The sequence below is a fragment of the Enterobacter sp. 302C9 genome (assembly GCF_034106085.1).
Taxonomy (GTDB): domain Bacteria; phylum Pseudomonadota; class Gammaproteobacteria; order Enterobacterales; family Enterobacteriaceae; genus Enterobacter; species Enterobacter asburiae_B.
The window spans coordinates 1-115343 of sequence record NZ_JAWNBW010000005.1 but is presented as its reverse complement, the minus strand read 5'-3'; the positions used below and the strand labels follow the sequence as shown (position 1 = coordinate 115343).

Sequence of the window (115343 nt, the reverse complement as noted above, 5' to 3'; positions counted from 1 at the left end):
GGGCCAGCGCGTAGTCGAAAATACGCGGATCCGGTTTAGGTACGCCCACCTCTTCGGAGATCACCAGCGCGTCGAAATGATCGCGCAGGCCGGTACGCTCGAGGCGGATCTGCTGCAGGGCAGTAAAACCGTTGGTGATGATCCCCAGTTTGACCTTGCCTTTCAACGCATTCAGCAGGGAAACCGCACCCGGCAGTGGCGCACAGATATCGGCCATCGCGTTCAGGAAGGCATCGTTCAGCGTTCCCGGACTGACCTTTAAGCGTTCCGCCCAGACGTCAAAACGCTGGTGCTGAAGCTGTAACGCGGTGATGGCACCGTTCTGGTAATCCACCCACAGCGGCTTGTTTACCGCCTGATAGTCCTGAAAATCTTCAGCGGTGAAGGTCACGCTATAGTCGAGAAACATCCGCTGCAGGCCGCCGAACGAGTCAAACGTAAACAGCGTTTCGTCGGCATCAAAGAAAATCCAGTCCCATTTCATCGTTACAACCTTATATTCGTTATCCAATCGGCAGAGCCATTATGATGGCGTCTTCACGTCCCTCTGCGGTGGGGTAGTAGTTACGGCGGACTGTCGCCTCGTTAAAGCCTAAGCTTTCATAGAGTGCGATGGCGGCGACATTCGACGCGCGCACCTCCAGCCACAGGGTGAAAACGTCACGGGTTTCGAGCTCACGAATGAGGTGCTCGAGCAGTTCTCTTCCCAGCCCACGGCGCTGGAACGCGGGATCAACCGCAATATTAAACAGCGTCGCTTCATCAAGAACAACCTGCGTGATCGCGAAGGCGGCCATGGTGCCGTCAACGTCCAGACGGAAGTTCAGATACCGTTCGCCCTGATTGCTGGCGAAGGTTTTTTCGCTCCACGGAAAGGCGTGGGCGCGTGTTTCAATCGCAAACGCTGTGGTCAGGTCAGGCGTCGTGAGGGAAGAAATCGTGTTCATATTCGCAGATTTGTTGCCATAGCGCGCTGCGCGCTTTTGGGTTGGCTTTCAGTTCGTCCAGCGCTGGCGAGCAGATCTGGCTCCCCTGGAGGGGGATCTCGTTTGTCTCTCCGATACGCCAGCTGTTACAGCGGCTATCAGGAGGAAGCATCGCGACACGCTCTGGCGTCAGCTGTAAAACCTGGTCGGCCGTCATCTTCAGGCTGCGAAGGACATCATCGATCAGGGGTTCATTCAGGGCAGGCAGTTCTTCCGCCACCATCACCAGGCGTACGTGCGCAGGGATGGAAATGGCGATTTCGCCCTGCAACGCCGTCGGGCGACGCAAAGCCCACTGGGTAATGCCCAGCTGCTGCAACTGCCAGTCTCGTCGGGATGTCATAGGGAAAACTCCTGTCTCTCAGGCGCGCAAATATAGCAAATGTGTCGAAAGTGCGCCATCTACCTACTATAATCCCCGCCTGAGTTTATTGAGGAACAATTCATGTCTGCATTTACCCCGGCAAGTGAAGTCTTGCTGCGTCACAGTGATGATTTCGAAGAAAGCCGTATTCTGTTTGCCGGAGATATGCAGGATGACCTGCCTGCGCGTTTCGACTGTGCTGAAAGCCGTGCCCACACCCACTACTACCACCACTGGCAGGTGCTGAGCCGCCAGATGGGCGAGCGCGCGCGCTTTAGCCTGGTGGCGGAGCAGAGCGATATTGCCGACTGCGATACGCTGATTTACTACTGGCCGAAGAACAAGCCTGAAGCCCAGTTCCAGCTGATGAACCTGCTCTCCCTGCTGCCGGTAGGCTGCGATATTTTCGTGGTGGGTGAGAACCGCAGCGGCGTGCGTAGCGCTGAACAGATGCTGGAAGGCTACGCGCCGCTGAATAAAGTCGACAGCGCACGCCGCTGTGGTTTGTATCATGGCCGTCTGGAAAAGCAGACAACGTTCGATCCACAGGCATACTGGGACGAGTACCAGCTTGACGGCCTGACCATCAAAACCCTGCCGGGCGTGTTCAGCCGCGACGCGCTGGATACGGGCAGCAAGCTGCTGCTCTCCACCCTGACGCCGCACACCAAAGGCAAAGTGCTGGACGTGGGCTGCGGCGCGGGCGTGCTCTCTACCGTGCTCGCCAGCCATTCACCCAAAGTGCGCTTAACCCTCTGTGACGTGAGCGCCCCGGCTGTTGAAGCCAGCCGCGCAACGCTTGCCGCAAACGGCATTGAAGGCGAGGTGATTGCCAGCAACGTCTTCTCCGACGTCACCGGTCGCTTCGACATGATTATCTCTAACCCGCCGTTCCACGACGGTATGGAGACCAGCCTTGAAGCGGCACAAACGCTGATCCGCGGCGCAACCCGTCATCTGAACAGCGGCGGCGAGCTGCGTATAGTCGCGAACGCCTTCCTGGCGTACCCGAAAGTGCTGGACGAAACCTTCGGCTTCCACGAAGTGATCGCCCAGACCGGCCGCTTTAAGGTCTACCGTACCGTCATGACGCGCCAGGCCAAAAAGTAATCTCCGCTCCAGCAGGCCGGATAAGCACAAGCGCCATCCGGCTCCGCATAGCGCCTGCATCGGCCATTTTTGCAGCAATCAAGGCGTCGCGCGCACTTTTCTGTTGACGTAAAGCTGAAAACATCTAGAATGCGCCTCCGTGGTTACGATACTTTTACAGTATCGATGGTATGCGAAGGTGGCGGAATTGGTAGACGCGCTAGCTTCAGGTGTTAGTGTCCTTACGGATGTGGGGGTTCGAGTCCCCCCCCTCGCACCATAAATCACAATGATATTGCTCGCACTGGGCGAAGGTGGCGGAATTGGTAGACGCGCTAGCTTCAGGTGTTAGTGTCCTTACGGATGTGGGGGTTCGAGTCCCCCCCCTCGCACCAACGAGGCGATATCAAAAATAGTAAGATGACTGTGCGAAGGTGGCGGAATTGGTAGACGCGCTAGCTTCAGGTGTTAGTGTCCTTAGGATGTGGGGGTTCGAGTCCCCCCCCTCGCACCAATTATCTTACATCCCTTCTGAAGTTCCTCTTGTTTTCTCTGTTATTTCAAACTCATCAGTATCACCAGAATTCCACTGACCAGTGCTACGCATGATGGCAGTAAAACAAAGTGGCGCAGCTGCTTATGCCAGATCATGCCTGACGTGACTAACAGTCCTGACACAATGATCGCTTTCCAGGTATCAAGGGAGAGATCGGCAAACATCAACCCGCCGAGAATGGCTCCCGGTAGCAATACCCCCCAACCACTGCCAAGCGCCCTGTTCAACATGATCTGCCCTCTCACAACGATAATGATAACCAATATCATATGACACAAGTTATCATTTGTCAGCTGAATGAATCAAAATCCATCGACCTTTACCTTTCCCGTAATGACAGGAATTGCCTAAGGTGATAAATTGCACACCTGTTAACAACATCTAAAGATTTTCTGATAATTACTCTTTGAGTTTTTTGCATGTTTTATTGCGAAACGGCACCTACTTATTTGTTTTAATTAAATTTTAATAAAAACGCACGACTATGACATCACAATCCTGGCGGTCTTTGGTTCACAGAAAATATCAATTGTCGTTACGTTTATTTTTATTTCTGAACGCAACCTCGGCAGTGTTCTCGGTAACAAATCCGCTCAATTCTGTACGCCTGTTATCTGCCCCACTTATTGCTATTTTCTCCATCAGCACCGGCCTGTTCGTCTGGCACTGGAGAAAGCGCGCGCGGAAGATAAATATTCCCGTTGTTTCAGGTATCTTCGGTATTTTGTGGGCCTGGCAAATTGAGTCTAAATTCGCCTTAATTACCCACGACCACGAGACGTATTTGTTAATCGCTCTATTAACGGTACTTTTTATCGGAACGCTGGCATTCGCGAGTAATATCAAAGCATTTACGCTGCACTCATTGCCCACCTTTATTGTCTGCCTGTGGCTAAGCGATCACGATATATGGCTGAGAATGACCTATTCTTTCGCACTTCCTGTGGTGGCAATTGCTATTCATAACATTTTGCAAACGCGTAACGACCGTTTCGCTCAGGAATTGCTCTCGCGCCTGTTGGAAGAGCGAGAAACCCTTACCGATCTCAGCATGATGGACCCGCTTACCGGGCTCTATAATCGTCGCGGTCTGCAAAGCCGTCTGGAGAACCTGCCGACGGTAGAAAATGGCGAGCACTTTGTCCTGCTGATGGATATCGATCACTTCAAAGCCTATAACGACCATTATGGCCATATGATGGGCGACCAGGCGCTGAAGCGCGTCTCTGCGGCAATCCGCGACGCCGTGCGTTCTCGCGATATTGTGGCGCGTTTTGGCGGAGAAGAGTTCATGGTGCTGCTGACCAATATTTCACTCGAACATGCTCGCCAGACGGCCGAGCGGATCCGTCAGAAAGTCTACGATTTGAAAATTCCGCATCTGTTTAACGAGAGTGTCGCGACAAACGTCACCATCAGCATTGGTATTGCTATTTTCGAGGATGAAGACGTGGAAGGCGCGCTGGAAAAAGCGGACAAAGCCCTCTACGAAGCAAAGCATATGGGGCGCAATAACATTCTGTTAAGTGAAGAGCTGCAGACGGCATAAACATCACGGCGGTGTCTTAAAGACAAAAGTCTTGCCATTGATATGAGCAATAGTTAGGATTGGCAATCATTATCATTTAGATTTCTATCTATACTATGGCTACGCATACCGCACACATCGTCGAGCCCCTCCTCTGGCGAGCGCCCCTCACCAGCGGGAATGCTTCGCTTGCGGATGCCATACGGGATAAGATTGCGGAGACGCGCGCCCACCTGCTGGATTTTATCCGCCTTGATGAAGCGCACCCGAACCACGCCATGACGCTCTCAGAGTGGCGTCAACCGACAAAACTGCAGTCGCTGTTGGCCACCTATTCCGACCATATCTATCGCAATCAGCCCACTCTTACGCGGGAAAATAAACCACTGCTCTCTCTTTGGGCGCAGTGGTATATCGGGTTGATGGTGCCTCCCCTCATGCTGGCGCTGTTAACCCAGAAGAGCATGCTGGAACTCTCGCCGGATAATTTCCACGTCGAGTTTCACGAAACCGGGCGCGCAGCCTGTTTCTGGATTGATCTGCACGAAGATCAGAACGCGGAACGCCTGACGGCTCAGGAACGCATGGAGCAGCTTATCACCCAGGCCCTGATCCCGGTCGTGGACGCGCTTGAAGCGACGGGAGAAATTAACGCGAAGCTTATCTGGAGCAATACGGGCTATTTAATCCACTGGTATTTAACGGAAATGAAGCCTCTGCTTGGTGATGAGAACGTTGATGCCCTGCGTCAGTCCTGTTTCTTTGCAAAACAGCTTTCCGATGGCCGTGACAACCCGTTATTCCGTACCGTCGTGCTCCGTGATGGGCTTCTGGTTCGCCGCACCTGCTGCCAGCGCTATCGCCTGCCGGACGTTAAGCAGTGCGGGGATTGCACGCTGAAATAATCGGCCACGGCCTGATGCCCTCACCCTGCCCCTCTCCCACAGGGAGAGGGAACAAACACTAAAAACGGCAACCTGAGTTGCCGTTTTGCTTTAACCTAAGCCACCTGCTGATTGTCCTCTTCCGCGTTACGCTGTGCTTCTTCCGCTTCCTGCTCCAGCAGCTGTTTCTCGTACACTTTGAAGAACGGGAAGTAGATGATTGCCGATACGCAGGCCAGGACCACAACCAGAATAGCCGCGCGGAAATCCCAGCCCAGAGCCCACGCTGCGCCTATTGGCGCCGGTGCCGTCCAGGGAACCACTGAGATGACGCGGCCAATCAGGTCAAACGTCATCGCCGCCCAGGCCAGCACGGCATTTACCATCGGTGCCAGCAGGAACGGAATAAAGAACACCGGGTTCATCACGATTGGCGTACCGAAGATAACGGGTTCATTGATGTTGAAGAAGCTGGGTACCACGCTCAAACGTCCGATAGAGCGTAAATGCGCTGAACGGCTACGCAGATAGCAAATCACCAGCCCCATCGTGGCGCCCGACCCGCCAATCACGATAAAGAACGTCCAGAACGCCTCCATAAAAATATGCGGCAGAGGCTGACTGGCGGCCAGCGCGGTCTGGTTCGCACCCAGGTTAGTCAGCCAGAACATCTGCAGCATCCCGGAGACGATGGCGGCGCCGTGGATACCGGCGAACCACAGCAGATGACCAATCAACACGGCCAGCAGGATCGCAGGCAGGGAATCCGCTGCGGAAACCAGAGGTTTAAAGACCGACATAATGGCCTGCGGGATCAGCATGCCGAACTGAGACTGAATGAGCAGGCTCAGAGGATAAAGCGTCAACACCACTACCAGCACCGGGATGAGCAGATCAAAAGAGTTTTTGATCATCGGAGGAACCTGGTCCGGCAGGCGAATACCGATGTTATGGGCCTTGAGGAAACGCATCATCTCAACGCAGTAGATCGCCACCAGAATCGCGGTAAAAATGCCCGTCCCACCCAGGCTATCGACAGGCAGCGTGCCTTTGGTTTTCGGTGCCGCGACCAGCAGAAACGCCATCAGCGACAGCATGGCGCACATAAACGGGTCTAACTGGTGTGATTTGACATAGTGTTTGCCAAGGTTATAGGCGATGGCCGCACAGATATAAATGGACATAATGCCCATCGTCATATCAAACGGCGTCAGGATCTGGCCTTCAAACTGCTTCGCCATATCCAGCCAGGCTCGGGCGAAACCCCAGGTGGTATCCGGCGAAAACGGCGGGTATGCGAACACTAACAGAAACGAGCCCACAATCATAAATGGCATCGCAGAGATAAACCCATCACGGATAGCCATGACATGACGCTGGGAAGAGATCCGCCCGGCAATCGGGCTGACGTAATTTTCAACAAAACGGAATATCAGGTTAAACGCAGCATGGTTGGCAGACATGGCAGATCTCCTGTCAGACGTTTGTTACGGGCGCATTTGCGCCGCACGTTGTTCCATAAATCACCTTCACAACCTTGCTGGCTTGTGTACCAGTGGTACTGCTCAGACGGAATGGTTTCATAATTTGCTCTTATTATTGGATACAGGGGACGTTACGTACTCAGTATTAATCGATGCATCACGCTCTGCAACCGGTTACTGTAACCGGTTTCCGTGATTGTGAAGAGGATCCAGAAATCAGCCGTTCGGGATATTTGTTACTGAAGAGATATTTACAGAGCATAAATTCTTATGACAGATTACGCAGGATATTTGTCAGGAGGAAACAATGAGTTTGCAGTCTGTACAGCAGTTTTTTGCCGACAACGCGCCGGATATAGACGTCATTGAACTTAGTCAGAGTACCGCTACCGTTGCGTTGGCTGCTGCCGCCCATCGTGTTGAACCGGGGCAAATCGCCAAGACCTTGTCATTAAAGGTGAAAAATGAGGTGATATTGGTGGTGGCGAAAGGCGATGCGCGCCTGGATAACAAAAAGCTGAAAGATACGTTTGGTGCAAAAGCGCGCATGCTCAGCAGTGATGAAGTGGTGACCATCACAGGTCACCCCGTTGGCGGCGTGTGCCCGTTCGGCCTTGAAAACCCGCTCGCGGTTTACTGCGATATCTCATTAAAGCAGTACGCCGAAGTTCTGCCCGCAGCAGGCGCAATTCACAGTGCCGTGCGTATTTCACCTGACAGAATGGCAGAGCTGACTTCCGCAAAATGGGTTGATGTTTGCATCTGATTGATGCGCCAGAGCCTGTCTGGCGCGCAACAGACAGGTTATAAAAAAGTCGGCTTGCTGAGTATCGAACTTCGCGGTTCTCTTGCCGAAAGGTGGGTAATAATATCCGCCGCATCGAGCAGCCCTACGTCAGAGTTCACCCCCAGCTTGACCATCGCATTAAACTTATGCGCCCGGATGGTCTTAATATTGCGTTCAAGCTGTGCCGCGATTTGAGGAATGGAATAGCCGCAAGACATATAACGCAATATTGCCCGTTCCGTTGGGCTTAACATTCTGCTTTGACTCTGGTACCAGTGATTCATCATATTGTCATTGATGCGCAGGGTTTCGCTCAGCAACACCATGAGTTCCTTCTGCAGGAGCTCAAGCTTCAGCGATTTACTGACCACACCGTGAAGGCGTGACGGGGAAAGATGGCTAATCAATCTTGCTTCCATCTCATCAGCGACCAGGATAATGCGCTGGATGTGGCCATGCGTAAAGGCAAAATCCCGCAGGTGCGCCAGGCAGCTACGACGGTCGTCTCGTGCATCGGAATATGAATAGATCAGCGAGAAAAAATTGACGTGCTCAAGTGCTTTCTGAAAGCTGTCAAATTCACTAAACAGATGCAGTTGATAATGATTCAGGCCGGGCATCGCAAAAAGATGCTGCAGCCCAACAGCACTCATCGTGCAATTTTCGACGATGGCGATATGTCTTGTTGAATCGGTTTTTTCCATTCCTCGAACTCTCCATAGGCTGACATCAAACTCAGCTCTCGCATTCCCTGTGTACTGTTTATCCAGGCGTACATATCGGCATTACTGCGTAATGACAGCCGTCGCATCGCACTGTTTTTCTGTGCACTGACGGTTTTATTGCTCTTCTTGAGCAATGTGGCGATTTGGTTAATCCCCCATCCTTTACCTAACAGTCGCAAAACTTTGCGTTCGGAGTGCGTAAGGGCAATAACGTTTTCGTCTTCGTCCTCCGTACTTTGAGGTTCAGGGGCTAACAACGTCTGGCTTACCCGCTCTGCGCGTTCGCTACCTGCCCGAATAGCGTTAACCAGGCCTTCAATGGGTTCCATATCAGAAAGCAACGTACTTTCCGGGCGCACAAGTAGCTCAACGGCAATAGGGTTAAGCGGCCGCGAAACTAAAAAGATCCAGTGAATGTTCCGGTATTGATTCAATAAATTGAAATACTCTTCGAGCGCGCCCCGAGGATTCCAGTATTCGCCAGTAATATCGGCAATGATGACGTCAGCGCGGCGTAGCTGGAGCAGTGTTAACTCCTGCAATGAGCTGCAATAGGTCAATTCAAAATCGGGAAAATGGCGAGTCATTACGCCCCCCAACCCGTTTTGCATGACCGGTATCCGGCTAATGATAACGCTATGCTTACCGTGCAAAGACAACATAGACCCTCCATGTCCATTCTTCATGTGATGAGTAACGTTAAAATGCATCAACGTATGAGTATTTTCGTCCCTGAGTGTAAAGCAGGTTAATACAAGCAGAAGATGAGATGTATTCTTAGTTTAAGAAATACCTAAACAGCAGTAATATCTCACAAAGCGAAATTAAATTTAATTGCAGTGTCATTAAAATAACTACAATATAAAATTAGAATAACTAAATATATATAACTTATCTTTCAATAATTATAATTCACCAGAATGATGAATTAATCCCAACCCCTCCCGCACTTAGGGGCTGCAACTGTTTGCATAAACCTTGATCTGGCCCACAGCAAGAGGCACTGCACTTTGTGCTAAAAGTAATCGCTATGGGCCAACCGGCAACTTTCCACCTTCTTCAGGACAATACATGCAGGCAGATCGGTCAACGCAGCGTGCTATCACGCGGCTATGTATTCAGTGCGGTCTTTTTCTGCTCCAGCACGGCGCGGAAAGCGCGCTGGTTGAGGAGCTTTCCACCCGGCTGGGACTGGCGCTGGGTATGGATAGCGTTGAAAGCGCTATTTCATCTAACGCCATCGTGCTGACCACGATCAAAGACGGCCAGTGCCTGACCTCCACCCGCAAAAACCATGATCGCGGCATTAACATGCATGTCGTGACCGAAGTGCAGCACATCGTCATCCTTGCTGAACATAAGCTTCTCGATCTTCGGGAGATTGAAAAACGGTTCAGCCAAATTAAGCCATTGCGTTATCCGCGCTGGCTTGTCGTGGTGATGGTAGGGCTGTCTTGCGCCTGCTTTTGTAAGCTCAACAAAGGCGGCTGGGACGGCGCGATCGTCACCTTTTTCGCCAGCAGTATCGCCATGTATGTTCGCCAGCTGCTGACGCACCGGCAGCTGCATCCGCAAATTAACTTCTGCATTACCGCGTTTGTCGCCACCACGGTTTCCGGCCTGCTGCTGCGCCTGCCGCAGTTTGCCACTACCCCGACGATTGCCATGGCCGCCAGCGTGCTTCTGCTGGTTCCGGGCTTTCCGTTGATTAACGCCGTCGCCGACATGTTTAAAGGGCACATCAATACCGGTCTGGCACGCTGGGCTATTGCCAGCCTGCTGACGCTGGCGACCTGCATCGGCGTTGTGATGGCCATGACACTCTGGGGGTTACGCGGATGGGCGTGATAGATTTTCTGCTGGCGCTGGCACAGGACATGCTTCTGGCCGCCATTCCTGCCGTCGGCTTTGCGATGGTGTTTAACGTTCCGCAACGCGCTCTGCGATGGTGTGCGCTGCTGGGCGCGATTGGTCATGGCTCGCGAATGGTGATGATGACCGCAGGATTTAACATCGAATGGTCGACATTTATGGCCTCCATGCTGGTTGGCAGTATCGGCATCCAGTGGTCGCGCTGGTATCTGGCGCATCCCAAGGTATTCACCGTCGCCGCCGTGATCCCAATGTTCCCAGGCATATCTGCGTATACAGCGATGATTTCCGCGGTGAAAATCAGCCATTTTGGCTACACCGAGCCTCAGATGATCCTCCTCCTGAGCAACTTTCTTAAGGCCTCGTCCATCGTCGGCGCGCTCTCCATCGGGCTGTCGATCCCCGGGCTGTGGCTGTACCGCAAACGCCCACGCGTTTGATATTTGTGTTATTTCGCTGCCATGGAGATAATCCTTCTGGTCCGTTTGGTGAAAATAAGGAAAGGATGTGGCTAACCCTGGCAGCGAACACCCCGAGCACAGCGAAGAATCCAGCCTGAAAGAGAAAATTTTTCAGAGCGCCATCGCGCTTTTTGCCGAGTATGGATTGAACGGTGCCCGCATGGAGCAGATCGCGGAGAAAGCGGGTACCACCAAACGCATGGTGGTTTATCATTTTAAGAATAAAGAGAATCTCTATCTTCTGGTTCTGGAACATGTTTACACCCAGATTCGCGCCAGTGAAAAAGCGCTAAGCCTGGCAGGAATGCCCCCCGTCGAAGCGCTGGTCAATCTGGTTGAAGCCACCTTTGACTATCATGCCGACCACCCGGACTACATCCGGATTATCTGCATGGAAAACATGCAGCGCGGCCGCTTTATGCAGCAGTCGAGCTATCTTCGCCAGGTTAACCGTAGCGCGCTCGACCTGCTGGAGGGCATCCTGCACCGGGGCAAAGAAAAACAGCTCTTCAGCCAGACGGTTGACGCCCGCGATCTTCACCGCCTGATAAGCAGCTTCAGCTTTCACTACGTTGCCAACAGCTATACCTTCACGCTCCTGTTTGAAGACGGGGCGGACGAACAGGCTCAGCGCCAGCACTACCGCAAAATGGCCGTTCAGGTGGCGCTCCGCTACACCTGCCCATAAAATTGCTTGCAATTAAATCGCACACTACCTATATTCATCTCATGAACGCGAAAACGAACGACGCAACCGCTGCGCTCAAGCTGGATAACCAGCTCTGCTTTGCACTCTATTCGGCAAATCTGGCGCTTAATAAGCTGTACCGGCAACTGCTGGCACCGCTGAACCTGACTTACCCGCAATATCTGGTGATGCTGGTGCTGTGGGAGCAGGATGACGTCACGGTGTCGGACATCGGCGAACGCCTGTTTCTGGACTCTGCAACCCTGACGCCGCTGTTAAAACGGCTGGAAAGCGGTGGGTTAATCAACCGTCACCGTTCGCGCAAAGACGAACGTCAGGTCGCCGTCACCCTGAGTGAAGCGGGACGTGAACTTCAGCAGCAGGCATTGGGTATTCCCCATGCGGTGGGTTGCGCAGCGCAGTGTGATACCGACACTTTGCTGGCGCTCAAACAGCAGCTCGAACTTTTGCGACAACAGCTACACCGCGCGTAAAGCTATACTTTACGCGTGATTATCACCCATATATATCGCACGCTATTTAATAGCACATATTTAAGCAAGATGAGGAACCTGCCATGTCTTTAGAAAAAGTTGTTTATACCGCCAAAGCAAAAGCAACCGGTGGCCGTGACGGCCGCGCGACCTCTTCCGATGGCGTACTGGACGTAAAACTGGGCGTGCCAAAAGAGATGGGCGGCATGGGCGGAGAAGTAACGAACCCTGAGCAGCTGTTTGCTGCGGGCTACTCTGCCTGCTTCCTGGGCGCGATGAAGTTCGTGGCCGCACGCGACAAATTCACCCTGCCAAAAGATGCCTTTATTGAAGGCGAAGTGGGTATTGGACCGCTGCCTACCGGTTTTGGTATCGAGGCAAAACTGAACATCCACGTTGAGGGTATGGATCCCGCGGAAGCCAAAAAGCTGGTCGATGCGGCGCACATTGTTTGCCCGTACTCTAACGCGACCCGCGGCAACATCGACGTGACCCTGAACATCATCGCGTGATAAATACCTGATGGCGCTGCGCTTTTCAGGTCTACGACCGTAGCCCCGGTAAGCGCAGCGCCACCGGGGAAATCCCCTCCTTCCCTTTCCTCTCTCTGTGCTACCATAAGCCCATATCACGCCCGTAGTAATCAGTAGAGTAAGCGTTATGTCCTCCAGAATTCTGACCACCAGCATTGCTGGCATTGATGCCTTTATGCGCGACCCACGCGGTGTGTTGACCCATGCCGAAGGCGGCACGGTTGCGGTTTTTGCCGACAACGCGCCGGCGTTCTACGCAATCACGCCGGAACGCCTGGCACAGCTTCTGGAGATTGAAGCGCAACTGTCACGCCCGGCGAGCGATATCACGCTGGACAACCAGTTCTTTGATGAGCCGGTCAACGTTCCCGTGACCGTTCCGATGGGAAAATTTGCCCTGTACGCGGGCTGGCAGCCGGATGCAGATTTTCAGCGGCAGGCGGCGCTGTGGGGCATCGCGTTAACCCAACCGGCCACCGCCGAAGAGCTCGCCGCGTTTACCGCCTGGTGGCAGGCGGAAGGGAAAGTCTTCACCCACATTCAGTGGCAGCAAAAGCTCGCGCGTCATCTTCAAATTACCCGCGCCGGCAACAACGGCCAGCCCAAACGCGATATCAACGCGTTTTCAGAACCGGATAAACAGATCCCCAGCGGATTCCGAGGTGCGAAATGAAGAACGTCGGCGACCTGATGAAACGTCTGCAAAAAATGATGCCTGCCAACGTGAAGCCCGCTTTCACCACGGGTGAAGAGCTGCTGGCGTGGCAAAAAGAGCAAGGTGAGATCCGCGCCGCCGCGCTCGCCCGGGAAAACCGGGCGATGAAAATGCAGCGCACCTTTAACCGTTCCGGTATCCGTCCCCTGCACCAGAACTGCTCGTTCGATAACTATAAAATCGAGACCAGCGGACAAATGAACGCCCTTGCCGCCGCCCGTCAGTACGTGGATGAATTCGACGGCAATATCGCCAGCTTCATCTTTAGCGGCAAGCCGGGTACCGGAAAAAACCACCTTGCAGCCGCCATCTGCAACGAGCTGCTTCTGCGGGGTAAATCGGTTCTTATCATCACCGTGGCCGATATCATGTCCGCGATGAAAGACACCTTCAGCAACCGCGAAACCAGCGAAGAGCAATTGCTCAACGATCTGAGCAATGTCGATTTACTGGTCATCGACGAGATTGGCGTTCAGACAGAATCCCGCTATGAAAAAGTGATCATCAACCAGATTGTCGACCGCCGCTCCTCGTCCAAACGCCCCACCGGCATGCTGACGAACCACAATATCGACGAGATGACCCGCTTACTGGGTGAACGCGTCATGGACCGCATGAAGCTGGGTAATAGTCTTTATGTCATCTTCGACTGGGAAAGTTACCGCAGCCGCGTTACCGGCAAAGAGTATTAAGACAGTTCCAGGAATCGCTGCCAGGGCACAGGTATATACTGGAACCCCTTCGGCCCAAAACGGACCTTTTGAGAGAGCCATGATGAAAAAACAGATTTTAATCAGCACCTTTTTAGGCGCGCTGCTGGTGACCGGCGCAGCGCAAGCGGCGTCCTGGCAGGAGTCCCTGTCAAGCGCGGCAAATGAGCTGACCAAAGAGAGCAGCAGCTCTCAGGGTGGACTCTCCGCCTCTTCCCTCACCAGCCTGCTGGGCAACAGCTCTCAGAGCCTTAGCGCAGGCACGATGAACAACGCGGCGGGGATTCTGGAATATTGCGCGAAGCAAAAGCTGGCCTCAGTGACCGACGCGAAAAACGTGAAAAACCAGGTGCTGGGTAAACTGGGTCTGGATACCCAGGAGCAAAAAGCGGACACCAACTATATGGACGGCATTCAGGGCCTGCTTAACGCGCAAAACGGGCAGCAGCTTAACCTGAGCACCCTCGGCAACTCTTCTCTGGCAAAACAGGTGAAAACCAAAGCCTGCGATCTGGTGCTGAAACAAGGCGTTAATTTCATCTCCTGATCCACCCCTTTTTCTGCCACAACACGCCGCGTTTAATGCGATAGTCTTGCAACGCGGCGCTAAACGAACGTTTTTCCCACCTGCCACCGTCTCAGCGTCCGTTTGTCAGGATGCGACCTTCTTCATAAAAACGATTTTCTAAACCAAATCCTAACAACAGCACACTTTCGTGACACTAAAATTGCAGCTTAACGACATCGCAATTACATTGTATGACCCAAAAAATAAACAGTTAGCCAGCGAAGCACCTGGCGTCATGAGGATATGCTGTTGTCAGAATTCATGTCTCTTATCCTTTTTCTGGCTTCTGTCGGCGTTTACGCCTGGAAAGCCGGCCGTCACACCTGGTGGTTTATCGCCACGCTGGTGGTACTCGGCATTTTTATTATTTTAAACATTACCTTATACGCCAGCGACTACTTTACCGGTGACGGTATTAACGATGCGGTGCTCTACACGCTGACGAACAGCCTGACGGGCGCGGGCGTGGGCAAATACATTCTTCCGGGGCTCGGCCTTATCGTCGCGCTGGTGACGATTTTTGGCGCGCTGGCCTGGGTGCTGCGTCGACGTCGCCATCTTCCGCACCATCATGGCTACAGCCTGCTGGCGTTATTCCTGGCGCTGGCCTCCGTCGACGCCAGCCCGGCGTTCCATCAGATCACCGAGCTGGTGAAATCCCAGTCGCGCGACGGCGATCCGGATTTCGCGGCTGACTACAAAGAACCGTCCAAAACGATCGCCAACCCGAAGCTCAACCTGGTCTACATCTACGGCGAAAGCCTGGAGCGCACGTACTTTGATAACGATGCTTTCCCGAACCTGACGCCGGACCTGGGCGCGCTGAAAAATGAAGGGCTCGATTTCAGCCACACCATGCAGCTTCCCGGCACGGATTATACGATTGCCGGAATGGTTGCCTCCCAGTGCGGTATCCCGCTGTTCGCGCCTTTTGAAGGTAACGCCTCAGCCTCGATGTCGACGTTCTTCCCCCAGAATATTTGCCTCGGCGATATTCTGAAAAACTCCGGCTACGAAAACTATTTCGTGCAGGGGGCAAACCTGCGCTTTGCCGGAAAAGACGTGTTCCTGAAATCCCACGGTTTTGACCACCTGTATGGCTCAGAAGAGTTAAAAACGACGGTTGCCGATCCGAGCTACCGTAACGACTGGGGCTTCTATGACGATACGGTACTTGACGAAACCTGGAAGAAATTCGAGGAGCTTTCCCGCGCGGGCAAGCGTTTCTCCCTCTTTGCGCTGACGGTGGACACCCACCATCCGGACGGGTTCGTCTCACGCAGCTGCAAACGCAAAAGCTATGACGTGGACGGCAAAAACAACACGTCTTTCAGCGCCGTGACCTGCAGTCAGGAGCACATTGCCGCGCTGGTCGAGAAAATCAAAGCCTCGCCCTGGTTTAAAAACACGGTCATCGTCGTTTCGTCTGACCATCTGGCGATGAAAAACAGCGCCTGGGATCGGCTCAACAAGCAGGATCGCAGCAACCTGTTCTTCGTCCTGCGCGGCGACCAGCCGCAGCAGGAGGTCATCGCCACCAAACGCAACTCCATGGATAACGGCGCAACCGTGCTGGACATTCTGGGCGGCGACAACTTTATTGGCCTGGGCCGCAGCACGCTGTCGGGGCAATCCCTGTCGGAAGTGTTCCTCAACATGAAGGATAAAATCCTCGCCTGGAAGCCAGACATCATCCGCCTGTGGAACTTCCCGAAAGAGATGAAGGACTTCACCGTCGATCGGGATAAAAACACGATTGCCTTCTCGGGCAGCAGCTTCCGTCTGCCGCTGCTGGTGCGCGTGTCGGCGGGGCGCGTCGAGCCGCTGCCGGAAAGTGAATATTCCGCGCCGCTGCGCTATCAGCTGGCCGATTTTGCCCCACGCGATAATTTCGTCTGGGTCGACAGATGTTACAAGATGGGCCAGCTCTGGTCGCAGCCGCTGGCGCTTTCTACCGACTGGTGCGTCTCTCAGGGTCAGCTCGGCGGAGAGCAAACCGTACAGCACGTGGATAAAGCCCAGTGGAAAGGCAAAACCGCGTTCAACGATACGGTGATTGATACCGCGCGCTATCAGCGTAACGTCGACATGCTGAAAATCAGCGATAACGATATTCGCTACAAAGCGGACAGCTTTATCTTTAACGTGGCCGGCGCGCCCGAGGAAGTGAAGCAGTTTAGCGGCATCTCGCGTCCGGAGACCTGGGGGCGCTGGTCCAACGCGCAGCTGGGTAATGAGGTGAAAATTGAGTACGCCCATCCCCTGCCGGAACAATTCGACCTGGTGATCACCGCCAGAGCGTATGGCCCCAACGCTAACAAGCCCGTACCGGTTCGCGTGGGCAGCCAGGAGCAGATGCTGACGCTCGGGAACGACGTGAGCACGCACACGCTGCATTTTGAGAACCCATCCCGCAGCAATACCCTGGTGATCGTGCCGCCGGAACCGCAGTCCACCAATGAAGGGAATATTCTCGGCCATTCACCGCGAGAGCTCGGCATTGGCATGGTCGAAATTAAAATTGTGAGTCGCGCAGGCTAATGGTCGACGTTAACATCACCGTCCGCCCCACGCGTCCCGGCGACGTTGCCTCCCTTCCCGCCATTGAACGCGCGGCGGGCGAGCGCTTTCGTGAAGACCCGGATCTCGCCTGGCTTGCCGACGGTGAGGTCATTTCCGCTGAGCAGCACCTTGAGTATGCCGAACGTGGGCTAAGCTGGCTGGCGCTGGCGAACGGCCAGCCCGTCGGGTTTATCCTCGCCGAGGCCCATCCTTCATCACTGTTTATTGTCGAACTCTCGGTTGATCTGGACTGGCAGGGAAAAGGGATCGGCAGGCAGCTCATCGCCTGCGTGGCAGGCCATGCCCGCACGCTGGGGCTGGCGTCGCTGACGCTGACGACGTTCAGGGACGTACCGTGGAACGCGCCGTTCTATGCAAAGCTGGGGTTTGAATACGTAGCTGAACTCACGCCTGAACTGCGTGAAAAACGTGAAGAAGAAGCAGCGCACGGCTTAGCGTATAACTCCCGCTGTGCCATGCGTCTGCCGCTTTGATATCGCCCGGTGGCGCTTCGCTTACCGGGCCTGCAACAACCTTCCGTAGGCCGGGTAAGGCGCAGCCGCCACCCGGCACAACGCACCGGGTTAGAACGTTTCCCAGTTATCGCCTGAATCGGCTGTCGCTGTTTTACGCGCCATCACCGGCGTGGAAACCGCTTTAGCCGCAGCGAACTCGCGCGCTTTCATCTGCTCCTGCTGAATGCGGAACACCGCTACGGCCTGAGTCAGACGGCTCGCCTGCTCTTCCAGTGCGGCCGCCGCTGCGGCAGATTCCTCTACCAGCGAGGCGTTCTGCTGGGTCACGCGATCCATCTCAGCGACCGCCAGACCCACCTGGTCGATACCGCGGCTCTGCTCGTCAGACGCAGAGGCGATTTCACCCATGATGTCCGTTACGCGGGTCACCGCGTTCACGATCTCACCCATGGTTTCACCGGCGCTTTCTACCAGCGTTGAGCCCACTTCCACGCGGCCCACGGAGTCTTCAATCAGGCTCTTGATTTCGCGAGCCGCCTGGGCGCTGCGCTGGGCCAGGTTACGCACTTCACCTGCCACCACCGCAAAACCACGGCCCTGCTCGCCCGCACGCGCCGCTTCTACCGCCGCGTTCAGTGCCAGAATGTTGGTCTGGAAGGCAATGCCGTCGATCACGCTGATAATGTCGGCAATTTTCTGCGAACTGCCTGCGATATCGCGCATGGTCTGGACCACGTTATCCACCACTTTGCCGCCTTTCTGCGCGGTTTCAGAGGCGCTCAGCGCAAGGTGGCTCGCCTGACGGGCGTTTTCGGCGTTCTGCTTAACGGTTGCCGTCAGCTGCTCCATGCTGGCAGCGGTCTCTTCCAGGGAAGCGGCCTGCTGTTCAGTGCGGGAAGAGAGGTCGTTATTGCCCATCGCAATTTCGCTCGCGCCGCTGTAGATCGCGTTCGCGCCGTTACGCACGTCGCCGACGGTACGCACCAGCTCACTCTGCATATGGCGCAGCGAGTCGGCCAGTTCACCCATCTCGTTGGTGCCCTGAACCTCAATGCGCTTCACCAGGTCGCCGCTGGCGATATGGCGAATGTTGTCGATCAGACGATTCAGCGGAGAGATCAGCGTCTGCTTGATGTTGAGCCAGACGGCCACGATCACCACCAGCACGGCAATCAGGACGCTGATCAGCACCCAGATAGCCTGGCTGTAGGAGCTGTTGCTGTCTTCGACCGCCGTCTGATACAGCTTGTCGTTCTGCTGCAGGTAGCTCACATACTGCTTCTCAAAACCGTCCTGATAGCTCTGGGTCGGCTGGTCGAAGAAGGCGTTGATTTTACCGGCACCCAGCAGCTGAATCAGCTCCGCCAGCGCACCGTGGTAAATATCATAGTTACGCTTGATCTCCATGGCATCCGCATCGCTTTGACGCGGATCGCGCGGCAGGGCTTCGTAGGCAGCCCAGTTTTTTTCCGCCTGTTTCAGAGACGTAGACGCGATTTGCATCAAATCGTTAACGGTCGCGCCGCTGCCGATATTGCTCTGATCCATCATGTAGCGGATACCCGCACGGTTCAGGGTATTACGGGTTTGCAGCAACGCGACCCAGCTGGCATTCAGCGTGGATTGTTGCTGGCGAATGGTTTGCAGGACGGTGAAATTCTCTTTGTCATTCTTAAGGGCATTAAAGAAAAGACCACCGGACGTGAGTTGTAAAAGGCCAAATATCGCTAAAACCAGCATTAAGCTGGTGACAATCTTGATACGGTTTAACATGTTTTCTCTTTCCTCAGACAGATACAGAATTTTCGGCCTGGAAAGGGAAAACTTTACGAAAATCATCCTGGAATTTGTGGTTTTTACTCTTCTTCCCGCGCTGCGTTATGCCGGTTTCCGAGTTCAATAAACTCTTCCAGCAGCGCCGTCAGCTGTTTCATCTTCTCCGGCGTGTATTCCGCCTCGATCTGCTGATACGCCTCTTCGACCTGCGCCTGGGCGTGTTCATACAGCGTATTCCCCTCTTTGGTCAGCGACACGTACAGCTTGCGCTGGTCGTTCACCGGCTTTAAGCGCAACACCAGGCCGTCGCGCTCCATCCGCGTCAGAATGCCCGTCAGGCTCGGGCGCAGGATGCAGGTGCGAAACGCCAGATCGTGAAAATCCATCGACGGATGTTCAGCCAGCACGCGCACAATGCGCCACTGCTGCTCGGTCAGGTTATGGCGCTTCACGATCGGGCGGAAGTACGACATCGCCGCTTCCCGCGCCTGCAGCAGCGCGATGGTTAATGAATCATGCATAGCCTTTCCCCTTCCCATCATTAACAAGTAAACAATCCCTAAAAGATGTTTTTATAAACAACACGTTTTCCGTCAAAAAGTCTAACAGAAACCCATCAATTTTATTAAGCATATGATTTTATTATCAATAAAACCCTATATGTAAATTTATTGTTATTCACATCACAAATCTTTCACTTCTGATTGCGAAATAAACAGCAAAAGCATAAAACCAGATCATTAACATATTAATGAAATCACAACCCGGACCACCGGGGTGAGGAGTATATGAATGAAAGGTACCGTTTTTGCCGTCGCCCTCAACCATCAAAGCCAGCGTGAAGCCTGGCGTGAGGCCTTTGAAAAAGCTCCCTACAACACGCCGCCGAAAACGGCGGTGTGGTTTATCAAGCCGCATAACACGGTGATTCGCGCGGGCGAGCCGATCCCCTTCCCGCACGGGGAAACGGTATTAAGCGGCGCGACGGTGGCGCTGGTCGTGGGCAAAACCGCCAGCAAGGTGCGCGTGGAGGACGCCGCGGAGTACATCGCGGGCTATGCGCTCGCCAACGAGGTGAGCCTGCCGGAAGAGAGCTTCTACCGCCCGGCCATCAAGGCCAAATGCCGGGACGGATTTTGCCCGCTCGGCGAACTTGTCGCCGTGGATAACGTGGATAACCTGACCATCATCACCGAGATCAACGGCCGCGAAGCGGACCACTGGAGCACGGCCGATCTTCAGCGCAGCGCCGCCGAACTGCTGAGCGCCCTCAGCGAGTTCGCCACCCTCAATCCCGGCGATGCGATCCTGCTCGGCACCCCGCAAAGCCGCGTTGAGATCCGCCCGGGCGATCGCGTGCGTATTCTGGCGGAAGGTTTTCCGCCGCTGGAAAACCCGGTGGTAGATGAACGCGACGTCGCTAACACGCACCGCACGCCGCCGCACGCCACGCTGTTTGCCCTCGGTCTCAACTATGCCGATCACGCCAGCGAGCTGGACTTCAAGCCGCCGACCGAGCCGCTGGTATTTATCAAAGCCCCGAACACCTTCAACGGCGACGGCCAGACGTCGGTGCGCCCGAACAATATCGAATACATGCACTACGAGGCGGAGCTGGTGGTGGTCATCGGTAAAACCGCGCGTAAGGTCAGCGAAGCCGAGGCGATGGACTATGTTGCGGGCTATACGGTCTGCAACGACTACGCCATCCGCGACTACCTGGAAAACTACTACCGACCGAACCTGAGGGTGAAAAGCCGGGACGGGCTGACCCCCATTTCCCCAAACATCGTGCCAAAAGAAGCCATCCCCGATCCGCACAACCTCGCCCTGCGCACCTTCGTCAACGGCGAGCTGCGCCAGGAAGGCACCACCGCCGATCTCATTTTCAGCATCCCGTACCTGATTGCGTACCTGAGCGATTTTATGACCCTGCAGCCGGGCGACATGATTGCCACCGGCACGCCGAAGGGGCTGTCCGACGTGGTGCCGGGCGATGAAGTGGTGGTGGAAGTGGAAGGCGTGGGACGCCTGGTGAACCGGATTGTCAGCGAGGAGACTGCAAAATGAAAAAGATTAACCACTGGATCAACGGTAAAAACGTCGCCGGAAGCGAGTACTTCCACACTACCAACCCGGCCTCCGGCGAGGTATTAGCGGAAGTCGCCGCCGGCGATGAAGCTGAAGTTCACCAGGCCGTCGCTGCCGCCAAAGAGGCGTTCCCGAAATGGGCCAACCTGCCGATGAAGGAGCGCGCACGCCTGATGCGTCGTCTGGGTGACCTGATCGACCAGAACGTGCCCGAGATCGCCGCCATGGAAACCGCCGACACCGGCCTGCCGATCCACCAGACCAAAAACGTGCTGATCCCGCGCGCCTCACACAACTTCGAGTTCTTCGCCGAGGTGTGCCAGCAGATGAACGGCAAAACCTACCCGGTCGACGACAAGATGCTCAACTACACCCTGGTGCAGCCGGTGGGCGTCTGCGCGCTGGTGTCGCCGTGGAACGTGCCGTTTATGACCGCCACCTGGAAGGTCGCGCCGTGCCTGGCACTCGGAAACACCGCGGTGCTGAAGATGTCTGAACTCTCCCCGCTGACCGCCGACCGTCTGGGCGAGCTGGCGCTGGAGGCGGGCATTCCGGCGGGCGTGCTCAACGTGGTGCAGGGCTACGGCGCGACGGCAGGCGACGCGCTGGTGCGCCATCACGACGTGCGCGCCGTCTCCTTCACCGGCGGCACCGCCACCGGACGCAACATCATGAAAAACGCCGGGCTGAAGAAATACTCCATGGAGCTGGGCGGCAAATCTCCGGTGCTGATTTTTGAAGATGCCGACATCGAGCGCGCGCTGGACGCCGCCCTGTTCACCATCTTCTCCATCAACGGCGAGCGCTGCACCGCCGGCTCGCGCATCTTCATCCAGCAGAGCATCTACCCGGAATTCGTGAAGCGCTTTGCCGAGCGCGCCAACCGCCTGCGCGTGGGCGACCCGACCGATCCGAACACCCAGATCGGCGCACTCATCAGCAAGCAGCACTGGGAGAAAGTCTCCGGCTACATCCGCCTCGGCATTGAAGAGGGTGCAACCCTACTGGCGGGCGGCCCGGACAAACCGACCGACCTGCCTGCGCACCTGAAGGGCGGCAATTTCCTGCGACCAACCGTGCTGGCGGACGTCGACAACCGCATGCGCGTGGCGCAGGAGGAGATCTTCGGGCCGGTGGCCTGCCTGCTGCCGTTTAAGGACGAAGCGGAAGGCCTGCGCCTGGCCAACGACGTGGAGTACGGCCTGGCGTCGTACATCTGGACCCAGGACGTCAGCAAAGTGCTGCGCCTGGCGCGGAATATCGAAGCGGGGATGGTGTTCGTCAACACCCAGAACGTGCGCGACCTGCGCCAGCCGTTTGGCGGCGTGAAGGCCTCCGGCACCGGCCGCGAGGGCGGCGAGTACAGCTTCGAGGTATTCGCGGAGATGAAGAACGTCTGCATCTCCATGGGCGACCATCCGATTCCAAAGTGGGGGATCTGACCATGGGTAAATTAGCGTTAGCGGCAAAAATCACTCACGTTCCGTCGATGTACCTCTCCGAGCTGCCGGGGAAAAACCACGGCTGCCGCCAGTCGGCCATCGACGGGCATAAAGAGATCGGCAAGCGCTGCCGCGAGCTGGGCGTGGACACCATCATCGTGTTCGACACCCACTGGCTGGTGAACAGCGCGTACCACATCAACTGTGCGGACCATTTTGCGGGCGTCTACACCAGCAACGAGCTGCCGCACTTTATCCGCGACATGACCTACGACTACGACGGCAACCCGGCGCTCGGCCAGCTGATTGCCGACGAGGCGGTGAAGCTCGGCGTGCGCGCCAAAGCGCACAACATCCCGAGCCTAAAGCTGGAGTACGGCACGCTGGTGCCGATGCGCTACATGAACGCGGATAAACACTTCAAAGTGGTCTCCATCTCGGCGTTCTGCACGGTTCACGACTTCGCCGACAGCCGCAGGCTGGGCGAGGCCATCGTCAGCGCCATCGAAAAATACGACGGCACCGTGGCGGTGCTCGCCAGCGGCTCGCTGTCGCACCGCTTTATCGACGACCAGCGCGCGGAGGAAGGGATGAACAGCTACACCCGAGAGTTCGACCGCCAGATGGACGAGCGCGTGGTGAAGCTGTGGCGCGAGGGGCAGTTCAAAGAGTTTTGCAGCATGCTGCCGGAGTACGCCGACTACTGCTACGGCGAGGGCAACATGCACGACACGGTGATGCTGCTGGGGATGCTCGGCTGGGACAAATACGATGGCAGGGTGGAGTTCCTCACCGAGCTGTTCGCCAGCTCCGGCACCGGCCAGGTCAACGCCGTTTTCCCGCTGCCCGCGTAAGGAGCCAACATGCCGCACTTTATTGCTGAATGTACCGACAACATCCGCGAGCAGGCCGACCTGCCGGGGCTGTTCGCCAAAGTGAACGAGGCGCTGGCCGCCACGGGCATCTTCCCCATCGGCGGCATCCGCAGCCGCGCCCACTGGCTGGACACCTGGCAGATGGCCGACGGCAGGCACGATTACGCCTTTGTGCATATGACGCTGAAGATTGGCGCCGGGCGCAGTCTGGAGAGCCGGGAAGCCGTGGGGGAGATGCTGTTTGCGCTGATCAAATCGCACTTCTCGGCGCTAATGGCGAGCCGCTATCTGGCGCTGTCGTTCGAGCTCGACGAGCTGCATCCGACGCTCAATTACAAACAAAACAACGTGCACGCGTTGTTTAAGTAATACCGTCCCCTCTCCCTTTGGGAGAGGGTTAGGGTGAGAGGAAATCTCTGCGGCCTGATGCCCTCACCCCGTCCCTCTCCCACGGGGAGAGGGAGAAAACAAACGTAAAACAGGATATCGCCATGCTCGACAAACATACCCATACCCTGATCGCCCATCGTCTGCATCAGGCGGAACAATCCCGGGAGCAGATCCGCGCGATCTCGCTGGACTACCCGACGATCACCATCGACGACGCCTACGCCGTCCAGCGCGAATGGGTCAGCCTGAAAATCGCCGAAGGCCGCGTGCTGAAGGGCCATAAGATCGGCCTGACCTCCAAAGCGATGCAGGCTAGCTCGCAGATTAGCGAGCCTGACTATGGCGCGCTGCTGGACGACATGTTTTTCCACGACGGAAGCGACATTCCGGTCGATCGCTTTATCGTTCCGCGCATCGAAGTGGAGCTGGCCTTCGTGCTGGCGAAACCGCTGCGCGGCCCGAACTGCACGATCTTCGACGTCTACAACGCTACGGACTACGTGATCCCCGCGCTGGAGCTGATCGACGCCCGCTGCCACAACGTTGACCCGGAAACCCAGCGCCCGCGCAAGGTGTTTGACACCATCTCCGATAACGCCGCCAACGCGGGGGTGATCCTCGGCGGCCGTCCGATTAAGCCCGACGAGCTGGATCTGCGCTGGATCTCCGCCCTGCTCTACCGCAACGGCGTGATCGAAGAGACCGGCGTCGCCGCAGGCGTGCTTAACCACCCGGCGAACGGCGTGGCGTGGCTGGCGAACAAGCTGGCACCGTACGACGTGCAGCTTGAGCCCGGCCAGATTATTCTCGGCGGCTCGTTTACCCGCCCGGTGCCCGCCAGCAGAGGCGACACCTTCCACGTCGACTACGGCAACATGGGCTCCATCAGCTGCCGCTTTGTGTAAGGAGACAACCATGCAAAACGCATTCAAAGCGGCGCTGAAGGCGGGCCGCCCGCAAATCGGTTTATGGCTGGGGCTCACCAGCAGCTACAGCGCCGAGCTGCTGGCCGGGGCAGGCTTCGACTGGCTGCTGATCGACGGCGAGCACGCGCCGAACAGCGTGCAAACCGTGTTAACCCAATTACAGGCCATCGCGCCCTATCCCAGCCAGCCGGTGGTGCGCCCGTCGTGGAACGACCCGGTGCAGATAAAACAGTTGCTGGACGTGGGCGCGCAAACCCTGCTGGTGCCGATGGTGCAAAACGCCGACGAAGCGCGGCTGGCGGTACGTGCCACCCGCTACCCGCCCGCGGGCATTCGCGGGGTCGGAAGCGCCCTGGCGCGCGCCTCGCGCTGGAACCGCATCCCGGATTACCTGCAGCAGGCCAACGACGCCATGTGCGTGCTGGTGCAGATTGAAACCCGCGAGGCGCTAAAAAATCTGCCGCAGATCCTGGACGTGGAAGGCGTCGACGGCGTGTTTATCGGCCCGGCGGATCTGAGCGCCGACATGGGCTTTGCCGGCAATCCGCAGCACCCGGAGGTGCAGGCCGCCATCGCGCAGGCTATCGCGCAGATCCTCAGCGCGGGCAAAGCGCCCGGCATCCTGATGGCGAACGAGCCGCTGGCGAAACGCTACCTCGAGCTTGGCGCGCTGTTTGTCGCCGTCGGCGTCGACACCACCCTGCTCGCCCGCGGCGCCGAAGCGCTGGCGGCACGCTTTATCGAACAACCGGTTACGTCAGTTAATAACAATAAATCCGTCTACTAAACGTAAGATCTGGAGCGCACCATGACGACCTCTACCCTGCAACCCCATGATAATAAAGCTGTTGAACATCGCGCCATTAACAAGCTGTTCCGACGCCTGATCGTCTTTCTCTTTATCCTGTTTGTCTTTTCGTTTCTCGATCGTATCAACATCGGCTTTGCCGGGCTGACGATGGGCAAAGATCTGGGCCTCACGTCGACCATGTTTGGCCTGGCCGCGACGCTGTTTTACGTCACCTACGTGCTGTGCGGGATCCCGAGCAACATCATGCTGGCGAAGATCGGCGCGCGGCGCTGGATCGCCGGGATCATGGTGGTGTGGGGCATCGCCTCCACCTGCACCATGTTTGCCACCAGCCCTGAAACGCTCTACGTTCTGCGCATGCTGGTGGGCATTGCCGAAGCGGGCTTCCTGCCGGGGATTTTGGTCTACCTCACATGGTGGTTCCCGGCCTATCACCGCGCCCGCGCCAACGCGCTGTTTATGATCGCCATGCCGGTGACCATGATGCTCGGCTCGATCCTCTCCGGCTACATTCTGGCGATGGATGGGCTGTGGAACCTGAAGGGCTGGCAGTGGCTGTTCCTGCTGGAGGGGCTGCCGTCGGTGGTGCTCGGCGTGGTGACCTGGTTTTACCTCAACGACACGCCGGATCAAGCTACCTGGCTCGACGACGACGAAAAGCAGGCGCTGAAAACGATGATCGCCCGCGAGCAGGAGGTCGCCATTGCACAGTCCGTCACGCCGCGATCGACGCTGCGCGAAGTGCTGACCCCGGCGGTGCTGCTCTACACGCTGGCCTACTTCTGCCTGACCAACACGCTCAGCGCCATCAACATCTGGACGCCGCAGATCCTGCAAAGCTTCAACACGGGGAGCAGCAATATCGTCATCGGTCTGCTGGCGGCGATCCCGCAGTTTTGCACCATTCTCGGGATGATCTGGTGGAGCCGACGCTCCGACAGGCTGAAAGAGCGAAAAAAGCACACCATCCTGCCGTACCTGTTCGCCGCGGCGGGATGGATGCTGGCCTCGGCCACCGATCACAGCCTGATCCAGCTGCTTGGCATCATTATGGCCTCAACCGGATCCTTTACCGCCATGGCGATATTCTGGACCACGCCGGATCGGGTGATTAGCCTGCAGTCCCGCGCGGTGGCGCTGGCGGTGATCAACGCCATCGGCAACGTCGGATCCGCCGTCAGCCCATTGCTGATTGGGATCCTGCGCGACGCGACCGGCAGCTTCAGCTCCGGACTGTGGTTTGTGGCCGGGCTGCTGGTGGTCGGCGCGCTGGTGCTGACGCGCATTCCGATGACGCAGCGCGAAAGCCTTGAGCGCGAGCCGGGCGTCGCGGCGCATAAGATCCACTAGGGAGCCGCCATGTGCCAGAGCCCCATTACCAACATCGACATCAGCAAGGAGTACGACGAAAGTCTGGGCACCGACGATGTGCACTACCAGTCGTTCGCGCGCATGGCGGCCTTTTTTGGCCGCGACATGCAGGCGCACCGTCACGACCAGTATTTTCAGATGCACTTTCTCGATACCGGGCAGATTGAACTCCAGCTCGACGATCACCGCTACTCGGTGCAGGCTCCGCTGTTCGTCCTCACGCCGCCGTCGGTGCCGCACGCGTTTATCACCGAATCCGACAGCGACGGACACGTGCTGACGGTGCGCGAGGATCTGATCTGGCCGCTGCTGGAGGTGCTCTACCCCGGCACGCGGGAAGCGTTTGGCCTGCCGGGGATCTGCCTCTCGCTGGCCGACAGGCCGGACGAGCTGGCGGCGCTGAAGCACTACTGGCAGCTTATCGCCCGGGAATCCACGGAACAGCTGCCGGGGCGCGAACATACTCTGGTCCTGCTGGCGCAGGCGGTGTTTACCCTGCTGCTGCGCAACGCGAAGCTCGACGACCACGCTTCGGGCGGCATGCGCGGCGAGCTTAAGCTGTTCCAGCGCTTTACCCAGCTGATAGATGCCCACTACCACCAGCACTGGACGGTACCGGAATACGCCAGCGAGCTGCACCTGACCGAATCCCGCCTGACCGATATCTGCCGCCGCTTCGCCAACCGCCCGCCGAAGCGGCTGATCTTCGACCGCCAGCTGCGGGAAGCCAGGCGGCTGCTGCTCTTCTCCGACAGCGCGGTCAGCGACATTGCCTGGCAGCTGGGGTTTAAGGACCCGGCCTATTTTGCCCGGTTTTTTAATCGCTTAGTGGGATGCTCGCCTAGCGCGTATCGGGCGCAGAAAGTACCGGTGTCGCCTGTTCCCCTCTCCCAAAGGGAGAGGGAGTAACCGTCCCCTCTCCCTTTGGGAGAGGGTTAGGGTGAGGGAAATCACACTCTGCGATCTCTCGCGAAAAGTACCCGCCGTTGTCCCAATCGTCCCTTCACGTTCCGCCCCTCTCAGGCTTCAATTAAACAACAAAAACAAAACATAAATTTAACAACCTTATTCCGATACGAGGTCCCTATGAAGCCTGAAGATTTCCGCGCTGATGCCAAACGTCCGTTAACCGGCGAAGAGTATTTAAAAAGCCTGCAGGACGGCCGTGAGATTTATATCTACGGCGAGCGCGTCAAAGACGTCACCACCCATCCGGCGTTTCGCAACGCGGCGGCCTCCATCGCACAGATGTACGACGCGCTGCACAAGCCGGAGATGCAGGACACGCTCTGTTGGGGCACCGACACCGGCAGCGGCGGCTATACCCACAAGTTCTTCCGCGTGGCGAAAAGCGCCGACGACCTGCGCCAGCAGCGCGACGCCATCGCCGAGTGGTCGCGCCTGAGCTACGGCTGGATGGGCCGCACGCCGGACTACAAAGCCGCGTTCGGCTGCGCGCTCGGCGCCAACCCGGCCTTCTACGGCCAGTTCGAACAGAACGCCCGCAACTGGTACACCCGCATTCAGGAAACCGGCCTGTACTTCAACCACGCCATCGTTAACCCGCCGATCGACCGCCACAAGCCGGCGGACGAGGTGAAAGACGTCTACATCAAGCTGGAGAAAGAGACCGACGCCGGGATTATCGTCAGCGGCGCGAAAGTGGTGGCAACCAACTCGGCGCTGACCCACTACAACATGATCGGCTTCGGCTCCGCGCAGGTGATGGGCGAAAACCCGGACTTCGCGCTGATGTTCGTCGCGCCGATGGATGCCGAAGGCGTGAAGCTGATCTCCCGCGCCTCTTACGAGATGGTGGCAGGCGCAACCGGATCCCCGTACGACTACCCGCTCTCCAGCCGCTTCGACGAGAACGACGCGATCCTGGTGATGGATCATGTGCTGATCCCGTGGGAAAACGTGCTGATCTACCGCGATTTCGACCGCTGCCGTCGCTGGACGATGGAAGGCGGCTTTGCGCGGATGTACCCGCTGCAGGCCTGCGTTCGCCTGGCGGTGAAGCTCGACTTCATCACCGCCCTGCTGAAGAAATCCCTGGAGTGCACCGGCACCCTGGAGTTCCGCGGCGTGCAGGCGGATCTCGGCGAAGTGGTGGCCTGGCGCAACATGTTCTGGGCGCTGAGTGACTCCATGTGCTCCGAAGCCACCCCGTGGGTCAACGGCGCGTATCTGCCGGATCACGCCGCGCTACAAACCTACCGCGTGATGGCGCCGATGGCCTACGCGAAGATCAAGAACATCATCGAGCGTAACGTGACGTCCGGGCTGATCTACCTGCCGTCCAGCGCCCGGGATCTGAACAACCCGCAGATCGACCAGTATCTGGCGAAGTACGTGCGCGGCTCCAACGGCATGGATCACGTCGAACGCATCAAGATTTTGAAGCTGATGTGGGACGCCATCGGCAGCGAGTTTGGCGGCCGTCACGAGCTGTACGAAATCAACTACTCCGGCAGCCAGGATGAGATCCGCCTGCAGTGTCTGCGCCAGGCGCAGAGCTCTGGCAACATGGACAAAATGATGGCGATGGTCGACCGCTGCATGTCCGAATACGACCAGCACGGCTGGACGGTGCCGCACCTGCACAACAACAGCGATATCAACATGCTCGACAAGCTGCTGAAATAGCGCAGCGGGAGGTTGCAATGCATTCAGATGAACAACGCCTGCGTTTTCGCGACGCAATGAGCAGCCTGTCGGCGGCGGTTAATGTGATCACCACCGAGGGCGAGGCGGGCCGCTGCGGCATTACCGCCACCGCCGTCTGTTCGGTCACGGACACCCCGCCGTCGGTTATGGTGTGCATCAACGCCAACAGCGCCATGAACCCGGTATTTCAGGGCAACGGCAGGCTGTGCGTTAACGTGCTGAACCACGAACAGGAGATCATGGCTCGCCATTTCGCCGGGATGACCGGTATGACGATGGAGGAGCGCTTTGCCCTCTCCTGCTGGCAGAAAGGACCGCTGGCGCAGCCGGTGCTCAAGGGCGCGCTCGCCAGCCTTGAGGGCGAGATTAGCCAGGTGCAAACCATCGGCACGCATCTTGTCTACCTTGTTGAAGTTAAGAACATTATTCTGAGTGACGCGGGACACGGTCTGATCTACTTCAAGCGCCGTTTCCATCCGGTCATGCTGGAGGCGGAAGCCGCCGTGTGATCCCCCCTCGCGCTGGCCTTTTTCTTCGGCCAGCGCCGCTTTCTACAAAAACTCCTAAGGTTTCCGCTAAATCACGCCGTTATATACCCATAAGAGAAATTTTCTGTGACTGAATACTGACACCCTTTGTCAGTGCATCCGCATCATTCAGCGCATACCTAAATATACAGGATGACCTTATGGCTAAAACGACGCGGAGCCGCTCGGCTGAACGTCTGGTCGATATTCTGGTTGAGCTACATTTAAACGGTGTGGTAAACCGCAGTGCGCTAATGGAAAAATTTAAAATTACCGAGCGTACCGTCTACCGGGATTTAAATGCCCTCTCTCCCATTGTTGAGCATACCGGTAACGGGCTATATCGGCTGATCCATTCTGCGCAATCACCCGGCGGACAAGGCTTACATCACACCCTTGCTAACTTCCTGAATGCTGACAGCTTTTTCCCTGAAAGAAATATGGAATTCTGGACAAAGCTTGAAACGCGCGTTGACGAAAACCATATTCTCATTCTTGGAAATGAGGCAGAACACACGGTAGAACGTGATATTCGCCGTCATTTAACGAAAATCGAGAGATCGATTAAAAACCATAATGTTTGTCAAATCGTTTATAAGGGAAAAACCCGTCTGATTAATCCCTATAAACTCATTAACAAAAAAAATATATGGTATTTACAAGCCACCGAAAATAGCCGCCTGAAATCCTTCTCATTGAGCCAGATTAGCTGGTTTGATATTCAGAAAACGACCTTTACGCCCGAAGAAAATGTCCTTGAGCTGCTGGAGAAAAGCCTCGATCCCTGGGTGTCTGAAAATACTTTCGCGGTGAAAATATTTATCAAAGATAATATTTCACATTACTTCCTGCGCCGCGATCTTCTGCCGGAACAGGAGCTGCTGGAGGAGCAGCAGGGCGGCGTCACGCTGCGCTGCCAGGCGGCGCACGAGAACCAGATCCTGCCGCTGCTGTTCTACTGGCTGCCCCATATTCAGATTCTGGAACCGAACTGGCTGAAGGAAAAACTGATTAGAACGCTGGAGAACTATCTGGCGGTGGAGCGTAATCCGAATAATCAAGTGATCTCAATCACATAATTTCGCCCCCTGGCGGCGAGCCGGAACCGCTCGTCGCCCCCTTTGACCGCTCACCCGGCACTTTCAACCACTCATTCATTTACCGTCCTTTACACGCGCGAGGATCTGGCACGATCGCTCCAGCATTAATCAATACCTCCTCACAACGAACCCTGACCCTTTTTTCTTTACATAAAAAACCAGGTCTTACTATGGATACTAAAAAACTACTGAAGCACGTGCCCTGGGCCTTACTCGGGATCCTCGGCGCTTTCTGTCTGGCGGTTGTCGCATTACGCCGGGGCGAACACGTAAGCGCCCTGTGGATCGTGGTCGCGTCGGTTTCCGTCTATCTTGTTGCTTATCGCTACTACAGCTTGTACATCGCGCAGAAGGTCATGAAGCTCGACCCGACGCGCGCCACCCCGGCGGTCATTAACAATGACGGCCTGAACTACGTGCCAACCAACCGCTACGTGCTGTTTGGTCACCACTTTGCCGCTATCGCTGGCGCAGGCCCGCTGGTGGGCCCGGTGCTGGCCGCGCAGATGGGCTACCTGCCGGGTACCCTGTGGCTGCTCGCCGGCGTAGTGCTGGCGGGTGCGGTGCAGGACTTTATGGTGCTGTTTATCTCTTCTCGCCGTAACGGGGCCTCTCTGGGTGAGATGGTCAAAGAAGAGATGGGCCGCGTGCCGGGGACGATCGCCCTGTTCGGCTGCTTCCTGATTATGATCATCATCCTCGCGGTGCTGGCCCTGATCGTGGTGAAAGCGCTGGCCGAAAGCCCGTGGGGTGTCTTCACCGTCTGCTCAACCGTGCCGATTGCGCTGTTCATGGGGATCTACATGCGCTTCCTGAGACCGGGACGCGTGGGCGAAGTGTCGGTGATTGGTATCGTACTGCTGGTGGCCTCCATCTACTTCGGCGGCGTGATTGCGCACGACCCGTACTGGGGCCCGGCGCTGACCTTCAAGGACACTACCATTACCTTCGCGCTGATTGGCTATGCGTTTATCTCCGCGCTGCTGCCGGTCTGGCTGATTCTGGCCCCGCGTGACTACCTCGCGACCTTCCTCAAAATCGGCGTTATCGTCGGTCTGGCGATCGGTATCCTGGTGATTAACCCGGACCTGAAAATGCCTGCGGTAACCCAGTACATCGACGGTACCGGCCCGCTGTGGAAAGGCGCCCTGTTCCCGTTCCTGTTCATCACCATCGCCTGCGGTGCGGTCTCCGGCTTCCACGCCCTGATTGCCTCCGGTACCACGCCTAAACTGCTGGCGAACGAGAAAGACGCGCGTCTGATCGGCTACGGCGCGATGCTGATGGAGTCCTTCGTGGCGATCATGGCGCTGGTTGCCGCGTCTATCATCGAACCGGGTCTCTACTTCGCGATGAACACCCCGCCTGCGGGCCTCGGCATCACCATGCCAAACCTGCACGAGATGGGCGGTGACAACGCGGCGCTGATTATGGCGCAGCTGAAGGACGCGAGCGCACACGCGGCGGCGACCGTCAGCTCCTGGGGCTTCGTGATTTCGCCTGAGCAGATCATGCAAACCGCGAAGGACATCGGCGAACCGTCCGTGCTGAACCGCGCCGGTGGCGCGCCGACGCTGGCCGTCGGTATCGCACACGTGTTCCACAAGGTGCTGCCGTGGGCGGACATGGGCTTCTGGTACCACTTCGGTATTCTGTTCGAAGCGCTGTTCATCCTGACCGCGCTGGACGCCGGTACCCGTGCGGGCCGCTTCATGCTGCAGGACCTGCTCGGTAACTTCGTGCCGTTCCTGAAGAAAACCGACTCTCTGGTGGCGGGCATTCTGGGTACTGCGGGCTGCGTAGGCCTCTGGGGCTACCTGCTGTATCAGGGCGTTGTCGACCCGCTCGGCGGCGTGAAGAGCCTGTGGCCGCTGTTCGGTATCTCTAACCAGATGCTCGCAGCCGTTGCTCTGGTGCTCGGTACCGTGGTCCTCGTGAAGATGAAGCGCACCAAATACATCTGGGTAACCGTTGTTCCTGCGCTGTGGCTGCTGCTCTGCACCACCTGGGCGCTTGGCCTGAAGCTGTTCAGCGCCAACCCGCAGCTGGAAGGCTTCTTCTTCATGGCTAACCAGTACAAAGAGAAGATTGCCGCAGGCGGCGCGGACCTGACCGCGCAGCAGATTGCCAACATGAACCATATCGTGGTGAACAACTACACCAACGCGGGTCTGAGCATTCTGTTCCTGGTGGTGGTGTACAGCATCATCTTCTACGGCATCAAAACCTGGCTGAAAGTGCGCAACGCCGACGGCCGTACGGATAAAGAAACCCCGTACGTGCCGGTGCCGGAAGGCGGCGTGAAGACCTCTTCACACCATTAATCCGCAATCCTCCCCCTCTCCCTTTGGGAGAGGGCTGGGGTGAGGGGAACATAAGCCCAGCGGACTCACATCGCCGGGCTTTTTCTGTCTGGAACCCACAATGTTTGGTAACTTAGGCGAAGCAAAAAAATACCTCGGTCAGGCGGCGAAAATGCTGATTGGCATTCCGGACTACGACAACTACGTTGAGCATATGAAGACCAACCATCCGGATAAGCCGTACATGACCTACACCGAATTCTTCCGCGAGCGCCAGGAAGCGCGCTACGGCGGAAGTGGAGAAGGCGGCGTTCGCTGCTGCTAAAGGAGAGACCATGACCCCGATTGCCGTTACCCTGCTGACCGGTTTCCTCGGCGCCGGTAAAACCACCCTGCTGCGCCACATCCTGAACGAACAGCACGGCTTCAAAATCGCCGTCATCGAAAACGAATTCGGCGAGGTCTCCGTTGACGATCAATTGATCGGCGATCGCGCCACCCAGATCAAAACTCTGACCAACGGCTGCATCTGCTGCACCCGCTCTAACGAATTAGAAGACGCCCTGCTGGACCTGCTCGACAGCCGCGATCGCGGCGAGATCGACTTTGACCGCCTGGTGATCGAGTGCACCGGCATGGCCGACCCCGGCCCGATTATTCAGACCTTTTTCTCTCACGAGATCCTCTGCCAGCGCTACCTGCTGGACGGCGTCATTGCCCTCGTCGATGCGGTCCACGCCGACGAGCAGATGAACCAGTTCACCATCGCCCAGTCTCAGGTGGGCTACGCCGACCGCATCCTGCTGACCAAAACCGACGTGGCGGGCGAAAGCGTTAAGCTGCGTGAGCGCCTGACGCGCATTAACTCCCGCGCGCCGATTTATACGGTGACGAATGGCGACCTCGATCTGTCTCAGCTGTTCAACACCAACGGCTTTATGCTGGAAGAGAACGTCACCGCAAAACCGCGCTTCCACTTTATGGGAGACAGGCAAAACGACGTGGCGTCGATAGTGGTGGAGCTGGACTACCCGGTGGACATCGGCGAGGTTTCGCGCGTGATGGAAAACCTGCTGCTGTCGTTTGCCGACAAGCTGCTGCGCTACAAAGGAATGCTGTGGATTGACGGCGAGCCGAACCGCCTGCTGTTCCAGGGCGTGCAGCGCCTGTACAGCGCAGACTGGGACAGACCCTGGGGCGATGAAGCGCCGCACAGCGTGATGGTGTTTATCGGTATCCAACTCCCGGAAGAAGAGATTCGGGCGGCGTTTGCGGGGCTGAAGAAATAACAGCCATGCATCCCCTCTGCCCAGTAATTTATTAACCTGAAGCGATGAACGTTGCTTCAGGTTAATTAATGACTTACAGCGACGCCCTGGTCCGGCTGTAAATCGCCGAAGCGTTTCCGTAAGGCCGGGGCGAGGCGCAGGGATGCGCCGAGAGGGCGTGGCCTGCAGGGATGCAGGCTCATGCCCGACCCGATAGCCTGAAGGAATAAGCTGAGGGCACCGCGAAGCGGCGATTTACCGCCGGGAGCCCGGGTCGCCAGGGTGGTGGCGATTGAGCCACCCTGGCACGTTCACCGGTCATGCCGTTACAGAGTAGCAAGGAACATGAAGTGAACGGAATGACCACTAGAGCCGTATGTTCCCCCTCACCCCAGCCCTCTCCCTCAAGGGAGAGGGGGCGTCTGTGCAGGCATTATTTTGTGGGGATACTTATTTCACCGCCTCCGGCAGGGTCACAATCCACAGCTCGCTGTCCGACTCCGGCTTCTTCAGCGGCTTCACGCCGAGCGTGGTTTCCACCGGCTTATCATCCAGCGTCAGCTTGCCTTCCGCGTTCACCCGATAATCCTTGAGCTTCTTGCCCTCGACCGGGTTTTGCATCGCCACCTTCACGCCAAAGTCGTTATCGTTCGCTACCGCAAGCGTTTTGCTGTCGATCAGCGCCAGCCCTTCGGCCTTCTCCTGCTGCCAGCCCAGCGCGCGCAGATCGACGACCTGCGTTTTAGCCGCAAGGGTAATGCCGCGCTGCGCCAGGGTTTTCTCATCATCAAACTCCGGGTATTCGCCCGGCTTGTCGAAGGTGGTCAGGTCGCTCGCCTTGCTGAGATCCACCTTGTAAATCAGGTTACGCATCCCGTCGTTTTTATCGCTTCCCTGCTCAATCAGCAGGATGTGCTGGTCATCGAGCGCCACGATGTCGCCGATTTTGGCGTCGCTGTTTTTGCTGTAGGCCGCGCTGTCGATAGGGTAACCGTACATCGCCGTTTTCCCGGTCGCCGGGTCGAAGCTCACCAGACGCGTAAACAGCGCCTGCTTTTTGCTCTTGCCGTCAATATCCAGCGTGCTTTGCACGGCGGCGATAATCCGCCCGTCCGGCATCCGGGTCAGGCCTTCAAAGCCCCGGTTCGCCTGGCGCCATTTGATGATGTTTGGCAGGCCGCCCGCGATGGATTTCTCCCCTTCCGCGGCCTGCGGCCCGTGGATCGCCAGGATCTTCCCTTTGCTGTCGACGTTAATCAGGAACGGGCCATATTCGTCGCACAGCCAGTAGCCGCCTTTGCCGTCCGGGGTGATGCCTTCCGTGTCTAGCCCACGGTTGTCACCCTTCAGGATCTTGAGGGTGTCGCTGAACGCCACTTCATTGGTGGAGCCAATCACGCCGCTTTGCAGCGGCAGACCGTTGATCTCGCCTTTATCATCATGCAGCGGGCGGGCGTCGACAGCCTCCGCTTTGCCGTTCTGAACGCGGATGGTCATCAGCAGCGGCGCGAAATCAGGTGTGACAAATATTTTGGCTTCGTTTTTACCCATTTTTGGCGCATCGGCGTTTGGACCGCGATCGGTCACGGTCGCAAAGGTCAGGGCGTCGCCCTGCTTGCCCGTAAACAGCAGGCCGGAGCCAATGCCCACGGGTAGTCCGTTCGGAAACGCGCTGGCAAACGCGCCGCTGTAGCTCACGTGGGAGCCTTCAGGGAAGCTGACGACATAGCGCTCAGCAGTAGGCTGCGCCGCCAGGCCAGAGAAAGAGAGCGCACAGCCGATTAGCACAGGAATAATTTTTCTTTTCATATTGTTAGCATCCAGTTAGTGAAGCCAACAACGTAAAGAATAAACGTGTCAGAAAAATGACATGGAAGGGAAACCGGCCTGCGCGATTGAACGTATATTCATCGCTCGAAATGTAAGGCTTTGTTGTTTTGTGTGACAGGCGAAACATTTTTGGAAATTATTAGAAACCCAATTAATTCATCTCAAATCACTATCCCCGCCTCGTTCAGTTTATGTTTAGTCAAAAAACTAAACGGTTCCTAAACGCTAAAAACATCCCCTGTTGACACCCCGACAATCAAACATCATTGCAACAACTTCAATAAAAAAGTTAACAATATCAGTATAAAACAGCGATTTATATCACATTTGCAGTCATTAACATCGCTTGTTAAGGTGCGCCCAGATGAATTTAATGACGAGGCAAAAAACATGAAAAAACTGAATATCCTTCTTCTTTCTGCTCTGGCTGCCGTATCGGGTTCCGCACTGGCGATGGGCGGCACCGTTGAGCAGGGTAAAAACTTTACCAACCTCAATCTGGAAATGGGGAAATCCTCATCCGGTGTTTATCTGGAAAGTAACTGGCTCAAAAACACCGACGACGGTACCCAGACCGGCGGCGTGGGCGCAGGCTACAACCTGGGTCTTGGCCCGGTGATGCTGAACGCGGGCGCAAAAGCCATCTACCTCGGCCCGAAAAAAGGCGATAACGGCGTGGCGTTCCCGATTGGCGGCGGCGTAAACGTTGCTCTGACCGACAGCATCCACGTGTACGGTGAAGGCTATGTCGCACCAGAAGGCCTGAACAACAGCGTGAAAAACTACGTCGAAGCCAACGGCGGCGTAAGCTGGACGCCAATTACGCCAGTGACCCTGAAAGTGGGCTACCGCCACGTGAGCGTGGACGGTAAAGACGGTCGTCCTGGCCACACGCTGATTGACGGCGCATATGTAGGCGGTGGAGTCACCTTCTGATGAAACACCGCATTACCGCGCTTTGCGTTCTGAGCCTCACGCTGATGCTCGCCGGCTGCGTCCAGTACAAATGGGTGAAACCGGGCGTCAGCGATGCTGAGATGAATAAAAAGCTCACGGAATGCGAAGCGCAGGCGCTGATCGATCTGCCCCCGGATAACGTCGTGACCGGCTCGAGCTCGGAAAAAACGGACAAAAAGAACAAGAAAAAGGATATTTCCACGAGCTACACGGTTGAAGACGCGAATGAATATCGCCGGGATACGTTAGTTGACAGCTGCATGTTTAAAAACGGCTGGGACAAGATCGAAGTGCAATAATCTCTTTAAAAAAACCTGCCGGCTGGCAGGTTTTTTTATGACCTCTTACTTATGCACCACCACCAGCTTCTGGTTCACAAACTCTTTGATCCCCAGATCCGACAGCTCGCGCCCGTAGCCGGAGCGCTTCACGCCACCGAACGGCAGCTCTGGCGCGGTATCGGTGAGCCAGTTGATGTACACCATCCCGGTCTCAATCCGCGACGCCATTTTCTTCGCGCGCTCGATATTCTGGCTGAATACCGCCCCGCCCAGGCCGTAGTGGGAGTCGTTCGCCAGCGCGACCGCCTCGTCGTCGTTTTTCACCACGTACATCTGCGCCACCGGGCCGAAGAACTCTTCGAAATACGCCGGGTTATCGCGGGAGATATTCGTCAGGATCGTCGGTTCGAAGAAACTCCCGTCGCGCTGCGCCGGTTTGCCGCCATAGTGCAGCGTGGCGCCGTTTTTCACCGCCTCGTTAACCTGTCTGGTCAGCGTTTCGAGCGCATCTTTAGACGACAGCGGCCCCAGCGTGGTGCTTTCGTCCAGCGGATCGCCAATCTTCACCTGCTTAAACGCCTCGGTGAATTTGCTCAGGAAGGCATCCGCAATCTTTTCATGCAGGATAAAGCGCTTCGCCGCGGTACAGACCTGCCCGGCGTTGTTGAGCCGCGCGTTAACGCCAATTTTCACGGCCTTCTCAAGGTCTGCATCGTCCAGCACCACGAACACGTCGTTACCGCCCAGCTCCAGCGTGGATTTCTTAATGTGCTTCGCCGCCTGCGCGGCCACCGCGCTGCCGGCCTTTTCGGAGCCGGTTAATGCGGCGCCCTGCACGCGATCGTCAGCAATGATATTCGCCACCTGCTCGGACGAGATAAACAGGTTGGTCCACGCCCCTTCCGGCGCCCCCGCCTCGCGCACCAGATGGGCAAAGGTCTCGGCGCAGTGCGGCACGATGCTGGCATGTTTGGCGATGACGGGGTTACCCGCCGCCAGGTTTGGCGCCAGGACGCGCATCAGCTGGTAGTACGGGAAGTTCCACGGCTCAACGGCCATCAGCACGCCGATGGGGTGATGCTCCACCCAGGCTTCACCGAGCTCAGAGTCGTACTTCTCCGGGGCCAGGAACCGCTTCGCGTTGTCGGCGTAGTAGCGGGCGATCTGCGCGCACAGCTTCACCTCGCCGCGGCTCTGTTCGATGAGCTTACCCATCTCCTGGCTGGCGATTTTCGCCAGATCCTCCACACGCTCGTCGATCAGATCGGCAAGCTTATGCAGCACCGGCAGGCGCTGGCTGATGTCGCCTTTCGCCCAGTCCGAATGATAAAGCGCATCGGCCGCCTTCAGCGCCGCTTCGATATCCGCGTCGGTATGTGAGGGGTATTCTTTGATGAGCTGGTTAGTGGCAGGATTTACTGTCTGATAAGCCATGTCGAATCTCCTTGTTTTACCGCTTAGGGTATTAAGGGTAGTCAACATGACTGGCTATGGACGTAAAGTTGGGTATATCCGGAAGGTTCTTAATGAAGCGCTGCCGGACGGTTCGCTGACGTGGTATAAAAAATCTTCAGAAGGAGCGCCCATGACCGATACCCGACATATCCGCCAGACTTTTCACCGCGCCTCAGGCCTTGAGCTGCGCAGCACCTGGCAGAGTACGCAGGCGTACAAACGCCACAGTCACCCTCAGCTTTCCATCGGCGCGATTGTGGAGGGCCAGACCCGCTGCGTGTGTCATGACAGAGAGTACATCCTTAACCCCGGGGACCTCATCACGATCCCGGCCGGTGTGCCGCACAGCTGCAACCCCGTCGCCGGGCAACCGCGCAGCTACCATATGCTCTACATCGACACCGGGCTTCCGCTGGCGCTACAGGTGATTCGTAGCCCAACCCTGTTTGCCCATTACCTGGACGTTGTTGAGACCCTGTCTCCGGCGTCCCTTGAGACCCTGCTTTCTGCCCTTCCCCGCGCCGCGGATAACGCTGACGCGCTTCGCGCAACCAGCCAGCAGGTTCAGCAGGCGTTTCTTTCCGATCTCACCTGCCCGCCTTCCCTCGACGAGCTTGCCCAACGCTTCTCGCTGCGCAAGGAGACGCTGATCCGCACCTTCAGGCAGGACACCGGCCTGACGCCGGGCAGCTTTCTCAACATCTCCCGCGTGGAGTACGCCAAGGCGCGGCTGCGTGCCGGGGATGATATTGCCGACGTTGGCTACCAGAGCGGCTTTGCCGACCAGAGCCATTTTCATAAGACCTTCGTCAGCTATACCGCCGCCACGCCGCGCCAGTACGCCACCGGCCGATCAATATCAGACAATAAATAGGTTCTGCAGCGCCGTACTCTGACCTCGGATTGTTAACCGAGGTCGCTATGGAACTGTTCTTCCCTTCCGCTTTTCTCGCCCTGGCGCTGGCGCACTTTGTTGCCCTGTTAAGCCCGGGCCCGGATTTCTTCCTGCTGGTGGGCTACGCCGCGCGCTATCGGCTGCGCGGCAGCGCCGGACTGTGCCTCGGCATTGCCGCGGGCAACGCGCTTTATATTCTTCTGGTGATTATCGGCTGGAGCGCGCTGCGCCAGTTTACGTGGCTGTTTACGCTTATCGAGCTTTGCGGGGCGCTGTACCTGCTGTGGATCGGCTCGCATCTGATTCGCAGCCGCCAGCAGGCGCTGGCGCTGAATGAAACCCACCAGCGCTTTCCCTCACGGCAAAAGCAGATCCTGCTGGGGCTCGGTTCGGCGCTGCTAAACCCGAAGAACGCGCTGTTCTATCTGGCGCTGATGACGGCCTTGCTGGGGCCGGACGTCACGCTGCTTCAGCAGGCGACCTGCGGCGTCTGGATGGTGATGGTGGTGCTGGCGTGGGATGTCGCGCTGGTGTCGCTGATGGGGCTATCGGCGGTACAACAGAAGCTCAGCCGTTCGCTGTGGTGGATTGAGCGCACGGCGGGGGTGGTGCTGATGGGATTTGGCGGGTGGGTGCTGTGGCGATTGTGCGTTAATACTCTGTGACCCGGCTCCATCATTTGCATTGAAATACACATTCATGACACCCATGAATTATTGTAACTCATAAACATAAAGCATTGATTTAGATCGATTTTTTTAGTCGATCTAAATTTTTAACCATGATAAAAAGAGGGTTTTAATTCATCATCAAAAATGCCTGAAAAATGGGCAAGGACGCTTTTATGAGTACCCTGAATTTCTCCCAAACGGCAGCCTTTATCTGGTCTGTTGCAGATCTCCTGCGCGGTGATTTTAAGCAATCTCAATATGGCCGCATTATTCTTCCGTTTACCCTGTTGCGCCGCCTGGAATGCGTGCTTGAAGAGACTAAAGAGGCCGTCGTTATTGAGGCTCAAAAAGTCCGCTCTTCTCCCCTGCCTGAAGAAGCGAAAGAAAAGTTAATCCTGCGTGCCACCAACGGGCTGACGTTCTTTAACGCCTCGCCGCTGGATTTGAGCAAAATGGGCCAAAACGACATCAGGGCCAACCTGGAAAACTACATTCAGTATTTTTCCAGAGATGCGCGGGAAATTTTCGAGCACTTTAAATTCAGCGAATTCATTGGATTACTTGATGATGCCAACCTCCTCTACAAAGTGGTGCAGAAGTTTGCCACCACCGATCTCAGCCCGCAGGCCATCTCCAACCATGACATGGGGCTGGTCTTTGAAGAGCTGATCCGTCGTTTTGCCGAAAGCTCGAATGAAACCGCCGGTGAGCATTTCACGCCGCGCGATATCGTTCGCCTCACCACTTCGCTGGTGTTTATGGAAGACGACGAGGCGCTTACCAAAGAGGGCGTTATTCGAACCCTTTACGACCCGACGGCAGGCACGGGCGGATTTCTCTCTGCCGGGATGGAGTACGTTCACGAACTCAACCCGAATGCGGTGATGCGCGCGTTTGGCCAAGAGCTGAACCCGGAGTCCTACGCTATCTGTAAGGCCGATATGCTGATAAAGGGTCAGGACGTCAGCCGAATCAAGCTGGGCAACACCCTGTCTAACGATCAGCTTCCCGCCGATCGCTTCGATTACATGCTGTCGAACCCGCCGTTTGGCGTGGACTGGAAGAAGATCGAAGCCGACGTTAACAACGAGCATCGCAAAGGATTTGACGGGCGTTTCGGGCCCGGCCTGCCGCGCGTTTCCGACGGCTCGCTGCTGTTCCTGCTGCACCTGATCAGCAAAATGCGCGATGCGGATACCGGCGGGCGCATCGGGATCATTCTCAACGGTTCGCCATTGTTCACGGGCGGTGCGGGCAGCGGCGAAAGCGAGATCCGCCGCTACATCCTTGAAGCCGATCTGCTGGAAGGGATTGTCGCCCTGCCCACCGACATGTTCTACAACACCGGGATCGCCACCTACGTGTGGATCCTGTCGAACAAAAAGGCGGCGGAGCGTAAGGGCAAGATCCAGCTGATCGACGCCAGCAAGCTGTGCAGCAAAATGCGTAAGTCACTGGGCGCGAAGCGCAACATGATGAGCGAGGAGGACATTCGGCTCATCACCCGCACCTTTGGCGACGCCGAGGTCGTGGATCTTAAGGACGCGGACGACAAGCGCGCTGTCGCCAGCAAGATTTTCAACAGCACCGACTTTGGCTTCCGCCGCCTGACGATTGAGCGCCCGCTGCGCCTGACGGCGCAGGTCACGGATGAATCTATTGCCGCGCTGCGCTTTGCGCCAAAACCGCTTAACGCACCGATGGGGTGCCTGTATGACGCGTTCGGTGCCTTCTGGCAGGACGAGAACTACGGCAACTTTGCCGAGTTCGAGGTGGAAGCGCGCGCCGTTATCAAAGCTGAATTCCCTGAGCTTAAAGAGAAGCAGATTAATGATCTGCTCGACGCAACGCTATGGCGACAACAGCGCGCGCTGATGTTCAAAGCGCAAAAAATCCAGACGGCGCTCGACGGGAAAGCAGGTGGTCTCGCTCAGCCAAGCGATGATTTCAATCAGTTCCAGCTGACGCTCAAAGAGGCGTTTAAAACCGCCGCCGTTAAGCTGGATGCCAAAGAGCATAAGCAGTTCATCGAGGCCATTACCCGCAAAAACCCGGACGCGGAGCCGGTCGTCAAAAAGGTGCTCAGGGAAGGTGCGCAGCCGCTGTACGGCGCGTTTGCGTACCGCGGACAGGTGGTGGAGTTTGAGCAGGACGGCGACCTGCGCGACAACGAGAACGTGGCGCTCGATCCGTCTGTTTCGACCAGCGATTTGATTGAAGGTTACGTGAAGGCGGAGGTGCTGCCGCACGTGCCGGACGCCTGGATTAATGCCGATAAGCGCGACGCCCACGACGGAGAGGTTGGGGTCGTTGGGTATGAGATTCCGTTTAACCGGCATTTTTATGTGTATAAGCCACCGCGCCCGCTGGAGGAGATTGACGCGGAGCTGGATGCGCTGAGCGCGGAGATTATGAAGCTGCTGCAGGAGGTACACTCCTGATGGCTGGACTTAAAGAATATAAACCTTATGAGCATTATGAAGATGCTTATGCAGTTTGGTATAAGAAAAAACCGGCTCACTGGAAATGTGAGAAGTTCAAATATTATTTCAGCGAAAAAGCTAAAAAAAATGCAGCACACCTAAAAGCTGGGGCCATCAGTTTTGGAGAGGTAACTTACAAGGACGAGAATAATTTATCGATTGACACTAAAAACTCTTACCAGGAAGTACTCGCAGGTGAGTTTGTTATAAACCCATTAAATCTCAATTTCGACTTAAAGAGTTTACGGACTGCCCTATCCAAAATTAATGTAGTTGTTAGCACTGGATATATCATCCTGCGTATTAATGGCCTGTTAAACCCTCATTACTCCCGTTGGCTTTTGCATCAATTCGATGTTTCTCATATGAAAACATTAGGTTCTGGAGTGCGACAGACTATTAGTTATAATGATATTGGCAACTCTTTCTTTTGCAGGCCATCTTTAGAAGAGCAAACAAAAATAGCTATGTTTCTCGACCACAAAATCTTAAAGATAGACAGCCTTATACAAAAACAACAAAATCTCATCGAACTACTAAAAGAAAAACGTCAGACAGTAATAAGCCATGCCGTAACCAAAGGGTTAAATCTTGATGTACCGATGAAAGATTCTGGGGTTGAGTGGTTAGGATACATGCCTTCACACTGGCATGTAAGCAAAATAAAATGGATTATTTGTTTGAAAAGTGGAGAATCTATTACGAGTAATGAAATAGCATCCGATGGAAACTACCCTGTTTATGGAGGAAATGGTCTTAGAGGCTTTTATAAAGAGTACACTCACGATGGCAATTATGTAATAATTGGTCGTCAAGGTGCGCATTGTGGAAACGTACAATACGCAAATAACAAATTCTGGGCTTCTGAACATGCTATTGTTGCCACCCCAACATTCAAATACAAAATAGCATGGTTAGGGGAACTCTTTCGTGCAATGAATCTTAACCAATATTCGGTATCTGCTGCGCAACCCGGTCTTGCCGTAGAAAATATTAGCGACCTAAAAATACCTATTCCTCCATATCCAGAACAGAAAAAATTAGCTAAGTATATAGAAAATCATATATCTATAAATGATAAACTAATTAAAAATTCTTTGAATTGTATCAAATTATTAAAAGAACGCCGCACCGCCCTGATTGCCGCCGCCGTCACCGGCAAAATCGATCTGCGCGACTGGACGCCTCCCGCCAGCAGCACCGAAACATCCCTCACCGCTGAGGAGGCCACCGCATGATCGCCGACGTCACCAAAGAATCGAACCTGCAGACCGATATCATAAACCAGATATGCCAGAACGGCTGGGTCCCCGGCACGAGCAGCAAGTACGATCGTGAACGTGCCCTCTATCCGCAGGATGCGCTGACGTTTGTCCAAATCACCCAGCCGCAGGAGTGGGAAAAATTTACCCGCATCTATCCCAATGACACCGAGCGTCATTTTCTCGATGCGCTGGTGGCGCAGCTTAAAAAAGCCGATGCCAACGCCACCGATCTCCAGTCCCGAACCTACGGAACCCTGGGGGTGCTGCGCCACGGCATCAAAAGCCATAACGCGCGCTTCTCGTTATGCCAGTTCAAGCCGGACCACAACCTCAACCCGGACATCCTTGCGCGCTATCGGCAAAACATTTGCCGTATCGTCCCGGAACTTGTCTACAGCCCTCACGCCACCAGCAATGCCACGGATGCAAAAGCCAAACGCTGGCGCATCGACCTGGTGCTGTTTATCAACGGCCTTCCCGTTGCCACTCTCGAACTGAAATCCGAATTCAAGCAGACGGTCAACAGCGCCATCAACCAGTACAAAAAAACGCGCCTCCCAAAAGATCCGGAGACCAACAAGCCTGAGCCGCTGCTGGCCTTCAAGCGCGGCGCGCTGGTGCACTTCGCCGTCAGCCAGTACGAGGTCTACATGACCACCCGGCTTGCCGGTGATGACACGTTCTTTCTGCCGTTCAACAAAGGCACTAAAGAGGGTGGCGCGGGGAACGACATCCCGGAGGATCACCATGAATACGCCACCCGCTATCTCTGGAACGAGGTATTGCTCCCCGACAATCTGCTGAAGATCCTCGCCTGCTTTGTCCATCTGCAAATCGAGGAAAAAGAGGACTGGGACGGTAAAAAGGTCAAAAAAGAGAACTTGATCTTCCCGCGCTATCATCAGTGGGACGTGGTGAACAAACTCATTGCCGCCGCAGATCAAGAAGGCACCGGCAACAAGTACCTTATCCAGCACAGCGCCGGATCCGGAAAATCGAACTCCATCGCCTGGACGGCGCATCAGCTCTCGTGCCTGCATAACGAAAAGGGGGAAAAACGCTTCCACTCGGTGATTGTGGTGACTGATCGCACCGTGCTGGACGATCAGCTGCAGGACACCATCTATCAGTTTGAACATGCGGACGGCGTGGTCGGGCGAATCAACAACCGCGAGGGGGAAGGCTCGAAATCGGAGAAGCTCGCCAGCGCGCTGGAGCATTCGCAGCCCATCATCATCGTCACCATTCAGACCTTCCCGTTCGTACTCAAAGCAATCGAAAACAGCACCTGTCTCAAAGAGCGAACCTACGCGATTATCGCAGATGAAGCGCACTCCTCCCAGAGCGGCTCCACGGCGCGCCAGCTGAAAGAAGTGCTGATGAGCGAAGGGACCGACGACGACATGGTCCTCACTTCTGAAGATATCCTTGATGCCACCCTTGCCGCGCGCAGCGGGAGCAGCAATCTTAACTTCTACGCCTTCACCGCGACGCCGAAGGCGAAAACCCTGGAGCTTTTTGGCCGTAGACCCAACCCGCACGAGCCCGCATCCAGAACCAACAAACCTGCGACGTTCCACGTTTACTCCATGCGTCAGGCCATCGAGGAGGGCTTTATCCTCGACGTGCTGAAGAACTACACCAATTACAAAGTGGCCTATAAGCTGCTGCAAAGAATGGGCGACAAAGACCGGGAAGTGGACAGCAATCGGGCGAAGATCAGGCTCAACCAGTGGGTAACGTTGCACGATCACAATGTTTCGCAAAAGGTAAAAGTCATCATTGAGCATTACCGCCAGCACGTGATGCATCTGCTCGGCGGACAGGCAAAAGCGATGGTGGTCACCAGCTCTCGCAAAGCAGCCGTGCGCTATAAGCTGGCGTTTGATAAATACATTGCCGACATGGGCTACGGAAAGATCGCTGCGATGGTGGCGTTCTCAGGCGAAGTTGAGTTTCAGGAAAATGACATGAACAGCCTTGCGCTGTTGCACCAGAAATTCACTGAAATCAATATGAACCCGGCGCTCAAGGGCCGCGACATGCGTAGGGCGTTTGATACCGATGACTATCAGGTGATGCTGGTGGCCAATAAGTTCCAGACCGGCTTCGACCAGCCGAAGCTGTGCGCCATGTACGTGGATAAAGCGCTTGGCGGCGTGGAGTGCGTACAGACGCTGTCGCGGCTGAACCGAACCTATCCTGGTAAAAAGGAATCCGGCACCTTTGTACTCGATTTTTATAACGAACCTGACGACATCCTGGCTGCCTTCCAACCCTACTACCAAACGGCTGAATTGACCGATGTCAGCGATCCAGGTCTGGTGTTCGATCTGTACGAGAAACTTCGCGCGACGGGGATATTTTTATGGCACGAAGTCGAACAGCTATGCGAGGCTTTTTACAGTAAGAAGAAATCGAATGCGACGCTCAGCAATATTTGCCTGCCTGCAGTAAACCGCTGGGCAATGCGGTATGCCTCCGCGAAAGAGGCGTATATCAGCGCTAAACAAATCTATGAATTAACAAAAAAGGATTCCCCTAACCCCATTTTGCTCGCGAACGCGGAAAACAGTTTTAAAGCCTGCAAGCAGGAAAAAGATCGTCTGGAGATCTTCAAAAAAGATCTCGGCAGCTTTGTACGCTTTTATGAATTTATGTCCCAGATCGTCGCCTACGATGACAAGTCGCTGGAGAAGTTAAGCCTTTATTGTCGACATCTTCGCCCCTTACTGCGCGAAGAGGCAACAGATGAAAATGACGTCGATCTTTCCAATGTTGAAATGAGCCACTATCGGCTTTCAAAAATCCTGGAGCAGCATATCAAGCTTCAGGAGGATGCCGCAGAGTATAAGCTCAACCCGGTTAATGACGTCGGCACCGCAAAAGCAAAAGATAAGAAAGAGGAGTTTATGTCGCAGGTGCTGTCGCAGCTCAACGAGCTGTTTATCACCGAAAATCTGACCGACAAAGATATGCTCAACTATGCCTTTGTGGTTTACGATAAGCTCGCAGAAAACAAACTTGTCATGACCCAACTCGACAATAACACTCGTGAGCAGGCCATGCTGGGCGACTTTACGAAAGCCATTGATGACGCCGTGATAGACAGCAACGAAGCGCACAAGGAGATGATGATGCAGTATTTATCGTCTCCTGACGTTGCCAAAGGGTTTGCTCATCTGATGTATGACATCGCAAAAATGCGCAGGGAATTAACTCATGAGTGATATTCAACTTTTTAGCTATAGTGCTAGCGGCGTAAAAGAACTTTCCGGTAAAGCAGCAACCATCGAAAAAGAGCTGCAATCCTTGATAGAGTCCCGAATGGATACTTTTCTCGGCGTTCGTTTTCTCGACAGTGAATACAGTACCGGTAAGACCCACCGTGGACGCATTGATTCACTGGGTCTGGAAGAATAACTGCCTTTTGCTCCGGGGAAGATTTTTCTCCCGGAGCAGGTTAATCAAGCCCCTAACCGATAATCCCAGTCATCCGAATGAATAACGTTACCGTCACGATAATGCCAGGTAATCTTTTCATAACGAAGCAGAACAAGCTCAAGATGCCCCTGTTTTTCATGATAAGTCTCTTTCACGTCATGCATTAATGAAAACAGCGTGACGACTTTTACCGATTCCAGCGTTATCGTGAAATAGATTTCTTCCTGACCGGCATCATTGATTCTGTAAAGGTCGATAGTCGCTTTCCTGAGCGTACCGCCCGTGCTGAGCGCTTTATAGAGATAAACGCTGGAGGCATCAATTTCCTTTTCAATGAGAAAAGGGCGATGCTGGCGTTTGCTCAACACTCTGCCATTATGCAGGTCAGAATTATAGCTTACGTTATGATAGAGTCCTAAAACCTCAATTTGGTTTTCACGGTCTGTAACTTTCACGCTCCCTTTTATAATATTACCCGCATCGTCAGTTAATGACATATATCCCGGAATGGCCATTTAAATATCCTTATCGAATGGAACAGAGTGTTCAACGGTGGCAATCATAACGGCGAGACATCTTTTACCCTCAGGGCTTTTTATTTTAAACATCTCCCTGATGGAATCTACATAAAGCTTATTGCTCTCTGCTTCCGTCTCAGGGAAATTAGCAAAAGCGCAGACTTGTTCAATAGTGAGCAACGGTTTATCGTCTTTTAATATTGCTAAGACACCCTCAGGGTTATGCGGGATGGCTTCTGAAAGCGCCGCCTTTAAATCTTCAGCCGTACTGGCGTCTACTCCGGTTTCAAGGGCACTCGCCACCGCTAACCATGCTTGTGTTCCGCTCCTGATTTTCGGGATGATATGGTTCCACCATTCCGGCTCATCGTTATCATTTGAGTTCATTTCACCAACAACAGTGCTGGCCCCCTTGTCGTTTATCATTTGTAAAATCTGTTCAGGCGTATGATTTTTGGCAAATAAGCCCATCGGTAAGGACAAAAAGAATAGCGCAATAATATATTTCATTATCGTACCACCAGTATTGTGTCACCAGAATCATAAATTATATGGCGCTTGTCCTGGCCGTTCATAATGATGCAACCTGCTGACGCAGTACCTGGCGGCAGCCCTTTTTTATCACCATGAATTTGAAAGTGATCTCTACCAAAGGTATTGGTTCCGGCTATAGGCTCAAGAATTATGGCCTCTGCACTTTTATGATTATTCCATCCGGCAATAAAATAAATACCTCTGGGGATGGGCCCTCTGTTTCGTTGACTTTCACACTCGGGTTTATCTTTCGATTCACCAGCGCCGCTGTAGCAGTTAGCGACAAACTCACCGTTATGGCTCAATACTCCTGTCGATACTTTATATTCCCATGTCATTAATACCACCTCCTTTTACAAATAGTTCTTTATCTTATGACGGACAAGAAAATAGAAATTACCAGGAAGATCACAAAAACTTACTGCCGAGAATAGACAAGCACAAAAAATATATAAAAATGAATAATAGATAATTTTAATACATATATTTTTTAATATAATAGCGGTCTGTTCGCTCAGATTATGCATCCACCTCCTCTTACACCAGTTTTGCACTTTTGGTGAACTTCCCTCTATCCTTACCCCATGGAAAAAATAGCTGAACTCAAACGCGCCAAGCTGCTGGCGCTGTCGCTGCTGCTGGTTGCCGCCGCGGCGTTTATCACCACCCTGTTCCTGCCGCAGACCTTCTGGGTGCGCGGCGTGAAGGCCATTGCCGAGGCGGCGATGGTCGGCGCGCTGGCAGACTGGTTTGCCGTAGTTGCGCTGTTCCGCCGGGTGCCCATTCCGTTTATCTCGCGCCATACGGCGATTATCCCGCGCAATAAAGACCGGATCGGCGACAATCTCGGCCAGTTTGTGCAGGAGAAGTTTCTTGATACCCAGTCGCTGGTGGCACTCATCCGCCGCTATGAACCTGCCCAGATGATCGGCGCCTGGTTCAGCAAACCGGACAACGCCCAGCGCGTCGGGCTGCATTTGATGCAGGTGATGAGCGGTTTTCTCGAACTCACCGACGATGGACGCATTCAGCGCCTGCTCAAACGGGCGGTGCATAAGGCCATCGACAAGGTCGATTTCACCGAAACCAGCGCCGTGATGCTGGAGAGCATGACCAAAAACAACCGCCACCAGGTGCTGCTGGATGCGATCATCAACCGTCTGATTACCCTGATTCAGCGGGAGAGCACGCGGGACTTTATTGCCGATCAGATTGTCCACTGGCTGAAGACCGAACACCCGCGCAAAGCGATGGTGCTGCCCACCGAGTGGCTGGGCGATCAAAGCGCGGAAATGGTGTCGAACGCGGTGAACACGCTGCTGGACGATATCAGCCACGACCGCACGCACCAGATCCGCCAGGCGTTCGACCGTGCCACGCTGAAGCTTATCGACAACCTGAAAAACGATCCGGAAATGGCGGCGAAAGCCGACAACATCAAGCACTACCTGAAAAACGATGAGGCGTTTAACCGCTATCTGGGAGAGATGTGGGCCGACCTGCGCCAGTGGCTGAAAGCGGATATGCAAAGCGAGGATTCGCGCGTGAAGCAGCGCATCGCCAACGCCGGGCTGTGGTTTGGCGAAACGCTGTCTAACGACGCCAGCCTGCGGGCGTCGCTGAACGAGCATCTGGAGCAGGCCGCGCACCGCCTCGCACCGGATTTCGCGGCGTTTCTGACGCGCCACATCAGCGACACGGTCAAAAGCTGGGACGCCAAAGACATGTCCCGACAGATTGAGCTCAATATCGGAAAAGACCTGCAGTTCATCCGCGTCAACGGCACGCTGGTCGGCGGGACGATTGGCCTGATCCTGTTTTTACTCTCGCAGCTGCCTGCCGTGCTGGGACATTAATCTACTTTGGGCGGCGCGATGACGTAGCGCGTCGCCTCAAAGCGGTTGAGGATCAGGTGCACCAGGAAGACCATCGTCAGCGTTGCGACCAGCGAAAAGGTAACGGAGGTGATGCGGTAGAGATCGCTGAACACCAGGTCAGTGTCCGGGTGCATGTTCTGCCCGAACATAATGCCGATGGTCGTGATGCTGGAGAACCCCACGCCCGCGCCCACCTTTTCCATCACGTGCAGACGCGCGCCAAACGCCAGCCCGAGGCCAATCAGCGGCATCATCAGCAGCATATGGCTGCTGTGATCGTAGAGGATCAGCTGCACCACCAGAATATAGAGACAGCCCAGCACCACGCCGACCACGCGCCAGATCGAGCTCATCACCGAACCGCGGTAGTGCATGGGGAACAGGATCAAAATCCCCGCCATCAGCGCCGAAAGCGAATCGCTTAAGTCGCTAATCTGAAACACCACGAATATCAGCGTCGCGACGGTGCCGGAGAGCAGCGACTCGTGGCGCACGCGGGCATCGTCTTTCTCAATCAGCGGCGGCGGCCTGCGGGGCTCCACGTCCGGCAGGAGATAGTTCATCAGCGCGCTCAGGCACACCGCCATCACGCTCGCTTCGATGTTGGAAAACAGCAGCGTGTGCCAGCTGGTGGTGGGGTAGCTCATAAAGTTGAGCATCACGCTCTGGCACACCACGCCCATTGAGCCAAACAGGAACAGCGGCCCCTTGCTCATAAAGCGAAAACGCATCACGTACAGGGCAAACACCACCAGCGTCATGATGACCGGCCATTGCGACAGATAGCCGATAATGAAGATCATTTCGACGCAGTTTAGCGCGGCGCTGAAGATAAACTGCTTCGCCACGTGGCGGTTAAACACCGGCACCAGCGACAGGAGCATGATCGGATAGACTACGAAAAATACGCCGTAGCTGGTGTTGTAGAAGCTGGAGATGCTCAGCGCAATCATCCCGGCGAAGACGATGCGCAGGGTCTGGCGAAAGTCGTTTGCCGTATAGACGATGTTGCCGTGCGGGGTAAACACCCGCGCCAGGGTGCTAATAGACATAGTGAAGCAGGCTCACCAGGTGGATCTGCATCCCCGAGAAGAAGCGCGCAAACGGCCCCTCGCTGTTGTAGAGCTGCACGGTGGCGCGCGCGCCGGTCGGCAGATGCTTCGGCAATTCTTCGTCCAGCGCGACGTGAATACGCATGCGTTGGGCATCGCGCACCCAGCGGTTGGAGGTTTCCGGCTCGGACAGCTGGCCGTTCACGGCCTCCTGACCCGCCAGTATCCCCGCGTCGCTGCTGGTCACGTGGGCGCGGAAAACGTACCCCGGGAAGGCGTCAAACACCACGGCGGCATCGGTGCCCTGATGGGTATGGCGCAGGCTTTTTTCGCGAAAATCGGCGACGATATCGGTCTGGTTGTTCACTAGCGCCAGCGCGGCTGAACCCGAGGAAGCGTAAAAGCCCGGGCTTAACTGCAGGTTACTGACCGTGCCGTCCGCCTGGGCATAGACCTTCGTCCAGCCGAGGTTAAGTTCCGCCTCATCCAGCGCGTTACGGTATTTTTGCAGCGTCACGTTGCGATGCTCGTCCCGCTCGCCGCGCTGAATGCGCAGGTTATGGATATTGGCCTGGATAGAGCTGACGGACTGCTCGCTGCTCTGCCAGGTGGTTCGGACCTTATCCAGATCCGCCTGCGAGACGTTCTGCAGGGTACTCAGCTTCTGGTAGCGATCGAAGGTCACTTTATCGTTACGCGCGGTCAGCACGGCGGTTTTCAGGCTGGCCTGCGCGGCAGCGATCTGCGCATCCAGCTGGTCGTTGGAAAGGCGTGCCTGCTCAAGCGCGATTTGCGCCGCTTCCACTTTATTGCGAAACGGCGTGTCGTCGAGCTCAAACAGCAGATCGCCTTTCTTCACCTGGCTGTTGTTGTGGACATGTACCGCCGCCACGTAGCCGGAGACGCGCGGAGAAACCGGCGTCACCACACGCATCACGGTGGAGTCCGGCGTCAGCGGGATCCAGATATCCGCGACGATAAAGTAGACAAACATCAGCAGGAAAGAGGCAATACTCACCCTTACCCAGCGGGCAAACTTTTGTTCAGGGGTCATTATTTTTCGGTCTTGTTATCTTCTTCGCGGATTATCCGCAAATTGCAGGCGAATTGATTCAGGGTGGCGCTGAAAATGTCGATATGTTCCGGCGCGATGTTTTGCGATACGCGCGCCTGATAGGTCTCAATCACCCGAGTGAGCCTTTGTAATAGGGCTTTTCCCTCAGGCGTCAGCGTCAGAAGCCGGATGCGCTTGTCATAAGGCGATACGGAGCGCAGCAGGTAACCCTGCTTTTCCAGCTGTGTCAGGGTGCGCATCAGCGGCGGCAGTTCAATGCCCTGCACCTCCGCCAGCTCACTCACGGAGACGTTATCCCCGAGCTGATGAAGCTGCATCATCACCGTCCAGCTCGACTGGGTTAACCCGGTATCGAGAATGGCGTCGTCGATTACCGCACGCCACTGGCGCACGATCATCGCCATCCGCATGCCCATCGGCCTGCGGCTAAACAGTTCTTCTTCGCTCATGGGGAAACCTCTCGTCACACGCGGTAACGATAATAGTTATCAGGGTAAGTATCAAGAAACGAGAGGTAAAAGAGCAGGAATTGCGAAACGATTTTCTCCCTCTCCCCGTGGGAGAGGGTCGGGGTGAGGGCACCAGCCCGCAGCAGAGTTTAGCGGCTAAAAAGTCTCTGAACGGCACTTTTCCCCGAAGCCGTCACCACCACCTCCCTGTACCCCGCCACCCGCTGGATCCACCCTTTGCTTTCCAGATGAATGAGCAGCGCCGCGCCCGCCTCACCGCCCAGATGAAACCGCCGCTCGCTCCAGTCCAGACAGGCGCAGCAGGCTTTTCGCCGCGGGTGAGCGCTTAACGAAACGCCGAGCGTCAGGAACTGCTCGCGGCCATACGGCGTGAGCGCTGAACCGTCTGCCTCCAGCCAGCCTTCCGCCTGCATAAAATCGTAGATTTGCACCGCAACCGTTCCGGCAAGATGGTCGTAGCAGGTTCGGGCTTCGCGCATGGCTTTCGGCGCGGTCGTTTCAGGCGGGGTGATGCGGCTCCAGGAGAGCCCCATCATCTGCTCGACCAGCGCCGCCACGTCGTGCCCCGCCAGACGATAATAGCGGTGCCGCCCCTGCGACAGGCAGGTAATCAATTGCCCTTCCACCAGCCGGGCGAGATGGCCGCTGGCGGTCGACGGCGCAACGTCTGCCGCCGCGCTCAGCTCGGTGGCAGTCCACGCCCGCCCGTCCATCAGCGCGCACAGCATCTTTACACGCGACGGATCGGCCATTGCGGCAGCCACCGCGGCAATGGCCTGTTCCAGCGCCGCGCCGTTATCAGGAGGTAGGCTCGTTTTTAACATGTGTCGCCCAGGGTTCGGTGATCTCTGCGGCCAGCTTATCATCATCCGTCAGCAGAATAAGGTGATTCGCGTGGTCGCTGTACTGGGTAAGGATAGACACGCCGCGTGCAGCCAGCGCCGCCGCAATTTCACCCAGCTCGCCGGGGCGCTCCTGCCTGAGTTTCCGGATCACCGGCTTACGCACCGCCTGCACGGTAAACCCGGCGTCGAGCAGCACGCATCGCGCTTTTTCCCCGTCTTCCACCAGAAAATGGGCATCGGTACCAAATACGCCTCCGCCCTCCAGCCCCACGCCGTTGCGCCCGAGCAGCTGTCCAAAGCGCGCCAGCTCGCCGGGCCTGTCGCTAAAAATCACATGAACGTCATACATCCGTGTGCCCTCCGGTTTCGGAACTGTACTCCCGCACCAGTTGCGCCACTCGAATGCGGTAGTACGCGAAAATCGACTCCCGCCCTTCGGCCTGCGCCGCCTGATGGAAGACGTTCTGCTTCCAGCGGCGGACGGCCTCTTCGTCGCGCCACCAGGAAAGGGACAGGATTTTGCCGTAGGTCGTCAGGCTCTGAAAACGTTCGATATCAATGAAGCCATCGATGTCCGCCAGCAGAGGTTTGAGTTCGGCAGCGAGCTGCAGGTAGCGCGCCTGATGGGCGGGCGCGGCTTTGGCTTCGAAAATGACTGCAATCATGATGGTCTCTCCGTTGTGATGTCGGGGAGAGGATGCAGGGTAGAGAGGAATGATGCTTCGGCAAAGAGCGAAATGTTGTGCCGGATGGCGCTGCGCTTATCCGGCCTGTGGGCTCCTGTAGGCCCGGTAAGCGCAGCGCCACCGGGCAGGTTTTAGCTCAGAATCGACTTCGGCTCCATAAACGCCCGAATTCCCCACTCGCCCATCTCGCGCCCCACGCCGGAGTGCTTAAACCCGCCGAACGGCGCCTTCGGCTCATGGGCAAGGGTATTCACCAGCACGCGACCGGAAACAATCTGCTGCGCCACGCGTCGCGCGCGGTTCGCATCGCCGCCCAGCACCATCGCGCTCAGTCCGTAGTCGGTATCATTGGCAATGGCGACAGCCTCCGCCTCGTCACGATAAGGGATCGCGCACAGCACCGGGCCGAAAATCTCATCACGGGCGACCGTCATCTGGTTGTTCACGTCGGCAAACAGCGTAGGGCGCACAAACCAGCCGTCTCGCGTGCCGTCTGGTCTCCCTTCACCACCCGCCAGCAGGCGCGCGCCCTCTTCGATTCCTTTACGGATATAGCCCTGCACCCGCTGCCACTGCTTTTCGCTGACCATCGGGCCGACATCCGTCGCGCTATCGCGCGGATCGCCCGATTTCACCGCCGCCACGGCCTGCGCCAATGCGGCTTCGATCTCCGCCTTGCGCGCCTGCGGCACCAGAATGCGCGTTCCGGCCACGCACGCCTGCCCGCTGTTCATAAATCCGGCCTGAATCACCAGCGGGATCGCCTGCGCCAGATCCACATCATCCAGCAGGATCGTCGGCGATTTACCGCCTAATTCCAGGGTAACGCGCTTAAAGCTCTCCGCCGCGTTGCGCAGGATCGCCTTGCCGGTATTCGTCGAGCCGGTAAACGAGATTTTTGCCACGTCGGGATGACGGCTGATGGTTTCACCGACGGTTTCGCCGCGTCCGGTGACGATGTTAAACACGCCCGCCGGCAGCGCGGCATCGCGCAGCGCTTCGGTGATGATGTGTGTTTGCAGGGCGCTCATTTCGCTCGGCTTGATGACTGCCGTACAGCCCGCAGCCAGCGCGGCCGCCAACTTGCCGCAGATAAACCCCGCGTCGCTGTTCCACGGCGTGATAAGCCCGGCCACGCCAAGCGGCGTCATCTGCACCGTCGCTGCGCCTGCGGGAATGACGAACTCAAACGCCTCCAGCGCCTCGATGGCCTGAGCAATCACCTCCGCCGGATAGCTGGCCATCCACGCCGAGCGCGAGGCGGGCGCGCCGTACTCTTCAATGACCGCTTCCAGCAGATCGTCGTGGCGAGCGGCCACGGCGGCGTGCATACGTTTAAGCGCCGCGATGCGTTCCTGCTTTGTGGTCTGCGACCACGCCGGAAACGCCGCTTTCGCCGCCGCAACGGCGCGCTCCGCGTCAACCTCGTCCGCCAGACGAACCTGGCCGATGACCTGCGCCGTCGCCGGGTTGTACAAATCAAACCACTCGGTGCCGTGCGGGGTAACAAATTCGCCGTTAATAAAGATCTGTTCGATGGTGTGCATATAAACCTCCTCAGGCTGTGTGAGCACAGTCTGTCACGGCTTCTCCGTTGCGATAATCCACGCTATGCTGCAAGGGTTGTTTCGATTTTCAGGATAATCTATGCATCGTTCAGGTCTGACAGAGCTGGAAGTGGTGATGGCGGTCGTGCGACGCGGCAGCTTTCGCGCCGCCGCGCAGGAGCTGGGCATGTCGGCCACGGCGGTCAGCAACGCCATCGCCGGGCTGGAGAGCCGCCTTGATACCCGCCTCTTTAACCGCACCACCCGCAGCGTGGCGCTCACCGACGCCGGACAGCGCTACGTGGCACGTATCGGCCCGGCCCTGCAGGAGATCCGTCTCGCCAGCGAGGAGATCCACAGCGACACCGGGGAACCCGCCGGCACGCTGCGTCTGAACGTGCCGAACCATATCGGCGCCCTGTTTCTGGACCAGCTGCTGATCGAGTTTATGATCCGCTACCCGAAGATGCGCGTAGAGACCGTCAGCGAAGCGCGAATGATCGACATCGTCGCGGAAGGCTATGACGCGGGGATCCGCCTTGAAGAGTCCGTGCCGCAGGACATGATCGCCGTGCCGCTGACCGGGGAGATCCGCCAGCTGGTCACCGCCACGCCGGACTATTTTGCACGCCACGGCATTCCGCAGACGCCGGACGATCTGCTTTCGCATCAGGGGATTGGCATGCGCATGGCCCACGGCGGGATCTACCGCTGGGAGCTGGCCCGTCGGGGGGAAACGTACGCCCTTGCCGTGCCGCCGCGCTTTGCGACGTCCGATCTTTTTGCCTCGATCCGGGCGGTAAAAGCGGGATTAGGGGTGGGATTTTTGCCGGAGCTGTATATCCGGGAAGAGCTGGAGCGTGGAGAACTGGTGAGCGTCCTAAACGACTGGGCGCAGCCCTTTGCCGGACTGCGCCTGTACTACCCCGGCCATCGCCACGTCCCGCCAGGCCTGCGGGCGCTGGTGGCAACGATCCGCGAGCGCGGGATTATTCCAGGTTAGCCTTATTCAGCCCGTAAGCCGCATCCAGCGAGCCCGGCGCCATGCGGGAGGTGATCCCCAGACGGTTCCAGGCGTTGATCGCCACGATGGCGAAGTTCAGCTCTGAAATCTCGACGTCCGAGAAGTGCTCCGCCACGCTGCGGTACAGCGCGTCGCTCACGCCGTGAACGCCAATCTGGGTCAGCGCTTCGGTGAAGGCCAGCGCGGCTTTCTCGCGGGCGCTGAACAGCGGGGACTCGCGCCAGGCCGCCAGATGGTACAGGCGCAGCTCGCGCTCGCCGGCAATTTTGGCCTCTTTCGAGTGCATATCCAGGCAGAAGGTACAGCCGTTCAGCTGCGACACGCGAATGTCGATCAGGTGCTTCAGCGCCGGGTCGATGGAGGTTTTTGCCACCTCCATGCTCAGGGCAGACAGCGCGTTGGCGAGGGCGGGTGTAACTTTGTGGTGGTTAACGCGAGTGCTCATTGTCTTTCCTCTTTTTTGTGCGGCATATGTCATGCGATGCGGCAAATCTACGCCGTTCATGACATAGTAAAAAGACACAAAAAGCGTGAAACGAGGTAGGACATGAAGCCGGGCTATCACGAGATTTATTCCCGCTATCGCGACAACATCACGCGCGGCGTGCTGAAGCCGGGCGATAAGGTGCCGGCTATCCGCGTGCTGGCGGAAGAGCTGAAGGTGGCGCGTAAAACCGTCGAAACGGCGTATGCCATTCTGACGGGGGAAGGGTATCTGGTGAGCCAGGGCGCGCGCGGCACGCGGGTCAACCCGGATCTACTGTTGCCGGATAAGAGTGCCCCAGCGGAGCAGCCCACCGGCGCGCTTCCGGCATCGCTCATCAGCCAGCGCGAGCGGGCCGGGTTTCTGCGCCCTGGCATCCCCGCCCTCGACAGCTTCCCGTATAAAAAATGGTTGTTGCTGGCGGGTCAGGCGACGCGCGCCATGCGTCAGGAGGAGATGCTCAATCCGCCCGTTCTGGGCTGGTATCCGCTGCGCCAGGCCATCGCCAGCTATCTTAATATCTCACGTGGGCTGTCCTGCAGCGCCGAACAGGTGCTGATCACCAGCGGCTACAGCGGCAGCCTGCGGCTGATCCTCGACACCCTCGCCAGCCGCAGCGACAAGGTAGTGTTTGAGGATCCGGGCTACTTTATGGGCCAGCAGCTGCTCAAGCGGATCGTGCCGCGCCTGCACACGGTGCCGGTCGATCGCTGCGGCATCGATACGGAATACCTGCTCCGTCACCATCGCGACGCCCGTTTTGCCATCGTCACCCCGTCGCACCAGAGCCCGCTGGCGGTCACCCTCTCCCTGCCGCGCAAGCAGCAGCTGCTCGACTGGGCCAGCCAGAACGAGGCGTGGATCATCGAAGACGATTACGACGGTGAGTTTCACTACACCCGCAAGGTGCTGCCGTCGCTGAAAAGCCTCGACCAGCACGATCGGGTGATTTTTATGGGCACCTTCAGTAAAACCATCATGCCGTCGCTGCGCATGGGCTACGTGGTGATGCCCGCCAGCACCGTCGGGGCCTTTACCGACTGCGCGGACATTACCACCACGGGCCAGCCGGTGCTGACGCAAAAGATCCTCACCGCGTTTCTCAACGAAGGGCATTTTTTCCGTCACCTGAAAAAGATGCGCGCGCTGTATCAAACCCGCCGCGACTGGATGATTGCCGCCCTGCGCGAGGTGTATGGCGATCTGTTTTTCACCGAGCAAAATGACGGCGGGATGCATATCGTGGCGTTCCTGACCAGAGGAAGCGGTGACCGGGAAGTGGCGCGCTGCTGGCAGGAACAGCAGCTGCAGGTGAATGCGCTTTCGGAGTGGTATTGCGGGTCGGGCAAACGCTACGGGCTGGTGATGGGCTATAACAACGTGCGGTCGTATGAAGAGGCGCTGGCGTTGCTGGAGAGGCCGAAACGGGAGACGCTTGAAATATTACTCTGAAATCAGATATCTGCCCAATTAGCACCGATTTAAAATATCGATATAATCTGATGGCTTTTTTACATTTCTAAGGAAAAGAAAATGAAATCAATTTTGGGATTTGATTATTTATTAACACCACGCGTGCTGGTCTTATTTTACTGGATCGCCATGCTGCTTATTTTTGCGGGCGGTGTGTATACCATGTTCAGCGACCACCTCATCACGGGCTTTATCGGTACGATATGCAGCCTGGTCGGATGCCGCGTGATGTTCGAACTGATTATGGTTGCGTTCAAGAACAACGAATATTTGCGCCGTATCGCTGAAAACACGTCGGTAAAATCTGCCGAATAATCCGCTTTTTATATGCCGGGTGGCGGCTAAGCCTTACCCGGCCTACGGGATCGAGCAGGCCCGGTAAGCGTAGCGCCACAGGGCAATCCTATGCTCACACATCATACCGCGACAACCCAACGTCCTTGAGCTGCTCGTCGCTCATCTGGCTCAGGATGCGGCGAGTGCGGTTGATGCGATACCAGTTGCAGATCGTTTTGCCGATCCAGACAAACACGACGAACGGACGTTTTGAACGGTTCTCATAGAATTCCATGATGCTCTCCTCACTGTACCAGTGGGGTTATCATCCTGGAAATTGGCCTGTGCAATACAGACTCAAAAACAGCTTTTGTTTAACATACAGATCCGCTAAAACAGTATCTGCATGCCAATTTTTACGGCAATCTGTACTGGTTTTACAATCTGTATGGTGAAAACAAAGGATACAGCATGACGCGCTATCAACATCTCGCCAACCTTCTGGCAGAACGCATTGAACAAGGGCTGTATCGCAGCGGCGAACGTCTGCCGTCGGTGCGCACGCTGAGCCAGGAGCACGGCGTGAGTATCAGCACCATACAGCAGGCCTATCAGATCCTCGAAAACCTCCAGCTGATCACCCCTCAGCCGCGCTCCGGCTATTTTGTCTCGCAGCGCAAGGCCCAGCCGCCGGTTCCGGCCATGACGCGACCGGTGCAGCGCCCCGTGGACGTCACCCAGTGGGATGAGGTGATGATGCTGCTGGACGCCCGTGCCGATAAAGAGATGATCTCCTTCGGCGGCGGCTCGCCGGATATTAACCAGCCGAGCCTGAAGCCCCTGTGGCGCGAGATGAGCCGCATCGCGCAGCACAACCCTGCCGAGATGCTGAGCTATGACGTGCTCGACGGCCGCCTGGAGCTGCGCGAGCAGATCGCCCGCCTGATGCTGGACGGCGGCTCCACCGTGGCAGCGAACGAGATTGTCATCACCAACGGCTGCCACGGCGCGCTGTCGATTGCCCTGCTCTCGGTGTGCAAGCCGGGGGATATCGTGGCGGTGGAGTCGCCGTCGTTTCATGGCACCATGCAGATGCTGCGCGGATTTGACATCAAGGCGATTGAAATTCCTACCGATCCCGAGACCGGGATCAGCATCGAGGCATTAGAGCTGGCGCTGGAGCAGTGGCCGATCAAGGCCGTGATTCTGGTGCCCAACTGCAATAACCCGCTCGGGTTTATCATGCCGGAAGCGCGGAAAAAGCAGGTCTTAGCCCTGGCCCAGCGGCACGATATCGTGATCGTGGAGGATGACATTTACGGCGAGCTGGCGGCGGAGTACCCGCGCCCGCGCACCATTCATTCGATGGATATCGACGGCCGCGTGATCCTCTGCAGCTCGTTTACCAAAACCGTGGCGCCGGGCCTGCGCGTCGGCTGGATTGTGCCGGGGCGCTATTACGACCGGGTGATGCACATGAAATACGCCGCAGGCGGGTTTAACGTGCCGGGTACGCAGATGGCGGTGGCGGCGTTTATTCGCGACGGCCATTACCATCGCCACGTGCGCCGTATGCGCCAGATTTATCAGCAGAATATGGAAACCTACACCTGCTGGGTGCGGCAGTATTTTCCGGCAGAGATTTGCGTCACGCGCCCGCAGGGCAGCTTCCTGCTGTGGATTGAGCTGCCGGAGAAGGTCGATATGGTGTGCGTCAGCAAGCAGCTGTGTCGGCTGAAGATCCAGGCCGCGGCCGGATCGCTGTTTTCCGCCTCCGGGAAGTACCGCAACTGTCTGCGGATCAACGTGGCGCTGCCGCCGACGGAGAAGAATCGCGAGGCGTTGAAGAAGATGGGTGAAGCGATTGTGATTGCGATGGAGGAGTAGTGCGGCCTGATGCCCTCACCCCGACCCTCTCCCACAGGGAGAGGGAGAAAACCGATCCTGTAGGCCCGGTAAGCGCAGCGCCACCGGGCAACAGGCAGGTTACTCGTCGAAGTACCAGTATCCCTGGTTAATCAGCCCGGTGAGCTCTTCAACAAACGCCGGGTTATTCAGCGCATCGCCCAGCTCGGCCTGGCCGAGTTCGGTGTAGCGGCACAGCGCATCCGCCGCTTTCGCGTCTACCGTCTCCAGCTGTTCGCTGTTGATAAAGAAGCTGCCGTTGACGTTCAGCACGCGCAGGCCGCTCAGGCGAGACAGCGTTTCGCCGCCCTGCAGCGCGTCCAGCACCTCTTCCGGCGCGTACGGCGGCTCGGCGGTGGCGATATCCAGCTCGTGGCGCGGCGTGGAGACAAAGCTGCCGAACCATTTTGTGAAATCATCCGGCTTGCTAATCATGTCGAACATCATCTGGCGAATGCGATCGAGTTCGTACTGCTCCACGCGGCCCGGGTGTTCGCGACAGGTCAGATCCGGATCGCTGTAGTGCTCGCCCCCCAGATCGTTTTCCAGCGCGTAATCGGCGAAGCTGCTGATCAGATCGCGACCGTTCGGCCCGCGGAAACCGACGGAGTAGTTGAGCGCCGTCTCATGGGTAAAGCCGTCGTGCGGGAATCCAGGCGGGATGTAGAGGATATCGCCCGGGGCCAGATCTTCGTCGATGATCGGCTCGAACGGATCGACATGCAGCAGCGCAGGATGCGGGCAGAACTGACGCATCGGCAGCTTGTCGCCCACGCGCCAGCGGCGGCTGCCCATCCCCTGAATGATGAACACGTCGTACTGATCGATATGCGGACCCACGCCGCCGCCCGGCACGGAGAAGGAGATCATCAGGTCGTCCAGACGCCAGTCCGGCAGGACGCGGAACGGACGCACCAGCTCCGCGGCGGGCATATGCCAGTGGTTCACCGCCTGCGCCAGCAGCGACCAGCCGGTTTCACCCAGATCGTCAAAGTGCTCAAACGGACCATTGCTGGCCTGCCATTTGCCGTTGAAATGGCTCACCAGACGGCTATCGACTTCCGGCTCCATCGCCAGCCCTGCCAGCTCGTCCGGGGTGATCGGGTCGACAAAATTCGGGAAGGCATTTTTCAGCACTACGGGTTGTTTTTGCCAGTATTTCTCAAGAAATTCCGGCCAGTTCAGGTTCAGTTGATACGCCATGGGTAGCACCAGTGAGAGGGGAAACAGGCGCGATTATGGTGGAGAGCGTGGAGGGCTGCTTTGTCGTGGGTCAAGCGCAGATGATTTGCCTGCCACGCGCGTGTTGGCAATGATTAAACCTGGTCATTAGGTGAAGTGGTATTAAAGTAAAACTTAAATGATAATTTTTCCTGAACCTTTTCCCCCGTCCGACGTTTACTTTTACTCAAGGCATCTTACCTCTTAAAACTGGTAGTTTTTTAATTTTAAGAACAAGATTAGCATTAGAGATTGTCATTCTTTATATTTAGCTCTAAGCTATTTTCTTTTGCATACCTGGCTCATTAAAGGCAATGATTAGAATCACAAGGACTGTTGAAAGCGAACATTGCTTACAAGAATATATTTCAACGTTTTCTGCCTTAAATAATCTTATTGACCGACACCTTTCTAAAACTTATCTCAATCTTTTTGCCCGCCCTCAGCAGGCTGAAGATGGTGCGGTTGAATGGTATAGCGAAATAAATGGTAAACCCCAACGCTTTAACGCTTTAAACGTCGTTGAGCGAGACAAAATCGCCATACTCCTCTCACAAAAGCTGGCGGCACTCACTCAACTTCATCAAACACTCTCGACTAGCGCGCAGACTTCTCCCGAAACACTGCAGTTACTGGCAAAAATAGCCAGACAGCCCTCACCAGAAAGAATATGGATCGTTGACGGTCAGCCTGTGATTACAGGCTGGGACATCATGCCTGAAACTAAGTTGCCGGCAGAACCGCTGGCTAAAAAGCGTGGGTGGTTATGGCTGGGGCTTTTAGCACTGGCTCTGCTTCTGGCTCTTGTTCTCCTGCGCGGCTGCTGGCCGACTGTCAAAGTAGCCACTCCTGCCGTTTCTCCCGTCCAGCCAGCCCCTGAGCATCAGGTCAAAATGCTCTGCCCGGCACAGCGGACAAAACAGCAGGCACCTGAAATGGTTATTATTTTTGATGCTTCTGGCTCTATGGCCATGAGCATGGATGCCACACCAGAAGAGATAATGCGGTGGATGCAGGATAAACCTGTACCCGGTATCGATCGTGAACCTCGTCGCATTACGCTCGCGCATCAATCCGCTAAACACATTATCGATGACGTGCCAAATGACATGGACATTAGCCTTATTGCCGCAGCTAATTGCCACCAGGTGAACGCAACTCCGGCTTTCCTGCCGGAACAACGCGCTGAGCTAAAAAAGTTAATTGATAAAATCCAGCCGGTGGGTAAAACCGCTCTGGCAGAGGCGTTAGAAGAGGCGGGGAAACGAGTTAATGGCGTTGACCGTGATGCCATAATTCTACTGGTGACGGACGGGGAAGAGACATGCGGAGGCTCGCCTTGCGATGTCGCGCTTGAGCTAAAAAAACGTAAGCCCCGATTACAGGTCAATGTTGTCGATATCATGAATACCGGCGCCGGAAACTGTATTGCCAGCAATACAGGTGGAAAGGTATTTGCTGTCAATAATACGCAGGAGTTTAATAAGATGATGAACAACGCCGTGAAGGAATATATACCGCAGGGTTGTGATTAACACATTAGAGAAAATGAATACATTGCCAGAAATATAGTTTCACAGCGAAACTTTTTTTGCGGCAATCGGATATGCGCACGTCCCAATAATAAGTTTAGTTTAGGTCTAAACGTTTTCGGCCATTTGCCGATAATACTCAATATTTTGTTGCCATAAACAATTGACGCAGATTACCCGGCGTATTTGCGGCGTCCTTTTTCACAGTGGAACTTGCTTTCACTTGTTCGTTTAACAGCAAAGGCATGCAGCGTGAAAGAAATTTTTCTATGCAGTGACAAGCTCGATAAATATCAGTCGATGGGTGAGAATGGACAGGCAGTATATATTTCCGCATTACAGCTGCGTGAAACCCTACGACTTAGAAAACAAACGGCGGTTGCTGACACTTTAGCCATCCCGCAAATCAGCGAGCATGGCGATCGAATCGACTGGTATGCCCCGCTGGCCGGTGACGTTATTCCATGGACGGCCGCAACGGAAGCTGAGCGCCAGGCCGCGCTCGCGCAACTCGAAACCACCCATGCAGCGTTTCGCCAGATAAGTAATGAATTTGCCCAAAGCCAGCAGCCGGAACGCCGGCTCTTTGGGAAATTACTTGAAAAAGCGATGCAATTCCCCGATCAGCAGCACGTGTGGCTGGTAGGTGGAAAGCCAGTCATCAGTTTTTGGGGATTTGTGAACGCCACTAACCAGGCCCGCATCGAGCCGTTAGACTGTTTGCGTCCAATATCTACAGCCTTGCCTCCGCAATCAGCCAGTATTGAACCGGTGATACCAGAACGCACTTTCACGCATCAAAGGCCCGCCAAAGGACGCTGGTGGTTGCTCTTACCCGCATGGTTGCGTTGGCTACTGCCGCTACTTCTGTTACTCCTTTTAGCGTTACTGTTCTTACGGGGTTGCATGCCAGGCATAACGATACCTGGTATTTCATCTTCCGTACCCGCTTTGCCCGCGCCCCACCTTCCAACAGCCGAATCTCTTGCGCCGTCGTCAAGGGCCATCATCAGCACAACAACGTCTAAGGCGAACCTGCATTCGACAACGGGCAGTGAGATTTTAAGCACCACGGGCACTTCACTCACAACGTCACAAGAGCAATCAGCATTACAAACGCCGTCACAAAGCGCAGCAGCAACGGCATCTGCTGTGGATCCTGCGTCAGCCACGAATAGCCCTCATCCCGGCGGAACAGCACCTGCTCTCGAAGCGCCATCGGCCAATACCTCAACTGGCGCTAAAGTCCCGTTGACCCTGCCCGCATCTTCACTGGCCCAAGGAAACACCCGTTTTCTGGACGGGAACTGGCACGCAGGGGCTGGTATTCAGGATCAACGCACAGGAAAGCCCCTTAGTCTGAGTTACCAAATCAATGACGGTAAGGGCGAAGTACAGATGATCCGTGGCGACGGTGTGACCTGTCGTGGCGCGGTCAACGCGGCCATTCAGTCAGGTCATCTCGCCATTAACAATCAGGGAGAAGCACAGTGCTCCGATGGCTCACGCTACCAAATGCCAGAAATTCTGTGTGCTCCCGGCGCGCAAAACATTGCGGATTGCAAAGGCCGTTACGACGCCAAAACACTTTTCCCTATTTCGATGAAGCAGGAGGCAAGTCAGTAAATGCTCGCTGAACTCACTGATTTTAAAAAACAGGTCAAACTTATTCGCGACAGCGGGATCCAGTTCCTTGATTTCGCCTTTACCCTGCCAACGCGTAAAGAATATGGGGAATTTCTTCGTCAACAGGGCGACGAGGCTATTATGCGGCTTATCTATAATGAGAGGGAAGATAAGCTGCAGATCCCTCAGCCTGACAGCGAACCTCCTCGCTACGCAGACTCCGACTACACATTGACGACCGAAGAGTCGCTACGCCTCTATCGCGGCCTCTGGTTACCGCTGCCATTTTTCCGCTTCAACCCGCCACGAGCCTTTGCTCACGGGCCGTATAACTGGTCACGCGTCCAGTTCCATGAACTGCCTGAGCCGGATGAAAAGGGCAATACCTGGCGCGCTACTCTGATTTTTGATACCAAAATTTTCCCGGATCGCGAGAATACGCAGTATCTCGCACCGGGCGAGGATGATATCCGTTCAGGGGCGGGATTTGCTCTGGCACGCCATCCTCACGAGATGGGGGAGTTTCTCTCACTGCCATGGGTGAATGAATGGCTACGGGAAATTTTCAGTACTCAGGCTCGCGAAGTATTACGCCAACATATTGATGACATTGATGAACAACTACTGCAGAAGGAACATCAGGCGCATTATCTTAACCTGCTGCATGTCCTGGCGACGACGATTGTCGTTCCTGAAGTACAGGTCAACGACGTAAAAATCCGGGACTCAGCGATACCTGTAGATCTCGTGCTGGACATTGGTAACTCACGTAGCTGCGGCATCCTGATCGAAGAACATCGTGACGACAATAAAGGGCTTTCTCAACTTTATCAGCTTCAGCTCCGAGATTTGAGCCAACCGCAATTTGTTTATAACGAGCCTTTTGACAGCCGTCTCGAGTTTGCCCAGGCCGAATTCGGCAAGCAGGATTTCTCGCTAAAAAGCGGGCGCAGCGATGCCTTCACATGGCCAACCATTGGACGCGTCGGCGGAGAAGCCTTCAGAATGGCGGCTCAACGCCTGGGTACCGAGGGCTCAACAGGGATCTCCAGCCCTAAACGCTACCTCTGGGACGATCAACCCTATTCACCGGGATGGCGCTTTAGCCAGGCCTTCGTGAAAAGTGACAGAGAGCCGTTAGCCACTGCAGCACCGCTGCTGTATATGGTCAACGATCAGGGGAAATTGCTCATTCGCCTGAAAAATGAAGAAGACCGTATGCCCGTCTTCACGCCGGTATACAGTCGTAGCTCGCTGATGACGATGATGTTGTCAGAGGTATTAAGCCAGGCTCTCATGCAAATCAACAGCCCTTCACAGCGGCTGAAGATGAACCACGCCAGCACACCGCGTCGTTTACGAAATGTCATTATGACTGTCCCTCCGGCGATGCCAAAGCCTGAGCGCGCTATCTTTGAGGAGAGCATGCATGACGCTATCCGCATGGTCTGGAAAGCGCTCGGCTGGGAAGAGATGGATTATGAAGGCGATGACCCGCAGTGCTTGAAATACGCCCATCCAGGCGTACACGTGAAGTGGGACGAAGCCACATGTGGGCAGTTGGTATATCTCTATAACGAAACGCAGAACTACTTTGGCGGTCGCACGGACGAATTTTTTGCAGCTACTCGCCGTCCCGATACTCAAAAGGACACCAGCGATACACGCTCATTAAAAATCGCGTCGATTGACATTGGCGGAGGAACGACCGATCTCGTCATTTCTCGCTACACGCTGGATGAAGGCCAGGGCATTAACGTCCGGATTACCCCGAAACAGCTTTTCCGTGAAGGGTTTAAGGTAGCAGGCGACGACATACTGCTGGATGTTATACGGCTTTTCCTCCAGCCAGCAGTAAAAGCGGCCATGACCAAAGTCGGCCACAGCGATCTTGCAGCCGAATCAATGATGTCACAACTGTTCGGTAGTGAATCGATCGAAGCCGGAAAACAGGTATTACGTCAGCAGCTTACATTGCAGATCTTCGCGCCTCTGGCGTTATCTATTTTGCATCGCTATGAAGAGTACTCCCCGGAAAATGGGCGGGAGATACTGAATTACACTTTCCGTGAGCTACTTGCCGATAATCTTCCAACCGAGAAAGTACAGGATTACGTCAACGACGTTGCCCGTTCCGGACAGCTTGCGAGCGAAGTACCGTTCTCCATTCTGGATGTACCGCTGGAGTTGGATCTTGCGCGTCTGCACAATGAATTTATCGACCCTCGCAGCGGGCGAATGAACATTTGCCACAGCCTGCGCGCGTTGTGCGAAGTGCTTTGGCACTACAACTGCGATGTATTACTTTTAACCGGTCGTCCATCCCGCCTGCCGGGAATCCAAGCGCTCATTCGCCAGCTTCAACCTGTTCCCCCTTCTCGCGTGCTGCCACTCCACGGTTATGAAACCGGTGGCTGGTATCCGTTTAACAAGAAAGGATGCATTGACGATCCGAAATCGACAGCCGTTGTGGGGGCGATGCTGTGCCTGTTAGCGGAGAAATCCAGGCTCAACAACTTCTTCTTCCGCACTGCGAACTTTAAGCCTTATTCAACCATCCGCTATGTCGGGATGCTTGATGGAAACAATGTGATTAAAGACAGCAATGTCGCCTATCGCGACGTTGATTTGGACTCCGCTGATTTCCAGTTACCGGAAGGGAAAGGCTTTGAAGCACGGGGGGAAGTGCGTATCGGTTTTCGCCAGCTTGATAACGAACGCTGGCCATCGACCGCACTTTACACCCTAAAAATTACCAGTGTGAACCTGGCAAGCGAGCTGTCGGGTGATGCTGTAATAAGCATCGGTTTAACCGCAGAACAGGGACGTGGACGTAGTAGCGAAGAACCGGTCAGTCCGGAGCGCTTCCAGATTGGCTCGATGGAAATGAAAAACGCACAGCGCGGTTATGGTCGTAGAGATGTTGCATTCCAGTTGAACACAATGGTCGGTAATGGGCTGAGTGAAACCCATTACTGGCTGGATAGCGGGAGTATTAAAAGCTAATGAGCACTATTCATCCCAACACCATTATCCAGGGCTGGAATGGCGTCGAACAAGGTGCAGGCCGGGCCATTGACTGGATCGCAAGCGTTCGTCAGGACGCGCCGCGCCTGAACACTGAAGCCGATCGCCTGACCATGAACTTGCGCCGCAGCCGTAACAAAGCACGCAGATTGGCGCAGGCCGCAGCGAAACCGATGACAATCGGCTTCTTTGGCTTGTCGCAGGCAGGCAAATCGTATCTCATTTCCGCGCTGGCTGCGGGTGAAAACGGAAAGCTGGAAACACGCCTCGGCGGCAATCAGCTCGATTTTTTGACCCACATCAACCCGCCTGGCGGCGGCAAAGAGGCGACGGGTCTTGTTACCCGGTTTAGCCGCAGTGCTCAGAGCTCAGACGACCGCTGGCCTGTCACGTTACAGCTCTTCAACGAAGTGGAAATGGGGAAGATCCTCGCCAACGCATTCATCCATGACTTCAACCAGGAAAAATTTGACTGGCAGTTCGATGAAAAACGCATCAGCGATCTGTTAACGTCCCTGTCGAAACGACGCCTGACCTCCCGCAGCCCTGGCGTGACCGAAGATGACGTAGTTTCTTTTTGGGATTACCTCATCCGCCATGCTGAGAAAACGCAAAGCCGTTTTGCCCTGACCTACTGGCCACAGGCAGTAAGCCTCGCACCATGGCTTTCTGTTGAAGATCGCGGCCAGCTTTTCTCCGTTTTATGGGGCGAAGTACCAGAACTAACCAATGCCTATATCCGTTTTGCCAACACGCTACAGCGTCTCGGTGGAGTGCAGGAGCTGCGTGCCCCGCTGAGCACGCTGGTTCGTAACGAAAACGGCCTGCTTATCCAGCGGGATAGCATCATGAACGTCGATATGCTGGAGCGGCTGAATACCCCGTCGGATCAGACTATTGAAGTCTGTCCTGTGGTAAATGGGCAAACGGGTGCGTCTATTTCGCTATCGCTGGCAGAGCTCACTGCGCTTACCGTTGAATTGCATATCCCGCTAATGGCTCCGCCTCGCGAAACAATCTTCGAAGCCGTCGACTTGCTTGATTTCCCGGGTTATCGCGGCCGTCTGGCGGTGGAGTCCATGAGTGATGTCACTCGCGAGGTTAAAAATGCAGAGAGCAACCCGCTAGCGCAGTTAATTTTGCGCGGAAAAGTGGCCTATCTTTTTGAACGCTACACCGAAAACCAGGAGATGAATGTCCTGGTGGTGTGTACGGCCTCAACAAAACAGTCCGATGTCAAAGAAGTGGGCGGCGTTCTGGACGAGTGGATCCGTTACACCCAGGGCGCTGATGCCGACGCGCGTGGTCGTCGCTTACCTGGCCTAGTCTGGGCATTAACCATGTTTGATCTGCGCATTAGCCAAAACCTTTCCCATGACGAAGCACTTCTTCGCCAGTCCTGGGGGCTTGGCGGGATGATCAAAATGGCGATGACCGAGCGTTTTGGCCAGTACAAATGGATGCAGGAATGGAGCCAGGGTCAGGCGTTCAATAACACGTTCCTGGTACGCAAACCGCGCCAGCAAACGCCCTTTATTCGCATGAACGCAGGTAGTGAAGCGGCTTTCAACGACGACAATGGCGGGCAGCTAGCACTGATGCGGAAAACCTTCCTTGAAGATGAAGCTGTCGCTCGCTACATCGCGAACCCTGCTGAAGCCTGGGATGCGATGCTCACCCTCAACGACGGTGGTATGCGCCGAATGGCCGATTATCTGACCCGCGTCGCCCGCCCTGAACTGAAACTGGAGCGGATCGCAGAACAGCTCGACGAGATCCGCCACGAACTGGTCGAAGGGGGACTGGGGAACTGGTACCAGCCGGACGGCGAAGAAGAGCTGTCCAGAAAATCCCGAATTGCGCAAGAGATCCTTGCCACCCTGAAAAAACGCAGCGGCATGCACGGCGAACTGCTGGCGCGGTTGGTTCCGGCACGCCGCGATCTCCATGCACTTTACATGCAGCAAACGACCCTGTCTGCGCCTGAAGCAGAAGAAGAAGATGCAGGATTCTTTGATATCGGTGTGGAAGATGCTTTCGAAAGCAGCGCAACTGCGGTGACGACGCACAGCCATGAGATCGCTTTCGCGCACCAGAGCGTTCAGCTCTGGATTAACCATCTGCGCGGCCTGCCTGAAACCGCCGCCATGCTCAACTACATCAGTCTTCCGCGCCCGATTGCCGAAGCGCTGGTAGACGAATTGATCACGGGGTTATTGCGTTCACGTGTCGAGGACGCGCTGGTCAATGCAATGAAAAATACCGAGCAGGCTGGCGTTCGTCGCGAACGTATGGTCGAGCGTCAGGTTTCACGCGTGCTTCACGTGATGAGCGATTTCATCACCTGGCTGGGCTATCAAAATATGCCGGAATCGAAACGCCCAGCCCGTCTCAACCAGCCCGAACAGCCGATCTTTACCCGTCCACCAACGTGCGACAGCGTGGTCTGGAAAGGTGATGAACGCTTGGCACGCCTGACGCCGCAACAGCTGAACTACAGTGCTTTCTTTATCATCGACTGGCTGGTTGGCCTGGAAGCACTCATTACCGAAAACGCAGGTCATTCTGCCGGACGCGAGATTAGCGTCGCGCAGAACGAAAATCTGGGCGTCATTCTCCGCCAGATTAAATTGGCAAAGGAGTAACTGGACGTGATCAAACCTGAACTTAAGACGCTGACCCCTATACAACCAGGATTCGCATTGCTCTTGTTGAAAGGCTGGAAAGGCGATGCCGAGGGCGTCACAATCTCGGTAGTACGTAATCAGGATCGCCTGTATCTGGATAGCCACGGTGATTGGGTCAGTGGCGAGATTTTCCTCGCCCTTCCTCCACTGATACAAAATGAGGAGACGCCCTGCGTTCAGGTCGGCCCTTCTCTGATCGATCCACTACTCGCCAACCGCCAGGCGGCCTATCGCATCACCATCAAAGATGGAAGTAATAAGGATATGGGGATTCTGACCATCGCTGAAGGGCTACTCAGCTCCCAGGCCGGTGGTGAAAACCCACTCCCGGAAAATATACAGACGCTGAATGATACCCCCATCGTGCAGCCGATGTCCGTTCAAGAACCGGAACCTGTCGTTTTAGAACCTGTCGCAGAAAAGCCTGTATCTCAACAGCCGCAGAAGCCGAAAAGTAAGCTGCCGTTATTTGCGGGATTAGCCATTCTATTGCTCCTGCTGGCCGCTGCTGGGTGGTGGTTTACCCGTAAGCCAGAGCCTGCAATTCCAGCGGCACCTCCCGCGCCCGTCGCGAAAATTACCGGGCCGTGTGGTGATGAACAAATGGCGAGCGGCAATGAAATGGCGTTCGTTAAAGGGTGCCTGCGTAGCCAGCCAAGTAGTGCACAACTGCTGGACGTCATCGCAAAAGCGAAAGCGGCAAAACATTGCGATATCGCTCAGCGCCTTTACGCCTATAAAGCCCAGTCCGGCGATACGCAGATAGCTGTTCGTTATGCACAAGAATATGACCCGAAAACCGCAAAACCAGGGGGATGCTTCAATCCTGACGCAGAGACAGCGGCGTATTGGTATGAGTCGGTTGTAAATCAGGACCCGCAGAATAACGAGGCCAAAGCCCGTTTAGCTGAGCTGAAGAAATAGGATAAACAATGAAATACATGCATTGGTTCAGTAGCCTGGTGTGTGCCGCAACGCTGGCATCCCCCGCCTGTGCCGCGGGTAAACAGCCGCTTTTGCAGGAAGGTAAACATGCGTTATTCCAGCGGGTACTGACTTACCCAGGCTGCCAGCTGTCCGCCAAAGCAGGTGAAGCAGGTAAAGAGCAGCCGGCCTTCAGTCGATTCTATGTTTACCAAAGGACAACGCTGGGTCAGGACACGTGGCTGCAGGTTGGGCCGGACAGCTTTGGTCATACCGCTGGCTGGATGAATTCCTCCTGCACCGTTGACTGGAAAATGCAGCTGACACTGGCGTTTACCAATCCTGCTGGCCGTCAACCGATGCTGTTCTTTAAAGAGAAATCCGACGTTGAGTCTCTTCTGAACAGCAAAAACCCTGCGGCAACATTGCAACCAATGCTCAACAGTTTGAGCAGCCATAAACCGGTCCCGCAGGTTCTGGCACGCGAGCCTGATTACATGGTGGATCAGTTAAAAAACTTTTATCTCTTACCTGTTCTTGGCTCAGATGATGTGTTTACCGATACCGGCTTCCAGGTACGTGTACTCAACGTTGCCTCCGTCAGCGAAAAGTCGCACGCAAAAAAGGCCGCGTCCGCTGCTGATGAAAAGAACATGATGAAAGGGTTCTCCGCCTCGGTTGTCTTTGTGATCGACTCCACCATCTCGATGGGGCCGTATATCGATCGCACTAAAGAGGCGATCGATAAGATCTACAAGAGGATCGAGAAGGAACACTTACAGGATCAGGTCAAGTTTGGCCTGGTAGCTTTCCGCTCCAGCGTGAAAGCGGTTCCGGGTCTTGAATACGACAGCAAGATGTATGTCGACCCCAATACCGTTAAAGATGGTAAAGACTTCCTCGCTAAAGTACATGACCTGAAGCAGGCTACCGTTTCCAGCAGCAAGGTTGATGAAGATGCTTACGGCGGGGTCATGACAGCGCTGGACAAAGTGGACTGGACGCAGTTTGGCGCCCGCTACGTTGTACTGATTACTGACGCAGGCGCGCTTGATGGCACAGATAAGCTCTCGTCAACCCATCTGGATGCCGCCCAGGTGCGTCAGGAAGCCGCCTATCGTGGCGTTGCGCTGTATGCGTTACATCTGAAAACCTCTGATGGTAAGAAAAATCACAGTTCTGCTGAAGCCCAGTATCAGGAGCTGACGTTAAATCCATTCCTGCACAAACCGCTCTACTATCCTATTGATTCAGGTGATGTAAATAGCTTCGGTAGTATGGTCGATAACCTGGCGAATGCCATTACCGGCCAGATTAAAACAGCCTGGAGCGGCGAAGAAACGGCGGGGAGCGCGCTGGGGGCAAGCCCTAAATATGCCGGTAAGAAAGAAGATCCCCTGCTCAGTGATGCCGACAAGTTAAGTAAGGCAATGCGTCTTGCCTATCTGGGTGAAAAGCAAGGCACCACGGCACCACCGGTATTCAAGTCATGGATAAGCGACCGCGATCTGATTGACCAAAACATCCCGGCGACCGAGGTGCGCGTACTGCTCACGAAAAGCGAGCTCAGCGATCTGAGCGATATCATGAAGAAGATCGTCAATGCCGCCAATGAGGGGATGATCTCTCCGGATGACATGTTTGCCAGCCTGCGTTCTCTGGCGGCAACCATGGGCAACGATCCAAACCAGGCGAAAGGAAAAAATGCGACCCGCCTCGGAGAGATGGGACTGCTCGGTGAATATATCGAGAGCTTACCTTACCTCAGTGAAGTATTGAGCCTGGACGAAGAAACCTGGAAAAGCTGGGATGGCCTTGAGCAGGAGCGTTTCATCCGCAGGCTGAATACCAAGCTTAATTACTATCAACGCTACAACCAGGATGTAGACCGTTGGGTGTCATTAGCGCCCGATAGCGACCCACGCGATAACGTTTATCCGGTACCTCTGGAGAACCTGCCCTGATGTTGAGGATCCGCGATATGGAGATCAGCCGGGGCGGGACGCATGGCTATAGCGTCGCCCTCCCGCACCTCTCGTTGAAAAAGGGAGAGGTGGTCGCTCTAACCGGACCTAGCGGGTGCGGTAAAAGCACGCTTCTGGAGATGATAGGGGCGATCCTCCGCCCAGCGCATCTTGCCGAATACCGGCTCGCCGGTCGCGATATTTCAATACCGCTCATGGCTGAAAACGAGCCTGTCCTGGCCGCGCTTCGCGCACGCGAGCTTGGGTTTATGCTACAGCACGGCGGCTTGTTGCCCTGGTTACCCGTGATAGAAAACATCACTCTGGTTCGCAGGCTGGCAGGACTTAGCCTACAGTCAGCCTGGCTCGATAAGGCCATCGACAGCCTGGGCGTGCGGCCGCTGCTGACAAAAATGCCTTCCCGGCTTTCTATCGGCGAGCGCCAGCGCGTTGCCTTCATCCGTGCGATTGCCCACCAGCCACGCTTACTCCTTGCCGATGAACCGACTGCGGCGCTGGATCCTGATAATGCAGACCGGCTGTTTGACCTGATGATCGGCATGGTGCGCTCACTGGATATGGCAGCCATTGTTGTGAGCCACGACTGGCAGCGCGTGACGCATTTTGGGATTGACCGATATCAGGCCGTGACCGGAGAGGGAAAAAGTGTCTTCTTACCCAGCTGATATGCCAGCGTCAGGCACCCTGCTATGCCGTATGGCTCTGCGCGATCTCATTCACGATCGCAAGGTCGCGCTGTGCATCATCTTCTCTTTGATTGCCGTTATCGCACCGTTATTGCTGCTGTTCGGATTGAAGAATGGCATTGTCAGCCAGCTTCGCCATCAGCTTCTCGACGACCCTCGCACCCGGGAAGTACGTATAACGGGTAATGGTAATTATGATTTTGCCTGGCTTGATAAGCTCGCCCGTCGTTCAGAAGTCGGATTTTCGATTCCGTTAACCCGTTCGCTGAACACTCAGGCCGATCTGGTCCGGGACGGGCAACACTTTGTCCCGGGTGCTGAAGTGATCCCGACGGCCAAAGGCGATCCTCTTTTGCAGGATGTCAGAGCACCGGTCAAAGACAGCGATACCGTACTCAGCGCCAGTGCGGCACGGCGCCTTGGCGTGCAGCCAGGAGATATCCTGCGCCTGATGGTGAGCCGAAAAAGCGAAGGGAAAAACCAACGCGCCACGTTCGCTTTAACCATTACCGGCGTGCTGGATGACGCAAAATTTTCACGTCAAGGTGCCTTTATTACATTGTCTTTGCTTGTTGCTCTGGAAGACTACCGCGATGGCTTTCAGGTTCCCTTGCTGGGGGTCAGCGATGGCAAGCCGCCCAGAGAGAGAACCCGCTATTCAAGAGCACGTATCTATGCCAGTTCGATAGATGACGTTTCACTCCTCGCGCGGTGGCTGGAGACGCAGAACATTGAGGCTATCACTCAGTCAGCTCAAATTGAGTCTGTGCGTGCCATCGACCGTGTGCTGGGGATTATCTTTGGCGTGATTGCCTGGATCTCTGCATCAGGGTGCATCGCCTCGTTAGTCGGTGCCTTCATCGCCAACATTGATCGTAAGCGCAAAGATATGGCCGTGCTGCGCCTTCTGGGTTTTCGCCGTCGCGCTGTGACGCTTTTTATTATTATTCAGGCGCTGTGTTTGACCGGCGTCTCATACGGACTGGGTGTGATCATCTACCTGCTGGGCAGCGCATTGTTCAACCATGTGTTGGGCAGTTCTTTACCGGACCAGGCATTCATCTGTCACCTTGACCCCCTTCATTTTATCGCCGCATTGCTCTGTGTCCTTGCCGTGGCGTTAGGCGTGGCCGCTATCGGAGCACTGCGCGCATTGAAAATCGAACCTGCGGAGAGTTTACGTGAAATCTAAACTGGCGATGAGCCTGGCTATCATTGGACTCGGGTACGCCTGCGCGGCGAAAGCCACCTGGGATGAAAAGTTCTGGAACCCAAAACCTCTGGCCGATGACGTGATATTGCCTATGCCGTGCGACGGTGCCATGGCATTTCGCAAAGTCGCTATCCCGCTGAATAAACCGCTGGAAGATTACAACATCACGCTGGGGCAAGAAGGCGACGACTGGGGATACGTTGAACAATCTCGCCAGGAACACATTGCAGGCAGTTTCCCGGAGAAGGGTGGTAAGGGCCGTTATTACCTGATGGCCAAATATGAACTGAGCGACCTGCAGTATCGCGCGCTTTCTGGGGAATGCCCGACGACGGATATGAAAGGACGTTTACCGAAGGTGAGTATTGGCTGGATGGATGCCATGGTATTCGCAAATCAATACAACCTGTGGTTACGAAAAGAAAAACTTTCTGCACTGCCTGAAGATGATGGTCAGGCGGGATTTTTACGGCTTCCGACAGAAACCGAGTGGGAGTTTGCCGCACGCGGCGGGCTCGCGGTTTCCCCCGCAGAGTTCCGCGATCGCCACTTCCCCATGCCTGAAGGATTGAACGGTTATGTCTGGTTTGCGGGGGCACAGTCTGCAAATGGAAAACTTCAGCTTACCGGCCTGCTGAAACCTAACCCGCTCGGATTGCACGACATACTGGGCAACGCAGCAGAGATGATGTTTGACCCGTTCCGCCTGAACAAGCTCGATCGCCTGCATGGTAAGGCTGGGGGCTATGTCGTTCGGGGGGGCAGTTATATGACTCCTCAGGCGGATATCCGCAGTTCACTGCGTGGAGAGGAGCCGTACTATGCCAATGCGGGCGAGAATACAACCAAAAGCACCGGTGTTCGTCTGGTTTTAGTTTCCACAACCCTGACATCACGCGAGCGGGTGAAAGAGATTGAAAAAGAGTGGCAATCATTAGGCACGGGTAAAAAGGAGACACCTGCAGGCAAAGCTGATGATTCGCTAAAAAACCTGAATGCTATCTCGGCAAAAGTCCAGGATGACGCACTGAAGAAACAACTTGAGCAACTGCGCGGTGAGCTGCGCGCAAATAGCCAGCTTCGGGATGAACAACGGGATCAGGCAATACGCACATCGTTACAGTTGGGCGCCTTTTTGTGCACAAAAATGAAAGATGACGGCGAGTTTTACGATCGTCTCAACCAGCTCTTCACCAAAACCTGTGCCGCAGGCAGCCAGCTTGATGCTAATTGCTCCCGCCGTCAGGAACAGCTTGGTCAACATCAAAAAGCCCTTGATTTTATTACCAGTTATTACGCTGACACCCTGGTAGACATGGGCACAACCTATGACAAACCCCTCATCGAACCGCAGGTCGCTGTCGTATTGCAACAGATGGCTGCACGCGGAAAAACCAACCTTAACGGTTATCTCGATACCTACTGGAAGAACCTTCAGGGGTACTGGAAAGATGGAAAAGTTGCGCGCGAGGCGTGGCTTAGTTCATGTAAAAAAAATAATTAAATAGTTCAGGAGATTGGAATGTTAAAGGTTATTCGCACAGCAGTGATAGCAGGAATGATGGTATTTCTGGCGGGGTGCCAGAATGGCAGTACGGGAAGTAGTGGCGGCGTCGACCCGCGCCTTGCCAATAATCAGGACGTTGAGTTTTTCAATAAATCAGGCTGGCAGGCCTGTGCTGGCGGCGCGGTAATCGGCGCACTGGCTTGCGCTGTCAGTAACTCCAGCAACAAAGCGGTATGTATGGCCGCCGCCGCTATCGCCGGTTGCGGTGTGGGTATGGGGGCTAACGCCTATCTGGATAATCAGCGCAAAAAATACGCCTCCCAAGAGCTGCAGTTAAACGCAACGATTAAGGATGTTGAAGCCGAAAACAAACGCATTCAGAACGCAACCAGCGTTGCAAAATCGGTTATCGACTCTGATAAAAAGACCCTCGCTCAAATAGAAAAAGATATGGCTGCAAACACGGTGAAAAAAGACGCCGTACAGAAGCAAATTAAAGGAGTGGATGCCAACATTGCTTACCTTCGCGGCACCATCACCGACATGAAAAAACATGAGAAGCAGTGGCAGGACGTTTCTGCAGACATGAGCAAATCCGGCAGTGATACCCAAAATCTGGATAGCGAGATTGCGTTGATGCGCGACAAAATTGGCTCTCTGCAGGGCGAGCTCGATAGCCTCTATACCCAGCGCACCGCGCTGAAAGTCGGTTGAGGGGAATAGCAATGCGTTATATTTTTCTTGCACTCAGCGCACTCATATTAGCCGGCTGTGCCACTAACGCGCGAGATTGTGACCCGACAACCGGTGATGTCAGCATTATTACCAAATTTAACTGCAACTACTCCGGCACCTGGGATAAGCGCGTTGAAGATAAACAAAAAACGCTGCAACACGATCAGGAACTGAATAAAGAGTTCAAAGCGGTGAATGATGCGATTGAAAAAGAGAAAGCACTGAGCAATGCCAACGTAGCCAGTAAACAAAAATCGCAGCAAGAACTGCAAAAGTCGATGAACAATCTAGTCGCCCAGTTGAAGAAAAAAACAGCTGGCCGGGCTGATGCTCAAAAGCAAGTTGCAGACCTGGAAAAAAGTATGAAGGAGGCGCAAAACAAACCAAGCGCTTCCGAATTGCAAAAACAGATGGAACTGCAGAAGCTGCAGGGACAGCTGAATGAATTACAAGAAACACTGGCTTCACAATAATAAAATAGCAGCCGGATTACCGGCTGCTTTACCTGCTAAGGAAAAATAACGTTGAAATCTCAATTACTCTCTGCTGGATTATTGACACTTCTGGCGACAACTCCAAGCGTTCATGCTGCACCGCCTGAGCCTGAACTTATTTTCAACTGCGAACTCACGAACGGAAAATACGTTATCGTCCGTCTGGATCACGATGTTCCTACTTATTATTACGGCTCACTTGAAAAAGTAGAAATGACTCTCCCCAAAAATGAGGGAGACAAAAAGCAGGTTCGCCTGGGTGAAATGACGTTCTCAGGTGGAGGCGCTTATTATTATCGTTTCATCAATGGCAACTACAGCTATGTTGTTTATAGCGGTACGGGAAAAGGATGGGATTATACCGGCCTGAAAGTATATAAAAACCAAAAGCTCATCATGAAAAAAGAGTGCACTAATGGGGGGTTTTTACCTAATGAATATCGCGGTCAAGGCCTCGTAAAAGAAGCGGACACCGGTGATGATGCAACATACGGTTATGTTGATTAATACATCATTTTCAGGATGGTAAAATATGATGAGCCGTTACTTACACTGTAGCACAGTATTCGCATGTCTTTTATTCGCTGCTCCAACTCATGCGATTGAGATCTGGCACTCAAACACCGTCTGGGCAAATCAAGGGATGTGCAGCGCCACTTTCACGCTGGACAGTGGCATGGAAAGCGTTGGTTCGTTAGAGATAGGCTTTGACCTCGTTGATGCAAAAAATAACCTTGTAGCTCATGATACTTTGCAGGTAGACCCATTCGGCGATTCTGATGCCACGCGATACCAAACGGCTTTCGCCGAAGGCGAGCATTATTGCGAAAGCAATCTCACGCTGCGCCTGACGTCACTGGCATTAGTTAACGGAAAGACCAAACAGCCTTTACCTCTCAGTTTGCTTACACCAAGGGCATTTATTCCATTCCCTATCATTAACCCGCAGGCAGATCACTAATATGTCTATAGACGCTGAAGCAAACTCAACACCTGACAATAATGGACCTGGCCTTTGCTTTTTGTTATTACTTATCTTTGGCGGGTTCGTTTTCTTTATACCTGCAAGCGTTGTGGTCGCCTTCCCGGCCGTTCTCGCCGGTTCCTTCCTGTATTTTATCTGGTATCTTATTTCGGAAGGGCATTTAGGCAATATTCTTGGCAGTATGATCGTCAGCATGATACTTATGGCTATCGCCGCAGCTATTCCTGTCATTGGCTGGATATTGTTACTTCTGTGGATCTTCTACAATATTGCGAAAGCCTTTGAGACGATAAAAACATTACTTCCCGATGCGCTCTTTAGCGCTGTTCTCTATGGATGTTTGCTCTTTCCCGTTATCCAGGAAATGGCAATGGACGGGGAGAGCAACATGGCTGCCACTATCGCTTGTGGTGTCGTGTACGTGATAACTGCAGGGCTTTATTGTTCCAGGTTAACGCAGCTGGCAACCAACACTAAGCAAAGTATTTTCTATTTTTCAATTATGTGGCTTTCGGTCCCACTTATCGCACTTCTGATCGTCTCGATTGTGGCATCCTTACGCGCGGCATTCAGAACCGTGCTGACCCCGGTGCAGACCGTGGTCAAAACCCCGCAAAACGTATCAGCGCATATGCGAGGCGGGAGCCATGTCAACGCTTACACCCGAACTGTGACCACCATTCAACATAGCGTGACCTCCCAGACGCTTCCGGGGATGGGAGCTGTTGGGGCCTCTATGGTTGGTTCCGTATCGGAGGCAACGATAACAACACCACAACAGCCACAGCAAACCTTGCCAGCGCTGGAACACAAACCAGCCGGGGGTGAATTAACACAGTATGCGACGAACAAAGACCACAATTTTTACCGCTACGACAATCTCAACGCGAAAAAAATAAGCAATTTCGTCCAGGCGGCCAGTCATCGTCAATCGCTGCCTCCTCTCACGGAAGATGCGATCCTGTTCTACTACGACGAAACGGTTTTCGGCCAAGGGGATCATGGTGTGGTATTAACCGATGACGGTGTTTATTGCGTGTTAGGAAAATTGTATGAAACTTTCTACGCCCGCTTCAGCGAAGTCAGTAGCGTAGTCATAAAAGGATCCTTTAATAAAAAAATTGTCCTGCATATGAAGAATGGCCAGAAACATAATATTGAACTGACTCAATCAAATGCCGGGGCAAAAAAAATCTACGAACTTATCAGCATCGCAGCCCAGAATTAAGTAATCCTCCAGGCACCCGCTCAACGGGTGCCTTTCAGACTTCCGCATGACATATTCTGACAGTTTCACGCTTTATCGTGATCGCCATATTTACAGCGGCTTATATCGTTACGTTAAGAGAGAACTGTCATGAGGCCTGAAATGAGCGATTTCACTGAACTGCCGGTCACTGGATTTGTTAAGACCACAACAGCGGTCTACACGCGTAAACAGAACCCCTCGGTATTCTCGCCCGTGGCGCGTGAACTCCCTGCGGGAAGCCAGCTGACGGTGCAGGCTGCGGTGATGGGGGATGCGGTGGAAGGCAACGCGCACTGGTATCGCATTGATGAGGATACATACATCTGGGCGGGGGCATGCACACGGCTAGATCCTTACCCGGCGTTTCCGCCAGGCACGCGAACGAACTGGATGGCGGTGGTGTTCGAGGTACGCTAGGTCCGGTGTAGGTCGGGTTAGGCGAAGCCGCCACCCGACTCAAACACGCCGCGAAAACTTAATCCAGCTTCAGCTCGTCATAATGGGTAATCAGTTTACCCACGATGCCGTAGTCCAGCGCTTCTGCCGGAGACATCCAGAAGTTGCGGTCGGTGTCTTTTTTCACTTTTTCCAGCGGCTGGCCGGTGGCGTCGGCGATCAGCTTGTTCACGCGATCCAGCATGCGGATGATCTCGCGCGCTTCGATCTCAATATCCGTTGCCTGACCGCGCACGCCGCCCAGCGGCTGGTGGATCATAAAGCGGGTATTTGGCAGCGAGTAGCGGTGCTCTTTCTTCGCCGCCAGGAAGATGGTGATCCCGGCGCTCGCCACCCAGCCGGTGCCGATGACGTGCACTTCCGGGCGGATGAACTTGATGAAGTCGTGGATGGTATCGCCCGCTTCCACGTGGCCGCCCTGGCTGTTGATGTACAGCTTGATCGGATCGTTGCTGACGCTTTGCAGCAGGATCATCTGGGTGATGACCTTCTGCGCCAGCTCCTGGTTGATCTCACCGGAGATCACAATCGAACGAGACTCCAGCAGTTTTTGCTGCAGAGCGCCCGCGCCGTTTGACCCTTCCGCTTTTTCCTTGTCGCTATCTTTCAGTGTGTAGTGCATTGTTATTTCCTCAGCTTGTCGCGCTCAAAACCAGAGTGTAGCCTGTTTTACCGGTGAAAGTCCTCACAGACAAATAACGAGGGAGCTTATGAATATTGCCCATGTCGCACTCTGGACCCGCAGCCTGAACGCGCAGGTTCAGTTCTGGGAAACGGTGTTTGGTGGCCGCAGTAACGAACGCTACGTCAGTAAAAATCGTCCCGGTTTCGAATCACACTTTATTACGCTGAATAACGGGCCGACCATCGAGCTGATGACGCTGCCGGATCTGCCCGACGCCCCTGCGCACCCGGAGTTTATCGGCTGGGCGCATATCGCCATCAACGTCGGCAGCAAAGCGCAGGTCGACAGCATGGCCGGGCGTGCACAGGCCAACGGCACGCTGCTCAGCGCCCCGCGCATGACCGGGGACGGCTTCTATGAAGCGGTGATCGCGGATCCGGACGGCAACCGCATTGAGCTTGTGGGTGCATAAAATCAGCGTTTCGTTCCTTAACCGCTCCGGTCACGGATCGCTATACTTCATCTTCATACGGTTATCATATTGTTAAATGATAATGATAGTTAATGTGTTAAGATGAAAGTTAGCATAAACAGTCCCTTACGTAACCGGCGGGATTGTTTGCATCCTCGACATGTAAATCAGCACCGGGGCGGTGAATGGAACACATTGTGTATGTGGTTGATGACGATGACGCGGTCAGGCAGTCCGTGATCGGGCTGCTGGATTCGGCGGACCTGAACGCCGTCGGCTTTTCATCGGCAGAAGCGTTTCTTCAACACCGCTTTGAAGAGCTCCCGTCGTGCGTGGTCCTCGATATGCAAATGCCCGCCATCTCGGGCTTTGAGGTGGCTGACGCCCTAAAGGACAGCGGGCGCGAGATCCCGATTATTTTTCTTACCGGCCACGGCACTATCCCGATGTCGGTGCGCGCCATTAAAGGCGGCGCGTACGAATTTCTCACCAAGCCCGTCGAATCCACCGCGCTTATCGACGCCATTGAGTCCGCGCTTCAGCTGGCGGAACACAATGCCGCGCGCAATAAAGAGCACTACGCCCTGAAGCAGCGCCACATGTCCCTCACCCCGCGCGAGCACGAGGTGCTGACGCTGGCGATAAGCGGCATGCTGAACAAGCAGATTGCCGCCGAGCTGGGCGTCAGCGAGATCACGGTGAAGGTGCACCGCCGCCGCGTGATGGAGAAAATGCAGGTGCGCTCCGTCGCGGAGCTGGTCAGGGCCGTTGAGCGCCTGACCAATAGCCAGCCTGCGGAGTAACCTTTACCCTTCCTGCGCCGCCAGCGGCAGCGCAAACGCGAACACCGTGCCGTACGGCTCCCTGCGGCGCGCGCTCAGCTTCCCGCAGTGACGCTCGATGATGCTGGCGCTGATGGTCAGCCCCATCCCCATCCCCTGCGCCTTGGTGGAGTAGAACGAGTCAAAAATCTGCTCCAGCCGCTCGGGCTCAATGCCGCTCCCGGTATCGGCGATCTCGACGATCACTTTCCCGTCCGCGTTGGCGGTGCTGAGGGTAATGGTGCTGGCGCGATCCTTCACCTCGGCCATCGCCTCTACCGCATTCATCACCAGATTGAGCAGCACCTGCTGGATCTGCACGCTATCGCCGGTGATAAAGCTGTTCTGCGCCTGTAACAGATAATCAACGCTAATGTATCTCTGCTCCAGCTCGCTGCGGGAGAGCGTGATGATATGGTGGATCAGGTAGTGCATGTCGATGCGCGAGAAGGTGGGATCCTGCTTGCGCGTCAGGGACTGGATGCTGCGAATGATCTCCCCCGCCCGCGCGCCTTCCGCGGCGATCTCCTCCAGCCCCTCACGCACTTTATCCAGCCGGGCGGGCTCGCGGTTGAGCCAGCGCAGGCTCGCCCCGGCGTTCGAGACGATCGACATCAGCGGCTGGTTGATCTCATGGGCGATGGAGGAGGTCAGCTGCCCGACGGTGGTGGCCCGGGAAACCCGCGCCAGATCTGCCTGCGCGACCCGCATGGCATCCTCCGCCGCGCGCTGACCGGTGATATCGGTGATGATGCCGTAATACTCGTTCACCTCGCTGCCCACGCCCACCGGATCGCCAATCCCGAGAATGTAGCGCGTTGAGCCGTCGGTACGCTTAACGCGAAACTCCGCGCGCATGGAGAGCCCGTCGCGCACGCTTTGGGTGACGATGGCGCTGATGCGGGCGTAATCGTCCTCATGGACGAAGGTCAAAAACTCCGCCATGGAGATCGTCTTTTGCTGCCCGGGCAGGCCGAGAATGCGGGCGTACTCTTCCGAGACAAACATCAGATCCTGCTCCAGCTCCCAGCGCCAGCTGCCGGTGTGGCTGATCTGCTCGCCGAGCATTAGCGAGGTCTGGCTGGATCGCAGCTCTTTCTCCACCCGTCGGCGCTGGATGTTCTCCGCCAGCAGCTCGGCATACAGCCGCGCCGTCTCAAGGGATACCGCAGCCTGCGCGCCCAGCAGGCTCACCACGCGCGAGTGCTCGGCGGTGAAGACCTCCGGCATCAGGCGGTTTTCGAGGTAGAGCACGCCTACCAGCTGCGCCTGTTTGAACATCGGGACGCACATGACCGCCGCCCCCGAGGTCACCAGATAAGGGTCCTGACTGAAGGGATGGAACTCCTCCGGCCTGCCGGTGCGGATCTCCTGCCCGGTGCGGATCACCGCCGCCAGCACCGACAGCGGCAGGTCGGTCGCCGTCGGCACGTCTTTCAGGATCCGCACCCGCACGCCCTCGGTGCTGGTCCAGGCGCTGGCCTCGATCTCCGGAATCAGGCTCTCACTCACGCGCAGCAGCAGGCCCCGCTGCGCCCCGGCGCGTTCGAGCAGGATGGTCATCAGGTTTTCAATTAAGCGCTCCAGGTTAATCTCTTCCGACAGCGCGCGGGAGGCTTTGATGACGCTTTGCAGATCGCGGATCGTCTCATTTTGGGCGAACGCCACCGTGTCGTAGGCGCTGGCCTGCCCGGAGGCCAGCAGGTGCGGGAAATCCTGCTCCAGCTGGCGCACCTTGGCCTGCGCGCCCGCGCGGCCCCAGGCGGCAATCGAGCCGCGGAAGTGCGCGTCTGAGGCGGTCGGGTAGCCGCAGGACAGCGCAAAGCGGCCCGCCAGCTCGTGGGCCAGAGCGTTGATCGGGTTAAAGCCGCCCTCGCGGGAGAGCCGGACCGCCTTCTCATACTGCTCGAGCGCAATGCTGTTCATTCCGTCCAGACGCACGATTTCGGCGTAAATCAGCGCCTCTTTATCCGCGAACGTGCCGGGATTAACGCGCGCCCAGAGGGCGATTTTGTCGTAGTGGGCGTGAATGCTGCGGCGGTGGTTCGCCGAGAAGGTCTCCGGCGTCAGCTGACGGGAGAGCGCCAGGGCGCTGTAGAGATGGTAATCCAGCAGATGGATGTGGCCCGGCGCAGACCACGCGTACCAGCCCGCCATCTCAAGATCCGCCTGCGCGTCGGCATATTCGCCGCAGGTAAAGTGCGCCATGCCGCGATACAGCCAGTACCAGAACAGCATGGTGGAGTTCTTCTCCGGCGCCTGCTCCGGCGACGCGGGAAGCAGCGCCTCCGGCAGCACCTGCGACGCGGTCCAGGTGCCGATGACCGGCGTTCGCAGAAACTCAACGTAGCCGCGCTGGACCATCAAAATGGTTTCCACGTCCTGGAAGTGGGTTTTACGCACGAACGCCAGGCCGCGATCGATGCTGGTCAACACCCCGTCCAGGTGATCGCCCCGCGAGAGGAAGTTAATCACCTGGTGGCAGGCCGCAAAGCAGGCCATCGTCATATCCCCGTGGGTCACCGCCGAGGTGAAGCAGGCCTTCGCGCACTCGATGGTAAACGATAAAGGCTGGGTCCAGACGCTGAGCTGGTCGAGCGGCAGCAGGGTTTTGGCTTCGAACGCGTCGTAGCCGTGGCGATTGACCAGCTCGCGAGCCAGCGTGCCGTACTGGAACCCAAGGCGATACTCGGCGTAGCGGTGGCCAATCAGCACGCCAAACCAGGCCATCGCCGTGGTGGAGGCGCCGGTAATGCCGTGGTCGAGGGTCAGGTGCATCATGCGGCAGAGCAGCAAAAAGTGCAGGCGCGGGCAGATGAAGCCGGCGCAAATGCTGGCGCTGTAGAGCAGGTTCATCACCGCTTCGGTTTCCGGGTTATCCATCCGCGACAGCTGGGCAAACAGGTTTTGCGGCGCGTCGGCCGTGCGGTTGCAAAAGAGCGTCCAGGCCTCGTCGCAGTCGGCATCTTCCGGATAGCGGCTAATCTGGATCCCAAAAATCCCCAGCCAGCAGAGTGCCGCCTCCAGCGCCAGACGGCTGTCCGACTGGCGAATGTACACCTCCACCAGCAGGTTGGCCGCCAGCGCCTTTTCGGTCAGCCCGCCGGGGCAGCCGAGAATGGCGTCACACAGCTCGCGGGTGCGCTCCAGATGCCCCAGCGCAAACTCGCAGCCCGCCTCTTCGATATCGAGCATAAAGTCCGACACCGTCCCGGCGTTGCCCAGCGCTCTGGCGGTCTGGATATAGCCGAGCGCCGAAGGATAATCCCCCGAACGCTTCGCGCGCCGCGCGGCCAGCAGGCTCAGCTCGCGGAACATCTCGCGCTGCGGGGCGGGCTGGATGCTGTCCAGCGCGGCCGTGACGTGGTGCACGGCGCGGAACAGCAGCTCGTTCCCCGCCGCCTGGCGCGCGGCGTCGGCCAGCAGGCTGGCGGTGGTCAGGTGAATATGGCTTCTCTCATGCCGATCCAGCAGCGCAAAGGCGGCCTCCTGCACCCGGTCATGGGTGAAGGCGTACTTTTTTTCCGCCAGCACGATGAGCTGGGCCATCACCGCCGGGTGCAGCGCATAGCGCATTTCCGCCATCGACATGCCGACCACGCGGCAGATCATCTCCATCTCGCCCGTGCCGCCGAGGCAGGCGATGCTGCCCAGCAGGCGGCGCGTCTCGTCGGGGAGTTCTTCAAGCTGCTCCAGCACCAGGGTGACGAGGTTTTCGGTGTAATGCCTGGCGCGGATCGCCTGCAGATCGTAGTGCCACTTGTCCTGATATTTGTTGTGCACCACCAGGCCGTCATCCACGATGCGGCGGAAAAACTCGTGCATAAAGAGCGGGTTGCCGCCCGTCTTCTCGTGGATCAGCGTGGCGAGGTCGGTCGTCGCCGCGCTGCGGGTGCGAAATACCGTCGCCAGCCAGCGCGCCACCGCTTTCACGGAAAGCGCCTGCGGGACAATCTCGCTCGCGTTTTGCGCCGCCTCCGGCAGGCCTGCCAGCAGCGCCTGCAGGGCGGCGTCGGGCACGGCGCTGATATCCCGGTGGGCCGCGACCACCAGCAGCGGAACAGCGCCGCAGTTCATCAGCAGGTATTTAAGCGTATGCAGGCTGGCGGCGTCGCTCCACTGGAGATCGTCGAGCACCAGCACCAGCGGGCAGCCCTGCGAGGCAAAGGTTTTTACCAGCGCCAGCACCATATGGCTGAAGCGCGCCCGGGCATCTATGGAAAACGTATCGGCCGAGAAGCGCGGCTTGCTCTCCAGCAGTAGGCCCAGCTCGGGCACCAGGCTGACGGCCAGCGCCTCGTGCCCCTCCAGGGCGCGAGACAGGCGGATTTTCCACTTCGCCACCTCCTCTGCGGGCAGCCCCAGCAGGTGCAGCGTCAGGGTGCGGAACGCGGAGCTTAATACGCCGTAGGGCAGCGACGGCGAAAACTGGTCGACTTTGCCCACCGCCAGCAGCACCGTACGCTGCTGCAGCGTTTTAAGCGCCGTCGCGATAATTGAGGATTTGCCGATCCCCGACGGCCCGCCAATTGTCACCAGCTCCGGCACCAGGTTCTGACTCACCCGCTCAAACGCCGCAATAACGTCGTTCGCCTGCGGATGCGTCGCGAACAGGGAGTCCGCCAGATGGATCGCCGGAGTGCGGTCCTGCTGGCCGGGCGTAAAGGCGACGATCTCGCCCTCGCAGGTCAGCGTCGCCTGGCAGCGGCGGAGGTCGGCAATCAGCCCGTCGACCGTCTGGTAGCGGTTATCGGGGTGCTTTTCCAGCAGCTTCAGGATGATGGTCGACAGCATTCCCGGCACGTCCGGGCGGATCGCGTCCGGGGCCAGCGGCGCGGAGGCAATATGGTAGTGCGCCCAGTTGTCCCGATCGTCCTCCCCCAGCTCAAACGGCAGGCGTCCGGTCAGGAGTTCATACAGCACCATGCCGAGGCTGTAGAGATCGCTGCGGCCGTCGACGGGGCGCTGGGTGCGGGTGGTGTGCTCCGGCGACATATACGCGGGCGTACCGCCTGAAACGGCAAGCCGGGTCTGGGTGATGGCATCGGAGAGACTGCTTGAAAGGCCAAAGCTGCCCAGACGGCAGGTGCCGTCGTGATGAACAAAAATACTGCCGGGCTTGATATCGCCGTGGATCAGGTTTTGCAGATGCATCTGGCGCAGGGGAACGCAGATCTGGATAGCCATCTCGAGAAAGCGCGTGATGCCCGAGATCGCCCTGCCCGCGCGCCGCGCCAGCAGCTCAAACGAAAACGGGGCGTACACCAGCGCGAAGCGCCCCCGGTACTGCGTTGACGCAACGGCGCGAATGGCCCAGCTGTCCTGCAGCACGTCGCGCAGCGCAAACTCGTTTTTGAGCAGCCGGGTGGCCCGCTCTTCCTCTTCGTCGCTGACCGCGGTAGCGATAATGAACGAGCCGCCGGAATGAGGATGTCGCGCGTGCATCCAGGCGATTCCGCCCTCCTGCGCCAGCACGGTAAAAATCACATCCTCTTTAAGGACAAAAACCCGCCCCTGGTGAAGATTCCCCAGGGCGGGCCAGAATGCAGGCTGCTCGTGTTCGTTCATCCGCGATCCTTATTGTCGGCGGGCCATCTCCCGCTGAATATGATCCAGCAGAATATCGATGTTAATGGGCTTACGCAAAAATGCAGCGGCGCCCAGATCAAGAGCGTACCGCTGCATATTTTCATCAGCATGACCGGAGATAAAGAGCACGGGCGGAGGCGGTACGGCCAGCAGCCGCAGCTTTTCAAACAGCTCCAGGCCGCTCATGCCCCGCAGCTTGATGTCGGTGATCACCAGCGCCGCACCGGACAGGGCGAAAGGATGGCTCAGAAACACCTCTGCCGAATCAAACGTATCGGCGGCATAGCCTTCCGACTCCAGGAGATTACTCAGCCCGCTGCGGACGGATCGTTCGTCATCAATGATGGCAATGCGCCACGGCAGCGTCATGCTGTCTTTCCTCTGGTAAATCATTAAACGTCGCGATCGTCCTTCGCGGGCGCAGGGGGCGCCGTGCCGCTGATTTTCGGCACGCATTCGTGACGAAACCAGGCGAGGGTAAGCGGTTCGCGACTCAGTAAACGCCGTCCCACCGGGATGAGCTGCTCGCCCACCAGCATGCCAAACAGACCAAGCAGGGCGACAACCGGCGGTGCCGGGGAATGCACGTCGAGCAGGGCGTAAATTACCCCAGCAACCACGCCGCACACCAGCGAAATTATCCATGCTTTCATGACGACGCTCCCGTCTGCGAGTTGACCTGCGGAACGGTCACCGGAGGCGGCGGCGTGCCGTCGCGGGATAACAGATGTCGCGTCGCCTGTTCACCCGCCAGCATCCCCAGCAGGCCAATCAGCGCCAGCGCGGGCGGCGCGGGGGAGCGCACCTTCAGCACGGCATACATCAGGCCAATCAACACGCCTGCCGCAAGGGATATCAGCCCAGTACTCATTATGAACTCCAGAGAAAGAGGCAGCGGCGAGCCGGATGAGGGACCAGCCCGCCAGCGGAACTTAGCGTGCCGGGACCGGCGCTAAGGTGCGGTGCTCGCTCTTCTGGCGAGACGGCGCTTTGTGCACCATGGTGTAGGCGTAATCGACGCCCATGCCGTACGCGCCGGAGTGCTCGCGCACGATATCCATCACCGCGGTGTAGGTCTCTTTACGCGCCCAGTCGCGCTGCCACTCCAGCATCACCTGCTGCCAGGTGACCGGGATCACGCCCGCCTGGATCATGCGCTGCATCGCGTAGTCGTGGGCTTCTTTGGAGGTGCCGCCGGACGCGTCCGCCACCATATAAATTTCGTAATCGCCTTCCAGCATCGCGCACAGGGCAAAGCTGTTGTTGCACACTTCGGTCCACAGGCCGGCAACCACCACTTTCTTCTTGCCGTTGGCCTGCAGCGCGTCGCGCACCTTCTGGTCGTCCCAGGAGTTCATGGAGGTACGCTCCAGAATGTCCTGGCCCGGGAACACGTCCAGCAGCTCCGGATAGGTGTTACCGGAGAAGCTTTCGGTCTCAACGGTGGTGATGATGGTTGGAATGTTGAACACCTTAGCCGCTTTCGCCAGCGCCACGGTGTTGTTTTTCAGCACCTGACGGTCAATAGACTGCACGCCAAACGCCATCTGTGGCTGGTGATCGATAAAGATTACCTGACAGTTCGCAGGGGTTAACACTTCGAGCTTTGAAGAGGTCATAGCATTTTCCAGTGGTTAAGGGTGAAATCGCCGCGAGCGCCGCGACGATAAAGACACCCTCATCCTGCGGTTTTCCGTCCCTGCGCGTAATTATCTCTTCGTATAGTTAACCTTAGGTATAGTTATACTTTGGTATACCTATCCTATTGTATAACTGGATCTTTGCCGAAACCGGTTCCCATAATCCTGACCATTCCCCTCTCAGTCAGGAGCAGTTTATGGTTACCCTTGGTAAAGCCGATCTCATTCTGGTTAACGGCCAGTTTCACACCGTCGATCGCGAGAACCCCGTCGCGGAAGCCGTTGCCGTGCGCGACGGAAAATTTCTGGAAGTGGGTACCGTCGCCGAGGTGATGCAGCACCACTGCGAAGGCACCAAAGTGGTCGACTTAAAAGGCCACACCGCCATCCCCGGCCTGAACGACTCGCACCTGCACCTCATTCGCGGCGGGCTGAACTACAACCTTGAGCTGCGCTGGGAAGGCGTGCCGTCGCTGGCCGACGCCCTGCGGATGCTGAAAGAGCAGGCTCTGCGCACGCCGTCGCCCCAGTGGGTGCGCGTGGTGGGCGGCTGGACCGAGTTCCAGTTTGCCGAGCGCCGGATGCCGACCCTGGACGAGATCAACGACGCCGCGCCGGACACCCCGGTCTTCATCCTGCACCTGTACGACCGCGCCCTGCTCAACCGCGCCGCGCTGAAGGTGGTCGGCTACACCAAAGACACGCCAAACCCGCCGGGCGGGGAGATCCAGCGCGACGCCAACGGCAACCCGACCGGGATGCTGATTGCCCGTCCGAACGCCATGATCCTCTACGCCACGCTCGCCAAAGGGCCGAAGCTGCCGCTGGAGCAGCAGGTCAACTCCACGCGCCAGTTCATGCGCGAGCTCAACCGTCTGGGGCTGACCAGCGCCATCGACGCGGGCGGCGGCTTCCAGAACTACCCGGAAGATTACGAGGTGATTGCCGAGCTGCACGAGAAAAAGCAGATGACCATCCGCATCGCCTACAACCTGTTTACCCAGCGTCCGGGCCACGAGCTGGAAGACTTTGAAAAATGGACCGACATGCTCACGCCGGGCCAGGGCAGCGACTTCTTCCGCCACAACGGCGCGGGCGAGATGCTGGTCTTCTCCGCCGCCGATTTTGAAGACTTCCTCGAACCGCGCCCGGACCTCGCGCCGGGCATGGAAGACGAGCTGGAGCGCGTGGTGCGCCATCTGGTGGAGCACCGCTGGCCGTTCCGCCTGCACGCCACCTATAACGAATCCATCAGCCGCATGCTGGACGTCTTCGAGAAGGTGAACCGCGACATTCCGTTCAACGGCCTGCACTGGTTCTTCGACCATGCGGAAACCGTTACCCAGGCCAACATCGACCGCATCAAAGCGCTCGGCGGCGGCATTGCCGTGCAGCACCGCATGGCGTTCCAGGGCGAGTACTTTGCCGAGCGCTACGGCATCGAAGCCACCCGCCACACGCCGCCGGTGGCGAAAATGCTCGAGACCGGCGTGCCGGTGGGCTTAGGGACGGACGCCACCCGCGTGGCGAGCTACAACCCGTGGACCGCGCTCTACTGGCTGGTCTCCGGCCGCACCGTCGGCGGGATGCAGATGTACGACCATAGCGCCCGTCTGGATCGCGATACCGCCCTGATGCTCTGGACCCAGGGCAGCGCGTGGTTCTCCAGCGAGCAGAATCAGAAGGGGCAGATCAAGGTCGGCCAGCTCGCCGACCTGGCCGTGCTGAGCAAAGACTTCTTCCGCGTGCCGGAAGAGGAGATCAAGGGCATCGAGTCCGTCCTGACCGTGGTCAACGGCGACATTGTGTACGCCGCAGGCGCTTTTGGCCCGCTCGCGCCGCCGGCCATTCCGGTCCTTCCCGAGTGGTCCCCGGTGGTGAAGGTACCGGGCCACTACCGCAGCGCGCCGCCGCAGGCCGCCCGCGTCGGGATGAGCGCCATCCATCACTGCAGCGGCCCGTGCGGGGTTCACAGCCACCAGCATGATTTCGCCCGCACGTCAGAGATGCCGGTGTCCGACGATAACGCTTTCTGGGGGGCGCTGGGCTGCAGCTGCTTTGCATTCTGATGAAAAACACCTTTACTCCGCCCCGGGTCGACCTGGGGCTGTTCTTCCTGCGCCTGACCGGCAGCCTGCTGCTGCTGTACGTGCACGGCCTGCCGAAGGTGCTGCACTTAAGCGAAGAGCTGACGCGCATTGAAGATCCATTCGGCTTCGGGCCCTGGGCGAGCCTGATCCCGGCGATTGTCGCCGAGGTGATCTGCCCGCTGTTTATCATTGCGGGCGTGTACACCCGCCTGGCGTGCCTGCCGATTATCGCCGTGCTGCTGGTGGCGATGCTGGCGGTCCACCCGAACTGGTCGATTGCCGAAGGGCAGTTTGGCTGGCTGCTGATGATTATCTTCATCACCCTCGCCCTCACCGGGCCGGGCCAGTGGCGGCTGCAGCGTAAGGCTACGGAGAGGTTCGCATGACCCAGGTTAACGACGTTCGCGACGCCCATGTCGAGACGACGCCCGCACCGACGGTTTCGCCCTGGCAGCCGCTGAGCCAGCCGGTGTTCCGCATGCTGTGGATCGCCACGGTGGTCTCTAACGTCGGCTCATGGATGAGCGACGTTGGCATCAACTGGAGCATGCTGACCCTGAGCGCCGACCCGCTGGATATCGCGCTGGTGCAGGCGGCCAGCAGCCTGCCGATGTTCCTCTTCGCCCTGCCGTCCGGGGTGATGGCGGACATCGTCGACCGTCGTAAATACCTGCTCTTCTCCCAGCTGTGGGTGTTCATCGCCGCCGCCGGGCTGACGGTGCTCTCCTTCACCGGACACGTCACCCCCGCCGTTCTGCTGGTGGCGACGTTCCTGCTGAGCGTGGGCGCGGCGATGAGCTCGCCGCCGTTCCAGGCCGTGGTGCCCGATCTGGTGAGCAAGCCGGAGCTGGGCGCCGCCGTGGCGCTGAACTCGCTGGGGGTGAACATCAGCCGGGCGATTGGCCCGGCGCTGGGCGGTTTTCTGCTGTCGCTCGCCGGGCCGTGGATGGTGTTTGCCCTGAACGCGCTGTCCGTGGTCGGCGTGGCGTGGGTGCTGTGGCGCTGGCGTCCGGCACCGTCCATACAGCGCCTGCCGCCGGAGCACTTCTTCTCCGCGGTGCGCTCCGGCATCCGCTACGTGCACGCCGCGCCGGTGCTGCGCAACGTGCTGGTGCGCACCGTGGCCTTCTTCGTTTTCGGCAGCGCGGGCTGGGCGCTGCTGCCGCTGGTGGCGCGCCGCGAGCTGGGCTTAGGCTCGGCGGGCTACGGCGTGATGCTGGCGTGCATTGGCCTGGGGGCGATTGCCGGGGCCATTCTGCTGCCGCGCCTGCGCCAGCGGCTCGACGCCGACCGCCTGATGGTGGCCGCCAGCCTGACCTTTGCCCTCACCATGCTGGCGCTGGCGTTCGTGCGCCACGTCTGGCTGCTCAACCTGTTTGAGTTCTTCACCGGCTTCGCGTGGATTGCGGTGCTTTCAACGCTGAACCTCGGCGCGCAGCGCAGCGCCGCCCGCTGGGTGAAGGCCCGCGCGCTGGCGGTGTACCTGACGGTGTTCTTCGGCTCGATGACCGCGGGCAGCGCCATCTGGGGGCAGATCGCTTCCCGCTTCGGCACCCCGACCTCGCTGGTGGTCGCCACGCTGGGGATGGTGCTGGCGAGCGCGACGGTGTTCCGCTGGAAGCTGGGGAAAGATCCGGATCTGAACCTCGACCTGAGCGGCCAGCCGCTGGACGGCGTGGAGATCGATCTGCCCAACGAGCGCGGCCCGGTGCTTGTATCGCACGAGTACATCATCGACCCGCAGAACACCAAGGCCTTCCTGGAAGCCGTCCACGAGCTGCGCCGGGTGCGCCGCCGCGCCGGGGCGATGAGCTGGGCGGTATACGAGGATATTGAGCGTCCCGGCCTGTTTATCGAGACCTTCCTGATGGGCTCGTGGATCGAGCATCTGCGCCAGCAGGAGCGCCACACCATGAATGACCTCCTGCTGCAGAGCCGCGTTCTGGCTTTTCATCAGGGCACAACATCACCGGCAATTCGCTACCTGGTCGCGCCGGTATAACCATAACCATCACCTGCACAGGAACACACTATGACAACGTTTAAGGCAAAAGACGGCACGCAGATTTACTACAAAGACGGCGGCGCGGGCAAACCGGTTCTCTTCAGCCACGGCTGGCCGCTGGACGGCGACATGTGGGACAGCCAGCTGAACTACCTGGCCGAGCACGGCTTCCGCGCCATCGCCTTTGACCGTCGCGGCTTTGGCCGCTCGGATCAGCCGTGGAACGGCTACGACTACGACACCTTTGCGTCCGACATCAACGACCTGATCACCACCCTGGACCTGCAGGACGTGACGCTGGTGGGCTTCTCCATGGGCGGCGGCGACGTGACCCGCTACATCAACAACTACGGCAGCGCGCGCGTGGCCGGTCTGGCGCTGCTGGGCGCGGTGACGCCGATCTTCGGTAAATCCGACTCCTTCCCGCAGGGTGTGGATCAGAGCGTGTTCGACGGCATTCGCGACGGACTGCGTAAAGATCGCGCCCAGTTCATCAGCGACTTCGCGACGCCGTTCTACGGCATCAACGCCGGGCAGACCGTCTCTGCCGGTGCCCTGACCCAGACGCTGAACATCGCCCTGCTGGCGTCTTTGAAGGGCACCATCGACTGCGTGACCGCGTTCGGCGAAACCGACTTCCGCCCGGATATGGCGAAAATCGACGTGCCGACGCTGGTGATCCACGGCAGCAACGACCAGATCGTGCCGTTTGAAAGCACCGGCAAGCTGGCGGCAGAGATGATCAAAAACGCCACGCTGAAGGTGTACGACAACGCGCCGCACGGCTTTGCGCTGACCCACCAGGACCAGCTTAACGAAGACCTGCTGGCGTTTGTGAAGTCGCTGTAATGCTTTAAAAGCGAAGCCTGATGGCGCTTCGCTTATCAGGCCTACAAGGGCTGGTCCTGTAGGCCGGGTAAGGCGCAGCCGCCACCCGGCGCTTTCGCAGACGCGTTCCGCTCCGCCAGCAGCCGACAAATCTCCGCGTGCTTCTCCTCGGTAAAGGTAAAGCGTGACATAAACACGATTCGGATCAGCGACCCTATCGCCGGCAGCAGGCAGATCCCGAAGAACAGCCCCGACAGCACGCCTTCGCTCTGGATTTGCGCCTGCGGCACGTAGCCAATCATCGTCAGGAACACGCCGATTAACCCGCCGCCCACCGCCACCGACATCTTGCCGGTAAAGGTCTGGCCGGAGAAGGTGATCGCCGCGCAGCGCTTGTGGGTGTGGTACTCCGCGTACTCGATGGTGTCGGCGATCATCGACGAGGTGAGGATGTTGGTCATCATCACGAACAGGGTGCTCAGGCCGAGCAGAATAAACAGCATCGTTACCTGCTGATACCCGACAAACCACATCACCACGCGCACCGCCACGTCCAGCCCGCAGAGGATCATAAACAGCTTCCGCTTCTGCATCCGGCGCGTCAGCATCGGGGCGACCAGACACAGCACCGCCGCCACGATCCCCATCACGCCAATCGCCATCTGCAGGCTGCCGTCACCCAGGTTGTTGATAAAGAAGTAGATATACAGCCCGCCCGCCACGTTATGAAACACGCAGAAAAAGAACGACAGCAGGACGATAAACAGCGGCTTGTTCTGGCGCAGGTTGTGGAAGGTGTCGCGGATGGTCACCTTTTCCGGGCTCGGCGGCACGCGCTCTTTGATCTGCATAAAGCCGTTGAGCATCAGCGGCAGGCCCACCAGCATCATCACCAGCGCCGCCATAAAGTAGCCTTTATCGTTGCTGTACTGGGCGAAGAACGCCGCCAGCTTCGGGAAGAAGATGTTGGCGCAGGCAATCCCCGCGTTGACCCCAAGCATCGCCGCCGTCACCGCGCGGGTGCGCTGGGCGGAGTCGTTGGTCATCACCGACGACATCGACCAGAACGGGATATCGGAGATGGCGTACAGCGTCCCCCACAGGATGTAGGTCACCCCGGCGTAGAGAATTTTGGTGGTCATGTCCGCTTCGATTTTATAGAACGACAGCAGCGTGACGCCGGTGATCAGCAGCGGGGCGATCAGCAAAAAGTGGCGAAACTTGCCGAACCGGCTGTTAATGGTGTCCATAATGCTGGCAAACAGCGGATCGTGAACCGCGTCCCACGCGCGGGCAATCAGGAAGATGGTGCTCGCCGCCAGCGCCGAGATCCCCAGCACGTCGGTGTAAAAATAGTTAATAAACGAACCCACTAAACCAAAGCTAAAACACTGACCTAAACCATAGCCAAAATAAGACCACAACTCGCGAGACGGTATTTTCATTGTCATTGCCATTGATATATGCCTGCCTGGTTGCCCGGCGGTCGGCCGCCGGGTCGATATTATTAGCCCTTAACTTTCGGGGCGATCTTGCGCAGCTGCTGCATTAATGCGATTTCACGGCGCGAGAACGGAATGCCGTTCTCCTCGAACACGTCGTGGAACCAGAGGCGGCAGTAGTCCGTGGACTCCTTCATCACCACCGGCCACGGCAGCCACGTCTGGGTTTTACCGCGCACCAGCCCCCACTGGTACGGCGCGACCTTCGCCGCGTACATCAGCGGAAGCTGCTCTTCGATGGTGCTGCCCACGTGGCGCGCCAGCCATTCGGTGCAGAACAGCGGGCGACCGAGCTTTTGCAGCTGCTGGATAATCGCCGTCATCCGCCCCGTGTGGGTGTAGGCGTGGAAGCTCACCACGTCCGAGAGCGCCAGCGCGGTCTGGTCCAGCGGATGCTGGAAGAACGTCTCGCCCTCCTCTTCCGGCGGCAGACGCCACGCGCAGACGGTGAGCGGCTGGGTAGGGTCTTCTTCACGCACCCACTGGAACGCCAGCTTCATCAGCGCGTGGGCGCAGGTCTCCAGCTTCGCGTCGTACTGCACCTCCTGCGTGCCGGTCGTAAAAATGCCGCGGTTGCCCGGCTCGTTATACAGATCCCACAGCAGCACGCGCCTGTCGTCGCGGAACTGGCGGACAACGTCGCGGATATAGCACTCAATGTCTGCCCAGCAGTCGGGATCGCACACCTTGTCGCGCCCCGGGCTCGCCGCCGCCTGGCTGTTGTGCTTGCCCGGCACGGGCGGCTTTTGCGGGCCGAGGTACGGCTCGTCGCCGGAGAAGCCGCAGTCGTCCATCAGGGTCAGCATGGTGCTGAACCCGCGACCGTCGGCAATCGTCAAAAAGCGGTCGATGCGCGCCATCAGCCCGTCGCGGTCGTGCTCCCAGACGATAAACGGCAGGTTGATGCGCAGGGTGTTGTAGCCCGCGTCCGCCGCCCAGCCCAGCTCTCGGTCAATCGTCCCGGCGTCGAAGGTCTCTGCCTGCCATATATCGGTCCAGTTCACCGCCGTCGACGGCAGATAGTTAAACCCGCACAGCCAGCCTTTTTGCTCATACCACGCCTGTGCCTGCTCCCTGCTCCACTGCTCTTTCATTACGCGTCCTCTTACTGATAATATTTAGCTAATAAATATTAGTTGCAGGATAAATGCGCAAATCACGGCGTTTAGAAAAGCGATGCCCCTCACAAAGTTCGCGCTTCGATGAATGAGAAACGTGATCGACGGCGCGTAAGCGTGCGGTTAGGGTATGATGCGAATTCGCGAAAGGGAGAGGACGGATGAAGCGAAAAACGAAAGTGACGATGAACGATATTGCGCGGGCGGCAGGGGTGTCGCAGGCGACGGTATCGCTGGTGCTTAACCAGTCCCGCAACATCAAGCTCAGCGACGACACCCGCCAGCGGGTCATTGGCGTCGCTACCGAGCTCGGCTACGACCGCCTCCCCGCCGTTCACGCCCCGCGCAACCAGGAAGAGATCGCCCTGCTGGTCAGCTCCATGCAGAGCTTCGACCCGTTTATCGACGCCATCAGCCAGGCGCGGGAAGCTGCGTGGCGCAACGAGACCCTGCTCACCGTCTACGACTACGGCGACGACATCGAGCTGGCGCTGAACATCATCCGCCAGCTGGAGAAGCGCAACTGCATCGGGATTATTCTCGCCTCACCGGTCACCACGCTGGTGGACATGACGGCGTTCCAGGACTGCACCCGCATCCCGCTGGTGCTGCTCAACCAGCGCGACCCCGGCTCGCCGCTGCTGCCGTCGTTTATCCCGGACGACTACGCCAACGCCTTCCAGGTCACTAAACACCTCATCGCCTGCGGGGCCACGCGCATCGCCCACATCACTGGCGAGAGCTGGATGGAGGCCTCGCGCCAGCGTCTGGCGGGCTACCAGGCGGCGCTGCAGCAGGCCGGACTCGCGTACGAAGACGACCTGGTGCGCCAGACCAACTGGCAGTTCAGCGAGTCCTTTACCGCCACTACTTCCCTGCTGGAACTGGCCGAGCGCCCGGACGCCATCTTCTGCGCCAGCGACTGGCTGGCGATTGGCTGCTATCAGGCGCTGGCGGTGAACGGCGTGCGCATTCCGCAGGACATGCTGCTGGCGGGCTACGACGACCAGAAGATCTCCGAGCAGCTCACCCCGCCGCTGACCAGTATCCAGCTGCCCTACAGCGAGCTGGGGCGGCTGGCGGTGGAGTACCTGTGCAATCAGGAAGATGCCGCCACGCACGTGACGCTGGCGGGCAGGCTGAAGGTGCGCGCCTCAAGTCTCGTCTGAGGTAAACACCATGCCCGCATAGGGCTTCTCGCGACACGCCGCCAGCCGCGCGGCGAGACTGCCCACATGCAGCTCCAGCTTGTGACCGTCCGGATCCAGAAAATAGAACGACGCCCCCTCGCTTTTGTTCTGCTTCCAGACGGTGACGCCCGCCTGTTCAAGCCTGTGCGAGAACGGTTCAAAATCCGCTTCCGCCACGGTAAACGCGTAGTGGCTGTAGTCGCTCTCCTGCGGCGGCACGTACCGGCGCGCCTCGTCGTACGACAGGCAGACCCACAGATCGCCGCAGGTGAGATAGGCCCCGGTATTCCAGCGGGCGTGCAGCGCAAGCCCCAGCAGCTCGTGCCAGAAGGTGACGCTTTTTTGCAGGTCGCTGACCGCGAGGGTCAGATGGTTGAGTGATTGCAGCATGACGTGCCCTTTTGTTTTTCGCGCCGGACGTGGTACGGTAAAGAGATGAACATAAACCACGCCGTGCTCACCGTAAACCGCTGGTGGCTGCCTTCTTAAAGGCGGCACGGAGTTGTTTTCCCCATTTTCAGATAGCCGCCGAAAGGCGGCTTTCTCACATCTAAGACCCCTTTCGGCAACTGCCCATTAAGGAGTCTTTATGAACGCACCCACCATCCTCACCGGCGACCGCCCAACCGGCCCGCTGCATCTTGGCCACTTCGTCGGATCGCTGCGCCAGCGCGTGGCGCTCCAGCAGACGCACAGCCAGTTTGTGCTGATTGCCGACCTGCAGGGGCTGACCGACAACGGCAGCAACCCGCAAAAGATCCGCGACAACATCCCCGAAGTGCTGGCCGACTACCTCGCCGCCGGCATCGACCCGAACCTGACTACGATCTGCCTGCAGTCCGCCCTGCCCGCCCTCGCCGAGCTGACGATGCTGTATATGAACATCGTCACCGTTGCCCGCGTGGAGCGTAACCCGACGGTGAAAAACGAGATCGCGCAGAAGGGTTTCGCCCGCTCGCTGCCGGTCGGGTTTATGGCCTACCCCATCAGCCAGGCGGCGGACATCACCGCGTTTAAGGCCGAGTGCGTGCCCGTCGGCGACGACCAGCTGCCGATGATTGAGCAGACCAACGAGATTGTGCACAAGATGAACAGCCTGCTGCCCGCCCCGGTGCTGCGCCACTGCAAGGCGATACTGAGCGACACCAGCCGCCTGCCCGGCATCGACGGCAGCGCCAAGATGTCGAAATCGCTGGGCAACACGCTGCACCTTTCGGCCAGCGAAGAGACGATCCACCGTGCGGTCAGCGCCATGTACACCGACCCGAACCACCTGAAGGTGAGCGACCCGGGGCAGATTGAGGGGAACGTGGTGTTTACGTATCTCGACGCGTTTCATCCGGACAAAGCCAAAGTGGCGGCGATGAAGGCGCACTATCAGGTAGGCGGGCTTGGGGACCGGGTTTGCAAGAACGAGCTGGAGGGGTGTTTGCAGGAGCTGATTGGGCCAATGCGGGAGCGGAGGGCGATGTATATGCGGGATAAGGGGGAACTGATGGCGATTCTGAAGCGCGGGACGGAGCGGGCGCAGGGGGTGACGCAGGCGACGTTGAGGGAGGTGAAGGTTGGGCTGGGGGTGCCGGTGTTTTGAGGGCGATATAAATAATAACCCCGGCGCAGGGCCGGGATATTTATCAGGCGTTGCGCTTAATCACCGGAATATCGCCGGTGTCATTTAATGCACCCGGAAATGTTTTCAGCCACTGCGCGACTTTCTGCTTATTTATATTCACCACACTCATACCTTCCAGGCATCCCCATAATTCTCTTGTATGCTGCGGCGTAATCACAATGCAGTCTTTCATGGCGCGGATTTTTACGGGCATACCGTTGATAAAACCTGCACGGTTCAACCAGTCGCCGCCCAGCAGAAGGTATTTCATGTCGATGCGCGCATACAATTCGCAGCAGGCGGCACTGTCCTGTGGCGTTTCCGCGCGGGGATGGACGGGTGCCACGTTAGGCTGGTTGCCGTGCAGTCGGCGGGCGCTGTTTTTGCGTACCAGCTCGCGGTTTTCAATCATGCCGGTGAAAGCGTCTGATTCTGTTTTGCAAACAGTAAACTCTGACTTAAAATTCGTCGCAGCCATTTTCAACTCCATTCTAGTTGGTTGTGGTTAGCGGTATGGGGGTGTTGCAGCACCTTCATATCGCGAATTCTCTCTTTAAATATTCCTTGATACTTCCTTTGCCGTTCGGCGTAATTTCTGGTGCTCATTATACAGGACTGAATATAAATACAGCAGTTTGGTGTGGGGTAAATTTGGAATTTGCGAGGGAGATTCAGGAAATAACGGTAGGTATTTTTTAATTCGAGAAACAACAACGCTTCGGCCTGAAAATCACTTCAACTCCCCTCTTCCAGATATCTGTTCGTTCGCATACCTGGCGCTAATGCCGCATTGATTGCCGCTACATCGTTCTCTCAAACCTCTCAAACCTCTCAAAAATTCATCAAACCTATAGATTAACGATTTACATCACCCTGATTTTGTTATGTGATCCTGTTACAGGCTTTAGTAACGCCCTGCCCAGCCAACCGTAACAGGACTTCATCGATGGAATTTTATCAGGCCGATCCGACGCTTGAGAACTACTGGCGTGGTGTGATCCTCTTTGGAAGGAACGTCGCATCTTACAAGTTCGCGCTGGCGTCGGCGTTGTATGAAGTGGATAAGACGGGCAGCGATTTGATAACGCTCGACCAGCTTGCCGTGCCGTTCAGCCGTTATCTTTGCGAGCACCTGAAGCATGCGCCAAAACAGATCACCTCCCGCAGCAGCCAATTTCTGGAAACCTGTCTGAAGTTCAACAGAGGTGAAATCACCCATGCCCAACTCATTGAAGCGACGGTGCACCTTGGCTTTAACAACGTGATCGATGCCTTTCATTACGTGAACCAGGGCGAGATCGATAAACGTTTTTTCCTTGATGAGCGCAAAACCAACACCGGGATCCGCCTGACGGATAACTTCTATTTACTGGGCGAACGCCTGCAGTATAAAAACCTCGCCTTTGAAACTAATGCCCGCTGGAACCTGGTGGAACAGGCCTGGTCGATGGGGATTTCACGTAATCTTGTGGGCGTGGAGTTCGACGAAGATAATCAGCTGTTATTCACGAGGGTGAACGCGCGTCGCGTAGACATCACTAGCTGTCGCGACAGCCTGAATGGTTACCAGAAAGGACGGTGTTTTTACTGCTTCAAACCCATCAGCCTGGTACCGGGAAACGCAGAGCTGGCGGACGTCGATCACTTTATTCCCTGGGCTGCCCGCAATGAAGTGAGCAATATTAACGGTGTATGGAACTTAGTGCTGGCCTGTCGTTGCTGTAACCGTGGCGTCGAAGGCAAATCTGCACGCATTCCCGACCTCAGGCTCCTGCAGCGGTTACACACCCGCAATGAGTATTTTATTCAGAGCAAACTGCCGTTACATGAGACGATTGTTCAACAGACAGGGCAGCGTCCTGAAGCACGGAGAAGCTTTCTTCAGCGTAACTGGCAGGCTGCGCTGGACAAACTTATCCATACCTGGAAACCCAACGCGGAAGGCGAGGCAACGTTTTAATGACACTTCACTACTATCAGAACCACGCACAGGATTTCTTTGATGGCACGGTCAATGTCGATATGACCCCGCTTTACGAGGCCTTCACCCAACATCTGGCTCACGGCGCACGGATTCTGGATGCGGGCTGCGGTTCAGGCCGGGACGCAAAAGCCTTTCATGAGATGGGTTATCAGGTGGATGCTTTTGATGCCTCTTCCGCGATGGTGGAACTGGCAAAGCAACATACCGGGTTACCCGTGCAGCTAATGACCTTTTCAGAGATCGACGGTAAAGCGCAGTACGATGGGATCTGGTGCTGTGCATCTTTGCTGCATGTCCCCTCTTCTGAGTTACCTGCCGTGATGCAGAAGCTTGCGGATGCGCTTAAGCCTGGAGGCGTATGGTACGTATCCTTTAAGTATGGCAATGGTGAACGCGTGCAGGGTGAAAGACGGTTTACGGATCTGGATGAAGAGGGGTTGCGTGCATTGCTGAGGGAGGTTCCGGGGATTGAGTTAGCTTCGCTGTGGGCGACTCAGGATAACCGCCCGGACAGAGATGAGAGATGGCTGAATGGGATACTACGAAAAAGCGCCGCTTGATCATCAGGCGGTGCTAATCGACACGGAATAAGCGAGCTCAGTAATTCATCACCTTGGTCAGCTCAACTTCACCCGTAGCGGCATTAAAGTACAAATAGAAAATGTCCCCTTTTACCTGGTCGGGTTTTGACCAGATTTCCTTATCCCCCAGGCGACGCTTTTCCTTTGTGTATCCCTGCGTTTCGAGATACGTGCGCAACGGTGCTACACCAGTAGCCCCTTTAAAGAAGATGCTATTTGAAGGGGCATAACCATCACCGGGATGCGCCTCGAAATAGTAGTCGTCCGTGATACGCGGGGCGTTTTCAATATCCTTGTCAGTCAGCGTGTGATAGTGGAAAAAGTCATTTTGGGTGTAAACCGTCGTTTCATCAGAACCCGATGCCACGAGCCAGACAAACAACCATCCGAGGATAAAGACGGTGACAATCGAGAGTGCACACCACTTCAGGATTTTTAAAAGGATTGTCATAGTTTAGCTCCCATGAATGAGAGCGATGTCCCATCGTCTGTAATGACCTTCACCACTCCGGATGCAAAATCGTCCCACGGCCGAAGCCATGTCATAAAATGCGGAAGATTGACCGTATACGGCAGATGCCGCACACACTGGTCCTGTGGATCAGGGAAGAGAATCGGACGGAAGCCAGGGTTTTTATGGGAACCGATAGCGCCGTAGTAATCCCACCGGCGAATGGCTGATTCATAGCTCACGGGCTTGAGACGATAGCCGTACCGGCCAGGAATAATTGCCCGGTAGAACCCGAACAGGTCAGACACTAAATCCTCGCCGCTAAAGCCGCTGTCCGTATACCAGGAGAATGATCGCAGACTTTGCAGGCCTTCAAATCTGGATGCAGTGTTCATCATCATCGCTAGCATGATTCTGTTAATGTCTTCGGTGCTCCGGCCACGCTTGATTTCCCAGTGAGAGAACTTCCCCACGCCGAGCCGCGATTTGAATTTTAAGACGCCCATATCTTGCCGATACATGACGGAATAAGATGGCTTACCGCTACGCTCTCCTTCAACGAATTGACGTTTGAGCGTTGCCACGTCATTGCCACGGGCATGTCCCATATCAAGCCAGCCCAACACCTCGGTGTAGACGATTCCTCTGTCGAGAACGTCGAATAGTGCCCCATCCTTTATCTCTCTTCTGGTGCTCATGCTTACATCTCCATATGTAGTCTAACTGGCTATGTTATAGACGATTTTTAATTCAGTCCAGCCGACTATGAGAAAGGGAAATCGATGCTTTATGCCTGTAATCCTGAAAGGTAAACTGGGTTAACTCACAAGAGCTGTAAATCACGCATCGCTTAAAAGCTGATACGCAAAGCCGTGCGTACAAACGCAGGAAGGCATATGACAAGTCGTCCCCAGATGATAATCAACGTATTACAGGCTAATCCCGGTCAGCAGTTCACTGCCCGTCAACTGGCGCAGAAAATCATCGATCACTACAGCGCAGAACTGGCTGAAAAACGTAAAAATCCACGTTTTGCCAGCGATGAAGCTTTTTTAAGCCAAATTACCGCTGAGGTTGGTGGCAGTCGGACTGTTAAAGCGAAAGCTATGTGTCCACAGGTGATGACGCGTGATAAGCCAAGACCACGATTGTTTTATTGGGGAGAATCTGTGGTTGAAAAGGTGGATGCCAATATTTCCCCCGAACCAACGGTTGAAACGGTTAGCTTTACCGAGCATTCGTTGTATCCGATCCTGATTGATTATCTCTCTCAGGAAGAAGGTCTGTTGTGCCGCCGTATTGACGAAAAGCGTTCTACCAACAATAAGGGACTGGGAGGAAACCATTGGTTATACCCCGATATTGTTGCACTGGAGCCCCTGGATAAAGAGTGGGATGATGTGGTTCAAAACTGTGTCCGCCATAGTGAAGGGCGTTTGACACGGCTGTGGTCTTTTGAGGTGAAAAAACAGCTAAACCGTAGCAATGTGCGTGAATGTTTCTTCCAGGCAGTCAGCAATTCCAGTTGGGCGCATTTCGGTTATCTGGTGGCGACTGAAATTAACGAAGATAAACAGCGTAGCGTGGAGCGTGAACTTCAGATGCTCTGTGCGTTGCACGGTATTGGGGTGATCCTCCTGGATCCGCATGATTTCTCTAATAGTCAGACGTTGATCCCAGCGCGTGAACGTACCAGTGTGGACTGGCAGTCAGTTAACCGTCTGGTGGAAGAGAACCGGGATTTTAAAGATTTTATTGAGCTGGTGGGGGAATATCATCAGACTGGGAAAATCCATAAAACACTTTGGAATAAATAGTAGCTGGATAGATTATTATCAGTTCTAAGCTGATACATATAAGAATGGCAAACCCTTTAAAGGGCTTGCCATTCTGTTCAACCCACAACTTTGTATCATGAGTTGAAGCATCTATATTTTCCCACCCACTCCTTTAAATTTTTCAACAAACGCTGCGATTTTTTGGAAAACGCTTTGCTTTTTTGTGAGGTATTCGGGATTTAGTGGGCTCATTTTGGGCAAAACAGCATTGAGCTCTGTGCCATTGTCGCTGGCAAACTCTCGTTTAAGAGAAGTGGTAATATAACGTTTAGCTGCCTCTTCATTCAGACTTTCGGATCCAATTAACTCTTGTGCTTCGCGCAGTTGTTCTACCCGTGCAAAAGCAAAGAAGGCATCTATAATACTGGCCTTGTCATTAATTTTGTCCAGGTCTGTTTGATTGATAAAATCAACGACTAAACTTTCTTTAGCTCGACTTCCAAGGCTGGCACGTATTAACCTACGAACTTCATCAATTAAGCCTGCTTTACTTTTATTCTTACGGTTGTGTTCAAAAATCAGCTCGAGAATATAATCAAGATTAATTTCTTGCGACTTCAGTAAATCTATCTCGAAGACAACGTCATCCCAATCAATAGTCGATTTTTCTTTTTCAGCGGTAGATTTTTCCCGACGCAGCCAATCGCGAACATCGTTATAAGTTGAACGGTAGTCCTGAACTTTCCGTTCAGACGGCATTTTAATCGTTTGCAGCATCGCCAGATCCTCATCGCTTAAATAATGCAGGGCCTTGAACTCCTCAACTGCCTCAGGATCGTTGATGTTAATGTTCTGCAAGGCCTTCAGGCTGGCAAACTCGTCGTAGTTTTGCAGCACGTTCTCAACGCGTAAATACTCGCCGAAGAGTTTCACAAAGGCTTTTTTGTCGGACTCTTTCTCAATGGCAGAAGGATCGGGAAAGCGTTGCTCTAACTCCCTTACCACATCCACAAAGCCGCGTCTTGCCTCACCAGTGACTACATCGGTAAAGCCTTCCATATACTCCTTGTAGCTTTTCTCGAGCACTACGTTCTTGGTGTTTTTATCGCCAAACAAGGTGATGGCGTCAATTGTCGCTTGCTCCAGGTCACGGAAGGTAACAATATTGCCAAAGGTTTTGGTTGCGTCAAAAATACGGTTGGTACGTGAATAGGCTTGCATCAAACCGTGATAGCGCAGGTTTTTATCCACAAACAAGGTGTTCAGTGTCGGTGCATCAAACCCGGTCAGGAACATACCGACCACAATCAGCAAATCGATCTCCTTAGCCTTAACTTGCTTGGCTAGATCGCGGTAATAGTTTTGAAACCCCTTGCTTTCCACGCTGAAGTTGGTTTTAAACAGCTCATTGTAGTCAGCTATGGCGGCACTTAAAAACTCTTTGGCACTGCTGTTCATTGCCGATACGTCAAAACTTTCATCCAGAATATCGCCTACGGCATCCTGTTCCTCATTGGCAACAAAAGAGAAAATGGTGGCAATTTTTAGTGGCTTATCGCTGCCTTTTTGCAAGTCTTTGAACGATTCGTAATACAGCTTGGCGGCATCCACGCTGCTCACGGCAAACATCGCATTAAACCCTTTTGCCCCTGCGTGCAGGCGATGCGTTTTTTGCCGAAAGTTATTCAGGATGTACTGCGAAATTTCTTTTATACGGATCGGATGCAATAAAGCTTGCCTGTTTTCCGCCGCGTTGAGCTTTTTTTCGTCCTGTTCGCTTTCAATGGCTTTGAAATGCGGGCGCACATCGTTGTAGTCCACTTTGAACTTGAGCACCTTTTCATCTCTAATCGCATCGGTGATCACATAAGAGTGCAGCTCCCGGCCGAATACACTAGCCGTGGTGTCTGCCCCCAGAGCATTTTGCGGAAAAATCGGTGTGCCGGTAAAGCCAAACTGATAGAACTTCTTAAACTTTTTCTTTAAGTTCTTCTGGGCTTCACCAAACTGACTCCGGTGGCATTCATCAAAGATAAACACCACCTGTTTGTTATAAATGGGCAGGTCGTTTTCGCTCTTCATCAGGTTATTGAGCTTCTGGATGGTGGTGACGATGATTTTATTGTCATCTTTATCCAGATTGCGCTTGAGTCCTGCGGTGCTGTCAGAGCCGTTCACACTATCCGGCGAAAAACGCTGGTACTCCTTCATTGTCTGGTAATCCAGATCTTTACGATCCACCACGAAGAAAACTTTATCGATGAACTCCAGCTCAGTGGCTAAGCGCGCTGCCTTGAAGCTGGTCAAGGTTTTACCAGAACCTGTGGTGTGCCAGATATAACCACCGCTTTCCGTGTTGCTCCAGTTTTTAGCCTGATAGGCGCTATTGATCTTCCACAAGATGCGCTCGGTAGCGGCAATCTGATAAGGGCGCATCACCAGTAGTGCATCGCTCACATCAAACACCGAATAATGCAGCAGCACATTGAGCAGGGTGTCCTTCTGGAAAAAGGTTGCAGTAAAGTCCTTGAGGTCTTTCAGCAAGCTGTTATCAGCTTTCGCCCAGTTCATGGTGAAGTCGAAGCTGTTTTTGTTGCGCTGGGTGGTATTGGCAAAATAACGGCTATCGGTACCGTTGGAAATCACAAACAGCTGCAAATACTTGAACAAGGAATGTTCGCTGTTAAAACTCTCTTTACTGTATCGGTGCACCTGATTAAAGGCTTCGCGGATCGCCACGCCGCGCTTTTTCAGTTCCACTTGCACCAACGGCAAGCCATTCACCAGAATAGTGACGTCATAACGATTGGCATGACTGCCCTGTTGCTCAAACTGCTTGATGACTTGAACTTTATTGCGGGCAATGTTTTTTTTGTCCACCAGGTAGATGTTTTGGATATGACCATCGTCAAACACAAAATCATGGATATAATCGTTGTGTATTTTGCGGGTTTTATCGACGATACCATCGCTCGGCTTGTCCAGCCAGGTCCCCACAAACCGCATCCACTCACCGTCAGAAAACCACATGTTGTTCAAGGTCTGCAACTGCTCGCGCACGTTGGCCAGTAACTTATCAGGCGTATTTAAACCGGGCTCATACTCGTAGCCCTGATTGTATAAATCCTGAATGAACTCCCGTTCCAGGTCACCTTCACTCTGATAGCTTTCATTAAGCTGCCATTTCTTGACGTATTTATCGAGAACGATAAAGCTATTTGATTCGGCAACAGCCTTGTATTCGTACATGCTTTACCCCTAAATTTTTTCTTTAGTTTTCAGCCTGCTGGAAGCGATACATCGTATTGATTTCATTAACCAGATAACGCAAGACACGTTTGTCGTCTTCAGTGAGATCTGCCACTTCTTCGCCCGCATGTTTCGAGTGGCTGGAGATATTAATAATCCGAGCCTCATACGGATTATTTTTTCCGTCATCAGTTTTTGGCAACAGATCACCCCATTTCTTATAGCCAAGAAACGTAGAGGTTTTTTCCAGTATATTTCTTAAAAAATTAAAGTGATACTTGCTCAACTGACCACTCTCAATGGCTTTTTCGAGTTCTGATTTCAGATAAAGATGATATGAGAACGGCGAGTCATTGGGTTGCTGGACTAATTGAAATGTACCGTCGTCAAGTCTGGTCATCCGATACTTATCAAGCCATTTTTTCTTGTAACCACCGTCATCGCTGTTGAGCTCATTATGCAGAACGTTATAAAAAAGCGGATTGTGAGTGGTTATGATGAATTTGACATCAGAATTGTTTGATTTGATCAGTTGGGCCAAATCTACGGCCAATTCAATCAAATGGTTCTCATCCAGCGAACTGACCGGGTCATCAATAAAGATATACTTCAATTGGTCAAACGCGTTGGTTTCACGCTCGGAGGGCTCAGCAACATTGAGAATATCAATGACCTGTTCGATTAGCGAATAGAAAATGCTCCAGATGAAATTGCTTTCCTCCCCCTTGGATATTTTCAGATTACCTGAGTGTTCATCATGGCCACGCTCAATGGAAAACGTGATTTCTGAGAAGGCTTCTACAGTGATTTCTCCTGTTATTTCATCTCGTTGCTCTTCGTTAAAGCGCGGTGTGAGCTTATCGTTGGTGTAACGCTGAAAGGTCGCAATGATATTTCGATCTTGTCCTTGATCTTTCAATACCCAGTCGGTAAACGAATTGGGCTGGATTTTTAGCCTAGGCTCGGAATCCAGCTCCAGGTCGTTGTCCCAATAGAATAAATCTTCGGTAAACGCATTGTAATATAAGAATTTGTTGCGTGACAACTCTGATTGATCGACCACATCCCCCTCATCCCCAGGGGCAAAAAGCTGCTTAAATTCTCGCGACAGGCGCGTTTTCCCCGTGCCATTAAAGGCATAGATTAACTGTACTTTTTTATTAGCGCCTTTAAGCTGCTGGGCGATTTCTGCTAGCGTCATATCAGGCCACTACCTCTTCAGGCTTGGGAAAGCTCAACAGCAAATCGCGGTAATACTCATATTGTTTTTGGCGTAATGCGATTTCACGTGGCAAGTCTTCGCTGATGGAATTGGTAAGGATATCGAATTTGTCCAGAATGGAAACGATGCGGGCTTGTTCGGCAAGCGATTTTTCAAGATTATTTGGATAAGGGACAGGAATTGAGATTTTTGAAAACCCCTTAATCAATAATGTATTGACCTTGGTTCTGGCCACGTATTTTGCTTTCTCGGCAATGAAAGATGATGTTTGCATGCAATAGGAAACAAACTTCGGGTTCATTGAATGTCGGAAAGCATAGCAGTGATCATGAATTGCCACTTTTTCATCACCAAGCCAAGCCACTGCTTTACCAACATCCTCGACGGTTTCTCCAACATCAGTTATCACTACGTCTCCTGGTTCCGCATAGCGAAGTGACTTGGCCATATCGTTTCTAACCTGTGAAAGCGCATGAGTTGTGAAGACGCCGTACCGAGTGTATATCTCTCCATAGTGAATAGCGCTGATACCATCTTCGACATAATCAGCTTTTGTAAAGCGCTTTCCTCGAATAAATTCGCCAATCTCTTCCAACGCTTTCCATTCTACGACCCCTTCCTTAAAGCTCAACAACAGGTCGCGATAGAAGCTGTACTGTTTTTTACGGGCTGTAAGCTCAGCTGTAAGCTCAGCTTTAAGCTCGGCTGTAAGAGAGGTAAAAGTGTCCAGAGTGCGGACGATTTCGCCCTGGATTTCGAGCGATTTTTTTTGGTTCTCAGGGCAGGGAACGGGAATTTTTTTATAAGAAAAATTTCCAATCCACTGTCGCTTGTGATCACTATCGACCAATTCGCTTGGTAAGGTGTTTAACCAGTAATAAATATATTTAATTAAAAATCTATCTTCATCGCTTGAAGAGATCATCTTCATGGCTGATGATTTTGCTTTAAAATCGAAATTTACCCATTTATTTGCAGTTGTAAAATCATCGAAAATTATTACAGGCCTTTCAGAGGCTTTATATATACCATCAACTTCATCGGTATAACCAAGAATAAATGTTTTACCAGCTGTCAAGACAGGCGTATCAAATTCATCGCTGTAATTTGTCGTAGTCACCAGATATTTGGTTGGCTGCTCATATTGCGTCACATCACCTAGAGGCAACCACTTTATTTCAACTCCATCCAGCAGCCTTTCCATAAAGCTTGTCTTGCTCATGCCCCCAACTCCTTACCTTCAATCTCTGCCACGATGACATCAATCTCTGCCCGCAGCTTGTCAATTTTAGCGACGGTGATTTTTAGCTCGGCATTGAGCGTAGTGATATCAACTACTTCGCGGTTGACTTTGGCTTCGATATAGCTACTCACCGACAGATTGTAATCATTGGCCTTAATATCTTCAAAGTTCACTGACTTAGCAAAATGATCAACATCGGCCTTGCTATCAAACACCTGCATGATTTGCTCAATATGTTTCTCAGTGAGCGTGTTGTTATTGGTTTCCTTCTTAAATAACCCGCTGGCATCGATAAACTGGGTGGTCATATCGGTTTTGTGTTTGGACAGCACCAGAATATTGACGGCGATGGTGGTGCCAAAAAACAGGTTAGGCGCGAGTGAGATCACGGTTTCGACGTAGTTGTTATCCACCAGATATTGGCGAATTTTCTGCTCGGCGCCACCTCGGTAAAAAATACCGGGAAAGCAAACAATGGCTGCGCGACCTTTGCTGGAAAGGTAACTGAGTGCATGCAGCACAAAAGCAAAATCAGCTTTAGATTTGGGCGCTAACACACCTGCCGGGGCAAAGCGATCATCGTTGATCAAGGTCGGGTCGTCTGAGCCGATCCATTTTACCGAGTAAGGTGGGTTGGAGACGATAGCATCAAAGGGTTTGTCATCGCCAAAATGCGGATTACGCAGCGTATCACCAAGTTGGATATTGAACTTGTCGTAGTTGATGTTGTGCAAGAACATGTTCATCCGCGCCAGGTTGTAGGTGGTGTGGTTGAGTTCCTGCCCCCAAAAACCGTCTTCAATAATATGGGCGTCAAAGTGTTTTTTGGCTTGCAGCAACAACGAGCCAGAACCACACGCCGGGTCATAAATCTTGTTGACGCTGGTTTGCTTGTGCATGGCCAGCTGCGCAATCAGCTTGGACACGTGTTGCGGGGTAAAAAACTCACCGCCGGATTTGCCAGCGTTGGCGGCGTAGTTGGAGATCAGAAACTCGTAAGCATCACCGAAAAGATCGATGTGACTACCTTCAAAATCGCCGAAATCTAATTCTGCCACCCCTTTGAGCACTGCCGCCAAACGTGCATTTTTGTCTTTTACCGTATTGCCGAGCCGGTTGCTGGTGGTGTCAAAATCAGCAAACAAACCCTTGATATCGTTCTCTGAAGGGTATCCGCTGGCTGACATTTCAATAGCCGAGAAGATGTCAGCCAAATCGGTATTTAATTTTTCATTAGTACTAGCACCTGCGGCAATGTTAACAAACAAATCATCTGGGTAAATGAAATAGCCTTTGGTTTTAATGGCGTCGTCTTTGATTTCCGGGGTAATAACGCTCCGAGAAAGTGTTGCGTACTTGACACTCTCATCGCCGCCTTCAATGTAGTTGGCAAAATTCTCGCTGATGAAGCGGTAAAACAGAGCGCCTAAAACGTATTGCTTAAAATCCCAGCCATCCACTGCACCGCGTACATCGTTGGCAATCTGCCAGATCTGGCGTTGCAGTGCGGCGCGTTGTTGGGTGCTTGTCATGGTAAAACTCCGGTTTTAATACATTTTTGATAGCCAAAGGCTCATAATTAGTCCTGCATTATAACGATTAAAGAAGTACTAATCATAGCGAATCGCCCCTAATTAGATGGCCCCGATTAACTGGATATGGAGCAGCCCGACTCCCGACTAGATTCCAACAATGATGGTTTTCGCTGTTGTAGAGCTCATCCTTTAACCAGCTCTAGAGCCAATTCCCACAGCTAAAAGGCTTTCCGAACGAACCTTCACATCACTCAGAGCCATAATGAGTATCCTTTCAAGGGTTCTGTGTGGGTACAAACATTATCGAACCACGATATACCCGCATCAGTAAGTTGATGTAGATTGAATCAGGTTGACTTAGGTTGAGTGAAAAGCGAGGAAAGCCTTGCAGATACTGGATTTCAGGCACAAAAAAAGACGTCCGTTGACGTCTATTGATGTTCCGATGGTGCCGAAGGCCGGACTCGAACCGGCACGTATTTCTACGGTTGATTTTGAATCAACTGCGTCTACCGATTTCGCCACTTCGGCACTGAAGGGGATGCGGAAACGTTGTGGATTATACCTGTCGCGCGCCGCCATGCAAGCGACGACGCGCTAAACCCGCGCTAAGTGCCCAAAAAACCAGCGTCCTTCCTTACTCCAGCTCTGACACCGCCAGCCGAATCACCCCCGCCGCCTTCTGCTCCGGCAGCGCCAGCACCTTCGCCCACATCTCCTGCACCATATCGCAGGAAAGCTTCTCTTTGCCCGCCGCCTTCTCCGGCATCTGCAGCAGCTGGATGTCCTCGCCGTACTTATCGGCAAGCGCCTTCATAATCGGCCGCACGTCCTCGACAGCCGCCTCGCGTTCGGCCTGGGTCACGGTGTGGCGGTTTTTGCCGTAGGCCGCGCGCATCATGTCGGCGTCGGCCTGCATGCGCCGCGCCATCAGGTCTTTATCCAGCATGCGCATCGGGTTCACGCCGCCCTTCACCGTCGGGTAGAGGAAGCGGAAGCAGGCGTCGTCGCTCACCTTCTGGATGGCGGCGGTCTGCTCCATGTTGATGGTCATGTAGTTCACCACGTTGGCGTCCGGGGCGTTTTGCAGTCGCGACATCTGCAGATGCAGGATCTGCGGCTGGATGGTGTCGATAATCTGCTGCTCCGTCTCGCCCGCTTTTTGCAGGGCGGCCATCTGGTCGAGGATGCGCTGATGCAGCGCGGGCTCCTGCTCCTTAATCACCTGCCAGGCGGGCATCGCGTTAAGGGCGGAATCCATCTGCCGTTCCGGAGCGCGCTGCCTGTCGAAGAACACCCAGAACGCCACGGCGGCGGCCACCACAACAACCATCACGGTACGGGTCCACGTTTTATTCATCTCGCATCCTTATCCTTGAGTTGTGCCGGTTTACACCGGCAC

Annotated in this window: 107 protein-coding genes, 4 tRNA genes and 1 pseudogene (1 of these 112 running past the window's edge); 70 read left to right on the top strand and 42 right to left on the bottom strand. The window is 55.7% G+C overall.

Annotated features, from left to right (window positions below; all coding sequences use genetic code 11):
• The 3 genes in view from yjjG to UR289_RS12085 are tightly spaced (at most 19 nt apart) and all read right to left on the bottom strand, a layout consistent with a single transcriptional unit that may run on beyond the window.
• A protein-coding gene (gene yjjG, locus UR289_RS12095) for a pyrimidine 5'-nucleotidase (RefSeq protein WP_039260913.1) crosses the window boundary here: on the bottom strand, positions 1–484 show its 5' portion. 194 nt of this gene lie to the left of the window's left edge; only the first 484 of its 678 coding nucleotides appear in the window; the start codon lies at positions 482–484; its stop codon lies off the left edge, out of view.
• Between the two features lie 19 nt (positions 485–503).
• The gene (gene rimI, locus UR289_RS12090; protein ID WP_033144573.1) at positions 504–947 is read right to left on the bottom strand and encodes a ribosomal protein S18-alanine N-acetyltransferase; all 444 of its coding nucleotides are present in this window, start codon (positions 945–947) and stop codon (positions 504–506) included.
• A complete protein-coding gene (locus UR289_RS12085; RefSeq protein ID WP_033144572.1) occupies positions 916–1329 on the bottom strand; it encodes a DNA polymerase III subunit psi in 414 nt (137 codons plus the stop codon). The genes rimI and UR289_RS12085 overlap by 32 nt, the downstream gene beginning before the upstream one ends.
• A 102-nt stretch (positions 1330–1431) precedes the next feature.
• Between UR289_RS12085 and rsmC the strand changes: the two genes are divergently transcribed.
• The 4 genes from rsmC to UR289_RS12065 all read left to right on the top strand — a co-directional run bounded on the left by rsmC (position 1432) and on the right by UR289_RS12065 (position 2953).
• Positions 1432–2460, top strand: coding sequence for a 16S rRNA (guanine(1207)-N(2))-methyltransferase RsmC (rsmC, locus tag UR289_RS12080; RefSeq protein WP_320710233.1), 1029 nt, complete (start codon positions 1432–1434; stop codon positions 2458–2460).
• Positions 2461–2632: 172 nt separating this feature from the next.
• Positions 2633–2719 (top strand) — tRNA-Leu (locus UR289_RS12075).
• A gap of 28 nt (positions 2720–2747) precedes the next feature.
• A tRNA-Leu gene (locus tag UR289_RS12070) sits at positions 2748–2834 on the top strand.
• Positions 2835–2867: 33 nt separating this feature from the next.
• A tRNA-Leu gene (locus tag UR289_RS12065) sits at positions 2868–2953 on the top strand.
• Between the two features lie 41 nt (positions 2954–2994).
• On the opposite strand, the gene UR289_RS12060 is transcribed toward UR289_RS12065, so the two are convergent.
• Positions 2995–3264 (bottom strand): DUF1435 domain-containing protein, encoded by a 270-nt coding sequence (locus UR289_RS12060; protein ID WP_032660829.1) that lies wholly within the window; start codon positions 3262–3264, stop codon positions 2995–2997.
• Between the two features lie 215 nt (positions 3265–3479).
• On the opposite strand from UR289_RS12060, the gene UR289_RS12055 reads away from it, so the two are divergent.
• The gene (locus tag UR289_RS12055; RefSeq protein WP_320710231.1) at positions 3480–4544 is read left to right on the top strand and encodes a GGDEF domain-containing protein; all 1065 of its coding nucleotides are present in this window, start codon (positions 3480–3482) and stop codon (positions 4542–4544) included.
• Between the two features lie 95 nt (positions 4545–4639).
• Positions 4640–5428, top strand: coding sequence for a siderophore-iron reductase FhuF (gene fhuF / locus UR289_RS12050; protein WP_033144570.1), 789 nt, complete (start codon positions 4640–4642; stop codon positions 5426–5428).
• A 95-nt stretch (positions 5429–5523) separates the two neighbouring features.
• Here fhuF and UR289_RS12045 read toward each other — a convergent pair whose 3' ends face one another.
• Positions 5524–6870, bottom strand: coding sequence for a PTS sugar transporter subunit IIC (locus tag UR289_RS12045; protein ID WP_023310306.1), 1347 nt, complete (start codon positions 6868–6870; stop codon positions 5524–5526).
• A gap of 328 nt (positions 6871–7198) precedes the next feature.
• On the opposite strand from UR289_RS12045, the gene UR289_RS12040 reads away from it, so the two are divergent.
• On the top strand, positions 7199–7657 hold the full coding sequence (locus UR289_RS12040; protein WP_008502085.1) for a YbaK/EbsC family protein: 459 nt from the start codon (positions 7199–7201) through the stop codon (positions 7655–7657).
• Between the two features lie 38 nt (positions 7658–7695).
• On the opposite strand, the gene bglJ is transcribed toward UR289_RS12040, so the two are convergent.
• Positions 7696–8331 carry a DNA-binding transcriptional activator BglJ gene (bglJ, locus tag UR289_RS12035; RefSeq protein ID WP_320710371.1) on the bottom strand — a complete coding sequence of 212 codons (636 nt, stop codon included), beginning with the start codon at positions 8329–8331 and terminating at the stop codon, positions 7696–7698.
• Positions 8328–9065 carry a helix-turn-helix transcriptional regulator gene (locus UR289_RS12030; RefSeq protein ID WP_039260920.1) on the bottom strand — a complete coding sequence of 246 codons (738 nt, stop codon included), beginning with the start codon at positions 9063–9065 and terminating at the stop codon, positions 8328–8330. Before UR289_RS12030 ends, bglJ begins: the two co-directional genes overlap by 4 nt.
• Positions 9066–9474: 409 nt before the next feature.
• On the opposite strand from UR289_RS12030, the gene UR289_RS12025 reads away from it, so the two are divergent.
• The 10 genes from UR289_RS12025 (at position 9475) to UR289_RS11980 (ending at position 17500) form a co-directional block, all read left to right on the top strand.
• The gene (locus UR289_RS12025) at positions 9475–10251 is read left to right on the top strand and encodes a threonine/serine ThrE exporter family protein (protein ID WP_023310303.1); all 777 of its coding nucleotides are present in this window, start codon (positions 9475–9477) and stop codon (positions 10249–10251) included.
• Entirely contained in the window at positions 10242–10715 is a 474-nt protein-coding gene (locus UR289_RS12020; RefSeq protein WP_023310302.1) for a threonine/serine exporter, read from the top strand. Before UR289_RS12025 ends, UR289_RS12020 begins: the two co-directional genes overlap by 10 nt.
• Positions 10716–10782: 67 nt before the next feature.
• Positions 10783–11424: a TetR family transcriptional regulator gene (locus tag UR289_RS12015; RefSeq protein WP_023310301.1), complete on the top strand. Its 642-nt coding sequence runs from the start codon at positions 10783–10785 to the stop codon at positions 11422–11424.
• 41 nt (positions 11425–11465) lie between these two features.
• The gene (locus UR289_RS12010) at positions 11466–11918 is read left to right on the top strand and encodes a MarR family winged helix-turn-helix transcriptional regulator (protein WP_033146484.1); all 453 of its coding nucleotides are present in this window, start codon (positions 11466–11468) and stop codon (positions 11916–11918) included.
• 83 nt (positions 11919–12001) lie between these two features.
• Positions 12002–12430 carry an organic hydroperoxide resistance protein gene (locus UR289_RS12005; protein WP_023310299.1) on the top strand — a complete coding sequence of 143 codons (429 nt, stop codon included), beginning with the start codon at positions 12002–12004 and terminating at the stop codon, positions 12428–12430.
• 148 nt (positions 12431–12578) lie between these two features.
• Positions 12579–13124 carry a primosomal protein DnaT gene (gene dnaT / locus UR289_RS12000; RefSeq protein ID WP_029742210.1) on the top strand — a complete coding sequence of 182 codons (546 nt, stop codon included), beginning with the start codon at positions 12579–12581 and terminating at the stop codon, positions 13122–13124.
• On the top strand, positions 13121–13858 hold the full coding sequence (gene dnaC, locus UR289_RS11995; protein WP_023310297.1) for a DNA replication protein DnaC: 738 nt from the start codon (positions 13121–13123) through the stop codon (positions 13856–13858). Before dnaT ends, dnaC begins: the two co-directional genes overlap by 4 nt.
• Positions 13859–13940: 82 nt before the next feature.
• Positions 13941–14423 carry a DUF2501 domain-containing protein gene (locus UR289_RS11990; RefSeq protein ID WP_072196596.1) on the top strand — a complete coding sequence of 161 codons (483 nt, stop codon included), beginning with the start codon at positions 13941–13943 and terminating at the stop codon, positions 14421–14423.
• A gap of 270 nt (positions 14424–14693) precedes the next feature.
• Positions 14694–16985, top strand: a complete 2292-nt coding sequence (opgB, locus tag UR289_RS11985) for a phosphatidylglycerol--membrane-oligosaccharide glycerophosphotransferase (protein WP_320710230.1) — start codon at positions 14694–14696, stop codon at positions 16983–16985.
• Positions 16985–17500: a GNAT family N-acetyltransferase gene (locus UR289_RS11980; RefSeq protein ID WP_320710229.1), complete on the top strand. Its 516-nt coding sequence runs from the start codon at positions 16985–16987 to the stop codon at positions 17498–17500. Before opgB ends, UR289_RS11980 begins: the two co-directional genes overlap by 1 nt.
• A gap of 90 nt (positions 17501–17590) precedes the next feature.
• Here the strand turns inward: UR289_RS11980 and tsr are convergent, their stop codons facing one another.
• Positions 17591–19255: a methyl-accepting chemotaxis protein gene (gene tsr / locus UR289_RS11975; RefSeq protein ID WP_033146482.1), complete on the bottom strand. Its 1665-nt coding sequence runs from the start codon at positions 19253–19255 to the stop codon at positions 17591–17593.
• Between the two features lie 83 nt (positions 19256–19338).
• Positions 19339–19779, bottom strand: coding sequence for a homoprotocatechuate degradation operon regulator HpaR (hpaR, locus tag UR289_RS11970; RefSeq protein WP_182072977.1), 441 nt, complete (start codon positions 19777–19779; stop codon positions 19339–19341).
• A gap of 271 nt (positions 19780–20050) precedes the next feature.
• Between hpaR and hpaG the strand changes: the two genes are divergently transcribed.
• The 14 genes from hpaG to yjiA all read left to right on the top strand — a co-directional run bounded on the left by hpaG (position 20051) and on the right by yjiA (position 35053).
• Complete coding sequence (gene hpaG, locus UR289_RS11965; protein WP_320710228.1) at positions 20051–21328, top strand: 4-hydroxyphenylacetate degradation bifunctional isomerase/decarboxylase; 1278 nt, start codon at positions 20051–20053, stop codon at positions 21326–21328.
• Positions 21325–22791 (top strand): 5-carboxymethyl-2-hydroxymuconate semialdehyde dehydrogenase, encoded by a 1467-nt coding sequence (hpaE, locus tag UR289_RS11960; protein ID WP_045888121.1) that lies wholly within the window; start codon positions 21325–21327, stop codon positions 22789–22791. The genes hpaG and hpaE overlap by 4 nt, the downstream gene beginning before the upstream one ends.
• Before the next feature lie 2 nt (positions 22792–22793).
• A complete protein-coding gene (gene hpaD, locus UR289_RS11955; protein WP_211438475.1) occupies positions 22794–23645 on the top strand; it encodes a 3,4-dihydroxyphenylacetate 2,3-dioxygenase in 852 nt (283 codons plus the stop codon).
• Between the two features lie 9 nt (positions 23646–23654).
• On the top strand, positions 23655–24035 hold the full coding sequence (locus UR289_RS11950; RefSeq protein WP_214538735.1) for a 5-carboxymethyl-2-hydroxymuconate Delta-isomerase: 381 nt from the start codon (positions 23655–23657) through the stop codon (positions 24033–24035).
• Between the two features lie 122 nt (positions 24036–24157).
• Positions 24158–24961: a 2-oxo-hept-4-ene-1,7-dioate hydratase gene (gene hpaH / locus UR289_RS11945; protein WP_214538736.1), complete on the top strand. Its 804-nt coding sequence runs from the start codon at positions 24158–24160 to the stop codon at positions 24959–24961.
• A 10-nt stretch (positions 24962–24971) separates the two neighbouring features.
• Positions 24972–25769: a 4-hydroxy-2-oxoheptanedioate aldolase gene (hpaI, locus tag UR289_RS11940; RefSeq protein WP_033144559.1), complete on the top strand. Its 798-nt coding sequence runs from the start codon at positions 24972–24974 to the stop codon at positions 25767–25769.
• A gap of 21 nt (positions 25770–25790) precedes the next feature.
• The gene (gene hpaX, locus UR289_RS11935; protein ID WP_320710226.1) at positions 25791–27143 is read left to right on the top strand and encodes a 4-hydroxyphenylacetate permease; all 1353 of its coding nucleotides are present in this window, start codon (positions 25791–25793) and stop codon (positions 27141–27143) included.
• A gap of 9 nt (positions 27144–27152) precedes the next feature.
• Positions 27153–28073: a 4-hydroxyphenylacetate catabolism regulatory protein HpaA gene (hpaA, locus tag UR289_RS11930; protein WP_033144557.1), complete on the top strand. Its 921-nt coding sequence runs from the start codon at positions 27153–27155 to the stop codon at positions 28071–28073.
• Between the two features lie 177 nt (positions 28074–28250).
• On the top strand, positions 28251–29813 hold the full coding sequence (gene hpaB / locus UR289_RS11925; protein WP_033144556.1) for a 4-hydroxyphenylacetate 3-monooxygenase, oxygenase component: 1563 nt from the start codon (positions 28251–28253) through the stop codon (positions 29811–29813).
• A 17-nt stretch (positions 29814–29830) separates the two neighbouring features.
• Positions 29831–30343, top strand: coding sequence for a 4-hydroxyphenylacetate 3-monooxygenase reductase subunit (locus tag UR289_RS11920; protein ID WP_047173281.1), 513 nt, complete (start codon positions 29831–29833; stop codon positions 30341–30343).
• Positions 30344–30522: 179 nt separating this feature from the next.
• Complete coding sequence (locus UR289_RS11915; protein WP_320710223.1) at positions 30523–31440, top strand: helix-turn-helix transcriptional regulator; 918 nt, start codon at positions 30523–30525, stop codon at positions 31438–31440.
• 191 nt (positions 31441–31631) lie between these two features.
• Entirely contained in the window at positions 31632–33785 is a 2154-nt protein-coding gene (locus UR289_RS11910) for a carbon starvation CstA family protein (protein WP_047346241.1), read from the top strand.
• 100 nt (positions 33786–33885) lie between these two features.
• Complete coding sequence (locus UR289_RS11905; RefSeq protein ID WP_003856610.1) at positions 33886–34089, top strand: YbdD/YjiX family protein; 204 nt, start codon at positions 33886–33888, stop codon at positions 34087–34089.
• 10 nt (positions 34090–34099) lie between these two features.
• On the top strand, positions 34100–35053 hold the full coding sequence (yjiA, locus tag UR289_RS11900; RefSeq protein ID WP_320710220.1) for a GTPase: 954 nt from the start codon (positions 34100–34102) through the stop codon (positions 35051–35053).
• Positions 35054–35482: 429 nt separating this feature from the next.
• Here yjiA and UR289_RS11895 read toward each other — a convergent pair whose 3' ends face one another.
• Positions 35483–36841, bottom strand: coding sequence for an esterase-like activity of phytase family protein (locus UR289_RS11895; protein ID WP_320710218.1), 1359 nt, complete (start codon positions 36839–36841; stop codon positions 35483–35485).
• A gap of 411 nt (positions 36842–37252) precedes the next feature.
• On the opposite strand from UR289_RS11895, the gene UR289_RS11890 reads away from it, so the two are divergent.
• Together UR289_RS11890 and UR289_RS11885 are read left to right on the top strand one after the other, a co-directional pair.
• The gene (locus UR289_RS11890) at positions 37253–37798 is read left to right on the top strand and encodes a YfaZ family outer membrane protein (RefSeq protein ID WP_023310269.1); all 546 of its coding nucleotides are present in this window, start codon (positions 37253–37255) and stop codon (positions 37796–37798) included.
• Positions 37798–38118: a hypothetical protein gene (locus UR289_RS11885; RefSeq protein WP_320710217.1), complete on the top strand. Its 321-nt coding sequence runs from the start codon at positions 37798–37800 to the stop codon at positions 38116–38118. Before UR289_RS11890 ends, UR289_RS11885 begins: the two co-directional genes overlap by 1 nt.
• Positions 38119–38163: 45 nt before the next feature.
• On the opposite strand, the gene UR289_RS11880 is transcribed toward UR289_RS11885, so the two are convergent.
• Complete coding sequence (locus UR289_RS11880; RefSeq protein ID WP_033144550.1) at positions 38164–39534, bottom strand: NAD-dependent succinate-semialdehyde dehydrogenase; 1371 nt, start codon at positions 39532–39534, stop codon at positions 38164–38166.
• 151 nt (positions 39535–39685) lie between these two features.
• Here UR289_RS11880 and UR289_RS11875 point away from each other — a divergent pair, with 151 nt between their 5' ends.
• The 6 genes and pseudogenes from UR289_RS11875 to UR289_RS11850 form a co-directional block, all read left to right on the top strand.
• Positions 39686–40429 (top strand): AraC family transcriptional regulator, encoded by a 744-nt coding sequence (locus tag UR289_RS11875; RefSeq protein WP_320710215.1) that lies wholly within the window; start codon positions 39686–39688, stop codon positions 40427–40429.
• Between the two features lie 47 nt (positions 40430–40476).
• Positions 40477–41115, top strand: a complete 639-nt coding sequence (locus UR289_RS11870; RefSeq protein ID WP_320710213.1) for a LysE family translocator — start codon at positions 40477–40479, stop codon at positions 41113–41115.
• 179 nt (positions 41116–41294) lie between these two features.
• A complete protein-coding gene (locus tag UR289_RS11865; RefSeq protein WP_320710211.1) occupies positions 41295–43562 on the top strand; it encodes a class I SAM-dependent DNA methyltransferase in 2268 nt (755 codons plus the stop codon).
• Entirely contained in the window at positions 43562–44842 is a 1281-nt protein-coding gene (locus UR289_RS11860) for a restriction endonuclease subunit S (protein ID WP_320710209.1), read from the top strand. Before UR289_RS11865 ends, UR289_RS11860 begins: the two co-directional genes overlap by 1 nt.
• Positions 44839–48099 (top strand): type I restriction endonuclease subunit R, encoded by a 3261-nt coding sequence (locus tag UR289_RS11855; RefSeq protein ID WP_320710208.1) that lies wholly within the window; start codon positions 44839–44841, stop codon positions 48097–48099. Before UR289_RS11860 ends, UR289_RS11855 begins: the two co-directional genes overlap by 4 nt.
• Positions 48092–48289 (top strand): annotated as a pseudogene (locus UR289_RS11850) (DUF91 domain-containing protein); the annotation flags it as partial. The gene UR289_RS11855 and the pseudogene UR289_RS11850, both read left to right, overlap by 8 nt.
• 47 nt (positions 48290–48336) lie before the next feature.
• Here UR289_RS11850 and tssD read toward each other — a convergent pair.
• From tssD to UR289_RS11835, 3 genes are read right to left on the bottom strand one after another with little or no spacing between them, the layout of a single operon-like run.
• Positions 48337–48828, bottom strand: coding sequence for a type VI secretion system tube protein TssD (gene tssD, locus UR289_RS11845; RefSeq protein ID WP_167818840.1), 492 nt, complete (start codon positions 48826–48828; stop codon positions 48337–48339).
• Positions 48829–49341, bottom strand: a complete 513-nt coding sequence (locus UR289_RS11840) for a hypothetical protein (RefSeq protein WP_232938658.1) — start codon at positions 49339–49341, stop codon at positions 48829–48831. It lies immediately after the preceding gene.
• A complete protein-coding gene (locus UR289_RS11835; RefSeq protein WP_039262252.1) occupies positions 49341–49703 on the bottom strand; it encodes a tlde1 domain-containing protein in 363 nt (120 codons plus the stop codon). Before UR289_RS11835 ends, UR289_RS11840 begins: the two co-directional genes overlap by 1 nt.
• A 246-nt stretch (positions 49704–49949) precedes the next feature.
• On the opposite strand from UR289_RS11835, the gene UR289_RS11830 reads away from it, so the two are divergent.
• A complete protein-coding gene (locus UR289_RS11830) occupies positions 49950–51221 on the top strand; it encodes a DUF445 domain-containing protein (RefSeq protein WP_032660921.1) in 1272 nt (423 codons plus the stop codon).
• Here UR289_RS11830 and UR289_RS11825 read toward each other — a convergent pair.
• The 7 genes from UR289_RS11825 to UR289_RS11795 form a co-directional block, all read right to left on the bottom strand.
• Positions 51218–52294, bottom strand: a complete 1077-nt coding sequence (locus tag UR289_RS11825; RefSeq protein ID WP_023310256.1) for a DUF2955 domain-containing protein — start codon at positions 52292–52294, stop codon at positions 51218–51220. The two genes, UR289_RS11830 and UR289_RS11825, sit on opposite strands and share 4 nt — an antisense overlap.
• Positions 52284–53351 carry an HlyD family secretion protein gene (locus UR289_RS11820; protein WP_320710368.1) on the bottom strand — a complete coding sequence of 356 codons (1068 nt, stop codon included), beginning with the start codon at positions 53349–53351 and terminating at the stop codon, positions 52284–52286. The genes UR289_RS11825 and UR289_RS11820 overlap by 11 nt, the downstream gene beginning before the upstream one ends.
• Positions 53348–53818, bottom strand: coding sequence for a MarR family winged helix-turn-helix transcriptional regulator (locus UR289_RS11815; RefSeq protein WP_094935516.1), 471 nt, complete (start codon positions 53816–53818; stop codon positions 53348–53350). The genes UR289_RS11820 and UR289_RS11815 overlap by 4 nt, the downstream gene beginning before the upstream one ends.
• Before the next feature lie 149 nt (positions 53819–53967).
• Positions 53968–54663, bottom strand: coding sequence for a winged helix-turn-helix domain-containing protein (locus UR289_RS11810; RefSeq protein ID WP_320710205.1), 696 nt, complete (start codon positions 54661–54663; stop codon positions 53968–53970).
• Positions 54638–55033: an amino acid-binding protein gene (locus tag UR289_RS11805; RefSeq protein ID WP_069303617.1), complete on the bottom strand. Its 396-nt coding sequence runs from the start codon at positions 55031–55033 to the stop codon at positions 54638–54640. Before UR289_RS11805 ends, UR289_RS11810 begins: the two co-directional genes overlap by 26 nt.
• On the bottom strand, positions 55026–55349 hold the full coding sequence (locus tag UR289_RS11800; protein WP_320710203.1) for an antibiotic biosynthesis monooxygenase: 324 nt from the start codon (positions 55347–55349) through the stop codon (positions 55026–55028). The genes UR289_RS11805 and UR289_RS11800 overlap by 8 nt, the downstream gene beginning before the upstream one ends.
• A 152-nt stretch (positions 55350–55501) precedes the next feature.
• The gene (locus UR289_RS11795) at positions 55502–56917 is read right to left on the bottom strand and encodes an aldehyde dehydrogenase family protein (RefSeq protein ID WP_320710202.1); all 1416 of its coding nucleotides are present in this window, start codon (positions 56915–56917) and stop codon (positions 55502–55504) included.
• Positions 56918–57017: 100 nt separating this feature from the next.
• Between UR289_RS11795 and UR289_RS11790 the strand changes: the two genes are divergently transcribed.
• Complete coding sequence (locus UR289_RS11790; protein ID WP_221702827.1) at positions 57018–57920, top strand: LysR family transcriptional regulator; 903 nt, start codon at positions 57018–57020, stop codon at positions 57918–57920.
• On the opposite strand, the gene UR289_RS11785 is transcribed toward UR289_RS11790, so the two are convergent.
• Positions 57907–58386 carry a carboxymuconolactone decarboxylase family protein gene (locus UR289_RS11785; protein ID WP_014882392.1) on the bottom strand — a complete coding sequence of 160 codons (480 nt, stop codon included), beginning with the start codon at positions 58384–58386 and terminating at the stop codon, positions 57907–57909. The genes UR289_RS11790 and UR289_RS11785 overlap by 14 nt on opposite strands.
• A gap of 102 nt (positions 58387–58488) precedes the next feature.
• Here UR289_RS11785 and UR289_RS11780 point away from each other — a divergent pair, with 102 nt between their 5' ends.
• On the top strand, positions 58489–59877 hold the full coding sequence (locus tag UR289_RS11780; RefSeq protein ID WP_320710199.1) for a PLP-dependent aminotransferase family protein: 1389 nt from the start codon (positions 58489–58491) through the stop codon (positions 59875–59877).
• A gap of 81 nt (positions 59878–59958) precedes the next feature.
• A complete protein-coding gene (locus tag UR289_RS11775; RefSeq protein WP_032660945.1) occupies positions 59959–60213 on the top strand; it encodes a DUF4282 domain-containing protein in 255 nt (84 codons plus the stop codon).
• A 94-nt stretch (positions 60214–60307) separates the two neighbouring features.
• Here UR289_RS11775 and UR289_RS11770 read toward each other — a convergent pair whose 3' ends face one another.
• Complete coding sequence (locus UR289_RS11770; RefSeq protein WP_023334364.1) at positions 60308–60469, bottom strand: DUF1127 domain-containing protein; 162 nt, start codon at positions 60467–60469, stop codon at positions 60308–60310.
• Between the two features lie 176 nt (positions 60470–60645).
• Between UR289_RS11770 and UR289_RS11765 the strand changes: the two genes are divergently transcribed.
• On the top strand, positions 60646–62061 hold the full coding sequence (locus UR289_RS11765) for a PLP-dependent aminotransferase family protein (RefSeq protein WP_033144539.1): 1416 nt from the start codon (positions 60646–60648) through the stop codon (positions 62059–62061).
• Positions 62062–62160: 99 nt separating this feature from the next.
• On the opposite strand, the gene UR289_RS11760 is transcribed toward UR289_RS11765, so the two are convergent.
• Positions 62161–63282, bottom strand: coding sequence for a cupin domain-containing protein (locus tag UR289_RS11760; protein WP_033144538.1), 1122 nt, complete (start codon positions 63280–63282; stop codon positions 62161–62163).
• Between the two features lie 332 nt (positions 63283–63614).
• Between UR289_RS11760 and UR289_RS11755 the strand changes: the two genes are divergently transcribed.
• The 15 genes from UR289_RS11755 to UR289_RS11685 all read left to right on the top strand — a co-directional run bounded on the left by UR289_RS11755 (position 63615) and on the right by UR289_RS11685 (position 82367).
• Positions 63615–64835, top strand: coding sequence for a VWA domain-containing protein (locus UR289_RS11755; protein ID WP_033144537.1), 1221 nt, complete (start codon positions 63615–63617; stop codon positions 64833–64835).
• A gap of 249 nt (positions 64836–65084) precedes the next feature.
• Positions 65085–66458 (top strand): SrfA family protein, encoded by a 1374-nt coding sequence (locus tag UR289_RS11750; protein WP_320710195.1) that lies wholly within the window; start codon positions 65085–65087, stop codon positions 66456–66458.
• Positions 66459–69464 carry a virulence factor SrfB gene (locus UR289_RS11745; RefSeq protein ID WP_320710194.1) on the top strand — a complete coding sequence of 1002 codons (3006 nt, stop codon included), beginning with the start codon at positions 66459–66461 and terminating at the stop codon, positions 69462–69464.
• The gene (locus tag UR289_RS11740; RefSeq protein ID WP_064673170.1) at positions 69464–72130 is read left to right on the top strand and encodes a putative virulence factor; all 2667 of its coding nucleotides are present in this window, start codon (positions 69464–69466) and stop codon (positions 72128–72130) included. Before UR289_RS11745 ends, UR289_RS11740 begins: the two co-directional genes overlap by 1 nt.
• A 6-nt stretch (positions 72131–72136) precedes the next feature.
• The gene (locus tag UR289_RS11735; protein ID WP_094935521.1) at positions 72137–73096 is read left to right on the top strand and encodes a hypothetical protein; all 960 of its coding nucleotides are present in this window, start codon (positions 72137–72139) and stop codon (positions 73094–73096) included.
• Positions 73097–73104: 8 nt separating this feature from the next.
• Positions 73105–75060: a vWA domain-containing protein gene (locus UR289_RS11730; RefSeq protein ID WP_320710192.1), complete on the top strand. Its 1956-nt coding sequence runs from the start codon at positions 73105–73107 to the stop codon at positions 75058–75060.
• Between the two features lie 17 nt (positions 75061–75077).
• Positions 75078–75746, top strand: a complete 669-nt coding sequence (locus tag UR289_RS11725; RefSeq protein WP_197736966.1) for an ABC transporter ATP-binding protein — start codon at positions 75078–75080, stop codon at positions 75744–75746.
• A 31-nt stretch (positions 75747–75777) separates the two neighbouring features.
• Positions 75778–76959: an ABC transporter permease gene (locus UR289_RS11720; RefSeq protein WP_233423224.1), complete on the top strand. Its 1182-nt coding sequence runs from the start codon at positions 75778–75780 to the stop codon at positions 76957–76959.
• Positions 76960–77089: 130 nt separating this feature from the next.
• Positions 77090–78484 (top strand): SUMF1/EgtB/PvdO family nonheme iron enzyme, encoded by a 1395-nt coding sequence (locus UR289_RS11715; RefSeq protein WP_223998095.1) that lies wholly within the window; start codon positions 77090–77092, stop codon positions 78482–78484.
• Positions 78485–78502: 18 nt separating this feature from the next.
• Positions 78503–79201, top strand: coding sequence for a hypothetical protein (locus UR289_RS11710; RefSeq protein WP_033144530.1), 699 nt, complete (start codon positions 78503–78505; stop codon positions 79199–79201).
• An 11-nt stretch (positions 79202–79212) separates the two neighbouring features.
• Positions 79213–79695 carry a hypothetical protein gene (locus UR289_RS11705; RefSeq protein WP_033144529.1) on the top strand — a complete coding sequence of 161 codons (483 nt, stop codon included), beginning with the start codon at positions 79213–79215 and terminating at the stop codon, positions 79693–79695.
• A gap of 51 nt (positions 79696–79746) precedes the next feature.
• Positions 79747–80223 carry a hypothetical protein gene (locus tag UR289_RS11700; protein WP_053085578.1) on the top strand — a complete coding sequence of 159 codons (477 nt, stop codon included), beginning with the start codon at positions 79747–79749 and terminating at the stop codon, positions 80221–80223.
• Positions 80224–80248: 25 nt separating this feature from the next.
• On the top strand, positions 80249–80677 hold the full coding sequence (locus tag UR289_RS11695; protein WP_048980632.1) for an IrmA family protein: 429 nt from the start codon (positions 80249–80251) through the stop codon (positions 80675–80677).
• A 1-nt stretch (position 80678) separates the two neighbouring features.
• Positions 80679–81929, top strand: coding sequence for a hypothetical protein (locus UR289_RS11690; RefSeq protein WP_320710185.1), 1251 nt, complete (start codon positions 80679–80681; stop codon positions 81927–81929).
• Positions 81930–82070: 141 nt separating this feature from the next.
• The gene (locus UR289_RS11685; protein WP_033144527.1) at positions 82071–82367 is read left to right on the top strand and encodes a hypothetical protein; all 297 of its coding nucleotides are present in this window, start codon (positions 82071–82073) and stop codon (positions 82365–82367) included.
• Positions 82368–82425: 58 nt separating this feature from the next.
• Here UR289_RS11685 and UR289_RS11680 read toward each other — a convergent pair whose 3' ends face one another.
• Positions 82426–83028: an ATP-dependent Clp protease proteolytic subunit gene (locus UR289_RS11680; RefSeq protein ID WP_023310243.1), complete on the bottom strand. Its 603-nt coding sequence runs from the start codon at positions 83026–83028 to the stop codon at positions 82426–82428.
• An 88-nt stretch (positions 83029–83116) separates the two neighbouring features.
• Here UR289_RS11680 and UR289_RS11675 point away from each other — a divergent pair, with 88 nt between their 5' ends.
• Complete coding sequence (locus UR289_RS11675; RefSeq protein WP_320710184.1) at positions 83117–83503, top strand: VOC family protein; 387 nt, start codon at positions 83117–83119, stop codon at positions 83501–83503.
• Between the two features lie 185 nt (positions 83504–83688).
• Positions 83689–84306 (top strand): response regulator transcription factor, encoded by a 618-nt coding sequence (locus UR289_RS11670; protein WP_032660951.1) that lies wholly within the window; start codon positions 83689–83691, stop codon positions 84304–84306.
• 3 nt (positions 84307–84309) lie between these two features.
• On the opposite strand, the gene UR289_RS11665 is transcribed toward UR289_RS11670, so the two are convergent.
• From UR289_RS11665 to UR289_RS11645, 5 genes are all read right to left on the bottom strand, one after another.
• Positions 84310–89892 (bottom strand): ATP-binding protein, encoded by a 5583-nt coding sequence (locus UR289_RS11665; RefSeq protein WP_320710182.1) that lies wholly within the window; start codon positions 89890–89892, stop codon positions 84310–84312.
• A gap of 9 nt (positions 89893–89901) precedes the next feature.
• Positions 89902–90282 (bottom strand): response regulator transcription factor, encoded by a 381-nt coding sequence (locus UR289_RS11660; protein WP_033144522.1) that lies wholly within the window; start codon positions 90280–90282, stop codon positions 89902–89904.
• Positions 90283–90305: 23 nt separating this feature from the next.
• Entirely contained in the window at positions 90306–90566 is a 261-nt protein-coding gene (locus UR289_RS11655; RefSeq protein ID WP_010427264.1) for a XapX domain-containing protein, read from the bottom strand.
• A complete protein-coding gene (locus tag UR289_RS11650) occupies positions 90563–90784 on the bottom strand; it encodes a DUF1427 family protein (RefSeq protein WP_217072126.1) in 222 nt (73 codons plus the stop codon). The genes UR289_RS11655 and UR289_RS11650 overlap by 4 nt, the downstream gene beginning before the upstream one ends.
• 61 nt (positions 90785–90845) lie before the next feature.
• A complete protein-coding gene (locus tag UR289_RS11645) occupies positions 90846–91532 on the bottom strand; it encodes a hydrolase (protein ID WP_023334356.1) in 687 nt (228 codons plus the stop codon).
• 218 nt (positions 91533–91750) lie between these two features.
• On the opposite strand from UR289_RS11645, the gene UR289_RS11640 reads away from it, so the two are divergent.
• From UR289_RS11640 to UR289_RS11625, 4 genes are read left to right on the top strand one after another with little or no spacing between them, the layout of a single operon-like run.
• Positions 91751–93622, top strand: a complete 1872-nt coding sequence (locus UR289_RS11640; protein WP_087823592.1) for an amidohydrolase — start codon at positions 91751–91753, stop codon at positions 93620–93622.
• Positions 93622–94029, top strand: coding sequence for a DoxX family protein (locus UR289_RS11635; RefSeq protein WP_167819506.1), 408 nt, complete (start codon positions 93622–93624; stop codon positions 94027–94029). Before UR289_RS11640 ends, UR289_RS11635 begins: the two co-directional genes overlap by 1 nt.
• Entirely contained in the window at positions 94026–95645 is a 1620-nt protein-coding gene (locus UR289_RS11630; protein ID WP_320710178.1) for an MFS transporter, read from the top strand. Before UR289_RS11635 ends, UR289_RS11630 begins: the two co-directional genes overlap by 4 nt.
• A 30-nt stretch (positions 95646–95675) precedes the next feature.
• Positions 95676–96497, top strand: a complete 822-nt coding sequence (locus UR289_RS11625) for an alpha/beta hydrolase (protein ID WP_320710177.1) — start codon at positions 95676–95678, stop codon at positions 96495–96497.
• A gap of 41 nt (positions 96498–96538) precedes the next feature.
• On the opposite strand, the gene UR289_RS11620 is transcribed toward UR289_RS11625, so the two are convergent.
• Positions 96539–97933, bottom strand: a complete 1395-nt coding sequence (locus UR289_RS11620; RefSeq protein ID WP_320710176.1) for an MFS transporter — start codon at positions 97931–97933, stop codon at positions 96539–96541.
• Between the two features lie 50 nt (positions 97934–97983).
• Positions 97984–99072: a cellulase family glycosylhydrolase gene (locus UR289_RS11615; RefSeq protein ID WP_320710173.1), complete on the bottom strand. Its 1089-nt coding sequence runs from the start codon at positions 99070–99072 to the stop codon at positions 97984–97986.
• 185 nt (positions 99073–99257) lie between these two features.
• On the opposite strand from UR289_RS11615, the gene UR289_RS11610 reads away from it, so the two are divergent.
• Positions 99258–100265 (top strand): LacI family DNA-binding transcriptional regulator, encoded by a 1008-nt coding sequence (locus UR289_RS11610; protein WP_205916053.1) that lies wholly within the window; start codon positions 99258–99260, stop codon positions 100263–100265.
• Here UR289_RS11610 and fosA read toward each other — a convergent pair.
• Positions 100251–100676, bottom strand: a complete 426-nt coding sequence (gene fosA / locus UR289_RS11605) for a FosA/FosA2 family fosfomycin resistance glutathione transferase (RefSeq protein ID WP_320710170.1) — start codon at positions 100674–100676, stop codon at positions 100251–100253. The two genes, UR289_RS11610 and fosA, sit on opposite strands and share 15 nt — an antisense overlap.
• Positions 100677–100875: 199 nt before the next feature.
• Here fosA and trpS point away from each other — a divergent pair, with 199 nt between their 5' ends.
• Positions 100876–101877 carry a tryptophan--tRNA ligase gene (gene trpS / locus UR289_RS11600; RefSeq protein WP_320710168.1) on the top strand — a complete coding sequence of 334 codons (1002 nt, stop codon included), beginning with the start codon at positions 100876–100878 and terminating at the stop codon, positions 101875–101877.
• A 43-nt stretch (positions 101878–101920) separates the two neighbouring features.
• Here the strand turns inward: trpS and UR289_RS11595 are convergent, their stop codons facing one another.
• Positions 101921–102376 (bottom strand): SymE family type I addiction module toxin, encoded by a 456-nt coding sequence (locus UR289_RS11595; protein WP_320710167.1) that lies wholly within the window; start codon positions 102374–102376, stop codon positions 101921–101923.
• Between the two features lie 468 nt (positions 102377–102844).
• Between UR289_RS11595 and UR289_RS11590 the strand changes: the two genes are divergently transcribed.
• On the top strand, positions 102845–103858 hold the full coding sequence (locus UR289_RS11590; protein ID WP_320710165.1) for an HNH endonuclease domain-containing protein: 1014 nt from the start codon (positions 102845–102847) through the stop codon (positions 103856–103858).
• A complete protein-coding gene (locus tag UR289_RS11585; RefSeq protein ID WP_320710164.1) occupies positions 103858–104442 on the top strand; it encodes a class I SAM-dependent methyltransferase in 585 nt (194 codons plus the stop codon). The genes UR289_RS11590 and UR289_RS11585 overlap by 1 nt, the downstream gene beginning before the upstream one ends.
• A gap of 37 nt (positions 104443–104479) precedes the next feature.
• On the opposite strand, the gene UR289_RS11580 is transcribed toward UR289_RS11585, so the two are convergent.
• Both UR289_RS11580 and UR289_RS11575 read right to left on the bottom strand, forming a co-directional pair.
• On the bottom strand, positions 104480–104914 hold the full coding sequence (locus UR289_RS11580; protein ID WP_320710163.1) for a hypothetical protein: 435 nt from the start codon (positions 104912–104914) through the stop codon (positions 104480–104482).
• Positions 104911–105612 (bottom strand): hypothetical protein, encoded by a 702-nt coding sequence (locus tag UR289_RS11575; protein WP_320710162.1) that lies wholly within the window; start codon positions 105610–105612, stop codon positions 104911–104913. The genes UR289_RS11580 and UR289_RS11575 overlap by 4 nt, the downstream gene beginning before the upstream one ends.
• Positions 105613–105810: 198 nt before the next feature.
• On the opposite strand from UR289_RS11575, the gene UR289_RS11570 reads away from it, so the two are divergent.
• Positions 105811–106731 (top strand): HrgA protein, encoded by a 921-nt coding sequence (locus UR289_RS11570; protein ID WP_320710160.1) that lies wholly within the window; start codon positions 105811–105813, stop codon positions 106729–106731.
• Positions 106732–106842: 111 nt separating this feature from the next.
• Here the strand turns inward: UR289_RS11570 and UR289_RS11565 are convergent, their stop codons facing one another.
• From UR289_RS11565 to UR289_RS11540, 6 genes are all read right to left on the bottom strand, one after another.
• The gene (locus UR289_RS11565; protein WP_320710158.1) at positions 106843–109941 is read right to left on the bottom strand and encodes a type I restriction endonuclease subunit R; all 3099 of its coding nucleotides are present in this window, start codon (positions 109939–109941) and stop codon (positions 106843–106845) included.
• A 22-nt stretch (positions 109942–109963) separates the two neighbouring features.
• A complete protein-coding gene (locus tag UR289_RS11560; protein ID WP_320710156.1) occupies positions 109964–111142 on the bottom strand; it encodes an AAA family ATPase in 1179 nt (392 codons plus the stop codon).
• Position 111143: 1 nt separating this feature from the next.
• Positions 111144–112385 carry a restriction endonuclease subunit S gene (locus tag UR289_RS11555; RefSeq protein WP_320710153.1) on the bottom strand — a complete coding sequence of 414 codons (1242 nt, stop codon included), beginning with the start codon at positions 112383–112385 and terminating at the stop codon, positions 111144–111146.
• A complete protein-coding gene (locus UR289_RS11550) occupies positions 112382–113938 on the bottom strand; it encodes a type I restriction-modification system subunit M (protein ID WP_320710152.1) in 1557 nt (518 codons plus the stop codon). Before UR289_RS11550 ends, UR289_RS11555 begins: the two co-directional genes overlap by 4 nt.
• A 449-nt stretch (positions 113939–114387) precedes the next feature.
• Positions 114388–114472 (bottom strand) — tRNA-Leu (locus UR289_RS11545).
• Between the two features lie 106 nt (positions 114473–114578).
• Positions 114579–115301 carry a topoisomerase II gene (locus UR289_RS11540; RefSeq protein ID WP_320710150.1) on the bottom strand — a complete coding sequence of 241 codons (723 nt, stop codon included), beginning with the start codon at positions 115299–115301 and terminating at the stop codon, positions 114579–114581.
• Positions 115302–115343: the final 42 nt, after the last annotated feature.

Coding starts and splice junctions, on each gene's coding strand:
- rimI (WP_033144573.1), bottom strand. CDS start 947: ATGAACACGATTTCTTCCCTCACGACGCCTGACCTGACCACAGCGTTT.
- UR289_RS12085 (WP_033144572.1), bottom strand. CDS start 1,329: ATGACATCCCGACGAGACTGGCAGTTGCAGCAGCTGGGCATTACCCAG.
- rsmC (WP_320710233.1), top strand. CDS start 1,432: ATGTCTGCATTTACCCCGGCAAGTGAAGTCTTGCTGCGTCACAGTGAT.
- UR289_RS12060 (WP_032660829.1), bottom strand. CDS start 3,264: ATGATATTGGTTATCATTATCGTTGTGAGAGGGCAGATCATGTTGAAC.
- UR289_RS12055 (WP_320710231.1), top strand. CDS start 3,480: ATGACATCACAATCCTGGCGGTCTTTGGTTCACAGAAAATATCAATTG.
- fhuF (WP_033144570.1), top strand. CDS start 4,640: ATGGCTACGCATACCGCACACATCGTCGAGCCCCTCCTCTGGCGAGCG.
- UR289_RS12045 (WP_023310306.1), bottom strand. CDS start 6,870: ATGTCTGCCAACCATGCTGCGTTTAACCTGATATTCCGTTTTGTTGAA.
- UR289_RS12040 (WP_008502085.1), top strand. CDS start 7,199: ATGAGTTTGCAGTCTGTACAGCAGTTTTTTGCCGACAACGCGCCGGAT.
- bglJ (WP_320710371.1), bottom strand. CDS start 8,331: ATGAGTGCTGTTGGGCTGCAGCATCTTTTTGCGATGCCCGGCCTGAAT.
- UR289_RS12030 (WP_039260920.1), bottom strand. CDS start 9,065: ATGTTGTCTTTGCACGGTAAGCATAGCGTTATCATTAGCCGGATACCG.
- UR289_RS12025 (WP_023310303.1), top strand. CDS start 9,475: ATGCAGGCAGATCGGTCAACGCAGCGTGCTATCACGCGGCTATGTATT.
- UR289_RS12020 (WP_023310302.1), top strand. CDS start 10,242: ATGGGCGTGATAGATTTTCTGCTGGCGCTGGCACAGGACATGCTTCTG.
- UR289_RS12010 (WP_033146484.1), top strand. CDS start 11,466: ATGAACGCGAAAACGAACGACGCAACCGCTGCGCTCAAGCTGGATAAC.
- UR289_RS12005 (WP_023310299.1), top strand. CDS start 12,002: ATGTCTTTAGAAAAAGTTGTTTATACCGCCAAAGCAAAAGCAACCGGT.
- dnaT (WP_029742210.1), top strand. CDS start 12,579: ATGTCCTCCAGAATTCTGACCACCAGCATTGCTGGCATTGATGCCTTT.
- dnaC (WP_023310297.1), top strand. CDS start 13,121: ATGAAGAACGTCGGCGACCTGATGAAACGTCTGCAAAAAATGATGCCT.
- UR289_RS11990 (WP_072196596.1), top strand. CDS start 13,941: ATGAAAAAACAGATTTTAATCAGCACCTTTTTAGGCGCGCTGCTGGTG.
- UR289_RS11980 (WP_320710229.1), top strand. CDS start 16,985: ATGGTCGACGTTAACATCACCGTCCGCCCCACGCGTCCCGGCGACGTT.
- tsr (WP_033146482.1), bottom strand. CDS start 19,255: ATGTTAAACCGTATCAAGATTGTCACCAGCTTAATGCTGGTTTTAGCG.
- hpaR (WP_182072977.1), bottom strand. CDS start 19,779: ATGCATGATTCATTAACCATCGCGCTGCTGCAGGCGCGGGAAGCGGCG.
- hpaG (WP_320710228.1), top strand. CDS start 20,051: ATGAAAGGTACCGTTTTTGCCGTCGCCCTCAACCATCAAAGCCAGCGT.
- hpaE (WP_045888121.1), top strand. CDS start 21,325: ATGAAAAAGATTAACCACTGGATCAACGGTAAAAACGTCGCCGGAAGC.
- hpaD (WP_211438475.1), top strand. CDS start 22,794: ATGGGTAAATTAGCGTTAGCGGCAAAAATCACTCACGTTCCGTCGATG.
- UR289_RS11950 (WP_214538735.1), top strand. CDS start 23,655: ATGCCGCACTTTATTGCTGAATGTACCGACAACATCCGCGAGCAGGCC.
- hpaH (WP_214538736.1), top strand. CDS start 24,158: ATGCTCGACAAACATACCCATACCCTGATCGCCCATCGTCTGCATCAG.
- hpaI (WP_033144559.1), top strand. CDS start 24,972: ATGCAAAACGCATTCAAAGCGGCGCTGAAGGCGGGCCGCCCGCAAATC.
- hpaX (WP_320710226.1), top strand. CDS start 25,791: ATGACGACCTCTACCCTGCAACCCCATGATAATAAAGCTGTTGAACAT.
- hpaA (WP_033144557.1), top strand. CDS start 27,153: ATGTGCCAGAGCCCCATTACCAACATCGACATCAGCAAGGAGTACGAC.
- hpaB (WP_033144556.1), top strand. CDS start 28,251: ATGAAGCCTGAAGATTTCCGCGCTGATGCCAAACGTCCGTTAACCGGC.
- UR289_RS11920 (WP_047173281.1), top strand. CDS start 29,831: ATGCATTCAGATGAACAACGCCTGCGTTTTCGCGACGCAATGAGCAGC.
- UR289_RS11915 (WP_320710223.1), top strand. CDS start 30,523: ATGGCTAAAACGACGCGGAGCCGCTCGGCTGAACGTCTGGTCGATATT.
- UR289_RS11910 (WP_047346241.1), top strand. CDS start 31,632: ATGGATACTAAAAAACTACTGAAGCACGTGCCCTGGGCCTTACTCGGG.
- UR289_RS11905 (WP_003856610.1), top strand. CDS start 33,886: ATGTTTGGTAACTTAGGCGAAGCAAAAAAATACCTCGGTCAGGCGGCG.
- yjiA (WP_320710220.1), top strand. CDS start 34,100: ATGACCCCGATTGCCGTTACCCTGCTGACCGGTTTCCTCGGCGCCGGT.
- UR289_RS11895 (WP_320710218.1), bottom strand. CDS start 36,841: ATGAAAAGAAAAATTATTCCTGTGCTAATCGGCTGTGCGCTCTCTTTC.
- UR289_RS11890 (WP_023310269.1), top strand. CDS start 37,253: ATGAAAAAACTGAATATCCTTCTTCTTTCTGCTCTGGCTGCCGTATCG.
- UR289_RS11885 (WP_320710217.1), top strand. CDS start 37,798: ATGAAACACCGCATTACCGCGCTTTGCGTTCTGAGCCTCACGCTGATG.
- UR289_RS11880 (WP_033144550.1), bottom strand. CDS start 39,534: ATGGCTTATCAGACAGTAAATCCTGCCACTAACCAGCTCATCAAAGAA.
- UR289_RS11875 (WP_320710215.1), top strand. CDS start 39,686: ATGACCGATACCCGACATATCCGCCAGACTTTTCACCGCGCCTCAGGC.
- UR289_RS11870 (WP_320710213.1), top strand. CDS start 40,477: ATGGAACTGTTCTTCCCTTCCGCTTTTCTCGCCCTGGCGCTGGCGCAC.
- UR289_RS11865 (WP_320710211.1), top strand. CDS start 41,295: ATGAGTACCCTGAATTTCTCCCAAACGGCAGCCTTTATCTGGTCTGTT.
- UR289_RS11860 (WP_320710209.1), top strand. CDS start 43,562: ATGGCTGGACTTAAAGAATATAAACCTTATGAGCATTATGAAGATGCT.
- UR289_RS11855 (WP_320710208.1), top strand. CDS start 44,839: ATGATCGCCGACGTCACCAAAGAATCGAACCTGCAGACCGATATCATA.
- tssD (WP_167818840.1), bottom strand. CDS start 48,828: ATGGCCATTCCGGGATATATGTCATTAACTGACGATGCGGGTAATATT.
- UR289_RS11840 (WP_232938658.1), bottom strand. CDS start 49,341: ATGAAATATATTATTGCGCTATTCTTTTTGTCCTTACCGATGGGCTTA.
- UR289_RS11835 (WP_039262252.1), bottom strand. CDS start 49,703: ATGACATGGGAATATAAAGTATCGACAGGAGTATTGAGCCATAACGGT.
- UR289_RS11830 (WP_032660921.1), top strand. CDS start 49,950: ATGGAAAAAATAGCTGAACTCAAACGCGCCAAGCTGCTGGCGCTGTCG.
- UR289_RS11825 (WP_023310256.1), bottom strand. CDS start 52,294: ATGTCTATTAGCACCCTGGCGCGGGTGTTTACCCCGCACGGCAACATC.
- UR289_RS11815 (WP_094935516.1), bottom strand. CDS start 53,818: ATGAGCGAAGAAGAACTGTTTAGCCGCAGGCCGATGGGCATGCGGATG.
- UR289_RS11810 (WP_320710205.1), bottom strand. CDS start 54,663: ATGTTAAAAACGAGCCTACCTCCTGATAACGGCGCGGCGCTGGAACAG.
- UR289_RS11805 (WP_069303617.1), bottom strand. CDS start 55,033: ATGTATGACGTTCATGTGATTTTTAGCGACAGGCCCGGCGAGCTGGCG.
- UR289_RS11800 (WP_320710203.1), bottom strand. CDS start 55,349: ATGATTGCAGTCATTTTCGAAGCCAAAGCCGCGCCCGCCCATCAGGCG.
- UR289_RS11795 (WP_320710202.1), bottom strand. CDS start 56,917: ATGCACACCATCGAACAGATCTTTATTAACGGCGAATTTGTTACCCCG.
- UR289_RS11790 (WP_221702827.1), top strand. CDS start 57,018: ATGCATCGTTCAGGTCTGACAGAGCTGGAAGTGGTGATGGCGGTCGTG.
- UR289_RS11785 (WP_014882392.1), bottom strand. CDS start 58,386: ATGAGCACTCGCGTTAACCACCACAAAGTTACACCCGCCCTCGCCAAC.
- UR289_RS11780 (WP_320710199.1), top strand. CDS start 58,489: ATGAAGCCGGGCTATCACGAGATTTATTCCCGCTATCGCGACAACATC.
- UR289_RS11775 (WP_032660945.1), top strand. CDS start 59,959: ATGAAATCAATTTTGGGATTTGATTATTTATTAACACCACGCGTGCTG.
- UR289_RS11770 (WP_023334364.1), bottom strand. CDS start 60,469: ATGGAATTCTATGAGAACCGTTCAAAACGTCCGTTCGTCGTGTTTGTC.
- UR289_RS11765 (WP_033144539.1), top strand. CDS start 60,646: ATGACGCGCTATCAACATCTCGCCAACCTTCTGGCAGAACGCATTGAA.
- UR289_RS11760 (WP_033144538.1), bottom strand. CDS start 63,282: ATGGCGTATCAACTGAACCTGAACTGGCCGGAATTTCTTGAGAAATAC.
- UR289_RS11755 (WP_033144537.1), top strand. CDS start 63,615: ATGATTAGAATCACAAGGACTGTTGAAAGCGAACATTGCTTACAAGAA.
- UR289_RS11745 (WP_320710194.1), top strand. CDS start 66,459: ATGCTCGCTGAACTCACTGATTTTAAAAAACAGGTCAAACTTATTCGC.
- UR289_RS11740 (WP_064673170.1), top strand. CDS start 69,464: ATGAGCACTATTCATCCCAACACCATTATCCAGGGCTGGAATGGCGTC.
- UR289_RS11730 (WP_320710192.1), top strand. CDS start 73,105: ATGAAATACATGCATTGGTTCAGTAGCCTGGTGTGTGCCGCAACGCTG.
- UR289_RS11725 (WP_197736966.1), top strand. CDS start 75,078: ATGGAGATCAGCCGGGGCGGGACGCATGGCTATAGCGTCGCCCTCCCG.
- UR289_RS11720 (WP_233423224.1), top strand. CDS start 75,778: ATGGCTCTGCGCGATCTCATTCACGATCGCAAGGTCGCGCTGTGCATC.
- UR289_RS11715 (WP_223998095.1), top strand. CDS start 77,090: ATGGCATTTCGCAAAGTCGCTATCCCGCTGAATAAACCGCTGGAAGAT.
- UR289_RS11710 (WP_033144530.1), top strand. CDS start 78,503: ATGTTAAAGGTTATTCGCACAGCAGTGATAGCAGGAATGATGGTATTT.
- UR289_RS11705 (WP_033144529.1), top strand. CDS start 79,213: ATGCGTTATATTTTTCTTGCACTCAGCGCACTCATATTAGCCGGCTGT.
- UR289_RS11695 (WP_048980632.1), top strand. CDS start 80,249: ATGATGAGCCGTTACTTACACTGTAGCACAGTATTCGCATGTCTTTTA.
- UR289_RS11690 (WP_320710185.1), top strand. CDS start 80,679: ATGTCTATAGACGCTGAAGCAAACTCAACACCTGACAATAATGGACCT.
- UR289_RS11685 (WP_033144527.1), top strand. CDS start 82,071: ATGAGCGATTTCACTGAACTGCCGGTCACTGGATTTGTTAAGACCACA.
- UR289_RS11680 (WP_023310243.1), bottom strand. CDS start 83,028: ATGCACTACACACTGAAAGATAGCGACAAGGAAAAAGCGGAAGGGTCA.
- UR289_RS11675 (WP_320710184.1), top strand. CDS start 83,117: ATGAATATTGCCCATGTCGCACTCTGGACCCGCAGCCTGAACGCGCAG.
- UR289_RS11670 (WP_032660951.1), top strand. CDS start 83,689: ATGGAACACATTGTGTATGTGGTTGATGACGATGACGCGGTCAGGCAG.
- UR289_RS11665 (WP_320710182.1), bottom strand. CDS start 89,892: ATGAACGAACACGAGCAGCCTGCATTCTGGCCCGCCCTGGGGAATCTT.
- UR289_RS11660 (WP_033144522.1), bottom strand. CDS start 90,282: ATGACGCTGCCGTGGCGCATTGCCATCATTGATGACGAACGATCCGTC.
- UR289_RS11655 (WP_010427264.1), bottom strand. CDS start 90,566: ATGAAAGCATGGATAATTTCGCTGGTGTGCGGCGTGGTTGCTGGGGTA.
- UR289_RS11650 (WP_217072126.1), bottom strand. CDS start 90,784: ATGAGTACTGGGCTGATATCCCTTGCGGCAGGCGTGTTGATTGGCCTG.
- UR289_RS11645 (WP_023334356.1), bottom strand. CDS start 91,532: ATGACCTCTTCAAAGCTCGAAGTGTTAACCCCTGCGAACTGTCAGGTA.
- UR289_RS11640 (WP_087823592.1), top strand. CDS start 91,751: ATGGTTACCCTTGGTAAAGCCGATCTCATTCTGGTTAACGGCCAGTTT.
- UR289_RS11635 (WP_167819506.1), top strand. CDS start 93,622: ATGAAAAACACCTTTACTCCGCCCCGGGTCGACCTGGGGCTGTTCTTC.
- UR289_RS11630 (WP_320710178.1), top strand. CDS start 94,026: ATGACCCAGGTTAACGACGTTCGCGACGCCCATGTCGAGACGACGCCC.
- UR289_RS11625 (WP_320710177.1), top strand. CDS start 95,676: ATGACAACGTTTAAGGCAAAAGACGGCACGCAGATTTACTACAAAGAC.
- UR289_RS11620 (WP_320710176.1), bottom strand. CDS start 97,933: ATGGCAATGACAATGAAAATACCGTCTCGCGAGTTGTGGTCTTATTTT.
- UR289_RS11615 (WP_320710173.1), bottom strand. CDS start 99,072: ATGAAAGAGCAGTGGAGCAGGGAGCAGGCACAGGCGTGGTATGAGCAA.
- UR289_RS11610 (WP_205916053.1), top strand. CDS start 99,258: ATGAAGCGAAAAACGAAAGTGACGATGAACGATATTGCGCGGGCGGCA.
- fosA (WP_320710170.1), bottom strand. CDS start 100,676: ATGCTGCAATCACTCAACCATCTGACCCTCGCGGTCAGCGACCTGCAA.
- trpS (WP_320710168.1), top strand. CDS start 100,876: ATGAACGCACCCACCATCCTCACCGGCGACCGCCCAACCGGCCCGCTG.
- UR289_RS11595 (WP_320710167.1), bottom strand. CDS start 102,376: ATGGCTGCGACGAATTTTAAGTCAGAGTTTACTGTTTGCAAAACAGAA.
- UR289_RS11590 (WP_320710165.1), top strand. CDS start 102,845: ATGGAATTTTATCAGGCCGATCCGACGCTTGAGAACTACTGGCGTGGT.
- UR289_RS11585 (WP_320710164.1), top strand. CDS start 103,858: ATGACACTTCACTACTATCAGAACCACGCACAGGATTTCTTTGATGGC.
- UR289_RS11580 (WP_320710163.1), bottom strand. CDS start 104,914: ATGACAATCCTTTTAAAAATCCTGAAGTGGTGTGCACTCTCGATTGTC.
- UR289_RS11575 (WP_320710162.1), bottom strand. CDS start 105,612: ATGAGCACCAGAAGAGAGATAAAGGATGGGGCACTATTCGACGTTCTC.
- UR289_RS11570 (WP_320710160.1), top strand. CDS start 105,811: ATGACAAGTCGTCCCCAGATGATAATCAACGTATTACAGGCTAATCCC.
- UR289_RS11565 (WP_320710158.1), bottom strand. CDS start 109,941: ATGTACGAATACAAGGCTGTTGCCGAATCAAATAGCTTTATCGTTCTC.
- UR289_RS11560 (WP_320710156.1), bottom strand. CDS start 111,142: ATGACGCTAGCAGAAATCGCCCAGCAGCTTAAAGGCGCTAATAAAAAA.
- UR289_RS11555 (WP_320710153.1), bottom strand. CDS start 112,385: ATGAGCAAGACAAGCTTTATGGAAAGGCTGCTGGATGGAGTTGAAATA.
- UR289_RS11550 (WP_320710152.1), bottom strand. CDS start 113,938: ATGACAAGCACCCAACAACGCGCCGCACTGCAACGCCAGATCTGGCAG.
- UR289_RS11540 (WP_320710150.1), bottom strand. CDS start 115,301: ATGAATAAAACGTGGACCCGTACCGTGATGGTTGTTGTGGTGGCCGCC.